This is a genomic window from Luteimonas aestuarii, assembly GCF_004357985.1.
GTDB lineage: Bacteria > Pseudomonadota > Gammaproteobacteria > Xanthomonadales > Xanthomonadaceae > Luteimonas > Luteimonas aestuarii.
Genome location: NZ_SMTF01000002.1, coordinates 283,755 through 393,084 on the forward strand (window position 1 = coordinate 283,755; position 109,330 = coordinate 393,084).

The 109,330-nt window shown below is 68.0% G+C and carries 118 protein-coding genes and 1 riboswitch (2 of these 119 only partly in view); of the genes, 35 read left to right on the forward strand and 83 right to left on the reverse strand.

The window, feature by feature from the left end; genetic code table 11:
- The 11 genes from E2F46_RS03720 to E2F46_RS03765 form a co-directional block, all read right to left on the reverse strand.
- On the reverse strand, positions 1 to 538 hold the 5' portion of the coding sequence (locus E2F46_RS03720) for a TIGR03759 family integrating conjugative element protein (RefSeq protein ID WP_033470554.1). It extends 179 nt beyond the left edge of the window; only the first 538 of its 717 coding nucleotides appear in the window; the start codon lies at positions 536 to 538; its stop codon lies off the left edge, out of view.
- 11 nt (positions 539 to 549) lie between these two features.
- Positions 550 to 1,197, reverse strand: coding sequence for a hypothetical protein (locus tag E2F46_RS03725; protein ID WP_033470558.1), 648 nt, complete (start codon positions 1,195 to 1,197; stop codon positions 550 to 552).
- Positions 1,194 to 1,742, reverse strand: coding sequence for a PFGI-1 class ICE element type IV pilus protein PilL2 (pilL2, locus tag E2F46_RS03730; protein WP_033470561.1), 549 nt, complete (start codon positions 1,740 to 1,742; stop codon positions 1,194 to 1,196). Before pilL2 ends, E2F46_RS03725 begins: the two co-directional genes overlap by 4 nt.
- A 99-nt stretch (positions 1,743 to 1,841) precedes the next feature.
- Entirely contained in the window at positions 1,842 to 2,024 is a 183-nt protein-coding gene (locus E2F46_RS03735) for a hypothetical protein (RefSeq protein ID WP_033470563.1), read from the reverse strand.
- A 105-nt stretch (positions 2,025 to 2,129) separates the two neighbouring features.
- Positions 2,130 to 3,344: an MFS transporter gene (locus E2F46_RS03740; protein WP_033470565.1), complete on the reverse strand. Its 1,215-nt coding sequence runs from the start codon at positions 3,342 to 3,344 to the stop codon at positions 2,130 to 2,132.
- Positions 3,344 to 3,799 (reverse strand): chromate resistance protein ChrB domain-containing protein, encoded by a 456-nt coding sequence (locus E2F46_RS03745; protein ID WP_033470567.1) that lies wholly within the window; start codon positions 3,797 to 3,799, stop codon positions 3,344 to 3,346. The genes E2F46_RS03740 and E2F46_RS03745 overlap by 1 nt, the downstream gene beginning before the upstream one ends.
- A 101-nt stretch (positions 3,800 to 3,900) precedes the next feature.
- Positions 3,901 to 4,593 (reverse strand): DUF1259 domain-containing protein, encoded by a 693-nt coding sequence (locus E2F46_RS03750; protein WP_243720288.1) that lies wholly within the window; start codon positions 4,591 to 4,593, stop codon positions 3,901 to 3,903.
- Positions 4,584 to 4,922 carry a hypothetical protein gene (locus E2F46_RS17645; protein ID WP_243720289.1) on the reverse strand — a complete coding sequence of 113 codons (339 nt, stop codon included), beginning with the start codon at positions 4,920 to 4,922 and terminating at the stop codon, positions 4,584 to 4,586. The genes E2F46_RS03750 and E2F46_RS17645 overlap by 10 nt, the downstream gene beginning before the upstream one ends.
- A 2-nt stretch (positions 4,923 to 4,924) precedes the next feature.
- On the reverse strand, positions 4,925 to 5,518 hold the full coding sequence (locus E2F46_RS03755) for a superoxide dismutase (RefSeq protein ID WP_033470572.1): 594 nt from the start codon (positions 5,516 to 5,518) through the stop codon (positions 4,925 to 4,927).
- Positions 5,519 to 5,577: 59 nt separating this feature from the next.
- Positions 5,578 to 6,810: a chromate resistance efflux protein ChrA gene (gene chrA / locus E2F46_RS03760; RefSeq protein ID WP_185747462.1), complete on the reverse strand. Its 1,233-nt coding sequence runs from the start codon at positions 6,808 to 6,810 to the stop codon at positions 5,578 to 5,580.
- On the reverse strand, positions 6,807 to 7,751 hold the full coding sequence (locus E2F46_RS03765) for a chromate resistance protein ChrB domain-containing protein (RefSeq protein ID WP_033470577.1): 945 nt from the start codon (positions 7,749 to 7,751) through the stop codon (positions 6,807 to 6,809). Before E2F46_RS03765 ends, chrA begins: the two co-directional genes overlap by 4 nt.
- Positions 7,752 to 7,870: 119 nt before the next feature.
- On the opposite strand from E2F46_RS03765, the gene E2F46_RS17785 reads away from it, so the two are divergent.
- Complete coding sequence (locus E2F46_RS17785) at positions 7,871 to 7,996, forward strand: hypothetical protein (RefSeq protein ID WP_255398788.1); 126 nt, start codon at positions 7,871 to 7,873, stop codon at positions 7,994 to 7,996.
- A gap of 71 nt (positions 7,997 to 8,067) precedes the next feature.
- Here E2F46_RS17785 and E2F46_RS03770 read toward each other — a convergent pair whose 3' ends face one another.
- The 25 genes from E2F46_RS03770 to E2F46_RS03900 form a co-directional block, all read right to left on the reverse strand.
- Positions 8,068 to 10,338, reverse strand: a complete 2,271-nt coding sequence (locus E2F46_RS03770; protein ID WP_133320755.1) for a helicase-related protein — start codon at positions 10,336 to 10,338, stop codon at positions 8,068 to 8,070.
- Positions 10,339 to 10,449: 111 nt separating this feature from the next.
- Entirely contained in the window at positions 10,450 to 10,755 is a 306-nt protein-coding gene (locus E2F46_RS03775; RefSeq protein WP_133320756.1) for a hypothetical protein, read from the reverse strand.
- 101 nt (positions 10,756 to 10,856) lie between these two features.
- Positions 10,857 to 11,966: a DUF6094 domain-containing protein gene (locus E2F46_RS03780; RefSeq protein WP_133320959.1), complete on the reverse strand. Its 1,110-nt coding sequence runs from the start codon at positions 11,964 to 11,966 to the stop codon at positions 10,857 to 10,859.
- A gap of 65 nt (positions 11,967 to 12,031) precedes the next feature.
- Positions 12,032 to 12,682: a hypothetical protein gene (locus E2F46_RS03785; RefSeq protein WP_058875873.1), complete on the reverse strand. Its 651-nt coding sequence runs from the start codon at positions 12,680 to 12,682 to the stop codon at positions 12,032 to 12,034.
- An 84-nt stretch (positions 12,683 to 12,766) separates the two neighbouring features.
- Positions 12,767 to 13,132: a hypothetical protein gene (locus E2F46_RS03790; protein WP_020308045.1), complete on the reverse strand. Its 366-nt coding sequence runs from the start codon at positions 13,130 to 13,132 to the stop codon at positions 12,767 to 12,769.
- Positions 13,133 to 13,221: 89 nt separating this feature from the next.
- A complete protein-coding gene (locus E2F46_RS03795) occupies positions 13,222 to 13,833 on the reverse strand; it encodes a DUF3275 family protein (protein WP_020308044.1) in 612 nt (203 codons plus the stop codon).
- 55 nt (positions 13,834 to 13,888) lie between these two features.
- On the reverse strand, positions 13,889 to 14,569 hold the full coding sequence (locus E2F46_RS03800) for an STY4534 family ICE replication protein (protein ID WP_425599797.1): 681 nt from the start codon (positions 14,567 to 14,569) through the stop codon (positions 13,889 to 13,891).
- A gap of 215 nt (positions 14,570 to 14,784) precedes the next feature.
- Positions 14,785 to 15,150 (reverse strand): DUF3085 domain-containing protein, encoded by a 366-nt coding sequence (locus E2F46_RS03805; protein WP_034021446.1) that lies wholly within the window; start codon positions 15,148 to 15,150, stop codon positions 14,785 to 14,787.
- A gap of 65 nt (positions 15,151 to 15,215) precedes the next feature.
- Entirely contained in the window at positions 15,216 to 16,013 is a 798-nt protein-coding gene (locus E2F46_RS03810) for a GTPase (protein ID WP_133320757.1), read from the reverse strand.
- A gap of 290 nt (positions 16,014 to 16,303) precedes the next feature.
- Positions 16,304 to 17,020 (reverse strand): DUF5983 family protein, encoded by a 717-nt coding sequence (locus E2F46_RS03815; RefSeq protein WP_133320758.1) that lies wholly within the window; start codon positions 17,018 to 17,020, stop codon positions 16,304 to 16,306.
- Positions 17,021 to 17,270: 250 nt separating this feature from the next.
- The gene (locus E2F46_RS03820; protein WP_003141051.1) at positions 17,271 to 17,663 is read right to left on the reverse strand and encodes a hypothetical protein; all 393 of its coding nucleotides are present in this window, start codon (positions 17,661 to 17,663) and stop codon (positions 17,271 to 17,273) included.
- A 25-nt stretch (positions 17,664 to 17,688) separates the two neighbouring features.
- A complete protein-coding gene (locus tag E2F46_RS03825) occupies positions 17,689 to 17,925 on the reverse strand; it encodes a hypothetical protein (RefSeq protein WP_133320759.1) in 237 nt (78 codons plus the stop codon).
- 778 nt (positions 17,926 to 18,703) lie between these two features.
- Positions 18,704 to 20,719 carry a DNA topoisomerase III gene (locus tag E2F46_RS03835; protein ID WP_133320760.1) on the reverse strand — a complete coding sequence of 672 codons (2,016 nt, stop codon included), beginning with the start codon at positions 20,717 to 20,719 and terminating at the stop codon, positions 18,704 to 18,706.
- Positions 20,720 to 21,013: 294 nt separating this feature from the next.
- Complete coding sequence (locus E2F46_RS03840) at positions 21,014 to 21,397, reverse strand: single-stranded DNA-binding protein (protein WP_013721963.1); 384 nt, start codon at positions 21,395 to 21,397, stop codon at positions 21,014 to 21,016.
- Positions 21,394 to 21,942, reverse strand: coding sequence for a DUF3158 family protein (locus E2F46_RS03845; RefSeq protein ID WP_133320761.1), 549 nt, complete (start codon positions 21,940 to 21,942; stop codon positions 21,394 to 21,396). Before E2F46_RS03845 ends, E2F46_RS03840 begins: the two co-directional genes overlap by 4 nt.
- Positions 21,939 to 22,727, reverse strand: a complete 789-nt coding sequence (locus tag E2F46_RS03850; RefSeq protein WP_133320762.1) for a PFL_4669 family integrating conjugative element protein — start codon at positions 22,725 to 22,727, stop codon at positions 21,939 to 21,941. Before E2F46_RS03850 ends, E2F46_RS03845 begins: the two co-directional genes overlap by 4 nt.
- 188 nt (positions 22,728 to 22,915) lie before the next feature.
- Positions 22,916 to 23,668, reverse strand: a complete 753-nt coding sequence (locus tag E2F46_RS03855) for an OST-HTH/LOTUS domain-containing protein (RefSeq protein ID WP_133320763.1) — start codon at positions 23,666 to 23,668, stop codon at positions 22,916 to 22,918.
- Positions 23,669 to 23,903: 235 nt separating this feature from the next.
- Positions 23,904 to 25,097 (reverse strand): STY4528 family pathogenicity island replication protein, encoded by a 1,194-nt coding sequence (locus tag E2F46_RS03860; protein ID WP_133320764.1) that lies wholly within the window; start codon positions 25,095 to 25,097, stop codon positions 23,904 to 23,906.
- A 2-nt stretch (positions 25,098 to 25,099) separates the two neighbouring features.
- The gene (locus tag E2F46_RS03865; protein WP_023912240.1) at positions 25,100 to 25,660 is read right to left on the reverse strand and encodes a DUF2857 domain-containing protein; all 561 of its coding nucleotides are present in this window, start codon (positions 25,658 to 25,660) and stop codon (positions 25,100 to 25,102) included.
- A gap of 17 nt (positions 25,661 to 25,677) precedes the next feature.
- Positions 25,678 to 27,336: a ParB family protein gene (locus E2F46_RS03870; RefSeq protein ID WP_133320765.1), complete on the reverse strand. Its 1,659-nt coding sequence runs from the start codon at positions 27,334 to 27,336 to the stop codon at positions 25,678 to 25,680.
- The gene (locus tag E2F46_RS03875) at positions 27,329 to 27,565 is read right to left on the reverse strand and encodes a hypothetical protein (protein ID WP_033470625.1); all 237 of its coding nucleotides are present in this window, start codon (positions 27,563 to 27,565) and stop codon (positions 27,329 to 27,331) included. The genes E2F46_RS03870 and E2F46_RS03875 overlap by 8 nt, the downstream gene beginning before the upstream one ends.
- Positions 27,549 to 28,415, reverse strand: coding sequence for a ParA family protein (locus tag E2F46_RS03880; RefSeq protein WP_033470658.1), 867 nt, complete (start codon positions 28,413 to 28,415; stop codon positions 27,549 to 27,551). The genes E2F46_RS03875 and E2F46_RS03880 overlap by 17 nt, the downstream gene beginning before the upstream one ends.
- A 40-nt stretch (positions 28,416 to 28,455) precedes the next feature.
- Positions 28,456 to 28,674 carry an AlpA family transcriptional regulator gene (locus tag E2F46_RS03885; protein ID WP_016446183.1) on the reverse strand — a complete coding sequence of 73 codons (219 nt, stop codon included), beginning with the start codon at positions 28,672 to 28,674 and terminating at the stop codon, positions 28,456 to 28,458.
- Between the two features lie 118 nt (positions 28,675 to 28,792).
- Positions 28,793 to 29,569, reverse strand: coding sequence for a receptor protein-tyrosine kinase (locus tag E2F46_RS03890; protein WP_080703429.1), 777 nt, complete (start codon positions 29,567 to 29,569; stop codon positions 28,793 to 28,795).
- Positions 29,570 to 30,084: 515 nt separating this feature from the next.
- The gene (locus E2F46_RS03900) at positions 30,085 to 30,996 is read right to left on the reverse strand and encodes a LysR family transcriptional regulator (RefSeq protein ID WP_033470629.1); all 912 of its coding nucleotides are present in this window, start codon (positions 30,994 to 30,996) and stop codon (positions 30,085 to 30,087) included.
- 260 nt (positions 30,997 to 31,256) lie between these two features.
- Between E2F46_RS03900 and E2F46_RS03905 the strand changes: the two genes are divergently transcribed.
- The 6 genes from E2F46_RS03905 to E2F46_RS03930 all read left to right on the forward strand — a co-directional run bounded on the left by E2F46_RS03905 (position 31,257) and on the right by E2F46_RS03930 (position 37,218).
- Entirely contained in the window at positions 31,257 to 31,664 is a 408-nt protein-coding gene (locus E2F46_RS03905; RefSeq protein ID WP_207949514.1) for an ExbD/TolR family protein, read from the forward strand.
- Positions 31,665 to 31,724: 60 nt separating this feature from the next.
- Entirely contained in the window at positions 31,725 to 32,639 is a 915-nt protein-coding gene (locus E2F46_RS03910; protein WP_080703432.1) for a LysR family transcriptional regulator, read from the forward strand.
- A gap of 306 nt (positions 32,640 to 32,945) precedes the next feature.
- Positions 32,946 to 33,866 carry a 30S ribosomal protein S6--L-glutamate ligase gene (gene rimK, locus E2F46_RS03915; protein WP_133320766.1) on the forward strand — a complete coding sequence of 307 codons (921 nt, stop codon included), beginning with the start codon at positions 32,946 to 32,948 and terminating at the stop codon, positions 33,864 to 33,866.
- 459 nt (positions 33,867 to 34,325) lie between these two features.
- Positions 34,326 to 35,009 (forward strand): response regulator transcription factor, encoded by a 684-nt coding sequence (locus tag E2F46_RS03920; RefSeq protein ID WP_133320767.1) that lies wholly within the window; start codon positions 34,326 to 34,328, stop codon positions 35,007 to 35,009.
- Positions 34,996 to 36,360, forward strand: a complete 1,365-nt coding sequence (locus E2F46_RS03925; RefSeq protein ID WP_133320768.1) for a sensor histidine kinase — start codon at positions 34,996 to 34,998, stop codon at positions 36,358 to 36,360. The genes E2F46_RS03920 and E2F46_RS03925 overlap by 14 nt, the downstream gene beginning before the upstream one ends.
- 75 nt (positions 36,361 to 36,435) lie before the next feature.
- Complete coding sequence (locus tag E2F46_RS03930; RefSeq protein ID WP_243720290.1) at positions 36,436 to 37,218, forward strand: protein-L-isoaspartate(D-aspartate) O-methyltransferase; 783 nt, start codon at positions 36,436 to 36,438, stop codon at positions 37,216 to 37,218.
- A 76-nt stretch (positions 37,219 to 37,294) separates the two neighbouring features.
- Here the strand turns inward: E2F46_RS03930 and E2F46_RS03935 are convergent, their stop codons facing one another.
- The 3 genes from E2F46_RS03935 to metF form a co-directional block, all read right to left on the reverse strand.
- Positions 37,295 to 38,206: a branched-chain amino acid transaminase gene (locus tag E2F46_RS03935; RefSeq protein WP_133320769.1), complete on the reverse strand. Its 912-nt coding sequence runs from the start codon at positions 38,204 to 38,206 to the stop codon at positions 37,295 to 37,297.
- A gap of 141 nt (positions 38,207 to 38,347) precedes the next feature.
- The gene (locus E2F46_RS03940; RefSeq protein ID WP_133320770.1) at positions 38,348 to 39,067 is read right to left on the reverse strand and encodes a hypothetical protein; all 720 of its coding nucleotides are present in this window, start codon (positions 39,065 to 39,067) and stop codon (positions 38,348 to 38,350) included.
- Between the two features lie 73 nt (positions 39,068 to 39,140).
- The gene (gene metF, locus E2F46_RS03945) at positions 39,141 to 39,965 is read right to left on the reverse strand and encodes a methylenetetrahydrofolate reductase [NAD(P)H] (protein ID WP_133320771.1); all 825 of its coding nucleotides are present in this window, start codon (positions 39,963 to 39,965) and stop codon (positions 39,141 to 39,143) included.
- 265 nt (positions 39,966 to 40,230) lie between these two features.
- Here metF and E2F46_RS03950 point away from each other — a divergent pair, with 265 nt between their 5' ends.
- Positions 40,231 to 40,788, forward strand: coding sequence for a DUF3228 family protein (locus E2F46_RS03950; protein WP_133320772.1), 558 nt, complete (start codon positions 40,231 to 40,233; stop codon positions 40,786 to 40,788).
- A gap of 114 nt (positions 40,789 to 40,902) precedes the next feature.
- Here the strand turns inward: E2F46_RS03950 and E2F46_RS03955 are convergent, their stop codons facing one another.
- The 5 genes from E2F46_RS03955 to ahcY form a co-directional block, all read right to left on the reverse strand.
- On the reverse strand, positions 40,903 to 41,547 hold the full coding sequence (locus tag E2F46_RS03955) for a hypothetical protein (RefSeq protein ID WP_133320773.1): 645 nt from the start codon (positions 41,545 to 41,547) through the stop codon (positions 40,903 to 40,905).
- Positions 41,548 to 41,862: 315 nt separating this feature from the next.
- Positions 41,863 to 43,149 (reverse strand): glutamate carboxypeptidase, encoded by a 1,287-nt coding sequence (locus E2F46_RS03960; RefSeq protein WP_133320774.1) that lies wholly within the window; start codon positions 43,147 to 43,149, stop codon positions 41,863 to 41,865.
- A gap of 37 nt (positions 43,150 to 43,186) precedes the next feature.
- Positions 43,187 to 43,963, reverse strand: coding sequence for a hypothetical protein (locus E2F46_RS03965; RefSeq protein WP_133320775.1), 777 nt, complete (start codon positions 43,961 to 43,963; stop codon positions 43,187 to 43,189).
- 338 nt (positions 43,964 to 44,301) lie between these two features.
- Positions 44,302 to 45,408, reverse strand: a complete 1,107-nt coding sequence (locus E2F46_RS03970; RefSeq protein WP_165967335.1) for a Kelch repeat-containing protein — start codon at positions 45,406 to 45,408, stop codon at positions 44,302 to 44,304.
- 275 nt (positions 45,409 to 45,683) lie between these two features.
- Entirely contained in the window at positions 45,684 to 47,147 is a 1,464-nt protein-coding gene (ahcY, locus tag E2F46_RS03975; RefSeq protein ID WP_133320777.1) for an adenosylhomocysteinase, read from the reverse strand.
- 34 nt (positions 47,148 to 47,181) lie between these two features.
- A riboswitch (S-adenosyl-L-homocysteine riboswitch) is annotated at positions 47,182 to 47,259 on the reverse strand.
- A gap of 328 nt (positions 47,260 to 47,587) precedes the next feature.
- Between ahcY and E2F46_RS03980 the strand changes: the two genes are divergently transcribed.
- A complete protein-coding gene (locus E2F46_RS03980; RefSeq protein ID WP_133320778.1) occupies positions 47,588 to 50,089 on the forward strand; it encodes an alpha/beta hydrolase family protein in 2,502 nt (833 codons plus the stop codon).
- A gap of 75 nt (positions 50,090 to 50,164) precedes the next feature.
- Here the strand turns inward: E2F46_RS03980 and E2F46_RS03985 are convergent, their stop codons facing one another.
- The 6 genes from E2F46_RS03985 to E2F46_RS04010 form a co-directional block, all read right to left on the reverse strand.
- A complete protein-coding gene (locus tag E2F46_RS03985; RefSeq protein ID WP_133320779.1) occupies positions 50,165 to 50,908 on the reverse strand; it encodes a proteasome-type protease in 744 nt (247 codons plus the stop codon).
- Positions 50,909 to 50,977: 69 nt separating this feature from the next.
- Complete coding sequence (locus tag E2F46_RS03990) at positions 50,978 to 51,970, reverse strand: alpha-E domain-containing protein (protein WP_133320780.1); 993 nt, start codon at positions 51,968 to 51,970, stop codon at positions 50,978 to 50,980.
- 180 nt (positions 51,971 to 52,150) lie between these two features.
- Positions 52,151 to 53,575 carry a circularly permuted type 2 ATP-grasp protein gene (locus tag E2F46_RS03995; protein WP_207949515.1) on the reverse strand — a complete coding sequence of 475 codons (1,425 nt, stop codon included), beginning with the start codon at positions 53,573 to 53,575 and terminating at the stop codon, positions 52,151 to 52,153.
- 467 nt (positions 53,576 to 54,042) lie between these two features.
- Positions 54,043 to 55,251, reverse strand: coding sequence for a methionine adenosyltransferase (gene metK, locus E2F46_RS04000; RefSeq protein WP_133320781.1), 1,209 nt, complete (start codon positions 55,249 to 55,251; stop codon positions 54,043 to 54,045).
- Between the two features lie 160 nt (positions 55,252 to 55,411).
- Complete coding sequence (locus tag E2F46_RS04005; protein ID WP_133320782.1) at positions 55,412 to 55,615, reverse strand: hypothetical protein; 204 nt, start codon at positions 55,613 to 55,615, stop codon at positions 55,412 to 55,414.
- Between the two features lie 24 nt (positions 55,616 to 55,639).
- Complete coding sequence (locus E2F46_RS04010; RefSeq protein ID WP_133320783.1) at positions 55,640 to 56,116, reverse strand: hypothetical protein; 477 nt, start codon at positions 56,114 to 56,116, stop codon at positions 55,640 to 55,642.
- A 173-nt stretch (positions 56,117 to 56,289) separates the two neighbouring features.
- Between E2F46_RS04010 and E2F46_RS04015 the strand changes: the two genes are divergently transcribed.
- The 3 genes from E2F46_RS04015 (at position 56,290) to E2F46_RS04025 (ending at position 59,390) form a co-directional block, all read left to right on the forward strand.
- A complete protein-coding gene (locus E2F46_RS04015; RefSeq protein WP_133320784.1) occupies positions 56,290 to 57,339 on the forward strand; it encodes a GSU2403 family nucleotidyltransferase fold protein in 1,050 nt (349 codons plus the stop codon).
- Between the two features lie 101 nt (positions 57,340 to 57,440).
- Positions 57,441 to 58,259: a UDP-2,3-diacylglucosamine diphosphatase gene (locus tag E2F46_RS04020; protein WP_133320785.1), complete on the forward strand. Its 819-nt coding sequence runs from the start codon at positions 57,441 to 57,443 to the stop codon at positions 58,257 to 58,259.
- A gap of 87 nt (positions 58,260 to 58,346) precedes the next feature.
- Positions 58,347 to 59,390 (forward strand): metal-dependent hydrolase, encoded by a 1,044-nt coding sequence (locus E2F46_RS04025; RefSeq protein WP_133320786.1) that lies wholly within the window; start codon positions 58,347 to 58,349, stop codon positions 59,388 to 59,390.
- Here E2F46_RS04025 and E2F46_RS04030 read toward each other — a convergent pair.
- From E2F46_RS04030 to E2F46_RS04055, 6 genes are all read right to left on the reverse strand, one after another.
- Positions 59,384 to 60,211, reverse strand: a complete 828-nt coding sequence (locus E2F46_RS04030) for a class I SAM-dependent methyltransferase (protein WP_133320787.1) — start codon at positions 60,209 to 60,211, stop codon at positions 59,384 to 59,386. The two genes, E2F46_RS04025 and E2F46_RS04030, sit on opposite strands and share 7 nt — an antisense overlap.
- A gap of 8 nt (positions 60,212 to 60,219) precedes the next feature.
- Positions 60,220 to 61,218, reverse strand: coding sequence for a tRNA dihydrouridine synthase DusB (gene dusB, locus E2F46_RS04035; protein WP_133320788.1), 999 nt, complete (start codon positions 61,216 to 61,218; stop codon positions 60,220 to 60,222).
- Positions 61,219 to 61,272: 54 nt separating this feature from the next.
- The gene (locus E2F46_RS04040; protein ID WP_207949516.1) at positions 61,273 to 61,953 is read right to left on the reverse strand and encodes a DUF4893 domain-containing protein; all 681 of its coding nucleotides are present in this window, start codon (positions 61,951 to 61,953) and stop codon (positions 61,273 to 61,275) included.
- An 84-nt stretch (positions 61,954 to 62,037) separates the two neighbouring features.
- Positions 62,038 to 63,018 carry a ribokinase gene (locus E2F46_RS04045; RefSeq protein WP_133320789.1) on the reverse strand — a complete coding sequence of 327 codons (981 nt, stop codon included), beginning with the start codon at positions 63,016 to 63,018 and terminating at the stop codon, positions 62,038 to 62,040.
- 22 nt (positions 63,019 to 63,040) lie between these two features.
- Positions 63,041 to 64,339 carry a NupC/NupG family nucleoside CNT transporter gene (locus E2F46_RS04050; protein ID WP_133320790.1) on the reverse strand — a complete coding sequence of 433 codons (1,299 nt, stop codon included), beginning with the start codon at positions 64,337 to 64,339 and terminating at the stop codon, positions 63,041 to 63,043.
- A 113-nt stretch (positions 64,340 to 64,452) separates the two neighbouring features.
- Positions 64,453 to 65,604: a GGDEF domain-containing protein gene (locus E2F46_RS04055; protein ID WP_133320791.1), complete on the reverse strand. Its 1,152-nt coding sequence runs from the start codon at positions 65,602 to 65,604 to the stop codon at positions 64,453 to 64,455.
- A gap of 142 nt (positions 65,605 to 65,746) precedes the next feature.
- Between E2F46_RS04055 and E2F46_RS04060 the strand changes: the two genes are divergently transcribed.
- From E2F46_RS04060 to E2F46_RS04085, 6 genes are all read left to right on the forward strand, one after another.
- On the forward strand, positions 65,747 to 66,721 hold the full coding sequence (locus tag E2F46_RS04060; protein WP_133320792.1) for an aldo/keto reductase: 975 nt from the start codon (positions 65,747 to 65,749) through the stop codon (positions 66,719 to 66,721).
- Positions 66,722 to 67,131: 410 nt separating this feature from the next.
- The gene (gene hemP, locus E2F46_RS04065; protein ID WP_243720292.1) at positions 67,132 to 67,335 is read left to right on the forward strand and encodes a hemin uptake protein HemP; all 204 of its coding nucleotides are present in this window, start codon (positions 67,132 to 67,134) and stop codon (positions 67,333 to 67,335) included.
- Between the two features lie 123 nt (positions 67,336 to 67,458).
- Positions 67,459 to 69,696, forward strand: coding sequence for a TonB-dependent hemoglobin/transferrin/lactoferrin family receptor (locus E2F46_RS04070; protein WP_243720293.1), 2,238 nt, complete (start codon positions 67,459 to 67,461; stop codon positions 69,694 to 69,696).
- Positions 69,697 to 69,710: 14 nt separating this feature from the next.
- Positions 69,711 to 70,349 carry a Hemin transport protein gene (locus E2F46_RS04075; protein WP_207949517.1) on the forward strand — a complete coding sequence of 213 codons (639 nt, stop codon included), beginning with the start codon at positions 69,711 to 69,713 and terminating at the stop codon, positions 70,347 to 70,349.
- 16 nt (positions 70,350 to 70,365) lie between these two features.
- Positions 70,366 to 71,319, forward strand: coding sequence for a DUF6607 family protein (locus E2F46_RS04080; protein WP_165967336.1), 954 nt, complete (start codon positions 70,366 to 70,368; stop codon positions 71,317 to 71,319).
- 202 nt (positions 71,320 to 71,521) lie between these two features.
- Entirely contained in the window at positions 71,522 to 71,953 is a 432-nt protein-coding gene (locus E2F46_RS04085) for a hypothetical protein (protein WP_133320794.1), read from the forward strand.
- Positions 71,954 to 72,036: 83 nt separating this feature from the next.
- Here the strand turns inward: E2F46_RS04085 and E2F46_RS04090 are convergent, their stop codons facing one another.
- The 3 genes from E2F46_RS04090 to E2F46_RS04100 form a co-directional block, all read right to left on the reverse strand.
- On the reverse strand, positions 72,037 to 72,606 hold the full coding sequence (locus E2F46_RS04090) for a YceI family protein (protein WP_133320795.1): 570 nt from the start codon (positions 72,604 to 72,606) through the stop codon (positions 72,037 to 72,039).
- A gap of 62 nt (positions 72,607 to 72,668) precedes the next feature.
- The gene (locus E2F46_RS04095; RefSeq protein WP_133320796.1) at positions 72,669 to 73,220 is read right to left on the reverse strand and encodes a cytochrome b; all 552 of its coding nucleotides are present in this window, start codon (positions 73,218 to 73,220) and stop codon (positions 72,669 to 72,671) included.
- A complete protein-coding gene (locus E2F46_RS04100; RefSeq protein ID WP_133320797.1) occupies positions 73,217 to 73,933 on the reverse strand; it encodes a YceI family protein in 717 nt (238 codons plus the stop codon). The genes E2F46_RS04095 and E2F46_RS04100 overlap by 4 nt, the downstream gene beginning before the upstream one ends.
- A gap of 132 nt (positions 73,934 to 74,065) precedes the next feature.
- Between E2F46_RS04100 and E2F46_RS04105 the strand changes: the two genes are divergently transcribed.
- Complete coding sequence (locus tag E2F46_RS04105; protein ID WP_133320798.1) at positions 74,066 to 77,617, forward strand: sensor histidine kinase; 3,552 nt, start codon at positions 74,066 to 74,068, stop codon at positions 77,615 to 77,617.
- 83 nt (positions 77,618 to 77,700) lie between these two features.
- Here the strand turns inward: E2F46_RS04105 and hemE are convergent, their stop codons facing one another.
- The 4 genes from hemE to E2F46_RS04125 all read right to left on the reverse strand — a co-directional run bounded on the left by hemE (position 77,701) and on the right by E2F46_RS04125 (position 80,823).
- Positions 77,701 to 78,771, reverse strand: a complete 1,071-nt coding sequence (hemE, locus tag E2F46_RS04110) for a uroporphyrinogen decarboxylase (RefSeq protein WP_133320799.1) — start codon at positions 78,769 to 78,771, stop codon at positions 77,701 to 77,703.
- 114 nt (positions 78,772 to 78,885) lie between these two features.
- Positions 78,886 to 79,140: a WGR domain-containing protein gene (locus tag E2F46_RS04115; RefSeq protein ID WP_133320800.1), complete on the reverse strand. Its 255-nt coding sequence runs from the start codon at positions 79,138 to 79,140 to the stop codon at positions 78,886 to 78,888.
- Positions 79,141 to 79,177: 37 nt separating this feature from the next.
- The gene (gene aroB, locus E2F46_RS04120) at positions 79,178 to 80,269 is read right to left on the reverse strand and encodes a 3-dehydroquinate synthase (RefSeq protein WP_133320801.1); all 1,092 of its coding nucleotides are present in this window, start codon (positions 80,267 to 80,269) and stop codon (positions 79,178 to 79,180) included.
- Positions 80,266 to 80,823, reverse strand: a complete 558-nt coding sequence (locus E2F46_RS04125) for a shikimate kinase (RefSeq protein ID WP_133320802.1) — start codon at positions 80,821 to 80,823, stop codon at positions 80,266 to 80,268. Before E2F46_RS04125 ends, aroB begins: the two co-directional genes overlap by 4 nt.
- A 91-nt stretch (positions 80,824 to 80,914) precedes the next feature.
- On the opposite strand from E2F46_RS04125, the gene E2F46_RS04130 reads away from it, so the two are divergent.
- The gene (locus E2F46_RS04130) at positions 80,915 to 81,118 is read left to right on the forward strand and encodes a dodecin family protein (protein ID WP_133320803.1); all 204 of its coding nucleotides are present in this window, start codon (positions 80,915 to 80,917) and stop codon (positions 81,116 to 81,118) included.
- A gap of 21 nt (positions 81,119 to 81,139) precedes the next feature.
- Here E2F46_RS04130 and E2F46_RS04135 read toward each other — a convergent pair whose 3' ends face one another.
- Positions 81,140 to 83,689 (reverse strand): protein kinase domain-containing protein, encoded by a 2,550-nt coding sequence (locus tag E2F46_RS04135; protein ID WP_165967337.1) that lies wholly within the window; start codon positions 83,687 to 83,689, stop codon positions 81,140 to 81,142.
- Positions 83,690 to 83,952: 263 nt separating this feature from the next.
- Between E2F46_RS04135 and E2F46_RS17400 the strand changes: the two genes are divergently transcribed.
- The 7 genes from E2F46_RS17400 (at position 83,953) to E2F46_RS04160 (ending at position 87,900) form a co-directional block, all read left to right on the forward strand.
- A complete protein-coding gene (locus tag E2F46_RS17400; protein WP_165967338.1) occupies positions 83,953 to 84,258 on the forward strand; it encodes a hypothetical protein in 306 nt (101 codons plus the stop codon).
- On the forward strand, positions 84,255 to 85,487 hold the full coding sequence (locus E2F46_RS17405) for a hypothetical protein (protein WP_165967339.1): 1,233 nt from the start codon (positions 84,255 to 84,257) through the stop codon (positions 85,485 to 85,487). The genes E2F46_RS17400 and E2F46_RS17405 overlap by 4 nt, the downstream gene beginning before the upstream one ends.
- A gap of 26 nt (positions 85,488 to 85,513) precedes the next feature.
- Complete coding sequence (locus tag E2F46_RS04140) at positions 85,514 to 86,128, forward strand: hypothetical protein (protein WP_133320805.1); 615 nt, start codon at positions 85,514 to 85,516, stop codon at positions 86,126 to 86,128.
- Positions 86,125 to 86,436, forward strand: coding sequence for a hypothetical protein (locus tag E2F46_RS04145; RefSeq protein ID WP_133320806.1), 312 nt, complete (start codon positions 86,125 to 86,127; stop codon positions 86,434 to 86,436). Before E2F46_RS04140 ends, E2F46_RS04145 begins: the two co-directional genes overlap by 4 nt.
- 62 nt (positions 86,437 to 86,498) lie before the next feature.
- On the forward strand, positions 86,499 to 86,771 hold the full coding sequence (locus E2F46_RS04150) for a DUF4282 domain-containing protein (RefSeq protein ID WP_133320807.1): 273 nt from the start codon (positions 86,499 to 86,501) through the stop codon (positions 86,769 to 86,771).
- 57 nt (positions 86,772 to 86,828) lie between these two features.
- Positions 86,829 to 87,335, forward strand: coding sequence for a hypothetical protein (locus E2F46_RS04155; protein ID WP_133320808.1), 507 nt, complete (start codon positions 86,829 to 86,831; stop codon positions 87,333 to 87,335).
- Positions 87,336 to 87,417: 82 nt separating this feature from the next.
- Positions 87,418 to 87,900 (forward strand): hypothetical protein, encoded by a 483-nt coding sequence (locus tag E2F46_RS04160; protein ID WP_133320809.1) that lies wholly within the window; start codon positions 87,418 to 87,420, stop codon positions 87,898 to 87,900.
- On the opposite strand, the gene E2F46_RS04165 is transcribed toward E2F46_RS04160, so the two are convergent.
- Positions 87,890 to 88,720 (reverse strand): kinase, encoded by an 831-nt coding sequence (locus E2F46_RS04165; protein WP_133320810.1) that lies wholly within the window; start codon positions 88,718 to 88,720, stop codon positions 87,890 to 87,892. The two genes, E2F46_RS04160 and E2F46_RS04165, sit on opposite strands and share 11 nt — an antisense overlap.
- A gap of 17 nt (positions 88,721 to 88,737) precedes the next feature.
- Between E2F46_RS04165 and pdxH the strand changes: the two genes are divergently transcribed.
- A complete protein-coding gene (gene pdxH, locus E2F46_RS04170) occupies positions 88,738 to 89,340 on the forward strand; it encodes a pyridoxamine 5'-phosphate oxidase (protein ID WP_133320811.1) in 603 nt (200 codons plus the stop codon).
- Between the two features lie 135 nt (positions 89,341 to 89,475).
- Entirely contained in the window at positions 89,476 to 90,285 is an 810-nt protein-coding gene (locus E2F46_RS04175; protein ID WP_165967340.1) for a cobalamin-binding protein, read from the forward strand.
- Between the two features lie 60 nt (positions 90,286 to 90,345).
- Here E2F46_RS04175 and E2F46_RS04180 read toward each other — a convergent pair whose 3' ends face one another.
- Genes E2F46_RS04180 through E2F46_RS04190 form a run of 3 tightly spaced genes read right to left on the reverse strand, consistent with a single transcriptional unit; the run spans position 90,346 to position 92,408 of the window.
- Entirely contained in the window at positions 90,346 to 90,831 is a 486-nt protein-coding gene (locus E2F46_RS04180; RefSeq protein ID WP_165967341.1) for a DUF4426 domain-containing protein, read from the reverse strand.
- A gap of 1 nt (position 90,832) precedes the next feature.
- Positions 90,833 to 91,672, reverse strand: a complete 840-nt coding sequence (gene proC / locus E2F46_RS04185; protein ID WP_133320813.1) for a pyrroline-5-carboxylate reductase — start codon at positions 91,670 to 91,672, stop codon at positions 90,833 to 90,835.
- Between the two features lie 46 nt (positions 91,673 to 91,718).
- On the reverse strand, positions 91,719 to 92,408 hold the full coding sequence (locus E2F46_RS04190; protein WP_133320814.1) for a YggS family pyridoxal phosphate-dependent enzyme: 690 nt from the start codon (positions 92,406 to 92,408) through the stop codon (positions 91,719 to 91,721).
- Between the two features lie 130 nt (positions 92,409 to 92,538).
- Between E2F46_RS04190 and E2F46_RS04195 the strand changes: the two genes are divergently transcribed.
- The 3 genes from E2F46_RS04195 to E2F46_RS04205 all read left to right on the forward strand — a co-directional run bounded on the left by E2F46_RS04195 (position 92,539) and on the right by E2F46_RS04205 (position 95,528).
- Positions 92,539 to 93,576, forward strand: coding sequence for a type IV pilus twitching motility protein PilT (locus E2F46_RS04195; RefSeq protein ID WP_133320815.1), 1,038 nt, complete (start codon positions 92,539 to 92,541; stop codon positions 93,574 to 93,576).
- 69 nt (positions 93,577 to 93,645) lie between these two features.
- Positions 93,646 to 94,776 carry a PilT/PilU family type 4a pilus ATPase gene (locus tag E2F46_RS04200; RefSeq protein ID WP_133320816.1) on the forward strand — a complete coding sequence of 377 codons (1,131 nt, stop codon included), beginning with the start codon at positions 93,646 to 93,648 and terminating at the stop codon, positions 94,774 to 94,776.
- 125 nt (positions 94,777 to 94,901) lie between these two features.
- Entirely contained in the window at positions 94,902 to 95,528 is a 627-nt protein-coding gene (locus E2F46_RS04205; RefSeq protein WP_133320817.1) for a superoxide dismutase, read from the forward strand.
- A 66-nt stretch (positions 95,529 to 95,594) separates the two neighbouring features.
- On the opposite strand, the gene E2F46_RS04210 is transcribed toward E2F46_RS04205, so the two are convergent.
- Entirely contained in the window at positions 95,595 to 96,140 is a 546-nt protein-coding gene (locus tag E2F46_RS04210; protein WP_133320818.1) for a DNA-3-methyladenine glycosylase I, read from the reverse strand.
- A gap of 62 nt (positions 96,141 to 96,202) precedes the next feature.
- Between E2F46_RS04210 and E2F46_RS04215 the strand changes: the two genes are divergently transcribed.
- The 3 genes from E2F46_RS04215 to E2F46_RS04225 are packed head-to-tail and all read left to right on the forward strand — an operon-like array spanning position 96,203 to position 98,208.
- The gene (locus tag E2F46_RS04215) at positions 96,203 to 96,766 is read left to right on the forward strand and encodes a YqgE/AlgH family protein (protein WP_133320819.1); all 564 of its coding nucleotides are present in this window, start codon (positions 96,203 to 96,205) and stop codon (positions 96,764 to 96,766) included.
- Positions 96,763 to 97,224 (forward strand): Holliday junction resolvase RuvX, encoded by a 462-nt coding sequence (gene ruvX, locus E2F46_RS04220; RefSeq protein WP_133320820.1) that lies wholly within the window; start codon positions 96,763 to 96,765, stop codon positions 97,222 to 97,224. The genes E2F46_RS04215 and ruvX overlap by 4 nt, the downstream gene beginning before the upstream one ends.
- Before the next feature lie 51 nt (positions 97,225 to 97,275).
- Positions 97,276 to 98,208 carry an aspartate carbamoyltransferase catalytic subunit gene (locus E2F46_RS04225; protein ID WP_133320821.1) on the forward strand — a complete coding sequence of 311 codons (933 nt, stop codon included), beginning with the start codon at positions 97,276 to 97,278 and terminating at the stop codon, positions 98,206 to 98,208.
- Between the two features lie 63 nt (positions 98,209 to 98,271).
- Here the strand turns inward: E2F46_RS04225 and E2F46_RS04230 are convergent, their stop codons facing one another.
- From E2F46_RS04230 to lptC, 14 genes are all read right to left on the reverse strand, one after another.
- Positions 98,272 to 98,766, reverse strand: coding sequence for a hypothetical protein (locus tag E2F46_RS04230; protein ID WP_133320822.1), 495 nt, complete (start codon positions 98,764 to 98,766; stop codon positions 98,272 to 98,274).
- 106 nt (positions 98,767 to 98,872) lie between these two features.
- On the reverse strand, positions 98,873 to 99,313 hold the full coding sequence (locus E2F46_RS17845) for a carboxylesterase family protein (protein WP_425599798.1): 441 nt from the start codon (positions 99,311 to 99,313) through the stop codon (positions 98,873 to 98,875).
- 385 nt (positions 99,314 to 99,698) lie between these two features.
- Complete coding sequence (gene mgtE, locus E2F46_RS04240) at positions 99,699 to 101,060, reverse strand: magnesium transporter (RefSeq protein WP_133320824.1); 1,362 nt, start codon at positions 101,058 to 101,060, stop codon at positions 99,699 to 99,701.
- Positions 101,061 to 101,234: 174 nt separating this feature from the next.
- Positions 101,235 to 102,956 carry a phosphoenolpyruvate--protein phosphotransferase gene (gene ptsP, locus E2F46_RS04245; protein ID WP_133320825.1) on the reverse strand — a complete coding sequence of 574 codons (1,722 nt, stop codon included), beginning with the start codon at positions 102,954 to 102,956 and terminating at the stop codon, positions 101,235 to 101,237.
- Positions 102,957 to 102,978: 22 nt separating this feature from the next.
- Positions 102,979 to 103,248 (reverse strand): HPr family phosphocarrier protein, encoded by a 270-nt coding sequence (locus E2F46_RS04250; protein WP_133320826.1) that lies wholly within the window; start codon positions 103,246 to 103,248, stop codon positions 102,979 to 102,981.
- 12 nt (positions 103,249 to 103,260) lie between these two features.
- The gene (locus E2F46_RS04255) at positions 103,261 to 103,656 is read right to left on the reverse strand and encodes a PTS sugar transporter subunit IIA (protein ID WP_133320827.1); all 396 of its coding nucleotides are present in this window, start codon (positions 103,654 to 103,656) and stop codon (positions 103,261 to 103,263) included.
- Between the two features lie 69 nt (positions 103,657 to 103,725).
- Positions 103,726 to 104,613 carry an RNase adapter RapZ gene (gene rapZ / locus E2F46_RS04260; protein ID WP_133320828.1) on the reverse strand — a complete coding sequence of 296 codons (888 nt, stop codon included), beginning with the start codon at positions 104,611 to 104,613 and terminating at the stop codon, positions 103,726 to 103,728.
- Positions 104,610 to 105,572 carry an HPr(Ser) kinase/phosphatase gene (gene hprK, locus E2F46_RS04265; RefSeq protein WP_133320829.1) on the reverse strand — a complete coding sequence of 321 codons (963 nt, stop codon included), beginning with the start codon at positions 105,570 to 105,572 and terminating at the stop codon, positions 104,610 to 104,612. The genes rapZ and hprK overlap by 4 nt, the downstream gene beginning before the upstream one ends.
- Positions 105,573 to 105,576: 4 nt before the next feature.
- Entirely contained in the window at positions 105,577 to 106,053 is a 477-nt protein-coding gene (locus E2F46_RS04270) for a PTS sugar transporter subunit IIA (RefSeq protein WP_133320830.1), read from the reverse strand.
- A 19-nt stretch (positions 106,054 to 106,072) separates the two neighbouring features.
- On the reverse strand, positions 106,073 to 106,399 hold the full coding sequence (gene hpf, locus E2F46_RS04275) for a ribosome hibernation-promoting factor, HPF/YfiA family (RefSeq protein WP_133320831.1): 327 nt from the start codon (positions 106,397 to 106,399) through the stop codon (positions 106,073 to 106,075).
- Between the two features lie 105 nt (positions 106,400 to 106,504).
- Positions 106,505 to 107,947, reverse strand: a complete 1,443-nt coding sequence (locus E2F46_RS04280) for an RNA polymerase factor sigma-54 (protein ID WP_133320832.1) — start codon at positions 107,945 to 107,947, stop codon at positions 106,505 to 106,507.
- 36 nt (positions 107,948 to 107,983) lie between these two features.
- Entirely contained in the window at positions 107,984 to 108,703 is a 720-nt protein-coding gene (gene lptB, locus E2F46_RS04285) for an LPS export ABC transporter ATP-binding protein (RefSeq protein WP_133320833.1), read from the reverse strand.
- Positions 108,703 to 109,230, reverse strand: coding sequence for a lipopolysaccharide transport periplasmic protein LptA (lptA, locus tag E2F46_RS04290; protein ID WP_133320834.1), 528 nt, complete (start codon positions 109,228 to 109,230; stop codon positions 108,703 to 108,705). The genes lptB and lptA overlap by 1 nt, the downstream gene beginning before the upstream one ends.
- On the reverse strand, positions 109,211 to 109,330 hold the final stretch of the coding sequence (gene lptC / locus E2F46_RS04295; protein WP_133320835.1) for an LPS export ABC transporter periplasmic protein LptC. Its footprint extends 441 nt past the window's final position; 120 of the gene's 561 nt are visible here — the last part of the coding sequence; the start codon falls outside the window, past its right edge; the stop codon is at positions 109,211 to 109,213. The genes lptA and lptC overlap by 20 nt, the downstream gene beginning before the upstream one ends.

Consider the following 109,330-nt stretch of genomic DNA (forward strand, 5'->3'; position numbering starts at 1 on the left):
TGCCGACCATGTAGAGATCGAAGGCGGTGCCCGCGGCCTGCAACTGCTGCACGCGCTGCGCGCAGGAAGCGCAGTCGGCCTTGATGAAGACGGCGAGCCGGCCGGAACCGGTGTTGCCGGCGGCCGGCGTCTTTGCGCCGGGCAGGTTCACGCGCGGCTGGCCGGGCGCGAGGCGCTGCCAGGCCGCGTCATAGGCGCGCTGGTAGGCGAGCAGCTTCTCGACGCGCCGGGCCTCCATCCGCACCTGCAGCTCCGCGTAGCGCCTGCGTTCCCCATCGCTGCGGGCCTCGATGCCCAGGGCCGTGAGCGGGTCGAGCTGGGGGGAATGCACGCCGAGCGGCCCCTGCATCAATTGTCGGAAGCGTGCCCACTCCTCGGGTTGCAGGCCCCAGTCCCGCGCTTGACGCTCGTCGAGCGCCGCATCGGTGTTGGGCTGTACCTGGCTGGGCACCACGCGCGCATTCGTCACCGGAGATTGCGCGGAGGCCCCCAGGGAGACGGACAGAAGAACGGCAGCAAGCATCGGCCGCAGGGTCATGGCCCGCCCTCCTACGGCACGGCAAGGCGCTGCACCTGGCCGTCCACGCGGAACACGGCGGCGCGAGCCTCGATGGATTGCAGGTGCCAGCCGCTCTCCGCGTCACCCTCGCGCAGCAGCCGGACACTGCCGAGCGAGGTGGCGGCCATGGGTGCGACCGACAGGAAGCGCTCGCCGCCGCGCAGTTCCACGCCGACCACCTGGAACGGTGGAGCCGGCAGCGCCGGCTTTGTCACCTCGGGTGCTCGACGGGCGGCGACGGCGGTAGTTTTGCGGGCTTCTTCCAGACGGGTTTCGATCCCGTGCACACGAGCCTGCAAGGTCTGCAGGTCGATGGCGAGGCTGTCCGCAGACTGTGCCGCCTCGACACGCGCGATGCGCTCGTCCAGCGCCTGTTGCGCGGTGGCGAATTCGGCCTGGCTGAGCGGCGTAGGCCGGCGCCTGTCCACCTCGGCCTGCTGTTCGAGTTCGGCCAGCCGCAGGCCCAGCGCCTGGACATGGGCGTCCTGCGCACTGGCCTCGGCCTGTTCGGTGAGACGCGACAGGCCGACACTGTTGACGACGGCCAGGGTGCTTGTGAGCAGCAGCCAGACGGTCGCGGCGATCTTGAGCCAACGCGTGCGGGAACTGCGCTCGGATGGCGCTTGGGGAAAGGTCATGGCTGCAGTTCCTCGGGCCGGTGGGCGTCCGGCACGGGCGTGGCGGTGCCGGGCGGGTTGGCGGAAAGGAAGGTGGGAGCACCGTGCCGGCTGAAGCAGACCTGGCGGGTCAAGTCATCGACCGACAGCTCCCAGGTGGGGCCGGCAAGGGTCAGCAAGGCATCGCGCAGCATCAGCGGACCCACGTGCAGATGTGCGGCAGGCAGCGGCAGCGCGTAAAGCGTGGCGGCCTCGGCCGCATCGCAGAGCCGGTAGCCCGAGCGCAGGAGCACATGGCGCATGGCATCGCCCACGCTGGCATCGAGCATGGGCGGAATCGAGACCACCACCGCCTGCTGCAAGAGATCACGCTGCGCGGGCTCCGGCACCAGCTCGACCAGGGTGTAGCGGCCGTAGCGGGCCACGGGCACCAGTCGCTGCTCCGAAGCTGGCTCGTCGGGCGGTGCTTCTATGTGGTCAGGGGTGGCCGGTGTCGTCGTGCAGCCGGACAGCAGGCCGCTGAGCACGGCGAAGATGCAGAGAAAACGAGGCAGAGACGGCAGCATGTGGCACCCCATGGCGATGAGATGCCTTCACCATTGCAGAACCGTGCTGCGCGGGATGCCGGAAATCCGAAACGCGCGGCGCCCCGTTTCCGAGGGAAGTCAGGACGGGTTCGGGCCCGTCATTTCGCCGGTGGCGATGGCGCTCGGGTTCGCCGTTGAAGACGCCGCCCGGTCCGGCAAGTGCGGCCGCACCGGTTCGATCCGCTCGATGAACCGGCGAAGTTGCTCCGGTGACTCGGTGCTCCGACACGGCAGCTGGTCTTCGATGATCAGGATGCGCATGACGGCACCGTTCCAGACGGATGCCGTCAATCTATGGCCCGCTTCGCGACCGGTCTACTGAAGTGTTTCTGACTTTCCCATCAGGATCGGGCGCGGGGACCGGCCTCACGGCGTCGCCTCCCCGTGCCGTCGGAAGGCGCGCCAGAGCGCGAGGTCATAGGCAATCTTCAGCGCGCCACAGGCCACCAGCGGTGCGGCCAGCCAGCCGGCGGCGAACAGCGCGCCACCGATGGCCGGGCTCACCGCGGCCGCGAGGCTCCTGGGCACGGCGGTGAAGCTTGCCGCCGCGGCGCGCTCAGCCGGCGTGACTACCGCCATGACGAAGGCCGAGCGCGTCGGCACGTCCATCTGCGACAGGGCGCTGCGCAGGAACAGCAACGCGAGCGCCACCGGCAGACTCTCGGCGAGGGCGGCGAGGATCAGGCAGACGCTCGACGGGATGTGGGTGAACACCATCGTGTTGACGAGGCCGATGCGGCGCGCCACCCAGGGCGCTGCGAGCTGGGAGCCTGCCGAGAGCAGCCCCGCCCAGAAGAAGAACTGGCCGGCGGCGGCGAGCGAGAGGTCGAAGCGCTCGAACAGCCAGAGCGCGAGCAAGGTGTTGACGATCAGTCCTCCGGCGAAGGCGTCGACCGAGAACAGCGCGGCCAGTTTGATCACGATGCCGCGCGAAGGCCCCAGTGGTGCGGGCGGCGCCGCCTGTGCGTGGACCGGATGGTTCGGCAGCGTGCGGTAAAGAAGGAAGATCGCGACGCCGGTCAGCCCGTAGGCGACGAACATGAGGCGCAGCGCGTCGAGCTGCACCAGGCCCGCATTCGTCAGGGTTTGCGGAATGGCCGTCGCCAGGGAACCGGCCGCGGCGCACAAGGCGCCGACGAAGGTGTAGCGCGCGAAGAGGAAGGTACGCGCCTCGCCCTGCGCCGACTCGGCCAAGCGGGCGTGCTCCAGCGGCAGGAAGACGCTGACGTCGCCGGAGCTGGGATTCATCGTGCCGACGAAGGCGACGAGCAGCAGCGGCCAGAAGTCGCCAACGCCACCCAGGCCGGCCAGCAGCAGACCGGTCAGGCACATCAGTCCGGCGGCGGCGAGCAGCAGCCGGCGCTGCGGGAAGTGATGTCCCCACTGGCCTACCGCCAGGGTCGCCAGCGCCGAGCCGAGCAGTGTGGCGGTACTGATCAGCCCGACTTCCCATGTGCCCAGCCCCAAGGCCAGCAGATAGACCGGCAGCAGGATGGCGACATAACCGTCGGTGAAGGCCCGCAGCGCCCGGCCGACGAGCAGCAGGCGCGCCTCGGGCGCGGCCCCGGCGGGTAGCAGCATCACTTCGAGCCGAGCAGCCGCGCGACCTTCTTCAGCGGCGTATCCGCACACCAGGCGTAGAGCGCGTCGTACATCACTATGCCTGCCTTCAGCATCTCGTGGTCGTCGGCGAAGTTGAGCGACAGCCCTTTCGAGATGGCCAGCAGGCCGGCCGCTTCCTTCGCCAGTTGCGGCTGGGCGCAGTCGGCGGCGCGCACGATGATGGCCAGCTTCTGCAAGGACGGGTCCGTCAGCTGGTATTTGGCGATGAAAGCATCGAAGCTGCATTGATCGCCGTGGTGACCCAGTTCCACCCCGGAGACGTCATAGGGGGTAGCCCCAGTCTCGGCGGCGATCCTCATGACGTCGCCCGACGGCACGTAGAGAAACTCCGGGCTTTCGTCGATGAAGCGGGCAATCAGCCAGGGACAGGCGATGCGGTCGATTTTCGGGCGTTCACGGGTAATCCATTGCATGACGGTCTCCTACTCTTGTTTCTGAGCGTTCGAACTGCCAGCCCTCGCCGCAATCAGGCAAGCCACGAGGCAGGGCAAAGAGCGCCAGGGGCCGGCCCGCGTCATTTCACGGCCTTCTGTGCGTCCAAAGTCCTTTTCAACGACTGCGCCAGCTCCGCCGCTTTGCCTTTGCCCCAGTAGTGCAGAAAGACGTAGCGCGGCTCCTCGTGCGTCATGTGGTTGTGGATCGCCACGATGTTGATTCCTTCTCGCCGCAACACCTTGAGTACGGTCTGGAGTTCCTCCTCACGCATCGCGAAGTCACCGTCCACCACGGCCCGCTCGTCGGTCCCTGCAAACGCAGCCCAGGTGTTGACGCCCATCTCATTGCCGACGGGTGTGCCGTACATCTTCGCCTCGCGCCCGAAGCTCACCTTGACCATGCCGTCCTTCACTTGCGGCTTGGCGCCGAGGATTTCCTCGATGCGCGCCGCGGTGATGCTGCTGGGCGTGGGAATGCTGCCGCCAAAGGCCTTTGCGGGTTTGGGTTGGCTTGCTCGCACCTGCGCGACCCGGTCATACACAGCCTTGACCCCTGTGGCCAGTTGCCGCGCATCGCCCATCCCGCCGATGTGCATGAAGTAAACCTTGGGCTGGTCGAAGAAGAAGTGGTTGTGCAGCGCCGTCACTTCCAGGCCGGCTTCAAGAGCGGCGCTCATGGCCGGATTGACCTCGTCCTCGAACAGCACCGTGTCGCCCATCATCATCGGGCTGCCGCCCATCGGCGTGAATGCAGCCCACGATGTCAGGCCCATGAAGGGGGCATCGTCCAGCGATCCACGCTGATCTTCACGTCATCGCGCGGCTTGCTGACCTTGAAGACGTTCTCGGTCTTGTTGTAGTTGCCCTTGAGTCCCGTCACGGACTCGATCGTTGCCGTGTCGACCGTCGGTCCGGCCGCAACGGCCATTTGCATGCAGACTGCTGTTGCTGCGGCGAAAAGGATTCGGGTTTTACGGGTCATATTACCTCCTGGTGGGGATAAACGATCAACACATCGTTCCGGGCGCCTCCCTCCCGCAGCAGGATTGAACGTACTGGCGAGTTCGGATTTCGGGGTTTCGGGTTTGATGGTGCGGTCCATGTTCAGGCTCCCAATCGGGTGAAAGCCGCTTCGGCGGTGGTCCAGGACAGGTTTTGCATGAAGGCGTCCACGTAAGCCCCGGCCTTGGCGCCGAAGTCCATGTGGTAGCTGTGCTCGTACATGTCGAGGGCGATCAGCGGCGTGGCGCCGGGCAGGTTGTGGGCGTGGTCGGCGGCCCAGGCGTTCACGAGACGCCCCCGGCGCGGACTCCACACCAACAGGGTCCAGCCGGAGCCGCCGCCCTGGGCCTTGCCCATGGCCGTGAATTGGGCGCGCCAGGCGTCCATGGAGCCGAAATCGCGCACGATGGCCGCCTTCAGCGTCCCGCCAGGGTCGCCTCCCGCGCCACCGAGGGAATCGAAGTACACCTCGTGCAGGATCATGGAACCGCTGGCGATCATCTCCTCGCGCTTGAGGCCGTTGATCTCGAACACCGGCGCCGCTCCCCAGTTCAATTGCGCCAGCTCTTGCTCGATGGCGTTGAGACGCTTGACAGCGCCGCCGTAGTTGTTCTCCCAATGGCTGACGATGAGTTTCTCAGACAGGCCGGTGAGTTTGGCCGGATCGCATGAAAGGGACTTCAGTTCGTAAGGCATCTTGGCTTCCTCAGCAAGGTGGATCGGAAACGGCGCGACGAAGGCTGACTCGATCAGGTTCAGCCTTGGCCCGGAAACACCAGCCACCCCGCCAGTCCCGCCGCGAGGATCACGACGACGACGTTGAGCTTGTTCTTCCAGACATAAAGGAATGCCAGGGCCGCGGCGAAGATCGACATGCCCGCCGTCAGCGATGGCACGCGTTCGGCAGTGACCCGCGCCAAGTCGATTGTGGTTGCGCCGATCAGGCCGACTACCCCAGCCGCGACGCCGTCCAGAAAGGCGTGTAGCCGTTTGTTCTCCACGACCGCCTCCAGCCGGTCGTAGAAAATCAGCGAGAACGCAAAGGCCGGAAGAAACACACCCACCGTCATGGCCACCGCCCCGATCGGCCCCCCCGCCACATAGCCGACGAACGTGGCGAAGATGATGAGCGGTGCCGGCAGCACACCGGACAGCGCCAGGCCGTCCAGGAACTGCCCATCCGTCATCCACCCGCGCCCGACGGCGTCGTTGCGAACGAACGGAATCGCTGTGTAGGCGCCGCCGAAGGTGAGCAAGCCGGCCTTGAGGCCTGAGGCGAAGATGAGCAACACCGAGGCTTGGCCCCGAACGACCGTTTCCACCAGCTTTGCTGTTGGCTCAGCCCAAAATGCCATGGCCGTGGCCAGCGCCACCGCTGCCAGCGTCACTAGCAGTGCTGAGGCCCGATGCTTGAGCACGAGCAGGGCGTACACAAGCCCACCCACGGGCAGGGTGATCCAAAAGTCGACACGAACTATGGCTGCCAGCGCGCAAACGATGGCAATGGCCCACAACCAGCGATCGAGCAGGATGTGCTCGCCGATGCGGTGCACGGCGCGCACGATCAGGGCGATCACGGCCGCCTGTACGCCAAGGAACGCAGCGCCCAGCGCGGTACCCACGATGTCAATCTGGAAGTACAACCAGGACAGCGCGAACATCAGCAAGAATCCGGGAAGCATGAACCCGAGTCCCGCCAGCATGCCACCCAGCCGCCCTTTCGCTCGGATGCCCAAATGAACGCATAATTCGTGGGCTTCGGGTCCGGGCAGCACCTGCATCACCGCAAGCAGCTTGTTGAAGCGTTTGACGGAGATCCAGCGTTCCTCGTCCACGAGCTCGCGGCGCAACATGCCGATCTGAGCCACAGGCCCGCCCCATGCGAGCAAGCCGAACTTGAGGAAGCGAACGAAGAGCTGCAGGTAGCTCATCGCTGGAGGGACGGCTTCAGTCGTGGCATCCGTCTGAGGACGGGTCAGGGTGTTCACGTTATTTTTTCCTCGTAACTCTTCAACAGCCAATCAAAAACTTCGCACGCGCGAACAAGCAGCGCGTCGTCGTCGGATTCGGATGCCCTCAGGCCCGCGAGCAGCTGTTCGATGCCCGGCGCTTCCGGTACCGGCAGTCCGCCCACGTCCAGGCAATGCACCACTTCGCCCAGGCGCGTCAGCGCCCGGTCGTCCTCCAGGCCAAAACTCGCCAGCAGCGTCTCGAAGGTGACCTTGGTACCGACGTGGCTGAACGTCGCACCGTCGAAATCGAAGCCGAGCCAATCGGCTTTGCAGTCGGCGGGACTCGTCAGCCAGACGATGCGGGCCTTCGGGTCGATAAACCGGCGGATCAGCCAGGCCGAGGCGAGCCGGTCGACCCACGGACGGGCCCGCGTGGCCCAGACACGGCCCCGATAGTCGGCCCGCTCCAGTCGCGGAATGTCAGCCTGCCGAGGGGTCGGCTCGTCGGGAGAAAGCCGGCGGGTGAGCGCGTCGCGCAGGTCGTCGAGCAGGCTCAAGGTCTGCCGCTGCGCCTCGCCGGGGAAGAAGTCGATGCGCGCCACCTGCTCGAAGCGGCGCACGAGCGGCTGGAGCTTACGCGCGGCGGCTGCGCCGTCCAGGGATGCCAGGCTCCGTCCGAGCCCTTTGATCTCCTCGACGATGCCCGCGTACTCCTCGCCCCGGTCGAACAGGGCGCGCAGCGCGGCTTCCTGAGCTTCGTCACACCCCGACAGTCGATAGACCTCGCCGCTGCCCCCGGCCTCGACCGACTGCGCCGCCACTTCGTCCAGCGCCGTAGCGCTATCGGCCGAGTCGGGCAGCAGATAGACCCCATCGCGCAGCGTCGCGCAGCCCAGCGCCTTGACGGAGCGCCAGACGCGCATGCGGCCGGTCGATGCCTTGGTGGGCAGGCTGATGAACAGCGCGAGAAAGCTCAAGCACGGACTCCTTTATCGCCAAGGGGTGGGTAATGAGTTATATATCTTACTGCATGTTATAGATCAAACGAAATCTACGAAGTTGCGTAGCGAGTCCGTCGGATCTGATCCCAAATCGCATGGTGCCCGCCGATGCGCCGACCAGCCTTATCAAGGAACGCTGGGAGAAGCTGGTGATGGCCGATGCTGGCATTGACCGGCACTACTACGGCCGCGCTTTTTTGTTTTCTGAAACGCTCCCCTGAAATAGCGACTGCGGCAACGACCGAAGACAAGAATTCGGCCCCCGAAGGGGCCGATCAAGAGGGAAACAATCTCAATGCACCAACTGCCGCGCCAACGCCACCTCCACCGAGTCGCCATCCTGGTTCAGGACATCGAGCCCTGATTCGGGCACGTCGCCGGAGGTGGATTGCGACACCATGATCTTCTTGGCCATCAGCCCCAGGCAGGTCATCTGCGAGGAGTTGGCGTAGCCGAGGTAGAACACGCGCACCGGCTGCTTCTGGCCGATGCGCCATGAGCGCCGCGCGGCCTGCTGCAACGAATACACGTTGTAGCCGGACTGAAGGAACACGATGGTCGGGAACTCCAACAGATCCAGGCCGGTTTTCACCAGTTCGGGATTGGTGATGAGCACGTCGATGCCACGGTCCAACTGCTCGGCGATCCAGTCCTCGCGGCGGGAGGCATCCACGCTCGCGCGCAGCACCGCCACCTTGAAGCCTTCTTGCTCCAGCAGCACCTTCAAACGCGACGTGGTGTCGCGCGTGCCGGTGTAGACCGAATAGACCAGGGTCTTGCGTCCTTCCGCCTTCTCCTGCTTGCAGATCTCGATCAGCTCGCGTTCCTTGGGCATCACCTCCAGCTCGTTGAACTGAGCCGGAACGAACGCCAAGGTGTTGCGCGTGCGCGGATGCACCACGGTTTCCGACCGGAAGCAGCAGTCCGGCCAGGCCAGCAGCACGTTGAGGACCACACCGAGCAGCGTCGTGTCGCGCTTCGCCAGGGCCTGCTTCAGCTCCTGGGTCAGCCGACCCGCCAGATCGCGGTAGGCCGCGGCCTGCGCCGTGTCCATCGCGACTTCGCGGAACTCCTCGTCGTAGGACGGAAGCACGTTGCCACCGATGTCCTTCAACTTGAGAAAGACCGTGAACGGCAGCACGCAACGCAGCACGCCCTTCGGGCCGAAGCCCGGCGCCTTGACCGTGCGCACAGATACCTTGGTGCCCTTGGCCGTCTTGTGCGCCGTGCCCGTGCTCTCGGAATAGATGTCCTTCAAGACACCGTGATCACGCATGAACGCCATCGCGGCCGACGTCATGGAACCTTGCTTGGTCGGCCGGTAGCCGTCTTCGATCATCCGCCCAGGCAGGGCGCGGAACAGCAGGTGGAACAGGTCGTCGCCGTAGCCACCCATCAGTGTGCCGGTGAGCAGCAGCGTCTTGCGCGCCTTGGCCGCCAACACCCCCATGGCCTGGCCCTGTGCGGAGCCGCCGTTCTTGTACTCGTGCGCCTCGTCGGCGATGAGCAGGTCGAACGTGCCTTGGGGAAGCTGCCTCTTGATGAACTCGGACGGCTGGTAGCCGCCCTCGCCGAAGCCGAACTCCATGTTGGCCATCGCGCGTTCCATGCGATGGGCTTGCCGGTCCGAGAAGACCAGCTCGCCGTTGCCATCCATCAGGTTGATGAACTCGTGGATGTTGTCCCCGAGCATCGACGCGAGGAAGGCGTCACCGAACTTCTGCATCAGCTTCTGCGCGGTGACTTCGCCTATGGTAGGAATGCGCTTCAGTGCCTTGAGCACGGTCGAGGACTGGTCGCTGGCGGACAGGCCTCTGGGACGGATCAACGACCACAGCGGTGCACGGCAGTGGCTGCACTTGCGGCGGAACTCCTCGGCTTCCAGCTCGACCGGGTTGATCGGCTCGCCGTCGAGGTCGGTGATGACATGCCCGCAATCCGGGCAGGCCCCCACGTCGCCGTGAGGCGTGCGCCGTCGAACGAAGACAGGTTTCCAGTGGAACCCCATCCGCATCCGCACGCGGCCCAGGACGAAGAACTCCTGACCCTGCGCCGGTACACCCAACTGCTCGCGCAGCTTCAGCAGCTTGACCAGCGTGTCCGGGCCGTTGAGCACCCAGACCTTGGCGCCGGCCACCGTCTCCTGGATTTCCCGCCGCCACTTGTAGACCAGGTGGGGTGGCGAGAGCACCAGGGTACGGCGGTAGCCTTCGGCGTTGAGCACGGCGGCGGTGGCAATACCCACCGTCGTCTTGCCGCAGCCCATCTCGCCATTGACGATCGCGGCACGTTCGCCGCGGTCGACCAACAGCTCGGTGACGGCGTGGACCACATCGGCTTGCGCCGGGAACAGCTTGCGCTTCAGTGCGGCGAGGATCAGTTGCCGATGCACCCGCACTTGGCCGGTGTAGACCGGAGGATTGGCGCGGTTGAGCGAGTCGAGCAACTCGTCGCCGAACTCGGACACGAAGTCCTGCAGGCTGAGCGTGAGGGGTGAAGCGGCCGCTTCGAGCAGGTCGCGCTGCACAGCGGTTTCGGGAACGGTTTCGAGATCGAGGGACATGGTGATGCTCCAAAGAAGATGGGGCATGGACTTCCCCCATGGGGCGGTGACATGCCCCTGGGTGGGAAGAAAGACGCGGCAAAGAAACGTGTAGGTGCCGCTGGATGCGGATCAGTATTCGCTGGGCAACAGCAGTGTGGTAACGCTGCGATCCCATTCGGTGATGATCCAGAGCTTCAGGTCGCGCGTGACCTGGTAGGACGAGAACAGACGATCCTCGCCGGACTTCAGCGCGGCGTCGTTCTGCCGCCGATCGCTGTCGTCCAGGTCGCCCCAGTCGCCATGAAGATGGCGGCGCAGGTACGGCGTGGGGTTGAGCCGGCCCTGTCGGACCAGCTCGTCGACGCTGGCGGTCATGACCACCTGCCCGGGCGAAAAGCGTGCGTGCGACGCGAGGTTGAGGACTGCGAGTGCCATGGTGGTATCTCCTTCTGCAAGAAGGGGCCACGGCACCTCATCGGGGCAGCGTGACCCCGGTGGGTGGATGAAAGCGACGGCGAACCGTCAGGGAACAGCGATCAGCGGATGGTCAGCACTTCGCCCCACGTGGGCGAGCCCAGCGTCAAATCCCATGCACGAATGACCGGCACGAACTTGTCGGTGAGGATTCGCGTCTCGGCCACGGAGCCGTCGTCGCGCTCGGTGTACTCCGTCTGGAGGGTCTTCTCCTTGTGGGTATCACCTTTGACGACGAGCACGCGCCCGCTCTTGGACGTCACCACGCCGGAGATCGCGCCTGCGGCCAAGGCCAGGGCGAGATGCCAGTGCGACAAGGCCCGCGCGGGCGGACGCAGCGATTGCTGCGCGGCGCCCAGGTGCGTATCGAGCGCCGGCCAGAGTCCTTGCAGCCGGCCGACTTCATCGGCGAACTGCTCGGGCTCCATCGTCACGCGATAGAAGTGCTCCGGCTCGGCCGGGCTGGCAGGGACGGTGTACGGCAGGAACGGCCATTCGAGCGGCAGCTCCTCGGCTTCGGCGTCACCCTGTCCGATCTGCAGCAGCAGACCGCGCACGGCCTTGGCCGATTCCGATGCCTGGTCGCGCTGACGAATCCTGCGACCGAAGATCACCACCTGCTTGAACTGCGTTTCCACCGCACGGTAGATGCGCAGGTCGGCGAAGTGGCGCGTCAGCCATCCGACCAGCTCGGCATCGAGCACGTAGGACGGCACGATGAAGATCAGCACGCCGCCGTACTGCAGCAGCGGCAGCGCGCGCTGATAGAAGAGCTTCTCCAGCCGCGCACGGCCCTGGCCCTGATAGCCGATGTTGCCGTTCACGTCCTTGCTCAGGTCGCCATACGGCGGGTTCAGCCACAGCAGCCCGAAGGACTGGCGCGAGATCAGCGTGTCCATCAGGTCACCTTGGATGCAGCGATCGACCAGTTGCCGTGCGTGGCGGGCGCGCTCGGCGTCGTACTCGACGGCGAAGGCCTGGACCTGCTCGCGCCCGAGGGCGTGAGCGGCTTCGGCGATCGCCACGCCTTCGCCGGCGCAGGGATCGAGGATGGACATGGCGCCGGGAGACGGCGCCAGTGCGGACAAGGCCCGCTCCAGCGTCGGTTCGTCGGTGGGGAAGTAGCCGTTACGGATGAAATTGCGCGCCAGGCGCGGAAACATGAGTGTCATGGATTTCTCCTGGTGATGGATGAGGGAAGGCGGGCACGCGCGGCGCGCATGCCCGTGGGGATGGCTCACGCCACACGCCGAAGCGGTGCGTTCGCGGCCAGTTCGTACTGCGTGGCGCCGAGGGTGCCGTTGCGGATCAGCTCGCCCAACGCCTTCGTCAGCGCCGGGACATCGAGGGCCAGCCGATGGCCTTCCAGCGGCCCGAGGGCCAAGGGAAGACCGGTCAGCATCCGCCGTGTCTGCAACAGCTCCAGCACGGTGTCGCGCCAGTGGTCGAGCAGTGGCAGCGGGCAGGTGTCCTGCACCAGGGTCCACAGCCGGTCGAGCCGGTGAGCGGAATCCCTGGGCAGCAGCGCCAGCGCGCTGGCGTTGGCCTTGTCTGGCTTCACGCAGCGACGATCGAACAGCCACACATTCGTCAGCGAACCGAACAGCGTTCGCCGATAGGCGCGGGTGATGCGCTTTTCCAGGTTCTCGGCGTTGCCGACGAAGACCGGGATGGATGTGCCCTGCTCGGTGATGACGTGGAACTGGTCCAACCCCTGTTCATCCCGGCTGAGGGTCAGGCGGGCGAGGAACTCCTGAACGGCGGTGTCGCGCGCCCAGATCGAGAGAAAGACGAGATTGCCCTGCTCGTCACCGACGCAACCGTCGGCCATGAGGTCGGGGCATTCGTCGATGCGGTACAGCGGTTTCGCGGAAGAAGGTGCAGGCATGGTGATGTCCTCTTGGAAAAGAAGGAGCAACCACAGCCCGCGGGGCCGTGCTCGCCCCGGTTGGGTGAAGGAAGATGCGTGCCGCTAGACAGCGCGCCCCGCGTGGAAGCGGTGAACCCGCTCGCGCCACTCGGAGCTTTGCACCGGCGCCATGTCGAGATAGCGCAGCGGGCACGAGTAGTAGTACGGATGCACGGACTCATCGAGGGACTTGTAGCCCCAATCGCCGCCCGAACTTTCCAGCAGATGGCAGCCGATGTAGCAGACGGACTCACCGGCCGCGAGGCCCATGACGCCCGCCTGCCTGGCGGTGACGCGAACCACGGTCCACAGAACGTCGCCGTCCAGCGTGTGGTCGATGACTTCGCAGCAAGCGCGTTCGGACGCCTGCGGAGCGATCAGCTCGCGGATCAACTGATCGCGCGTCTGACGAACGAAGGTCCAGCCCATGAAGGTCTCCTTGAAGAAATGGCCGGAGCCCTCCCCGTCGGGGGAGAACCCCGGCGGGTGGCGGAATGCCGCGCAAGGCGGCGGATGGATCAGGCAGCTTTGAGGTGCCAGTCCTGGGACAACGGAGCGAACTCGTAGCCCAGCTTGTCGAGACGGTCGCGCTGCTGACGCAGCACACGACGATCCACGGTCGCATCGAGCTTCACGGTCTCGCCCAGGGGCCACAAGGCACCGAACAGCGCCGCGTCGTCTGCCTCGGCCGAGGCCGCAGCGGACACGGTAGCCGGTTCGCTGCCGAACGGCGTGGTATCGACCAGGGGATCGCGCGGACTGCGCGGCTTCGCCTTCGGCTTGGCCGGGGGCGTTGCCGGCACGGGCGCCTGCGCTTCCTCGTCGATCGGATCGACTTCCTGCGGACTCAGCCGGCGGGCTTCGTCGCGGCTCAGGGCGTCGATGTTGGACAGCGTCATCCCGCCCAGATGGGCGCGGATCTCGATGACCATGCGGCCGTTGGCGTTGTACGTGGAGGGGCGAATCTCAACGATGACGAAATCACCGTCGTACTTGCCCTCGCGGTACTGATCGAGTTCGGCGTTCTTCACGACGAACTCGCCGATCGAGGTCGCCAGGCGGCCGACGTTGAAGTCGCCGTTCCTGCCGTGGATGGTCTTGATGGCCAGTTGGCCGGGGATGGTGATCATGAAGGTCTCCTGCTGACGAAGAGAAGACAAGGCCCCGGGGATGGGGCCTTGCGGATCAGAACGACTCGGCAACGGCCAATGCGGGGGCATCGGCTGCGTCGTCGGCAGCATCGGCGACGGGCTCGGAAGGCTCCGGTGCCGAGGCTTGCTGCGCGGCGGGCGCGTCGGACGTCACAGGGACTTCCGGCTCGCGCTCGTCGGTCTCGGTCGGCTTGGGTTCGGCCTTGTAGACGAGCTTGCCGTCGACCTTGATCCAACTGACGAACAGCAGGCGGGCCTTGAGGCTGACCCCCTGCTCGCCGGCACGCTTGCCCTTGGAGTAGGTGAAGGTGTCGGTCCACAGGTCGCCCAGGCGGAAGCCGATCATCACCTTCTTCTCGGCGTCGACCGCCTGAATGCAGCGGCGCACCAGGTGCTGCGCTTCCGATCCCGATACGCGCGTGTCGAAACGCACATACGAGACGTCATCGCTGGGACCGTTCAGGGCTGCGATGTCGCAGGCCAGGAACGCATCGCCTTTCTTGGGCTTCACTTCGCGGATGCGATTGAGGTACCCGAGGCCGGTGATGTGCAGATCGAAGTAGGATTTTTCGTTGGAAGTGGTCATGGTGAATCTCCTGGGAACAATGAGGCGGAGACACACCCGACCCAAGGCGGGGAAGGTGTGGAACCCCCGCGTGGGTTGATGGAACAGCTTGGTGGCATCGCCATCGAGAACCGATGGCCGTTCGCGCATGGATGCCGGTGCGAACTGGGGTGATCAACGCGGTCGGAACCGCGTCGCAGCCTTGAAGATCGTGGCTGCCTGGGCATGTCGCTGACGGACGTCAGCGGAACATGGCCGGAAGCGTGGCGCCGGGATGGCGCGCAGGCGAGCGGCAATCGGCACTCGCGGCTGTCCACATTGCCGGGAAGAAAGAGGCTCCCGGAGCGGGGGCCAGGGATGGGCGGTCAGTTACCGCTGGGCGTGGGAGGAACCGCCTGCAGCGACAGGTGTGTCGTGGTAGCGGACACGTCGAGGTCGTCCTCGCTGCGCAGGATGCGCGCAAACACGCCCTCCTGCGGATCGAAGAACTCGCCAAAGTCATCGCCGCCGAATTCGGCACGCGCCAGTTCCCACCAGTCGTCGAAGCCATCGACATCCGGGTTGCAGCCGGCGGCATAGGCGATGGTCTTCTGGCGACCATCGGGTCGGCGCTCGCCGCGCTCGGCCAGGAAGTACACGCCCTGATCCTTGACCAGGATGACGCGGCATTGATTCGCCACCGCTTCGGCGAGCACGGGCCGCAGCTCCGTGCCTTTGAATCGAACAGTCATGGGTGTGATCTCCAGGGGGCAGGAAAAGAAGCTTCCCGCCGCGAGGGCGGGAAGCTGCTGAGAGGTCAGTGCCGGACAGCCTTGCGACCCGACAGGCACTGCACGCGGATGCGGCGCCAGCTCCCGTCATCGATCAACCGTTCCAGCGTTTCCCCGAGGGTGTCGAAGAACACTTCATCAACCCGTTCGACCAGCTCGCCGGCGCGGTGCAGCTCCACCGCGTAGAGGTCGAGGCCACGCTCATACAGCACGGTGACGCGACCCTGGAACTTCATCGTGGCGACGGTGAAGCCGATGGCCGGTGGCGTGCGGATGATGTCGGCAGGCAGCGGATCGACCCAGGTGATGTCCCGCGCACCGGCATCCACCAACAGGTGGGTGATGCGCCGGAAACCATCGGGAGCGGGCAACTGTTCAAGTTGGTCGACCAACTCCTGCAGCTCCGGGCAGCGCGGCTCGGGAATCGGCAGCTTCGCCGGTGCAGACCCGAGCACGAACCGCTTCACCGTGTAGGGCTGGCCGTCGGCGGTGAACTCGGTCTGCTCCTCGGGCGTGTCCGCCCGCTGACCGTCGAAGCGGCGTCTGACATAGGGTTCGACCTGCACCTTGGCGCCCTCGTCGGGCACTTCGGTCACGAGGGTGCGATCAAGCACCGCGAACTTGGCCCGTGCCGTCTTGACTATGATGGCCTCGTCGGTGGTGGCGATGACCTTGCCCTCGAAAGGCTTCGGGTCGATGTGAAAGCCCAGCGTCGAAACCTTGGGCTGGCCGTCGAAGATGTTGAACTTGAACGAACGGACGTTGGAAGGCACATGACCGACGACGAGCGTCGGCATCTGTGCGCGGATGGCTTGGGTATCCATGGGGAGACTTCTTGTGGCAACCAAGGGACTCCCGCCCTCAAGGGAGGTCGATCCCTTGAGGGTGAGGTGGATGGACGCGGGTGCGCCCGGAGAACGAAGCAACCAGCACGGCGAACCGCGCCGCAGTCTCGAAGGTCTCGACTGCCTGGGCATGCTGCCGGCAACGCCAGCGAACATGCGGCCAGCGTGCGGCACATGGCTGCGGCCGTCCGTTGGGAATCGGCAATGCGCCGGCACCGCGTTCCGCGAAAAAGAAGAGCCCCGACGTGGGGGCTCGAATGGGTTGCGGGTTACTCGTCGTCGTAGAGCGTCAGTCCGTCCAGCACGGGCGCGTCGGCATCGAAGATCAGCAGCCGCACGTCGGCGCGCGCAGCCAGGTGCAACACCTCCACGAGGGACTCCGGCACGCCCTTGGCCCGGTGCTCCTGCCGCAGCTCTTCGGCAGTGATGCCCTCGACATGCTGCAGGTTCGCATCCGTCCAGGGGGTGGCGATCAGCTTCACGCCGACCGCCGGGCTGTAGGGAATGCGGAAGGCGACGAACAGAAAGCCGCTCGGCGTGGCGACGTCCGCCAGTTCGGCGAGGAAGCGGCCGGCCTCCTCGGTGATGTGCGCCGAACTGATTTCCCAGGCACGGCTGTAGAAGCCGGTCTCGAAGCGCAGGCGCCGCACCACCTCGCGCGCGGCTTCCTCGGAGTAGGTATCGCCGACGTGCAGCGGTTGGCCGGCTTCTTCGGCCATGACGGCGTAGACGAGGTTTCGGGCGATGCCGTGGCTGGGACACTGCGCGTCCAGCTCGGGCGGCACGTTCTGGCCTTCCGTGATCAGCGCGAAGTCGTCGCAGAAGACGCAGGCATGGCGCTCGACCTGGCTGTCCAGCAGGTGCGACTGCGAGACGTGCAGCGGCAGATAGCTCAGCGGGCAGTCGTCGTCGTAGGAAATCGCCAACAGCCGCTGCACGGACAGGCCATCGTAGCCTCGGACGAAGGGGTTTTTGGAATGAGACATGGGATTCCTCCAGCAGAGGATGGCCGAGGCAATCCCCTGCCGGGGATTGAACCCCAGCGAGTGGATGAAGTGGCAGCCGGTCAGCCGGCCGCGGCGTCGGGCCGCCCTGGTGGCGGGCGGTGCAGGTCAGTGGAAGATGGTGATTCGGGACATGGCCGCTCCTGCGAAAAGAAGGAGGGACATGGCCCCGAACGGGGACGCATGTCCCTCGTGGGGTGGGATGAATGGACGGTGGGTTGCCAGGCGCGGCTCACCAGCCGTTGTAGTGCAGCGTGAGGTCAGCGATGACCTGGCGCCGTTCCAGATCGAGGCCGCCGAAGTCGGACAGCCCCTCGAAGCCGCAACGCTTGAGCATCGCGCCGCCCTCGCGGGAGTTGTAGAAGCTCACCATCGCGGACAGGAACATGCGTTGACCGCTGCTCAGCACGCCCAGGGCGTCGTTGAGCATCAGCATGTTGGGCCGCAGGTCCCACTTGGTGGTGGCACGCTGCAGACCTTCGCGTGTGCCGTCGCCGAACCACTCGTGGCCGGCGATCTGCGCGCCGCGCTTCCAGGCCTCGAAGAAGGCCTGCGGTGCAGCGTCGAAGTGCGCCTGTTCCAGCGCCATCTGATCGAGCACGTCTTCGGGTAAAGACAGATTCATGAGAGAACTCCTTGAAGGGTGGGAATCAGGGGTGAGCGCGCTGTCTCCAGGCATGGGTATCCAGGGCGCGCTGTGCTGCGAGGTGGTTCGGGAAATACTCGACGGACTCCCGCGATACCGGGCCTTCGTCGTCTTGCGTGCCGATGTAGTGGCCGGCCGCGCTGCGCAGCACCTGTAGCGGCAAACGCTTGCCGGTCCAGGCCAGCGCCAGCGCACCACTGCGCACTGCGGTTGCAGAGGAAGATGCGGAAGGTTCAGACATGCCGTGCTCCTTGGTGGGCCGGGGAGCACGCATCCCGTAGGGGATGGGGTTCCCCTCGGGTAGTTGAGAAAAGTGCATCGTCGCCAGGCCGGCGAGCGTCCGCGGTGGGCGATGCGAAGCGGACTGGATCGGTCAACGCGGCGAACCACGTTGCAGTCTTGAAGACCGAGACTGCCAGGGCATGCCGCTGACGACTGTCAGCAACGCATGGCGTGAGGATGGGCGCGAGGCATGGCTGCCGTCGCAGGGAAAACCGAATCGCGGACGGCCCGCTTTAGGGCAGGCCCGCGTCACGGGACAAGGCAAGGACCAGGGCGCCGAAGGCCACGCGGGCCTTCGGCTGGAGAGGAAGGAGAACCACCTGTGGGCTGCGTCAGCGCAGGCCGTCGTCAAAGCCGTTCGCTGCGTCAGCAATCGCACCCGGCCCGTTTCGTGGCTGGGGCCGGAAACCTCTGGCGTGCATCCACACACAAAGGGAGCCCGTTGTTCCGCCGGCGGGCACCGGCACCGAATACCGTCGACCCCGAAGAGTCTCCTGGCGGCTCGCGAGACGAGGCGCCAGGAGACTCTTCTGAGTGAACGGAAGAACCGCGGATCAAGGGAATCGCGTGGGGCGCCATTCGCGGACCAACTGCCTTCTCGCCCTGTGGCCACACGTGCCAGGCAGGACGCGCACACCGTCGCAGAAGGGATCGCGTGCTGGGGAGGCCCCGCAACGCGCGGGGCGCATGCCTCGCCGCCGGGGGAGCGGCAGGCGCGGCAGACGTGTTTTCAGGCTTCAGGACGCCTTGGGTGACGCGCGCCGCTTGCGCGGCGCCGGGCGTTTGCCCGTCGAAGATTCGACAGGCAGTGTGCCCTTGCAGTCTGGGTAGCGGCTGCACGACCAAAAGATGCCGCTCTTGCCGGTGCGCTGGCGCATCGGCGACGTGCACAACGGGCAGGCCGGCGTCGGCGGCAGCTTGAGGGACAACCTGGTGCCGCGGTGCTGCTGGACCAACTGCGTGATCCAGGCCGACTGCTTCTCGATAAAGGTGTCCAGCGTCATCTGGCCGGCCTCGATCATGTCCAGCGCCTGCTCCCAGATCGCCGTGGTGCCCGGATCGGCAATCGCCACCGGCACCGCATCGATCAGCGTGAAGGCCGCATCCGACGCGCGGATGGCGCGGCCTTTCTTCAGCAGATAGCTACGGCCCAGCAGGCCGTTGATGATGCTGGCGCGCGTGGCTTCGGTGCCGATACCCGTCGTTTCCTTGAGCTTCTGCTTCAGTCGCGGGTCGGTCACCAACTTGGCAACACCCTTCATGGCCTTGATCAGTTCGCCCTGGGTGTAGGGCTTGGGTGGCAAGGTCTTCAGCGCCTTCATCTCAACTTGCTCGACGCCGCACGGCATGCCGCTGGTCAGCGGCGGCAGGATCTGACCGCGCTGCGCCGGCTCATCATCCGACTTCTCCGGACCAGCATTGACCAACGCCAGGCGCCAGCCAGGCACGACCACCTGCTTGCCGGTCGCCTGCAGTGGCTGGCCACCGCTGGTCAACACCGCTGTGGTCCGATCGAACTCATGGTGCGGCAGGAACTGCGCCAGGTAGTGGGACCGGATCAGGCCGTACACCGCCTGTTCCTTCTCCGACATGGCTGAAAGCCGGGTGGGTTCCAGCGTCGGGATGATGCCGTGGTGAGCCGTCACCTTGTCGTCATTCCACGCGCGTGAACGTTGGCTGCGGTCCAGCTTATCGATTAGCGGTCGCAGGCCGGGATCGGTGGCGAGCAAGGCACCGAGGACGGCCGGCACTTCGGCCAGCATGCTTTCGGGCAGGTAGCCCGAGTCGGAGCGTGGATAGGTCGTCGCCTTGTGCGTTTCGTACAGCGCCTGGGCAATGTCCAGCGTCTCCTGCACATCGAGGCCGAGCTGGCGCGAACACACTTCCTGCAAGGTACCCAGGTCGAACGGCAGCGGTGCGGCTTCCCGCACGCGCTCGGTCTCGACCGACACCACCCGCGCCTCGCGGTCGGCGCGGATACGATCGGCTGCGTGCTGCGCCACCGGCTGCTGGAGGCAGCGTCCCGCCGCATCGGAGGTGCTGTCGGGCGGCAGCCAATGGGCGCCGAAGGAGTGGCCCGACTGAGCCAGCAAGACCTCGACCGTCCAGTACGGCACGGATACGAACCTAGCGATCTCGCGGTCGCGGTCGACCACCAGGCGCAGCGTGGGGGTCTGTACCCGACCGACCGACAGCACGCCCGAGTAGCCGGCTTGGCGTCCGAGCACGGTGAACAGCCGACTCAGGTTCATGCCGATCAGCCAGTCGGCACGCGAGCGGGCCAGGGCCGAGTAGTACAACGACAGCGTCTCGGCCGAAGGCTTCAACGCGCCCAGCGCTTTGCGGATCGATGCATCGTTGAGCGCCGACAGCCACAGCCGCTGGATTGGGCCGCGGTAGCTGCACAGGTCGAGGATTTCGCGGGCGATCATTTCGCCTTCGCGATCGGCGTCGGTGGCGATCACCAACTCGCTCGCTTGGGCGACGAGGTGCTTGACCACCTTGAATTGCGCTGCGACCGAAGCCTTGACCTCGACGCGCCAGCGCTCGGGAATGATAGGTAGTTGCTCGATGGACCAGCGCTTGTACTGCTCGCCGTAGCCTTCGGGTGGAACCGCCTCCACCAGATGACCGATGCACCAGGTCACGACGACACCCGCGCCGCTGTAGCAGCCATTACCGCGTTGACTGGCACCCAGCACACGGGCGATGTCCTTGCCCTGGGACGGCTTCTCGCACAGGAACACGCGCATTAAGCCTCCTTGGAAATGTGCGGTTCATCGGATGGGCGTCAGCTTGGCGTGGTCAGGAGATGCCGGCAGCAAGGAAGCCGATTGGCGCAGACACCGCTTTGTGATCGGCAGGCGGTCCATTGCCGCAGCGGTGCGCATAGACCGCAGGAGCTGGCACAGCAAGAGCGTCGTTTCGGGAGGGCGGCTGGAACTCTGTGGACGACCTTGGAGCTATCCCCTGGGGATAGCTCGCTGGTGCATCGCGGGCGTATGACGGTTGCTACAGCCGCCCTCGGGGGAGCGGCGATGGGCGAACTACTGTCCGCCGGCCGGCTTGGCGCTGAGCGCCACCGACTCAATGCGGTACGGCAGGATGCCCACGCGCCGGGCCTCGACCTTGAACGTGACGCGCTCGTTCTCGTCGGCGTCCTCCCATTCGTCGCGCACGGTGCGGCCCTCGACCAGCACCCGCATACCCTTCTGGTACAGCGTCTTCCAGTGATCGGCGTCGCGGTGCCACAGCTCCACCGGCGCCCAGAAGCCGCCGCGATCTTCGTACTCGCCGTCCTTCTTCGGGATCGGGTTGTCGAAATAGACGTTCAGGCGAAGCAGCCGGCGCGGCTCGTCGTTGCCGTTCGGGAATTCGCGGTAGTCCGGCGCAGAACCGATGTTGCCCTCGCCGACGAAGTGCGTGCTCATGGTGACTCCTTGGTGGTGGGTGGAACGGCCGCGGTATGCCCGTGGACACGCCGCAGGTAAGCCGCTTCGGCCTGGGCGGCCTTGCTGGCGCATTCCAGGGCTTGGCGAGCGATGCTGTGGGTCAGGCTGATCTGCATGTTCAGCACGATGCGCTGCAGTTCCATCGCGTACAGCTCGTCGATCAGCGAGGCCGGCGTCGCGGGGTTGGCCAGCAGGGCCTCCCACAACGCCACGCCCATGGAGGAACGGTCGAGGTTGCGCCAGCGCAGGAAGGTCGTCCCTGCGCCAGTGGCCTGCTGGGCCAGTTGCACGTCGAGCAGGCTGAAGGGGTAGGCGCGCGCCTGGGGCAGCACGCGCCGCTGCGCCAGGCCAATCACGTCGTCGCGCAGCGCTGCGCACTGGCTGGCCCAGGTCTCCAGACTCCCCTTACCCTTAAAAGGCTGTAAAAGGCCTTTTAGGTAGCCTGCGTGTTCCAGCCGCTGGAAGTCCGCCTGTTCCAGCGCCACGAAGCGCGTGGAGTGGCTGATGGGGGGCGATGCCGTCATGCGTCAGCACCCTCATTACCCGTCGCTGGATTGGCTGCGCCATCCGTGTGAGCCGGCGCATCGGGCTCGATGGCGGGCGCAGCATGCGGCGTGCCGGGCTTGGTCGTCCGCCGCGCGATCGGTGGCGCGAAGCGCGAGCGGCGCGTGCCTTCCAGCACGTCCTGCGGCAGCTCGCCGAACTTCTCCAACGCCGCTCGCGCCGCGGCGTTCTTCGCCGCGAAGTCGTCGCGCGTCGTGCCCGAGTAGCGGTACTGCTGGGCCAGCGAGAACAGGCTGCGCAGCGCGTGCGCGCCATCATTGAGCCAGCGCTCCAAGGTGCTGCGGTCGATCAGCGCCGTGTGGTGCGCCAGGATGAGTTTGCGCGCCAAGTCGTCGTAGTCGGCCAGCAGGTACACCGCCATGAAGCCGAGCTGGGCGTTCACGAACAGCGGCAGCTTCACCGGCTGCACGTTCATGTTCTCGCCCAGCGACAGCGCCGCTGGCACGTCGGCCAACGCCTGGTCCACCTGTTCGCGCAGGGTCTGCAGACGGGTCTTGGTGTCGGCGAGCTTGTCCTCGATCCGCAACATCCACCAATCCGAGTACGGGTCGTCCTGCTCGGCGCCGCGCTTCATCTTGTTCATCGCACTGATGAAGCCGTTGAGTCCGATGATGCCTGGGCGCCCCTCGGTCGGCGCGCGGCCGTGCCAGATGCGCGAAGCGTGGTGCGTGTGCAGCGTCAGCGACATCGCGCTGCGCAGCGATCCGAGATTCAGTTGCAGTGGTTCTGTGCGTTCGTTGGCCATGGGAGCGACTCGCGGTGAATTGGCGAGTCGCCAGCATCGGCATCGGCCGGAAGGCTGTCAGTCAACAAACCGCAGCCCATGCGCGCCCGGTTTGTTCCGCACGGAAGGCTGTGTGTGCCGGCTATCCCCTGGGGATAGCTCGGCGGATGTGTTCGCGGCTCGCGCGGAGGTGAGACCGCGTTGCGGGGCTATGCTTCGCGAGGTCTGTACCAGGCGGCCCGTTGCCCCTCCACCTCACGGTAGCGAAGCTCGAACAGGCGGCACTCGTGCACCACCTGCCGCCAACTGCTGCAGCCGTACTTGGCTGGAAGCTGCTCGGGATGCTGGTCCGCGATCCAGCGGCCAGCGGCGGCAATGGGTGTCCAGCCCTCGACGGCCAACTGCGCGGCGGCCTCGCGCAGCGCACGAACGATGCCGGCGGCCGACCAGTCCACCGTGCCGTCCGGCGCGATGCCATTGACCACCAGGTCGTGGAACACGTCCGACTGGACGAATTCCGCTGCCAGGCGCCGCGCCTGATCCATGTGCTCGGCCCAGCCGCGCAGCTGCTCGAAGTGTTGATCGACGCGCGTGTAGGCGGAACCGAGTTCGTCCTGTGCAGCGCGACACCCGTCCACGGTCCATAGATCGTGCTGGTCGATGAAGTGGTGCACCAGTGTGTTGCGCAGCGATACCAGGTCTTTGAGGTCGGCCTGGGTCTTGGCGTAGTCCTGCGCAGACAGGCTCAGTTGCACGCGCGTGCGAAAGGAAACCACGTCGCCGGGAAGATCGTCGTCGCGTTCCTCGCTACCATTTCCATCGGTGACGACATACGAACCAAACAGTTGTCCGACCAACGTGCCCAGGGTCTTGGTCGCGGCATCTTCGATCCGCGCTGCGCGAATGGTCTCCAGCGAATGCGCTGGGCCTGAAATCTCGTGGTGCGCCACGATGGCTTTCATGAGGCGCTCGTATTGTTGAAGGCGCAACAGGCATCTGCCCAGCAAGCGCTGAACGTCTCGCTGTAGTGGTTGCAGTGCGTTTGTGGCGGGGGAAGTCGTCATATCCATCGTCGGCCGGGCTCGTGCGTGGCTGTCCTAGTCTGATTCACAGGCGACAGTTTCGCCTGTCATTCGGCGGACAATCGAGCGCGGCGGAAAGATGTCTGTTCCAGCTATCCCCTGGGGATAGTCAACATCAGCGATCACGCAAGGCTTCTCGGAGCTGTGCCAGGTAGGCACGTGCCACCTCGGGGTCAGCCGCACGGGATGCCGGCGGTGACGATGGCGCAGGTGGCGGGGGCGCTGGCGGTGCCGATGCACTTTCTCCGGCCCAGGCCTTGAACTCCCCGCGGATCGCCTTCTGGATGATGCCAAACAGGTAGCCGGCCGGGTTGCGTACCGCGCTGTTGTGGCAGCGTGCCGCCCACTCGTCGAGAACGGCCTGCCTCTGCGCCTCGTCCACCTGCTGCAGCGCCACCAGCGCGCCGGCCTGCTGCTCGTCCTTCAAGCGCAGGAAACGCTCGGGCAGCCGCAGGTTCTGCAAGGCCCTCGCGCGCGGTACTGTACGTACTTTATTTATACGATCATTACGTACTGTACGGTCCTCCTTCGGAATCCGAAGAGAGCCGTCCGGCGCGGGTTTCGGCCCTGCTTCGGATTCCGAAGACGGGCGCGCAGCATTCCGAAGAAGGGCTTCCTGGCCTTCTTCGGATTCGTGGTCGGCACCCTCCTGTGGATAACCTGGCGTCGTCCAGCCATGCCGCGCCATGCGCTGCGCCAGCACCTGCAAGCGGGTCGGCAGCGTGCGGCCGCTGAGCAGCGGGTCTTCGGCAATCTCCTTGAGCGTGTGCATGCCCACGATCTGGACCGCCTTGGCGGAATGGGTCAGCGCCTGACTGACCAGGCCGAGGTAGTCGGCATCGAGCTGCATCGCCTCGAAGGGCGACAGCGGTTCGTCGTGCAGCACGTAGAGGTTGCCTTGAATGCGGCCGGTCTTCGGGTCGCGCCGTCGTCGCACCAGGCTCAGCCAGCGCGTCAGCCGCAACAGCGTCAGGGCGCGCGCCACGGTCTCGTGCGAGGCTTGTGCCGCGCAGGGCATCGAGGCCAGGTAGGGGCGCAATTGGTCGTAGGTGGGAAAGGCGGTCACGCCGTCGTCGTTGAGCTGCAGACGGAACACCTGCCAGGCGTTGCGCTCCAGCGGCGTCAGGCGTCGGTCGAGGAACAGTCGGCGTGGCACGCTCTCATGGCGGTTGCCGCTGTAGAGGAAACCGTCCTGGTTCGGCGCCGTGCCCTGCGCCGGTTCCTTCGACTCAAGGTGCCGCAGCGCCTCGTCGAACAACGCCGACAGCGCAACAGGGCCTTCGCGCCGTGGTGCGCCGCCCGTGGTCATGGCTACACCAGCCCCTGGTCGATCCAGTTGCGTATCGCCGCCCACACCACCGACATCGGCAGGCTCAGCGCCTCGGCCAGGTCCATGGTCAGCGCCAGCATCGCCATGTCATCGGTCAGGGCGATATGGCGCTCGGTGACGCCGGCCTTCCAGCGCTCCCACAAGGTCACGTCCTGCGCCTCATCGAGCACCGGATGCCGGCCCTTGCGCTTGGGTAGCCCGAGGATGTCGCGGCGCAGCGCCACTTCCTGATGCGTGAGGCCGTAGAACTTGCTGACCATCTCCGTGCTCGCCCCCAGGCGCAGCATGCGGTCCACCGTGGCGATCTCCCGCTCCACGTCGTGCACCTGGCTCAGCAGCCGCTTCAACACCTCCCGGTTCACCGACACCGAACACCACGACACCGTGGCATTCACCAGCATGCTCACGAGTTCGGGGTGCTTCAGCGCATCCAACTCCTCCTCGCCGAAGCCCATGGCCTTGCAGCGGCGCAACTGGCCGTTGCGCAGGTCATGCAGGGCCTGGGCGATCACGGCCTGGTTGAGTGGGTGCGGTGCCGACATGCGGGAGCCTCCTGCGCTCAGGAATCCTGGCTCGCTACGCCGGCTTCCAGATCCAGCAGCCGGCGCGCCAGGCGCAGCAGACGGAACAGCTTCACCAGCGCAGCATCGCTCAGGCGTGTGGCCGAGCCGCCGTGGCCATGCAGCAGCGCCGCCAGCTCGTCGGCCAGCCGCGCGCGGTCCAATCCGTTCGCGGAGGGCGGAGCCGCACTCAGCACATGCAGCAGGGTCAGCACCGCCCGCGCGAACGCCGGCAGCGCCTTCGCCTGGCCCACGGCCGGCGCCACGCAGACGAAGCCGATGCCGCCGTCGCTGGCCTCGATGTGATCGGCTACCGCTGCGTCCCCGGCGATCTCGCGCGCGAATTGCGCGATGTGCACGCGCAGGCGATCCGGCGCGTCCAGCCCCGGCTCGATGTACCAGACGTCCGAGATGGGATAGAGCCCGCCCGCCTGCACGGGGATCGCACGCAGCGCGTCGGCCTCGAAGTCGGGCAGCTTGTCGCCGAGCTGGTCCGCGACCATCCGCTGGATGGACTGCAGGCGCTCGGTGGTCGGTGCCGGTGTCACGATGTGCCCTTGCAGGCGCTCGTCGCGTTGCCCGTGCTGGTCCTCCGGCGCTTCGGGCGATGCAGGCGGTGTCGCTGCTGGCGCCGAAGGCGCGACCGGCGTGGTGTCGCGCGGCACAGACGAGGCGGGTGGCGGCTGAGGCGCGGAGACCGGCGGGGGAGGACCAGCAGGCACGACAGGCGCTGCCGGGGGCGTCGGCGCCGCCGGTTCGCTGGTCAGCGCACGCTGGCGGCTTTCGCTGTCGTTGATCTCCAGCGCCAGCGTGTCGTAGTCCGCCTCCAGCAGCTCGGCCATCTGGCCCACGAGCTCGTCCTGCACCCGCTGTGGCGAGAAGTCGTCCGGCTGTGTGTCGAACTGCGTCAGCACGTCCTGAAACAAGGTGGCGAAGTCCACGGCCACGGTGCGGCCCAGCGCACGCCGCTCCCAGATGCGCTCGCACGCCTTGCGCAGCACGGCGAGCCGGTCCACCTGATGTCGGCCCAATCCGCCGTACAACAGCGTCGGGATCGCCGGCAGCAGATAGCGCACCGCATCGTTCATGCGGCTGATGTGTGACTGCGGCACCGGATAGCCGTCGGCAGTCAGCCGCCGCGCGAGTTCGCTCTGCGACAGCGCCTGGCCGCTTTCCTGCTCGTAGAACTCGCGCGCCTTCTCGATGCCCAAGGCCCGCTCGATGAAGGTCAGCCCGCCGCGCAGCTCGTTCTCGGCCAGATGTCCGGTCAGCGCCACGATTTCGCCGCGGGCCGGCCACGGGCGGAACAGGCACGCAATGCGGAAGAAGCGTTCCTCCTTGGTCTCGCTCCACAACTCGCGCAGGATCGCCAGCCGCGTATTGCCGCCGTTGCGAATGATGTAGTGCGCCTCGCCCGGCCTGCGCGTGATCGCGGGGGGCGCGTCGAGCCCGCGTTCGCGGATGGACGCCTTGATCTCCGCATAGGCCGGGTTGCGCGTCACGCGCGGGTCGTGGTCGTAGGGCCGCAACTGGTCCAGCGTCACCGCCATCGGCGTGTCGGCGATGGGGTCGCTCAAGGTCGCGGCCGAAGGGCCGCTGCGCTCGAAACCGGTGGCCAGCAGCTTGGCAGCCATGTCCTGCGGCGTCAGCTCAGCCACGGCCGTTCTCCTGCGCCTGCCGGTCGGCGCGGCGAAGTTGCGCGCGGGCATTGCGGTCGGCACGGTGGTCGCTCGCAGTCGAGCTGGTGTAGATCGACGCGTAGCCTTGTTTCGTGAACTTCAGGTGCCCGCCGGACGTGCGCACCACGCGCCAGCCTTCGCCCAGCGCGAACTCGATCAGCGCGCGCAGCCGTTCACGGCCGCGCGCCAGTTCATGCGCGCTCGCCATGGCCGGCCCCTCCCGCATCGGCCCGGCCGGTGACCAGCGCGAAGCGCTCCCGCCACGCGGGGAACAGCTCGCCAGCCAGCGTGCGCATGGTGTCCAGCGCCGCGGGCGCCGTGCGCCCAGCCGGCCGCCGGTACTCCACCCGATGCACCGGCAATCCTCGTGTCGCAGCGCGCGGATAGGCTTCGATGGCCGGCACGTCGGTGTCCAGCACCTGCACGCCGGCCTGTTCCTGGAACACCTGTCGCAGCGCCTGCTGGACCAGCCGCGCGTTCGACGACACCGGATGCACACGGTTGATGAGCAGGCGCAGCGGCGGCGGCTCGATGCCCAGGTGCCGATACGGCGCGATGTCCTCGATCAGTTGCAGCGTGCCGCGCCGCAGCTCGCGCGCCGCGAGGATTTCCGGCGTCACCGGCGACAGCGCCAGGTCGGACGCCAGCACCGCCATCTCCAGCAGCACGCTGCGCGCGCCCTGCGTGTCGATCAACAGCAAGTCATAGTGCGTGCGGAAGACGGGAAGCAAATGGCGCAGTCGCAGGCGCCCATCCGGTGCGTGCAGCAGCAGCGTGTTCAGTTCGCCGCGGTCGTCGTTGGAGAGCACCAGGTCCAGGCCCGCGATCGCGGTGCGCGACACCAGTTGCTCGATGCTCCGCTCGTTGAAGGCCAGCATCTCGTAGATGCCGCCGGGCGCGCGCACGTCCAGCATGAAGTAGCTCGACAGCGTGGGCTGCACGTCCAGGTCCAGCAGCAGCACTCGCAGCCCGGCATCGGCGATGAAGCCGCCCAGGTTGGCCGCCGTCGTGGTCTTGCCCACGCCGCCCTTGGTCGAAATGATGGACACCACCTGCATGAGCTTCTCCTCGTCGAATGGCATGAACCGAGAAGAAGCGTCAGGCGCGTTCTTTGAGGCGATCGGCGATCCACTGTTCGATCTCCACCGAGTCCCAGCCCACCGCGCGCACGCCCAGACGTAGCGCCTTGGGGAACTTGCCTTCCTTCATCAGGCTGTAGATGTGCGCGCGCTTGAAGCCGGTCTTGGCTTCGACCTCGGCGCGGCGCAGGATGCGGTGCTCGGTCGGTGCCGCCGTGGCGGTGGTCTGCGAAGACATGAGGGTCACTCCTTAACGCTCAGTGGCGCTGATTGGCGTGACTCGCATTAAGAACGCCGCGCTGAGGAAAGACACCGCAAATGCGGCGTCCGCGACCGCAGATACGGTCTGGCATCGCTCAGGAAGTCGTGCTCTGCAGATTGCGCCGAGCCAGTGCGAACTTGGCCTGCAGGGTGCGCTCGGTGATGCCCATCGCGTTGCCGTGGTGCGCCACCATCGCGCTGATGATGGCTTCCTGCGTCAGGAAGCTGGAATACGGCATGCCGCTGGGAGACTTGCCCAGCAGTAGCGTCAGTAACCCGCCAACGATGTTCAGGTAGGTCGATTCGCTGCGCGGCCCAGGTGTGTTCGCACGCTCCGCGTCGGCTGTGTAGTCGGCGTGCGTCTTCAGCAGCGCCTCGTGCTCGGCGCGCAGCGTCTCGTGCACGCCCAAGTGTTCCGCCAGCCGCGCCTTGATCGCTTCCCGCTCGGCCAGCAATGCGCCCACTGTGTCCAGGCTGATCGCCGGGTGAAGTGCACGCTCGATCTCATCGAACAGAAACGCCGGTTTCTCGCCGGGGTAGTAGTGCGCCATCCAGGATTTCAGGTCGACGTGCCGCACCGTCAGCGACAGGTCGTCCATCGTCAGGCCCTGCGTGTCCCGCACCAAACCCTCCTTGCCATACGGCATCTCGCCGTGAGCCAGCGCATCGAAGATTCTTTCGGTGTTCAACCGCAGCATCGGCCAGCGCGGAAACTCCGTTGCCTCCGGTAGAGGCCGCTGTCCCAAGGTCGCCAGAATGCGCCGCTCGAAGCGCAGCAATCCGCTCCAGCGGATTGCCGCCTCGATCGGGCGGTAGTAGGTCTTGGCGCCATCGGCCAGGCTGCTCGACTTCGGCATATCGCGCGCCTCCATTCGTCATCGCACCGAGTCCACGCACACGCACCCGCCGTACATGCGACGTGCGTGGCTGTCCAGGAATCTCCGGGCGAAACGAGCAAGTGGCGAAGCGGCGAAGACCGTGGCATCGACGATGCCGCCGGTTTCGTTGCGAGATGTGCGTCTTGCCGCGCAGGGCGCCATCACTCACAATTCGCAAGCCGCGAAACATGCTGTCACCAGCGTCATTCGCGGGCACCATGCCTGACCCGGATAACCAGGCCAAAGTCTTTGCAGGGGAAAAGACCCAGTAAAGCGCGATCAGCTCAACACGCCAGAGCCGATGCGCATACGGCAAGCGCTGTTGCGCCGCGCGTCTTCGCTGTGACGCGATGCGATGGGCATGCAAGTCTCATCGCAGGATGCCAACCGCAAGCGCGAGCAGCCTGAGTGCAGCACGCCCGTGCACCGCGTCAATGGAACCCCGCTATGACAAAACAGGTCTGGCACCTTGACCAAAATGGCATCGCCCCAACCCGCCTGAAGCAGCCTCATGCGAGCCGTTGCGTATCCAACGGCATATGGCCGACACGCTGCGCACGGTCGATGAAGTGGCGCAGTGGCTCCGACATCGCGCCCTCGGGATGTAGCAGGTAGGTCGTCAACGCCGCCGAGTCCTCGTCCAGCGGCCGGACGATCACGTCCGCCTGCCGGCATGCCACCGCGTGCGCCGCGGTGGAAAATCCCACGCCATAGCCGGCCGCCACCAGGGCTAGCATCAACGAGTGGGTCGTCACGTACTCGGCCACGACCGGCGGTGTCTCCACCAGGCGCAGCAGGCGCTCGCATTGCCGGCTGCACTCCTGACAAACCTGCGGGTGACACAGCACCAGCGGGTAGCCCACCACCTCGTCCAGCGGTACCCGCTTGTGCGCCAGCAAGGGGTGCCGCGCCGGTATGGCCACCACCAGTGGATCTTGCCACACCGGCCTGGCGACCACCCCGGCCTCCATCTCGCCGGCCATCGCAAAGGCCGCGTCGTACAGGTCGTTGCCCAGGCCGCCCACCACCTGCGACAGCGGCGCCTCGAACAGCCGGATGCCCACTTCCGGCGCCTCCTCCCGGCACAGCGCGAGCAGCGCCGACAGCCGGGTCCGCCCGACGCCGCCGGCCAGGGCGATGCGCAGGGTGCCCCGGTGTCCCACCGCCACCGCCCGCGTCTTGGTCTGGGCTTGCTCAAGGGTCAGCAGCACGCGCCGGGCCTCCTCCAGAAACACCTGCCCGGCCGGGGTCAGGCGCACGCCGCGCTGCGTGCGCTCCAGCAGCGCCACGCCCAGGTCGGCCTCCAGTTGGCGGATCGTGCGCGACAGGGGCGACTGCTCCACATGCAGCCGCCGCGCCGCCCGGCCAAAGTGCAACTCTTCGGCCACGGCTATGAAACAGCGAAGATGGCGTAAGTTCATGTACTTCCCCCCAGAAAGTGGAGTCCATTCCTCTGGCCGCAGGGAACCGCATGAGTGCTTCCCGGTGGCGATGCCGGTCACAGAGGCTTCCAGTTGCCGCCATCCGACCTTCAGTCGCCGGCGAGGCGGCGAGGCGGCGAGTGTCCAGGCAAGGCCGGGTTATTCCATCGGTGTTGCCATATCACACAAAACCACGGACAATCAATAATAATTCTCATTAGCATCCGTGTCTGAATGGAGTAAAGCCGATCAAGCCCGACGTGGCGAACCTGTCCGTCACCACCCACGGCAGCGTGTTCTGGAACGACGATCGCATGGGCGACGAGCAGCTCGCGCAGCGGCTGCAGGCCTCCGCGCCGCGTCACCCGCAGCCCGAGGACTTCATCCGCGGCGACCGCCTGGTGGGCCTACCAGCGCGTCGCCCAGGTGTTGGCGGCTGCGCAGAAGTCCGGGGGTTGAAACTGAGCTTCGTGACCGACCAGGGCAGCAACCGGGGTGAGCCGAAAGACACCCTCATGAAACTGCATCGGCACGCTCGCCCTGACGCCGGCGTGACGTCGTCGGCTGCACCGATCGCGGACTCCAGCACACGTGAGCGCCTGCGCGCCGTGCCCGGCGCACCAAGCGGGCATGAGGCTTTGACGCGATGCCATCGAAGGAGGTGCTGACGGGATGCGGATGGAGATGCTGGCGCCCGATAGGCCGAACCAGAAGAAGACAAACGGGAGGTGGCCTTGGATTTCAGATTGCTGCGTTACTTCGTCGCAGTTGCGGAAGAACTGCATCTGGCCCGTGCAGCCGAGCGTCTGGGCATCGAGCAGTCGCCTGTGTCGCGTGCGATGCGCGACCTGGAAAGCCAGCTTGGCGTGCAGTTGTTCGACCGCAGCACACGCCTGACGCGGCTGACCTGGGCCGGCCAGGTGTTCCTCGGCGAATGCCGGCGCGTGATGGCCACCGTGGAGCAGGCAGTCAAGAGCGCCAAGGCGGCGGCACAGGGCTACCAGGGCCATCTGCGCATCGCCATCTGCGACAGCCTGGCGCAGCCCCACATCGCCACCTTGCTGGCACGCAGCCGCGAGGATGAGCCCGAGCTGGAGATTCGCGTCTTCGAGCTGCCGTTCGCGCAGCAGCTCAAGATGCTGCACAACGATCTGCTGGACATCGGCTTTGCGTTGTCAAACGCGGTGCATGCTGGCCTCGTCGCTGAGCCGGTGTGGACCGATCCACTGTCGGTGATCGTGCCCGCACGCCACCCCTTGCTGGCACACATGCAGGTGCCGCTGGCCGAAGCCTTGAAGTTCCCGCTGGTTCTGTGCCATCCCGAATCGGGATCGGGCTGCCGCCATCAGATTCAAGCGATGCTGCAGGACGCGGGCACGCCGCTCAAGCTGGTCGATGAAGTGACCAGCCTCGGCGTGATGCTGACCCTGGTCGGCGCCGGCTACGGCATCGGCTTCGCCATCGCCTCGCAAGTGCAGACCCTACAGCGCCCGGACATCTCCATTCGTCCCCTGGCCGGCACCCCACCGATGCTCTCTACCTACCTGCTGCGCCGCCAGGGCGAACCCTCGGAGCCCATGAAGCGGTTCATCGAGCGGGTGAAAGACGAGGCCGCGCCGATCGATGATGAGCCGGTCCTTTGAGGACGCAGCTCGCCTGTCCGTTGCGACCTGTGGCGTGGTGTGCCAGTAGACAGATAGACTTCGGAATGAAATCCGATGCTCTGGCTGTTGGTGGATGTGCTTGGCTCGCTTTGGATCACCCGCAACGGCCTGCGTTGACCAGGCCGAAGACTTGAGTCCACAATCGAGTCCATTCCGTGACGCTTGGATCGGAAAAGACGTTCGTAATAAACGAGTTAGCGAACGGGTGCTGTTCCCATCACCCGCTCCACGTTCGGACGGCGGCATCACCGCGAGGTGGTGCCGCCGTTTTTCGATGGTGCCCCGATGAAGCTCGCCATCCTGTCCCGCAACAGCAAGCTGTACTCCACGCGTCGCCTGGTCGAGGCGGCGCGCAAGGCCGGGCACAGCGTGCGGGTGCTGGACCCGCTGCGCTGCTACATGCGCATCGGCGAGGATGGCTTCGCGATGCACTACAAGGGCCGCGCGATAGACGGTTATGGCGCGGTGATCCCGCGCATCGGCGCGTCGATCACGCGCTACGGCTGTGCGGTGCTGCGCCAGTTCGAGCTGATGGGCACGCACACGCCCAACCCGTCGGATGCCATCGCCCGTGCCCGCGACAAGCTGCGCAGCCACCAGATCCTCGCCGCGCGCGGCATCGGCCTGCCGCTGACGGTGTTCGGCGACAACCCGGACGACACCCAGGACCTGCTGTCGCTGCTGGGCCCGGCGCCGCACGTGATCAAGCTCAACGAAGGCGCGCAGGGCGCCGGCGTGATCCTGACCGAGAAGCCTTCGGCCTCGCGCGGCGTGGTGGAGGCGCTACGCGGGCTGTATGCCAATTTCCTGGTGCAGGAGTTCGTGGCCGAGGCCGAGGGCGCCGACCTGCGTTGTTTCGTCGTCGGCGACGAGGTAGTGGCCGCCATCCGCCGCGACGCAGCCCCGGGTGAGTTCCGCTCCAACCTGCACCGGGGCGGCACCGCGACGGCGGAGACGCCTTCCGCGGACGAACGCGCCATCGCGATCCGGGCCGCCGAGGCGCTGGGCCTCGCGGTGGCGGGCGTCGACCTGATCCGCGCCCGCCGCGGCCCGCTGGTGCTGGAGGTGAATGCCTCGCCGGGGTTGGAGGGGATCGAGGACGCGACCGGGATCGATATCGCCGGCCGGATCGTGGACCACGTGGCGGCCAGGGCCACCACGCCACGCCCGAAACGCGCCCCCCGCAAGGCAGGACGCACGGTTTAATCGAAAGTTAACCCGCCGCTTAACGACGCTTTAATCGACTAGGGACTACCTTGGCCCTACCGGAAAGGCGTGCGTCCTCCTGTTCCATCTCCAGGGTTCCCTCTTCAAGGTTTCATCGTCAGATCGCGGTAAATCGGGGCAACACCCTTCGGGCCCGGCGACGGCATCGCCAGGGCCCTTTTTGTGGCTCGCCGTCCATGGCGGCCACCCTTCGGGCCAGCGCTGCGCGCTGTCAAAAACCGCTCCCGACGGCTTTTTGTGGCTGGCGGTCCCTGGTGGCCACCTTCCTGGCCGGCGTTGCGCGCCGCCAAAAGTCGCTCCAGGCGATTTTTTGTGGGCGCATCGCGGGGCGGTACGGGTGTACACGCCGCCCTCGCCGCGTCGTGTGACAGAATCCAGTGCCGCGCCGGAACGCAACGCGCTCCGTGCGGTCGAACCTTGCCCAGCCTCGAGCCCGCCATGCGCATCCTCGTCATCGAAGACAACCAGGACATCGCCGCCAACCTCGGCGACTACCTTGAAGACCGCGGCCACACCGTCGATTTCGCCGCCGACGGCGTGACCGGCCTGCACCTCGCGGTGGTGCACGAGTTCGATGCCATCGTGCTCGACCTCAACCTGCCCGGCATGGACGGCCTGGAAGTCTGCCGCAAGCTGCGCAACGACGCGCGCAAGCAGACCCCGGTGCTGATGCTCACCGCGCGCGACAGCCTGGACAACAAGCTGGCCGGCTTCGATTCGGGCGCCGACGACTACCTGATCAAGCCGTTCGCGCTGCAGGAAGTGGAAGTGCGCCTCAACGCGCTGTCGCGCCGCGGCAAGGGCGTGCAGACCCGCGTGCTGGACGTGGGCGACCTGGAATACAACCTCGACACGCTGGAAGTGCGCCGCGAGGGCAAGCTGCTGCAGCTCAACCCGACGGCGTTGAAGATCCTGCAGGCGTTGATGGAAGCATCGCCCGCGGTGGTGACGCGGCAGGACCTGGAAACCCGCGTCTGGGGTGAGGAGCTGCCGGATTCGGACTCGCTGCGCGTGCATATCCACGGCCTGAGGGCGGTGATCGACAAGCCGTTCCCAACGCCGTATATCCAGACCCGGCACGGCATCGGCTACCGGATCGCCGCGCCCGATGGCGGCAACTGACCCGGGCACAGTGCCCCCGCGCGGTAGTGCCGGGCGTCGTTACCGGCGCCGTCTGCGCAGCCGCATCATCCTGTCTTTCGTGCTGCTCGGCCTCGGGCTGACGGCGCTGTTCGCCTTCCTCACGCAGGAGGCGCGCAACCGTGTCGAGAACGCGCTGGTCGAAGACGTGATGAATCGCAACATCGACGAGTACGCGCGCCGCTATTACGTCGATCCCAGTCGCAATCCCGATCTGCCGGTCCAGCAGATGTTCGCACGCGTGGTGAAGCAGGATCGCTTCGAGTCCCTGCGGATCGAGGAGCCGGATTGGTACGACTTGCCCAACGGCAACCACAACCTGAGTGGTGTAGACGATAACGGTGAACCGTTCACCTACAAGCTCGCAGTGCGCAAGACGCCGGAAGAATGGTTCTTTCTCGCCTACGACCTGACCCAAGCGAAACAGGGCGAGGAACAGTTCCGCCGAGCCATCTATGGCTCGGTGTTCTTGTTCACTGTGCTGTCGCTGCTGCTTGGCTGGTGGTCCGCATCGCGCGTCATGAGTCCCGTGTCGGAACTGGCCAGCCGGCTGGGGCGGTCCGGCGACAGCACCTCCCCGGCGCCGCTCGCCCCGCATTTCCCCGACGACGAGGTCGGCGAACTGGCCAAGGCGCTGGACGATTACGCTGCGCGGCTCACCGAGGTGGTGCAGCGCGATCGCGAGTTCAACGCCGACGTGAGCCATGAGCTGCGCACGCCACTGGCGGTGATCCGCGGGGCAGTGGAGCTGCTGCTGTCGCGCCCGGAACTGGACGACAAGACCCGCGCGCGCCTGTTGCGCATCCAGCGCGCCGAGCAGCAGTGCACCGACCTGATCAGCGCCTTGCTGCTGCTGTCGCGCAACGAGCGCGGCCACGGCAACACCGACGTGGCCAGGGTGGCCGAGCAGTTGCTGGACGCGCATCGCGTGCAGATCGGTGCCAAGCCGCTGCAGCTGCAGCTGGAGGGCGGTACCGGGCAGGTGGTGGTCGATGCACCAGAGGCGGCGGTCAACGTGGCGCTGGGGAATCTGATCGGCAACGCGGTCAAGTACACGCAGCAGGGCGCGGTGGTGGTGCGGCTGCTGGACAACGCGGTGGAAGTGATCGACTCCGGCCCAGGCCTGAGCGCGGAGGACGCGGCGAAGCTGTTCGAGCGCGGCTATCGTGGCTCGCACGCAGAACACACCCAGGGCGGCGGCATCGGCCTGTCGATCGTACGCCGCCTGTGCGCGCTCTATGGCTGGAGCGTGCGCGTGGTGCCGGGCGACACGCAGGGCGTCGTCGCCACGCTGACGTTCCGGCCCAACGGCGACCACGACTTCGACGGATGAGCGGCGCCGTGCGTTAACCCTGCCGTGACCTCCCGCGTGGGATGCTCGACATTCGCCACACGGAGCAGTCGAACGATGAATGCGCCGCGAGCTTGTCGCCCCGGCTTCCGCCTGCGATGGCGGGCCGCGTTGCTGGGCGTGCTTTGCATGCCGATGGCGACCATTGCCGAAGGGCCATCCTCCGAGATTGCCGAACCACGCGCAGCGGTCGGCCTGGAGGCACGTGAGGCCATGGTGCGTGAGCAGCTCGCGACCAGGGGCATCGACGATCCGCGCGTCGTGCAGGCGATGCGCACCGTGCAGCGGCACCGGCTGGTGCCACTGCACCTGGCTGCCGAAGCCTACGACGACCGCCCGCTGCCGATCGGCCACGGCCAGACCATCTCGCAGCCGTACATCGTCGCCTTGATGACGCAACTGGCCGGGTTGGGAAGCGACGACCGTGTGCTGGAGGTCGGCACTGGCTCCGGCTACCAGGCCGCGGTCCTCGCCGAACTGGCGCGCGAGGTGTACACCATCGAGATCGTCGCGCCACTGGCCGAACGGGCGGCGCGCGACCTGCGTGCGCTGGGCTACGACAACATCGAGGTCAGGGCCGGCGATGGCTACGCCGGCTGGCCGGAGCATGCGCCATTCGATGTCATCGTGGTCACGGCCGCGCCGGAGCGCATCCCCGAGCCGCTGCTGGAGCAGTTGAAGCCGGGTGGAAGGCTGGTCATCCCGGTCGGACCGATGCACGCGGCACAGGAACTGCGCGTGGTCGAGAAGCGCGAGGACGGCAGCGTGGTTGAGCGCAGCGTCATTCCGGTGCGCTTCGTGCCGTTGACAGGTGATGCGGCGGAGCGGGACCGTCGGTAAGAGGTAGGGCGGGCCCTGGCCCGCCATCGTCACCGGTCAGGTCCGCGCGAACGTCCCCGGCGGGCCGGGGCCCGCCCTACACCGGCTCCAGCCAGCCGCGCTTGTCCTGCGTCGTGCCGTTGAACAGGCCGAAGAACAGGTCCTGCAGCCGACGCGTCAGCGGCCCGGCCTTGCCGGCGCCGACCTGGCGGCCGTCGACCGAACGGATGGGCGTGATCTCGGCCGCGGTGCCGCACATGAAGAGCTCGTCGCACAGGTAGAGGTACTCGCGCGGCAGGTCGCGCTCGATCACGTCGATGCCGGCATCGCGCGCCAGGGTGATGATCGAATTGCGGGTGATGCCGTTGAGCAGCGCGGCGCTGACCGGCGTGGTGTGCAGCGCGCCGTCGAACACCAGGAACAGGTTCTCGCCGGCGCCTTCGCTGAGCAGGCCGGTCGAGGCCAGCGCGATGCCTTCGCCGAAACCGAGCCGCCGCGCCTCGCGCGCCACCAAGGTGCCGGACAGGTAGTTGCCGCCGGCCTTGGCGCCCGCGGGAATGGTGTTCGGCGCGAACCGCTGCCAGCTCGACACGCAGGCGTCGATGCCGTTCTCCAGCGCTTCGGCGCCGAGGTACTGGCCCATTTTCCACGTCGCCACGGCCACGTCGGTCGGCGTGTCCGCCGACAGGCCGAAGCCGCCGAGGCCACGGAACGCGACCGGGCGCAGGTAATCGGTAGTGTTGCCGTTGGCCGAAATCACCTCGCGGCAGGCTGCGTTGATCTGGTCGAGCGGGTAGGGGATGTCGATTTCGTGGATCTTGGCCGACTGGTACAGGCGCTGGTTATGGTCGTTGAGCCGGAAGATCACCGGGCCATCGGGCGTGTCGTAGCAGCGGATGCCCTCGAACACCGACGACCCGTAATGCAGCGCATGCGCCATGACGTGCGTGGTGGCCTCGGCCCAGGGCTTGATGGTGCCGTTGTGCCAGATCCATTGCGGGTATTGCATGGGTGTTCCCGGAAGTGCGAGGGCGGCCATTTTGCCTGATTGCCGGGCATCGAGAGCTTGTTTCCATGGCCAGGCGCATCGCCCGGCGACCGTATGGGGATCGCGAGCACGGATGCGGGTTGCGTGCTGTCGGGGGTTCGCTCAGAAGCTGACCCACCAGCAGCCCAGGTGACGGCGCAGGCCGAACACCGTGCGCGATGGCGTGTTGCCCCCAGCCAGCGTCTGGTCCACCTGCAGTGCATACGGCACCCGGCGGCGCGGTGGCGGTGGCGTGGCCGGTTCCGGCACCGTGGTCGCGGCGTCGTCTGCAGTCTGCGATGCGTTGCCGCGTGCCAGCGATCGCGCGGAAGGTCGCCAGGGCGTGGTCCTGCGCATCAGCTCGGACGAGGAGGGCGGCCGCGCCGGATCGACGCCGTCGTTCGCGGGACCGCCTTCCATGCCTTCGGCCGGTGACGCGGCCGGCGCGACCTCGGGCGTGTCTTCCGGGAACAGCGGCCGCGCATCCACCAGGGGGCGCTGGGCGATGGCATCGAGCCGGTCCATGATCGCGTAGCCATCGCGGTGGCCGATGCCGGGCCAGTGGTAGACCGCGGCCAGGCGGTTGGCATCGCGTGCATCGATGGCCATGGTCAGTTCGAACGTCAGGTCCTGCAACGTGCGGTTGCAGCCGCGACGATGCGGCGAGGCCTGGCCCTCATCCGTCCCGCGCTGCAGCCGGCTGACGGCACCCACGTCCTCGCATGCGCGATCGGTGAAGACGGTGCGGCCGTCCGCGGTTTCGCAGCGCTGCACCTGGGCCTGCGTCGGCTGCGCCGTGCCGGCGACCAGCCAGAGCAGGCAGACGAAGGCAAGGGAGGGCACGCGGCACATCGTGGCAGCCTAGCGTCGTGCGCAGGCTTGCGGAAGCGCGTACGGCACGCAGGTCGAGGCGGGTTCAGCCCAGGCGCGACAACACGGCCTGGGTGGGCCGGGCCAGGTTCAGCGTATAGAAGTGCAGGGCGGGTGCGCCGCCCTCCAGCAGCCGCTGGCACAGCGACGCCACCACGTCGGCGCCGAACGCGCGCACGCTGTCGGCGTCGTCGCCGTAGGCCTGCATCTTCTTGCCGATCCAGCGCGGGATTTCCGCGCCGCACTGTTCCGAGAAGCGACGCAGCTGAGAGAAGTTCGAGATCGGCATGATGCCGGGGACGATCGGCACCTCGACGCCCAGCGCGCGCACCGCATCGACGAAGTGGAAGTACGCGTCGGCGTTGTAGAAGTACTGCGTGATCGCTGCATTGGCGCCGGCATCGACCTTCGCCTTGAAGTGGCGCAGGTCCGACAGCGCGTCGCCCGCCTGCGGGTGCGTTTCCGGATAGCAGCCGACTTCGATGTGGAAGTGGTCGCCATGTTCGCGGCGGATGTAGGCGATCAGGTCCGAGGCGTAGCGCAGGTCGCCGGGGTGGCCCATGCCCGAGGGCAGGTCGCCGCGCAGCGCGACGATGCGGCGGCAGCCCATGTCGCGATACTCGCGCAGCAGCTGGCCGATCTCGTCGCGCGTGCCGCCCACGCATGAGAGGTGCGGCGCCGCGTCCAGGCCATGCGCGTCCTTCAAACGACGCACGGTGTCGGCGGTGTAGCTCAGGGTCGAGCCGCCGGCACCGAAGGTACATGACACGTACTCGGGACCATGCGTCTTGAGCCTGGCCGCGGTGCGGTCCAGCTGCGCGCGCTGTTCGTCGGTCTTGGGCGGGTAGAACTCGAAGCTGATCGCAGTCATGGTGGCATCGCAGGGGGCGAGCCGGAATCATATCTCTTTATCGCGATGGATGCGAAAACCGGTGATCGGTGTCCGTAACCTGCCATTCCCGCTGACGCAGGGCCCCAGCGCTTGGCACCAGTTCGAAGGCAATCCCGTGGCCCGCATCGCGTCCTCGCCACGAAGGCGTTTGGCCCCGGCTTGCGCCGGGGTGGCGGGCATGCCTGGACGCCTGTCCGTGGGGGTCCAGGCAATGCCAGGGTGCGGCCCCGGCTACCATCCCGCCATGTCCATCATCCTCACGCCCTTCGCGCGCCCGCGCCTGTTTCCGCGCGAGCCGCGCGCCAACACCATCCGGGACTGCACGCCCGCGCAGTTCGAGCGGCATCTGAACACACGCGCGCCGCTGAAGGAGCTCGATGGCTATGCGCCGTTCTGCAAGCTGCACGTGCACCGCAACTGGACGTCCACCCGCTGCCTGACCGTGCCCATCACCGACGGCAACCGGCACCTGCTGCGCAGCGCCTACGAGGCGCGCACGAAGGACGAGCTGCCCGTACTGGTGCGCTGGTTCGAAGGCGTGGAGCCACCGGTCGCCGAATATCTCGTGGTGATCCTCTACAGCGCGGAACAGTTGGCGAAGGAGGGCGCGCCCATCGACGGCGACTGGGGCGTCGTCGGCTGCATGTACACCATGACGCCAGACGAAACCCCGATGGCGCCGATCACGATGATGCGCAACGCGCTTGGCGTGGAAGAGGGCGGATCGGGCGTACCGCTGGATCGCGCTGCGTATGCGCGAGCCGTCGATTTCTGGGAGCGCAACGCCAACTGGCGACCCTGACCGCGGCTCGCGGCCCAACGCTGATTCCCACTCCATCGCGAAGAGTCCGCGATGAGGCCTGTGCCCCGACTTCCGCGGGACACGCGTGGCGTTCTCCATCGCTACCCGGGCCCGTCATGCCGACCAGGTGTGGCCCAGGAAATAGCAGCCCGTGCTGCGACGCACGTCGAAGTCGGCCACCGTCTGCGCGTGGGCATCCTGCAGGATGACCTGCAGCGTGCCGCCCGCCTCGTCGGCCATGGCGGCCATGCCGAAGCTGGCGCCGAAATACTCCGCATCCACCACGGCCAGTCCGCCCAGCCGCTCGATGCGCGCCATCATCTGCATTGCCTGCGCATGGGACATGCCCGCCCAGTCGAAGCTTTCCGCGATGCGGTTCGCGTCGCCCAGCGCCATCGAGGCATGCAGGTCCAGGGCAAGCTGCCGCGGCGTGGTGGCGCAGCCTTGCGAGAGCGGTCGCCGGGCAGGTGCCGCGTCGCGGGGCTGTCGTGCAACGAATCCACTCTCGAATGGCGCCTCGCCGCGTAGCTGCGCTTCCGCGCGGCGCTCGCGCTGGATGCGGTTGAGGACATCGGCCGGAAGCGGTGCGTGATGGCCACCCAAGCTGCTGCAGCTGGTGTCGGAGTAGGCATGCGTTCCGTCGGGCATGGCGCAACGGGCGACACCCGTGGATGCATTGGCGGCGCGGGGGGCCGCCGACAGCAGGGCGATCGCAGATGCGCAGGCAAAGGCAAGGGTGGACATGAGCAGCAGGCGCATGGCGGCAGCGGGGGCTGGCGAGCCTTCATCGGCACGCCGCCACGATCCGGCCACGCACGTCAAGACGGCGTCCGGAATCGGCGAACGGAGGCTGAATTCACGCTGGTTTAGCAACCGGGTTCAAGTCCGGTTGCGGGAAGTGGACGAAGCGCCGGGCGAGGCGGGTCGAATTCTCCCGGGAAGCGCGGCGGCTGGCGTCGCGACGGCCATCGCATTGCCGGCTCGCGCCGCTCGCGCTGCGTCGCATCAACCGCATGCGACGGAAGGGGGCGGGATGTTCATCGCATCGGTGCGGTCGCGGTTGATGCGAGTGGATCAGGGTGAAGGCGCTGCGGCATGTGCGCGCTTGCCGAGCTCGATCATCATCCGCGCCGCCAGGTAGATGCGCGGCGGGATCGAATCGATCTCGATGTACTCGTTGCGTGCGTGGTAGCCCCAGCCGGCAAGCCCGAGTCCCTCCAGCACGGCAGGCACGCCGGAGCGGCCGGCGAAGCCGGCGTCGGTGCCGCCGTTGGTGGTGGGATGCATCAACAGTGTGCGGCCATCGAGTTCGGCATAGATGTCGCGGGCAAGGTTGGCCAGCGCCTGCCCGCGCTCGCCGGCCACGTACATCGGCCGCAGCGGCTGCAACGCGACCGTCGTGGTGGTGTCGGGCACGGCGGAGCTTTCCGCCACTTTCGCCTGCAACGCGGCCAGCAGGCGCTCGTTGGCGCCGGCGGCATTGATACGCACGTCGCCACGGGCTTCGGCGCGTTCCGGGATCTGGTTGCGCACCGTCCCGGCGTTCGCAACGGTCCAGTTGAGGTGCGCGCCGGGCACTTCGGCATCGATGTCGTGGGTCTGCATCAACTGGTGGGCGAGTTCGACCAGGGCATTGCGGCCCTGTTCGGGTGCGGCGCCGGCATGCGAGGAGCGTCCCTCCACCGTCAGCGTCGCCATCGAGGTGCCGGCTGCGCTCAGCAAGACGCCTTCGTGCTCGATCACGGCCTTGGCGGGCGAAGGCTCGAACGAGAGCACCACGTCATGCTCCGCGCCCAGCGCGGCGATGGTTTCGCCGGAACCGGGCGAACCGATTTCCTCGTCCGGGTTGAACACCACCGTGATGCGTGCGTAATCGCTCCAGCCGTGCGCCTTCACCACCGACAGGCCATGCAGGATGACCGCCACGCCGCCCTTGTCGTCGGCGATGCCGGGGCCGTACAGCAGGTTGCCATCCTGGTGGAAGGGTTCGGTGTCGAGGATCCCGCTGTCGTAGACGGTGTCGGTATGTGCGATCAGCATGATCTTCAGTGCGCCGCCACCCTCGAACGTGCCGCGCACGATGTCCACGCCGCCGGAGGCCGATGGCACGCGATCGACGGTGGCCCCCAGCGTGCCCAGCCGCGCTTCCAGGTAGGTCGCCAGCGTTTCCAGCCCTTCGTGATCGGTGGAGCCCGATTCCACCGTGACCAGGTCGCGCAGCGTGTCGATGACCGCAGGCTGTTCCGCCTGCGCGGCGGCCAGCAGGCGGGGATCGGCCCCGGCGGCCTCTGCCAGCGACGCGAAGGCGAGGCTGGCGCCGAGTACCCATGCAAGGGCCGGTTGCGTGCGTGCGATGTCCATCAGGGAACTCCTGCCGCGATGCGGCGATGCGATGACGTCAGAACTGGTGTTCCAGGCCAAGCCCCGGGCCGTTTAGTGTGGTATCGAAGCTGAAACCATTCGATGACGCATAGTCGCTGGACAACCAGCGGTAGCCGGCCACCAGCGAAGTGCGATCGTTGAATGCGTATCCGGCCAGCAGCATCACGTCGGTCGACAGGTCGGACTCGCCGCGGCCGGCCAGTGCCCAGCCGCCCAAGAACGTGCGGTTGGCGAACGCGCGCCTGCCTTTCACACCCACCTGCAGGTCCACCCAGTCGGCCTTCTGCTGGCCCGAGTACTGCTGTGGCATGGGTGGCGGCAGCGGAATCGGCGCGGCGTAGGCGATCCGCGTGCGCACCGACCACGCGCGCGCACCGGCCACCAGGTCCAGATGGCCGGATGCGTCTTCCAGCCACCCGTAGCGGTACGCGACCAACCCGGTAGCGGCGCGCAGCTTCAGGCGTGCAGGCAGTTGCGCCCCCATCTGCGGCGCCTGGACCGCGGTCGAAAGTCTGGCGTAAAGGCCGTCGACGAGGAGCCCGTGCCGCCCCTTGCGGGCCTCGAACGCGCCCATGCCGCCGATCCTGTCGACGTCCAGGTCCTTCCAGGCGTCACCGAAGTTGTTGTCGGCACGGAAGCCCAACGGGAGCTGCGCGTGCGCGACGCTGCCATCGAAGGACGTGGACCACACGTAGGGCGCGGCGCGATACGCCCAGCGATCGTCGTCCGCAGCCTGCGCCTGCGCGGCGCCAGCCACCAGCGCCATCAGGCCGAGCCATGATCGAGTCTCCATGCACGTTCGCCCGGTGCGTGGTGGAACGGCGCACGTCCCTTGCGTGGATCCCTGCTTGCCCAGCCTGGAGGGCCGCCTTTCCCGCGGCGAAGGCACGATCCCACGCGGCCAGGGAGCCGTCAATTGCCGTCGGCGCCGGTGCGGCGGGATGCGCAACATCGCGCGCCGCCGACGACCGGGTCGAGGCGCGTGTCACGGATCGCCGGTTGCGTCGTGAGATGGCATTGCTGCGGCGCGTTGGCAGGACTGATGGCCGTGCTGCATGATCCGGCCCGTCAGTCTCCCCGTGTGGAAGTCGGGGCCACTCGCATCGCATCGGGCGTTAACGGTCGTCCGGTCTACGCGTCCTGGTCGCAGCGCATCGTCGGCCGATAAAGTTGCATCGCATTGGTTCCGGTGTTTCCGCCGATGGTGATCGCGCCGCCGGGCAGGAAGATGCGGCCATCGATCACGGCGCTGCCTTTCAGGCCATGCATGGCGATGGGCAGGTCCGGCAGGCGTGTCCAGCGATCGGCGCGCGGATGGTAGGCATACGTTGTCGGAGTCAGGCCCAGCACATGGCCGGGGTCCCCCTCACCACCGAACACGAACATGCAGCCGGCATGCACGGCGCTGGTGATGCCGCCGCGCGGCGCGGGCATCGGTGCGCCGCGCGTCCACTGGCGGGTGGCGGGGTCGAAGATTTCAACCACGTCCGTGCGCTCGCCCATGGCGCCCGGCTGGAAGCGCCCGCCGGCGACGATGATCTTTCCATCCACGGCCGACATCGCCAGGTGGTTGCGCTGCGTCGGCAGGTCGGGGAGCGTTTCCCAGCGGTCGGTCGTAGGATCGTAGACCTCGAATGCCGAGCCGCCGGGCGGCCGGCCACCAGCCACGTAGATCTTGCCGTCCACTACTGCGGAACCACCACCGCTGCGCGGAGTCGGCATCGGCGCGCGTTCGACCCATCCGCCTTCCGCGGGGTCGTGCATCCAGGTCTGCGCCACGAACACTTCCGGTCGCCCGGTGCTGGCGCCGTCGATCTCGCCACCGATCACGTAGAAGCGGCCGTCCACGGCCGCCGTCATGATGTGGTGGATCGGTCGCGGCAGGCGCGGGCCCAGCGTCCAGCGACTGGTCGCCGGGTCGTAGACCTGCACCAGGTCGGAAGGCAGGCGGCCCGGCGGATAACCGCCCAACACCCACACCTTGCCGTCGAACAGCGCAACGGCATGCTCGGAACGCGCCAGCGGCATCGCCAGGCCCAGGCTCCAGCCTTCGAACTCGGGGAACGCGCCGACCGGCGCACCGACGCTCACGCGGTCGTTCCAGGTTTCCTGCAGTTCTTCGGCCTGCACCGGCGTGGCCTGGTCGGGCGCGGGTTGCGGCGGCCCGCCCGGGGGCGGTGCCTGCAGCGCGGGTGCGGCGGCAGGCACAGGTTGTTGCGCGTGCGCATACGACGCCATGGCCATTGTGAGCGCGATGAGAGCGGCCTTCGCCCCGGGAACCGCTGTACGCCTGGTGCCGTTCATCACGTGCCTCCTCCCTTGGTCGGGACCAAGGGTGGACCGGAAGGGCGAAGCTGCCATGTGTCGGAAGTGAGGGTATCGTCTTGCGGCCGTGACGCACTCACGTGCCTTGCGTCGCGACGATCAGGAACGGGCCAATCCGATCGCCGCATGCCGCAAACAGAACGGGCGCCTTCCGGCGCCCGTTCCATGCACGACGATGAGGCCGTCGATCAGTAGCGGTAGTGCTCCGGCTTGAACGGGCCTTCGACCGGGATGCCGAGGTAGTCGGCCTGGTCCTGGGTGAGTTTGGTCAGCTTCACGCCGATCTTCTCCAGGTGCAGGCGCGCGACTTCCTCGTCCAGCTTCTTCGGCAGGATGTAGACCTTCGGTTCGTATGCGTCCTTGTTCGCCCACAGGTCGATCTGCGCCAGCGTCTGGTTGGAGAACGAGTTCGACATCACGAAGCTCGGATGGCCGGTGGCGCAGCCGAGGTTCACCAGGCGGCCTTCGGCCAGCAGGAACATCGCATTGCCGTTGGGCAGGATGAACTTGTCGACCTGCGGCTTGATGTTGACCTGCTGCACGCCGGCCAGCGCCTTGAGCGCCTCGACCTGGATCTCGTTGTCGAAGTGGCCGATGTTGCAGACGATGGCCTGGTCCTTCATCGCGGTCATGTGCTCGACGCGGATGATGTCCTTGTTGCCGGTGGTGGTGACGTAGATGTCGGCCTCGCCGAGGGTGTCCTCGACGGTCTTCACCTCATAACCTTCCATCGCCGCCTGCAGCGCGCAGATCGGGTCGATCTCGGTGACGATCACGCGGGCGCCGTAGGCGCGCAGCGACGCCGCCGAACCCTTGCCCACGTCGCCGTAGCCGCAGACCACGGCGACCTTGCCGGCCAGCATCACGTCCAGCGCGCGCTTCAGGCCGTCGGCCAGTGATTCGCGGCAGCCGTACAGGTTGTCGAACTTGCTCTTGGTGACCGAGTCGTTGACGTTGATCGCCGGCACCAGCAGCTTGCCGGCCTCGGCCAGCTGGTAGAGGCGGTGCACGCCGGTGGTGGTTTCCTCGGACACGCCCTTCCAGTCCTTGACCACGCGGGTCCAGTAGCCGGGGCGCTCGCTGGCGACGCGCTTGAGCAGGTTCTTGATCACCTGTTCCTCATGGCTGCCAGAGGCGCTGTTCACCCAGCTCTCGTCGCCCTGTTCCAGCTCGTAGCCCTTGTGGATCAGCAGGGTCACGTCGCCGCCGTCGTCGACCACCAGCTCCGGGCCGGTCAGCGTGCCGTCGGGCAGGGTGAAGGTGAGCGCGTCGAGCGTGCAGTCCCAGTATTCCTCCAGCGTTTCGCCCTTCCATGCGAACACCGGCGTGCCGGTGGCGGCGATCGCGGCGGCGGCGTGGTCCTGGGTGCTGAAGATGTTGCACGAGGCCCAGCGCACGTCGGCGCCGATGTCCTTCAACGTCTCGATGAGCACGGCCGTCTGGATGGTCATGTGCAGGCTGCCGGTCACCCGCACGCCCTTGAGCGGCTTGGTGGCGGCATGTTTCTGGCGGATCGACATCAGGCCCGGCATCTCGTGCTCGGCGATGTCGAGTTCCTTGCGGCCCCAGTCGGCCAGCGAGATGTCGGCGACCTTGTAGTCCCCTTCGGTCGAGAATTGCTTGGTAGAGGCAGGCTTGAGTTGTGCGTTCATCAGGGTGCTCCGTCTTCGGGGACCCGTGGGTCCGGAAAAACGGGCGCCGTTGAAGCATGGAACCGCACCGAGCCTGGCCGTGGCTTGCACGGTCGCAGCGCCCCTCGATGGGTCGGTGATTATATCGTTTGGTACGGATGGAGGGATGAAAGCCGGCCATATCGCAGGCCGCTGGTGCGGCAGCCCGCTCCCTCCCTGCTCGCCGCAGTCGCTGGCGGACAGTCTGCCCCCTCCCCCGCTCGCCGTTCGGGGGCGGGGGAGGGATGGGGTGGGGGCGGCTCTTGCTGCTGCCGGGGCTGATGCGATGAAAAGCGCCCCGCCCAACCTCCTCCCGCGCTAAGCGCAGGGGTGAAGCGGAGGCCACGCATGACCATCGTCATGGGGGTCGGTTGGCGGGCGCGGTTATCCTCCAAGGTTCATTTTTCGCCGGGGAACCCACGATGCCCACCCGCCTCACTCGCCTGATGCGCCCGCTGCTGGGCTTTGCCCTGCTGCTGGCGGTGCCTGCATTGGCCACCGCACAAACCCCGGCCGGTGATGTCGAGGCGTCCGGGTACCGGCTGCCGCCGGCCGAACTGCAGGCACTGGTGGATGCGCCCCGGCCGCCGCGGCTGTCCTTGTCGCCACGCCGCGACCTGGTGGCCTACCAGCGCGCGCCGGCGCTGCCGGGTATCGACGTCGTGGCCCAGCCGGAACTGCGCCTGGGCGGCACCCGCATCCATCCGCGCACGTACGCGGCCAGTGCTTTCAGCTTCGTCGACGATCTCTGGCTGCAGGCCATCGATGGCGGTGAAGAACGCCGCATCGCGGGACTTCCCCAGCCGCTGGCGCTGTCATCGATGGCGTGGTCGCCGGACCAGCGCCACATCGCCTTCAGCCATGTCGACAGTCGCGCCGGGCGCGTGGAGCTGTGGCTGGTGGACGTGGCCGCGCTGCGTGCGCGTCGCCTCGTCGAGCAGCCCCTGAACACCGTGGCCGGCGATGGCTTCCAGTGGCTGCCCGACAGCCAGGGGCTGCTGGTGCAACTGCGCGTGCCGGGCGAAGCGCCGGTCGATGCCGGCGTACCGACCGGCCCCAACATCCAGCAGACCGAAGGCGGCGAGGTCCGCAGCCTGCGTACGTTCCAGGACCTGTTGCGCAATCCGCACGACGAAGCGGTGTTCGCGCACTACCTCACCACGCAACTCGCGCGCGTGGACCTGCTTGGCGGTATTACGCCCATCGGCACGCCCGACCTGCACGTCGGCGCATCGATCTCGCCCGATGGCCGCCACGTGTTGCGCCAGCGCATCGCGCGGCCGTTCTCGTACCTGGTGCCGTATTCGCGCTTCCCGCGCACCATTGACGTGATCGGCCTGAATGGCCGCGTGCTGCATACCGTGGCGAGGCTGCCGCTGGTCGAAGGCCTGCCGACCGGCAACGATGCCGTGGCCGAGGGCGTGCGCCGGGTGTCGTGGCGCGCCGATGCGCCGGCCACGCTGGTCTGGGCCGAGGCGCAGGACGGGGGCGACCCGGCGCGCGCCGCCGAGGTGCGCGATCGCGTGTTCATGCACGCCGCGCCATTCAACGGCGACCCGATGGCGCTCGCCGACCTGTCGATGCGCTATGCCGGCGCCACCTGGGGCTCGGGCGAGCTGGCCCTGTTGTACGAAACCTGGTGGCGCACGCGCGGCATCCGCGAATGGCGGCTGGCGCCCGATGCCGGCACCGCGCCGGTGCTGCTGCGCGAAGGCTCGTACGAGGACCGTTACGCCGATCCGGGCACGCCGGTCACCCTGCCCGATGAAAACGGCTTCGCGCGCCTGCTGGTGGCGGCCGATGGCGAGACGATCTACCGCATCGGCGATGGCGCGTCCGACGAGGGCGACCGCCCGTTCCTGGACCGCCAGCACTTGGCCAGCGGCACCACCGAACGGCTTTTCCACTCGCAGGCGCCGTACTACGAAGCACCGCAGGCGCTGCTGGACGCCGAGGCAAGTCGCATCCTCATCACCCGCGAGTCGCCCACCGAACCCGCCAACTTCTACGTGCATACCATCGGTGGCAATGCCGACACGCGTGTCGCGCTGACCGCGTTCGAACATCCCACGCCGCAGCTGCGCGACGTGCACAAGGAACAGATCCGCTACGTGCGCGACGATGGCGTGGACCTCACCGCCACGCTGTACCTGCCGCCCGGCTACGACCCGGCGCGCGACGGCCCCCGCCCGACCTTGCTGTGGGCCTACCCGCGCGAGTTCGTGTCGGCCGACGCGGCCAGTCAGGTCACCGGCTCGCCCTATCGCTTCAACAACATCAGCTACTGGGGCCCGCTGCCGATGCTGGCCGCCGGCTGGGTGGTGCTGGACGGCCCGACCATGCCCATTGTCGGCGTCGACGGGGCCGAACCCAACGACACCTACGTCAGGCAGTTGGTCGCCAGCGCGCAGGCGGCGGTGGATGAGGTGGTCCGGCGCGGCGTCGCCGACCGCGAACGCATCGCCATCGGCGGCCATTCCTACGGCGCGTTCATGACCGCGAACCTGCTGGCGCATTCACGTCTGTTCCGCGCCGGCATCGCGCGCAGCGGCGCCTACAACCGCACGCTCACCCCGTTCGGCTTCCAGGCCGAGGAGCGCAACTTCTGGCAGGCCGGCGACACCTATGGCGCGATGTCGCCGTTCAACCATGCCGACAGGATCCGCGATCCCATCCTGCTGGTCCACGGCGAGCAGGACAACAATTCCGGCACCTTCCCGATCCAGAGCGAGCGGATGTACGCAGCCGTGAAAGGACTGGGCGGCACCGCGCGCCTGGTGATGCTGCCGAACGAGTCGCATGGCTACCGGGCGCGCGAATCGATCCTGCACATGCTGTACGAAACGCATGCCTGGCTGGAAACGCACGTGCGCGATGCCGCGTCGCGCGGTGGCGAGGCAGCGGCGGGTGCGGCCTCGCGCTGAATCGAGCATCTGCCTTCCCGGAGCAGGAGCGTCGTGGCGTCGTGCCGACCTGCGATGGCGGGTGGGGTGCCTGACCTACGCAGGACCGGCCGGTAGCCACGCCGGCGACGGCAGCGTCTGCAATGCGTTGCGCAGGCTGTCGTTCCAGTGCGCGCGGACCTGGTTGAGGTAGGCGTCGTCGTCTTCCAGACGCAGGCGCTGGCTGACCTGCAGCGAATCGCGGCGATACAGCAGCAGGTCGATCGGCGGTCCAACCGACAGGTTCGAGCGCATGGTCGAATCGAACGAGACCAGCGCGCACTTGGTGGCTTCCTCCAGCGAGGACTGCGGCGTGACCACGCGGTCCAGGATGGGCTTGCCGAACTTGATCTCGCCGATCTGGAACCACGGCGTGTCCGGATTGGACTCGATGAAGTTGCCTTCCAAATACACCAGGAACAGGCGCGGTGGCTCGCCCTTCACCTGTCCGCCGACGATGAAGCTGGCGGACGCATCGATGCCGCGGTCGCGCAGGTAGGGTTCGTCGCGTTTGCGGATCTCGCGCATCGCATCGCCCACCAGCGTGGCCACCTCGAACATCGACTGCGCCTTGTACAGGCCCACGCCATCGCCGTGGTTGGCGCGATGCTCCAGCAGGTTCAGCGCGTTCTGGGTCACCGACAGGTTGCCGGCCGACAGGGTCACGATGACGCGGTCGCCGTCGATGGCGAACACGCGCATCTTGCCCGCGCGGCGGACGTCGTCCACGCCGGCATTGGTGCGCGAGTCGGACGCGAACAGCAGGCCTTCTTCCAGGTTGAGACCGATGCAGTAAGTCATGTCAGTTGCAGATGCCTTCGAAGTTCCATGGCGCGCGCATTGTGCACCAGGCGGGTGTGAGGGGGGCGGTCACTGGTCGTGCACCCACGGTTTGGCGGGCGCGAAGGGCGAAGAAACGTCGGTGGACACCATGAACTGCCGATGGATCGCATCGCCCAGCCGGGTCAGTCGCGACATCGCGTCCTGCAGCCATGCTTCCAGCCCCTGGCCGAGGATGTCCTCGATGCGCGCGTAGCGGCACTGCGCCGACAGCGCGCCGGCCTGGCGCACGACTTCCATCGATTCGCCGCCCGCCAGGGTCTGCAGCACGGTATGGGCGATGGACGTGCAGGTCAGCAGCGAGCGCGGGTTGGCGTCCTGCAGCAGCATCAGGTCCACCACGCTGCTGGCGCGGATCGATTCGCGGTACAGGCGGCGGTAGGTCTCGAACGCCGACAGCGACTGCAGCAGGGCGCTCCACCGGAAATAGTCCACCGCATCCTGCTCGCGCGATTCCTCGGCTTCGCTGGCGGCGATGTCCAGCAGCCGGATCGACCATTCCGCGCGCTCGAAGAACGCGCCCAGCTGCAGGAAGTGGTAGCCCTCGCCGCGACCCAGCGTGCCGATGGTGACGCCACGGAACGAAGCCGAGCGCGACTTCACCCATTCCAGCAGGTTGGTCACGCCGTCGGCGTGCAGCTTCCCCCAGGTCTGCCCGCGCATCTCCAGCCACGAGGTGTTGAGGTCCTCGTACATTTCGGCGGTGATCGCCACGCGCTGGGCGCGCGCGCATTCGCGTGCCGCGTGCAGGCAGCTGTACACCGACGACGGGTTGTCGGTGGACAGCAACAGGTGGCGCTGCACGGTGTCGGCATCGATGCGGCCATGGCGCTCGCGCACGGCATCGGCCAGGCCCACGGCATCCAGTGCGCGTCGCCAGGGCGCGGCATCGGCCTTGCCGCGATCGTAGCGCTCGGGAAGCATGGCCATGCGCAGGGTCACATCGACCAGGCGCGCGGTGTTTTCAGCGCGCTCCATGTGGCGTGCGGCCCAGTACAGATCACTCGCGGTCCGGCACAACATCAGAGGGTGTGCCGTCCGCGACCGCACGCGGCGCGCGGCTTCGCCGCCCTGCGGGCCATGACTGTCCGCGCGTGGCGCGGCGTCATCACTCGGTCACGTATCGACATACATTCCCTCCTTCTTCCTTGCGCCACGCGCGGACAGTCGCGGCGCGCCATGTACGGTCGCGAACGACACACCCTAGCCCCCTCCATCCGACTCGAGCACCCAGGTGTCCTTGGTGCCGCCGCCTTGCGAGGAATTGACCACCAGCGAGCCTTCGCGCAATGCGACGCGGGTGAGTCCGCCGGGGATCACATGGATGCGCCGCCCACTGAGGATGTAGGGGCGCAGGTCGATGTGGCGCGGCGCCAGCCCGCTTTCGACGAAGGTGGGGCAGGTGGATAGCGACAGCGTGGGTTGTGCGATGTAGTTCGACGGATTGGCGAGGATGCGCGCGCGGAAGTCCTCGATCTCGGCCTTGGTCGACGCCGGCCCCACCAGCATGCCGTAGCCACCGGCGCCGTGGACTTCCTTGACTACCAGTTCGTGCAGGTGCTCGAGTGTGTACTGCAGGTCGCCCGGGTCGCGCAGCATGCGCGTGGGCACGTTGTGCAGGATGGGCTCTTCGCTCAGGTAGAAGGGGATCATCTCCGGCACGTACGGATATACCGACTTGTCGTCGCCCACGCCGGTGCCCGGTGCATTGGCCAGGGTCACGTTGCCTGCGCGGTAGGCCTTGAACAGCCCGGGCACGCCCAGCATGGACTCGGGCCGGAAGGTCGCCGGGTCGAGGTAGTCGTCGTTGATGCGGCGGTAGAGCACGTGTACCCGCTGCGGGCCGCGCGTGGTGCGCATGTAGACCATGTCGTCGCGCACGAACAGGTCCGCGCCTTCCACCAGCTCCACGCCCATCTGCTGCGCGAGGAAGGCGTGTTCGAAATAGGCCGAGTTGGCCGCGCCCGGGGTCAGCACGGCGACGGTGGGATGGTCGATGCCGGAAGGTGCCGCCTGGCGCAGGATTTCAAGCAGCGCATCGGGATAGCGCTCGACCGGTGCGATCTGCTGCCGTGCGAACAGTTCCGGCAGCAGCCTGGCCATCATCCTGCGGTTCTCGAGCATGTACGACACACCCGACGGCACGCGCAGGTTGTCTTCCAGCACGTAGTACTCGCCGTCCCCCGCGCGCACCAGGTCGATGCCGGAGATGTGCGAATACACGCCGCCGGGCACCTCGAACCCGCGCATCTCGGGGCGGTACTCGCTGTTGTCGAAGACCAGTTCGGCCGGGATGCGGCCGTCCTTGACGATCCGCTGTTCGCCGTAGATGTCGCCCAGGAACAGGTTCAGCGCGTGCACGCGCTGGCGCAGGCCGGCTTCAAGCATGCGCCACTCGCTCGCCGGCACGATGCGTGGCACCAGGTCGAACGGAATCAGGCGTTCGTTTCCGGCTTCCTCGCCGTACACGGAGAAGGTGATGCCCACGCGGTGGAACGAAATCTCGGCTTCGCGCCGCTTGTGCGCGACCAGCGGGTCGGGAGTCTCCTGCAGCCAGCGGTCGTAGGCCGCGTAATGCGGCCGCACGCTGCCGTCCGCGGCGTGCATTTCGTCGTAACCGTTCGACATCTGGCGGCGTGCTCCCGGATCGTCCGTGTGATTCCGTGATAGCACGCACGTCTGGCGTTTGGCTAGACGTTGTGCATGCGAGGGATTGATTACGGGAGAAACCAGATGGCTGCCGCACGAATTCTGGAACCCTGATTCACCTCGTCATCGCGATGCGATCCGGGGTGGGGCGAAGAGCCAACGCTACGCGCCGCGAAGGCGGCGGGTGGAAGTTTTCACAGGGGAGCCCCCCGTTACAAAGCCCTCGACTGGTTGACTGCAGCGTCGTCGCGCCCCAAGGCAGTTCCCTCCAGGACAGGCAGGAGGGCATCTTGCTCGCACGTTCGCGCCCCACATCAGCCGAAGCGTTCGGCGGGACAAGCGCGTCGCCACGCCCGACACCAGTGGGTTGCGGCAGCTCCAAATGAAACGGGCCGCGTGGGCGGCCCGTTTCGCATTCAGCGCAGGATTCGCGGCCGAGGCCGCTGCTACAGCTTCGCAGCCTTCTTCAGCTCGTCCGCCTTGTCCGTCTTCTCCCAGGAGAACGCGGTGGCGGTGTGCTTCTTGCCGGCGCCGTCGACGTAGCTGATGTCCTTCGGCTTGCGGCCGAAGTGGCCGTAGGCGGCGGTGGCCTGGTAGATCGGGTGCTCCAGGTCCAGCATCCGGGTGATGCCGTACGGGCGCAGGTCGAAGTGCTTGCGGATCAGCTTCTCGATCACGTCGTCGCCGACCTTGCCGGTGCCGAAGGTGGTGACCGAGATCGAGGTCGGCTCGGCCACGCCGATCGCGTACGACACCTGCACCTCGCACTTGTCGGCCAGGCCCGCCGCCACGATGTTCTTGGCCACGTAGCGCGCGGCGTAGGCGGCCGAACGGTCCACCTTCGACGGGTCCTTGCCGCTGAACGCGCCGCCGCCGTGGCGGGCCATGCCGCCGTAGGTGTCGACGATGATCTTGCGGCCGGTCAGGCCGCAGTCGCCCACCGGGCCGCCGATCACGAACTTGCCGGTCGGGTTGATGTGCACCTTGTTCTTCGGCAGCGCGTCCAGCCACTTCTTCGGCAGCACGGGTACCAGGATCTCGGCGCGCACGGCCTCGACCAGGTCCTTCTGCTTGATGTCCGGATCGTGCTGCGTGGACAGCACCACGGCATCCAGTCCCAGGATGCTGTTGCCGTCATAGCGCAGGGTGACCTGCGACTTGGCGTCCGGGCGCAGCCACTTCAGCCTGCCCTTCTTGCGCACCTTGGCCTGCTGTTCCACCAGGCGATGGCTGTAGTACAGCGGCGCGGGCATGAACTCCGGCGCCTCGTTGCAGGCGTAGCCGAACATCAGGCCCTGGTCGCCGGCGCCCTGTTCCTCCGGCTTCTTGCGGTCGACGCCCTGGTTGATGTCGGGCGACTGCTTGCCCAGCATGTTGATGATGGCGCAGGTGTGGCCGTCGAAGCCCACGTCCGAATTGTCGTAGCCGATGTCGTTGATGACCTTGCGCGCCAGGCCTTCGATGTCGACCCACGCGCTGGTGGTGACCTCGCCGGCGACGATCGCCGCACCGGTCTTGACCATCGTTTCGCAGGCGACGCGCGCGCGCTTGTCCTGGGCCAGGATCGCGTCCAGCACCGCGTCGGAAATCTGGTCGGCGATCTTGTCCGGATGGCCTTCGGACACCGATTCGGAGGTGAACAGGTAGCTGGACATCGGGCTTATATCCTTTGATTCGGATGAAAAGATGGGCGCGCATGATACATGCCCGCGCCCGGCGGAGGATAGTGCAGCCGCGGGGGTTGCACGTCGGTTAATCCGGGCCGTGCCGGTTACAGGGCCAGCACGGTGGTGGTGTCCCCGGCGGCCAGCGCACTCATGTAGCCCAGCACCAGTTCGCTGGTGCGGTAGCGGCACGCCGGAACAGCAGGAAGAACGCCCGCAGGAAATCCACGTCATCCGCATCGCCGGGCGCGAACAATTCACCAGTCACGCCAGCAACGCCGGCCAATGCGGCCAGGTCGAACTGCAGGAACTCCTCGGAGCGCGAACGTGCCTTCTGCCAGTACAGGCGCCACACACGGCCATTGCTCAGGATGCCCCACTACACGGCGTTGTCGGAAGCGACTTCGACGCGACTCAGGTAGCGCAGCATCTGGCTGGACGGGGTGCCGGCATCGAGCGGATCGTTTCCCTCGCTTCGGTCCAGCGGTCGGTTCCAGCGCTTTGCCTCGACGATGGCCTTGCCATGCCGGTAGCGACGCACGTCGCTGCTTTCCGCCCGCGCTTTGCGCTTGTCGTCTGAAGACCCGAACAGCAGGTAATCCGGCACGTCGTGGCGGCCATGCGCGCTGGTGTTGGCTTGCGAACTGCGATCCGTCCATCCCAGCGCGTCGAGCACGGGCTCGATGATGTCTTCCTCGGTCTGCGCCTCGTTCCAGCTGCCGGCATCGTTGACATCGGCGTAGATGCGGCGGATCGCATCACGGAAGGCGAGGAATTCCTGTTCGGAATCCAGCCAGCCACGGGTATCGCGGATGCCTTCGCGCAGGAAGTCGGAAGAAAACAGCAGTCCGTGCATGAAGTGGTTTGATGTGGAATGTCGGGTGATGGTAACGGCTGCGTGCTGCGTCGGGCGGTTGTGGGTTTCGGAGGGTCTGCAAATGCAAGGAGCCATCGACGCCTGAAGGAAGTTATACCACCGTCACTTGTTACGGTGGTATAACTTCCCGCCAAGCCCCACGGGAGCCCGCCATGGCCCTGTATCGCGAACTCTCCGCCGCCGCGCAGGCGGCGTATGCGGAACTGTACGAGCAGGTGCAGGTAGCCGAGGCATCGCGGTCGCCTGCGTTCCTGACCGGCAAGGTCGGCTGGAAGACCATCAAGGGCCGACGCTACGGCTATTGGCAGTTCAAGGAGATCGACGGCCACAAGCGCGAGTACTACCTGGGGCCGGAAGGCCCGGCGGTGGATGCGATCGAGCGCGCGCGCCTGCAGGGTGCGCCGGCGCTGGATGCGGTGTCGCGACAGGCGGCGGCCGCGGTGGCGCAGGGCAACCAGGTCACGCCGGCGAAACAGTTCCGCATCGTCAAGCGCTTCGCGGACTACCAGTTCTTCCGCGCCGGCGGGTTGCTGGTGGGCACGCATGCCTTCCTTGCGCTGGGCAACCAGCTGGGCGTGGCATGGGGGAGCGGTACGCGCACACTGGACCTGGACTTTGCGCACGCAGGGCCGGGTGGCAACGTGGCGGTGGCCTTGCCGGCAGACCTGAAGACCAGCCTGCACGATGCGCTGGCCTCGCTGGAGATGGGCTTCCTGCCGGCCCTGGGCGGCAGCAAGGGATTCGCCAGCAATTACATGAGCGAGAAGGAACCGGACCTGCGCGTGGACTTCCTGACGATGCGTCGCCGCAACAACGATGAGGTGCAGATGCCGGACCTGGGCGTGGCGCTGGTGCCTTTGAAGTTCATGGAGTACCTGCTGGAGCGGCCGGGGCAGGGCGTGCTGCTGGATCGCGCCGATGCCTGCATGGTCAACCTGCCCGATCCTGCGCGCTACGGCCTGCACAAATTGCTGGTGGCGGCCGAGCGCGGGCCGCGCCATGCGAAGTACCGCAAGGACATCCTGCAGGCACTGGCGCTGATCGAGTGGCATCTGGAACGCGCCCCGGCGTTGCTGGCCGATGCGTGGCAGGACCTGGTCGCGCGTGGCACGGGCTGGGAAAAGCGCGCGCGGGAATCATTAGCCCATGCGCCGACCGCGCAACAGCGGCTGCTGACGCACTTCGAACAGTTGGTGCGCTGAAACCGTCGCGCTGTCATGACGTGGTCGCCAAATCGCAACACCGCTGTCGCGTTGGCGGCGCAGGCTGCCGGCCAACCGGGCCGACCCCGAGGGGTGTTCGCATGGCACTGCCGACCGCGCCACAGCCGCATCGCACCGTGTTCGTCTCCGACGTGCACCTGGGTTCGCGCCATTGCCACGCGGCGGAGCTGGCGCGCTTCCTCGCCGGACTGCGCTGCGAGCGCCTCTACCTGGTGGGCGACATCGTCGACCTGTGGTGGATGGCCAAGCGCCGCGCCAGCTGGCACCACGCGCACAATGCGGTGGTGGAAGCGCTGCACGCGTTGCGCCGCGCCGGGACGGAGATCATCTACATCCCGGGCAACCACGACCGCGCCGTGCGCCGCATCTGCGGGCTGGTGCTGCCGACGATGCAGGTGCGGCGGCGCGCGATCCACGCCACGGCCGATGGCCGGCGGCTGCTGGTGGTGCACGGCGACGACTACGACGGCATCACGCATTTCGGCGGACTGCAGGAAGAGTTCGGCGACTGGCTGTACTACCGCATCCTGACCGGCAACGGATGGTTGAACGCGGTCCGCCGCCGCTTCGGGTTGCGTTACTGGTCGCTGTCGGAATTCCTGAAATCCAAAAGCAGCGCAGCCGAGCGCTACATCGAACGCTTCGTACAGGCGGGACTGGACGATGCGCGCCGCCGTGGCCTGGACGGCATCGTCTGCGGCCACATCCATCGCGCCGGCCTGGTGCAGCGCGATGGTCTGGTCTATGCCAACGATGGCGACTGGGTGGAGAGCCTGACCGCGCTGGTCGAGGCGCGCGACGGCACGCTGCGGCTGCTGTCGCACCATGGCGAGGTGCTGGCGGAGGTCCCGCCGCGGCTGTACCTGGTGCAGGCCGATACGATTCCGCGGGCGGCGTAAGGCGCAATGCATTGAGTCGCTGCACTTCCGCTCCCTCCCCCGCCTGCGGGGGAGGGCCGGGGTGGGGGTGCTCTTACAATACGCCGCATGGATTCGATCACGCAGATTCTTCTGGGCGCTTCTGTCGCCGCCGTGGTGGTGCCCGCGCACCATCGCCGCGCCGCACTGCTTGCCGGCGCGGCGCTCGGCACCTTGCCCGACCTCGACTCGTTGCCCATCGCGCTGTTCACCGATGACCCGGTCGCGTTGATGACACTGCACCGCGGCTTCAGCCATTCGCTTTTCGTATTGCCGCTGGTGGCCTGGGCGATCTGGGCGTTCTTCCGCAGCCGCGGCAAGCGCGTGGCCGAGGCGCCGATGCGCTGGTTCTGGGCGATCCAGCTGGCGCTGGTGACGCATCCGCTGCTCGATGCCTTCACCGTCTACGGCACCCAGTTGCTGTGGCCGCTGCAGCCGCATCCGGCGATGTGGTCCAGCGTGTTCATCATCGACCCGCTGTACACGCTCTGGCTGCTGATCGGCATGGGGGTGGCCGCGTTCGCCGGTCCGCGGCGCATCGCCCGTCCCATGCTGGTGGCGGGGCTGGCGTTGAGTACGGTGTACCTCGGCTGGTCCCTCGTGGCGAAGGGGATGGTCGAGCGCGAGGCGGAACGTTCGTTGGCCGCACTCGGCCTGCAGGACACGCCGCGCTTCTCGGTGCCGATGCCGTTCAACACGCTGCTCTGGCGGGTGGTGGCGATCACGCCGGAAGGCTATGTCATCGGCGACCGCTCGGTGGTGGCCGATCGCGGGCCGATGCACTTCGAGCGCCACGCCAGCGACGTCGAGGCGCTGGCGGCTGTTTCCGGCATCCATGCGGTGCAGCGCCTGCAGTGGTTCAACCGCGGGTTCATGCGCGCGGAAGTGCGCGACGGCGAACTGGTGCTCAGCGACCTGCGCATGGGACTGGAGCCGGAGTACGCGTTCAACTTCGTCGTGGCCCGCGCCGATGGCGATGGCGGCTGGCGATCGATCCCGCCCCGGCAGCTGGAATCGGCCTACCGGGCGCCGGTGGAAGAGGGCGGCGTCATGTCGGCGCTTGCCGGGATGTGGGCCCGCATCTGGACGCAGCCGGTGGCGCCGGCTCAGTAGACCGTCGCGCGGGCCTGCACGAAGGAAAAGAAGAACACCGCGTCGGGGTCGTTCTGCACCTGCTGCATCTCGCTGCGCACGCCGGCCACGGTGGCGTCGTCCACCTTCCCCTCGGCCAGCAGCTGGTCGGCCGCCGACAGCAACAGTTCCTCCCAGAACGCGATCATCTGCTTGCGTCGCGCCGGGTCGCGGTTGTCCAGGTGGAAGGTCTTGATCGAGGTGGCGACGTCGCGGAAGCCGCCGCCAAGCAGCAGGTTGCCGAGTTTCGCGCCGACGAAGGGGTCGCCACCGCTGTCGATCTGGAAGTCGTTGAAGGCCATCCAGTATCGCCACACGTTCGGCGAGTAAGGGTCGAGCAGGAACGAGGCGTTCATGACCTCGGTGACGTAGACCGGCGATCCCGGCGACAGTACGCGGCGGACTTCGGCCAGCACGCGTGCCGGCGACGGGACGTGTTCGAGCACCCAGCACAGGAATGCCGCATCGAAGCTGCGCGGCTCGAACGGCAGTTCGGAGGCATTGGCTTGCTGAAGCGCATAGCGACCATCGAGCCAGGGCTTCGCGCCGAGGTTCTCGCGCGCGGCCTGGAGTTGCGCGTCGCTGAGGTCGACGCAGGTCACGTGCAGGTCGGGGAAGCGGCGCAGCAGGATTTCGGTCTGCGCGCCCACGCCGCTGCCGACCTCCAGCAGCCGGCGCGCGCCGGGATAGTCGATGTCGTGGAACACGGTGGATTCGGCCAGGCGGGCCTGCTTGACCAGCCGCGCCTGCTCGGTGCGGGAGAATCCGTGGACGTAGGGCGCGGAAGGGGCGTGGGCGGCCATGGCTTGGCTCAGGCAGCGACGGGCAGTTCCGGCGACACGCCCGCCACCAGCGCGTCGAAGTAGTCGCGCGTCAGCCGCAGCTGCGCGTCTGCGCTGTCGGCGCGGTTGACCACGCTGCGGAAGGCCGCGTTGTCGGGACGATCCTTGGCGTACCACCCCAGGTGCTTGCGCGCGATGCGCACGCCGGCCTGTTCGCCGTAGAAGTCGTGCAGGGCCTGCAGGTGGCCGAGCAGGATGTCGCGCACCTCGGCCAGCGGGGGCTCGGGCAGCGTGTCGCCGGTGGCGAGGAAGTGCGCGATCTCGCGGAAGATCCATGGCCGCCCCTGCGCGGCGCGGCCAATCATCACGGCGTCGGCGCCGGTATGGCGGAGCACGTGCAGCGCCTTGCGTGGCGAATCGATATCGCCATTGGCGATGACGGGGATGCGGAGGTCGGCCTTGATCGCGGCGATGGTGTCGTACTCGGCGTTGCCGGTGTACTGCTGGTCGCGCGTGCGGCCATGCACGGCCAACGCAGCGATGCCGCTGTCCTGCGCGATCCGCGCGATGGCGGGGGCGTTGCGCCGGTCCGGCGCCCAGCCGGTGCGGATCTTCAGCGTCACCGGCACATCGACTGCCCGCACGACGGCGTCGAGGATGCGCGCCACCAGCGCCTCGTCCTGCATCAGCGCGGACCCGGCCCAGGCATTGCACACCTTCTTGGCCGGGCAGCCCATGTTGATGTCGATGATCTGCGCGCCGTGGCCGGCGTTGTACTTGGCCGCCTCGGCCATCACCGCGGGCACGGTGCCGGCGATCTGCACGCTGATCGGGTCCGGCTCGCCCACGTGGTCCATGCGGTGCAGCGACTTGCGCGTGGTCCAGAAGCGCGGGTCGCTGGTGGTCATCTCGGACACGGCCAACCCCGTGCCCAGCCGCTTGCACAGCTGCCGGAACGGCTTGTCGGTCACGCCCGCCATCGGGGCGAGGATCACCTTCGGGTCGATGGCGTGGGGGCCGATGCGCATGGCGGCATTGTCGCAGGCGCGTGCAGCCGGGGCGAGTTGGCCGGGCGGACGCGTTCAGCGCCGGAGGTGATAGGCCTCGAAGCGCCCCGGCCCGGCATCGAACACCATCAGCAGTTCATCGGGGCCGATGCGCTGCAGCCAGCCGGCGCTGTTGGCGTCGCCCGGGAACTGGGTCTCGACCGGTCGTCCGGGGTCGTAGGCGCGCGGCGGAGCCTCGTTGACCGTCGCCGCGCCGAGGAAGGCCAGTCGGTCCGGTGTGCCTTCGATCGGATAGAGCACGCCGCTGCGGCGCTGCGATCCCGTGGTCTTGGCGAAGCGGTGGCCGCAGGGATCGGTGTCGATGCGGGCCTCGAAGTACGGATACACGTACACCTCGCCCATGTGCAGTTGCAGCGAGCGCACCTGCCACGCGCCGTTGATGTCGCCGATCTCGCGTGCGGTGCGTTCGAGCAAGGCGGCAAGGCGCTGGGCATCGGTGCTGCCCTGGTCAAACCGCCCAAGGAGTGTGGCCGTCGCGACGTCCACCTGGGCGCGATGTTCCGGCAGCGCCTGTCGTTGCCAGTCGCAGCGGGATGCAGGCAACGCGGGGCGGGGTTGGGCCGCCGCTTCCGCGTCCGCCGCCGTGGAAACAGGCGCGCTGTCGAGCGCTGCATCGTCGTCGCCGGGCATCCCGGCCGGTGGCGCGGAGCAGCCAACGACCAATAGCAGCGCGGACAGGCTGGCGGACAGGCGCATGGATGCACTCCCGGGTCGGTCGATGCATGCACCGTGGCGCATCGCGCATGAGCCGGTGGTGAAGCAGGCAAGCGCGTGCGTGGATCAGCGTCCGGCGAACCTGCGTTCCATGTCGCCTTGCGCCGGCATCGCGGCCGCAGCACCCTCGCGTTCCGTCGACAGGGCGGCGTAGCGCGTGGCGTAGCGCACGTGCGCCTGGAACGGGGCTTCGGCGTCGCGTGCCATCGAGGCGGCCAGGGCGCCATTGAAGGCATCGCCCGCGCCGGTGGTGTCGATCGGCTCGACGCGTTCGGCGGCGACGCGATAGTGGTCCCGTGCGTCACCGCGCGTCTTGTCCTCGCGATGCGAAACGAAACAGCCGGCCGCGCCCAGCGTCACCACCACGGTGCCGCGTGGCAGCAGGGTGCGGCACAGGCGGTGCAGGCGGGCGTCGTCCAGGGCGACCAGCGAGTCGGCGTCCACCTCTTCGTGCGCGTGGCGGGAGAGCAGGGTGGTGAATTCGGTTTCGTTGGGCGTCACCACGTCGGCGACGGCCAGCAGTTCGCGCGGGCATTCGGCATTGGCCGGGGCCGGATTGAGCAGGGTGCGAACGCCCGCGGCGCGCGCCAGGCGCATGGCCTCGAGCACCGATTCCACCGGCGACTCCAGCTGTGCCAGCACGATCCGCGCACCGCCGATGGCACCGGCGCGCGCGGACACGAAGTCCGCCGACAAGTCGGCGTTGGCACCGGCGCCGATGACGATGCAGTTGCGGCCATCGTCGTCGACGTAGATGCCGGCGGTCCCGGTGGGCGATCCGCTGCGCAGGTCCTGCAGGTCGATGCCATCGGTGTCGGCCAACTGCCGCGCCAGCGCGCCGCCGGCATCGTCGCCCAGCGCGCAGACGAACGCGGTCTGCGCACCGGCGCGCGCCGCGGCGACAACCTGGTTGAAGCCCTTGCCACCGGGCCCGCTGCGGTATTCGCCCTGGAGCGTTTCGCCGGGGCGGGGCAGGGCCGGGCTGTGCCAGACGTGGTCGACGTTGAACGACCCGACCACCACCACGCGTGCGGCAGAAGACGACATCATGGAATGCGCACCCTGTGCTTCACGAGCCGAGGTACGTGAGCACGCCGGCGATGGTGGCGGTCATCATGGTGGCGATGGAGCCGCCCAGCACGGCACGCAGGCCAAGGCGGGCAAGGTCCTGGCGCCGTTCCGGCGCGATGCCGCCGATGCCGCCGATCTGGATCGCGATCGAACTGAAGTTGGCGAAGCCGCACAGGGCGTAGGTGGCGATCAGCGTGGCCTGTGGCGAGAGCGTCACGCCCTCGACGTTGCCGCGCAGGATCTCGCCCAGCTGCACATAGGCAACGAACTCATTCAGCACCACCTTGGTGCCGATCAATCCGCCGACGGTGCCGGCGTCCTGCCACGGCACGCCGATCACCCAGGCCAGCGGTGCCAGCACGTAACCCAGCAGCGCCGACAGGTTGGTCGGACGGCCCAGTGCATCCTGCAGTCCGGTGACTTCGCCCAGCCAGACCAGCGGCCCGTTGAGCAGCGCGATCAAGGCGATGAACGCGAGCAACATCGCACCGACGTTGAGCGCCAGCTTCAGGCCATCGGCCGCGCCGGCCGCGGCGGCGTCGATGACGTTGGCGGTGGTCTTCTCGACTTCCACGCGCACCGCGCCGCGGGTCAGCGGCTCCAGGGTCTCGGGCACGAGGATCTTGGCGATGACGATGGTTGCCGGGGCGGCCATGATGCTGGCCGTGATCAGGTGCTTGGCATAGAACGCCTGCTGCGCGGGATCGCCGCCACCGAGGATCAGTACGAACGCGCCCAGCACGCCGCCGGCGATCGTGGCCATGCCGCCCACCATCAGCGTCAGCAGTTCCGATGGCGTCATCTTCGACACGTACGGACGGACCACCAGTGGCGCCTCGGTCTGGCCGATGAAGGCATTGGCGCACACGCTCAGCGTTTCCGCGCCGGACACGCGCATCAGCTTGGTGATCACCCAGGCCATGCCCTGGACGATCTTCTGCATCACGCCCAGGTGGTACAGCACGCCCATGAAGCTGGCGAAGAAGATGATGGTCGGCAGCACCTGGAACGCGAACACGAAGCCGAACTTCGACGGGTCGCTGAAGTCCCCGAAGATGAAGCGGGCGCCCTCGGTGGTGAAGCCGAGCAGGGTGACGAAGCCGCTGGACAGCGTGTCGAACACACGCGCCCCCCACGGGGTCAGCAGCACCAGCGAGGCCACCACCAGCTGCAGCAGCAGGCCGATGCCGACCAGCCGCCAGTCCACGCGGCGCTTGTTGGTGGAGAACAGCCAGGTGATGCCGATCAGTACCGCCAAGCCGAACAGGCCGAAACCGACCCGCATCAAACCTTCCATTCCACGCCCCTGGCCCTTGCCGTGGGGCGCAGACTAGTGCAGCCGCCGTAGGCGGGCAACCTTGCACACCGCGGCGCGATGTGTCCGCGGGGATCCGGGATGCCGGGCGGGGGTCAGCGGTCGAGGGCCACCACGCGGTTGCGACCGTCCTGCTTCGCGGCCTGCAGGCGTCGGTCGGCCACGCCCAGCAGGGTCGAGGCGTCGCTGCCATCCTGCGGAAACGCCGCGAGTCCCGCGCTGAAGGTCATGGCCACCGTCTCGGTCCCGCGCTCGGGATGGAACGGGATGTCCGCGAGCAAGCGTCGCGTGCGGTCCAGCCGCTCCCAGGCGCTGCCGATCGGGCAACGCAGCACCAGCACGAATTCCTGGCCGCCGATGCGCGCGAGGTGCTCGCTTTCTTCCAGCATCTCGGACAGGTGCGACGCGACGTGGCGCAGGGCGCGATCGCCGGCGCGGTGGCCGAAATCGTCGTTGAGGCGCTTGAACCGATCCAGGTCCAGCAATGCCAGGGTCAGCGTGTGGCCGCCGGCGCGCGCGGCCTGGAACATCCGCGGCAGCCGTTGCAGCAGCCACACGCGGTTGGGCAGGCCGGTCAGGCCGTCGCGCCCCGACAACTCCACCAGCCGCTGCATGCGGTACACCACGGCACAGGTCAACAGCGTCACCAGCAGCAACAGCAGCAGCCGTTCCAGCTGTCCGGCCAGCGTCGCCTGCCCGTAGCCGATCGAGATCAGCGGCTGCGGTGCCAGCGCCAGCACGGTGAACGCCAGCGCGGCGTACTGCAGCATCGCCAGGCCGCCGACGTACAGCACCAGGCGGCCGTCGTTGCGCAGTGCGGTCATCAGGATGGCGATGGCATAGAAACACCACACCACGATGCTGTTCACGCCGGCCACCGGCTCGCGCATCGCCAGCAGCACCAGCACCAGGCTGGTCGCGGTCACGTCCCAGGTGCCGGTGGCGTAGGGCAGCCAGCCGTGGCGGCGATGGCTGCGTGCCAGCGCCAGCCAGACCTGCGCCACGATGTTGACGAACACCGCCAGCGCCAGCCCGACCAGCGTCTGCGTGGTACCGGCGCCGCCCAGCCCCGCGATCAGGGGCAGCGCAAGGATCGCCACCGACAGGATCGCGCGCAGCTTCGCCACCAGGCGTTCTCCGCCGGCGCCATGTTCCAGCATGACTTCGTCGGGGCGTTCCAGCAGGCGCCGGAAGACACTGGGGTCGACCAGCAGGGCGCGGGACAGCGTGTCGCGTGGTGCATCCATCGCGGCAGCATACCGGCCAGCGCGCGTTCCGGCCGGGTCGTCGATCGCGAGGACGCGTTGCAGGCAGGCGACCAGGGGCGTGGATGTCGGCCGCTGAGGCCTGCCGTACCATCATCGGCCCGAATTCCCGATGGATCCCGCCATGCAATACCGTCGTCTCGGCTCGTCCGGCCTGTCGCTGTCCGCACTGTCGTTCGGCGCCTGGCTCACGTTCGGTGCGCAGGTGGGTCGTGGCGAGGCGCGCAACCTGGTGGCCGCGGCCTGGGACCACGGCATCAACTTCTTCGACAATGCCGAGACCTACGCCAATGGCGAGGCCGAACGGGTGATGGGCGACGTGATCGCCGACCTGCGCCTGCCGCGCGACGGCTATTGCGTGTCCAGCAAGGTGTTCTTCGGGGCCGTGGACGACCCGCGGCCGACGCAGCGCGGCCTGTCGCGCAAGCATGTGCACGATGCCTGCCATGCCGCGCTCGTGCGACTGCGCGTGGATTACCTCGACCTGTATTTCTGCCATCGCCCCGACCCGGACACGCCGGTCGAGGAAACGGTGTGGGCGATGGATGCGCTGATCCGCCAAGGCAAGGTGCTGTACTGGGGCACGTCGGAATGGCCGGCGGCCACGATCCGCGAGGCCTTGCGCATCGCACACCAGCACCACCTGCATGCGCCGGTGATGGAGCAGCCGCAGTACAACCTGTTGCACCGCGAGCGCGTGGAGCTGGAGTACGCGCCGCTGTACTCGGAGTCCGGCATCGGTACCACGGTGTGGTCGCCGCTGGCCTCGGGCTTGCTGACCGGCAAGTACGACGCCGGCATGCCGGGTGACGCCCGGCTGGGCCGCGATGGCAATGCCTGGCTGCAGCGGATGCTGCTGGGCGACAAACGCGATGCCCGGCTGGCGGCCGCACGGCGCTTCACCGCGCTGGCGGCAGAACTGGGCGTGGCGCCGGCGCCGCTGGCCATCGCCTGGTGCCTCAGCAACCCGCATGTTTCCACGGTGATCCTCGGTGCCAGCCGGGTGGCGCAACTGGTGCAGAATCTCGAGGCGCTGGCGTTGGTCGAGCGTTTCGATGATGGCGTCTGGCGACGGGTGGAGGCGGCGACGCAGGTGTAGTTCGACGTGCCTGAAACGTTGTGTGGGCTGGCGTCGCGGTCGCGCGAGGGGATCGTTTCCGCGCAACCAAGGCCACCGGGCCTTCGGCGCCCAACCCTCGCGCGCAGCGTTCGGCCGGGGGCGAGTCGGCGGCCCGCGGGCAGCCCGTCTTCACCCCGGTTTGCGCCGGAATGACGGAAGACGAAGGCGCATGGCGCGCCCATTTCTTCTGCTCGCGCATGGATACGACGTCGGCCGATGGCGGCGGCAGGCCGATCAGCTGTTCGTCATCCCGGCACAAGCCGGGACCCAGTGTCGTTCGCTGCCTGCCCCGCATCTGCGACGTCCGGCGAGGGCGGGGTTGCCGCCAGACCTCTTGACAACAGAATGAGAATTATTAGCATTAGCATTCCCGAAGCGAGGACATGCCAATGTTCGTTTCCTCCCCCGCCAGCGGCGGCCATGCCGCCGCGCCGTCCACCGAAACCGGCCACGCCACCAGCGCCCGCCAGGCCGAGGTCGAGATCGACAGCCTGCGCCTGCTGCAGGGCCAGCGTGAGGTCCGCATCCGACACGGCAACGAGTGGTACAGGCTGCGCCATACCCGCAACGACAAACTGATCCTCACCAAGTAATCCAACGCCTGCCCTTGGCAGGCCGCTCCGCCTCTCTCCACGGCCCGCAAGCCAGCGGCAGGCCTCGCCTGCCGGGACGCCAGCAACGCCTCGGATCCGGCACCACCGATCACGAGACCCCACATGCGTCCCACCCTGCTTGCCGCCGCACTGGCCCTGGCACTGCCCGGCCTTGCGCTTGCCGAAAACGCCCCCGACACCGTCGCCACGCCCGATGGCGTGCAACTCGACCGCGTTGTCGTCACCGCCACCCGCACCGCCCGCGAACTGGCCGACGTGCCCAACACCGTCGACAGCATCGAGCGCGACCGCATGGACGAACTGCTCGTCCGCGACCTCAAGGACCTGTTCCGCTACGAGCCGGGCATCACCGTCAGCGAAAGCTTCGGCCGCTTCGGCATCGGCGACATCCGCATCCGCGGCCTTGGCGGCAACCGCGTGCGCATCCAGACCGACGGCATCGTGGTGTCGGATGCCTTCAGCATCGGCAGCTTCTCCAATGCCAACCGCAATTTCGTCGACCTCGACACGCTCAAGCGCGTGGAAGTCGTGCGCGGACCGACCAGTTCGCTGTACGGCTCGGATGCGCTGGGCGGCATCGTCTCCTTCATCACCAGGGACCCCGAGGACTACCTCGACGACGACAAGCGCGCCTACTTCGGTTTCAAGCTGGGTGTCGAAACCGACTGGAACGGCCTGTCCGGCGGCGCCACGGCCGCGTTCGGCGGCGAGCGCTGGTCGGGGATGGTGGCCGTCAGCCATCGACAAGGGCGCGAAACGGAAAACCAGGGCGAGGTGGGCGGCACCGGCAGTGCGCGCACCCAACCCAATCCGCAATCGCGCAGCGGCCGCAGCGTGCTGTCGAAACTGGTGTTCGCGCCTTCGCAGTCGCAGCGCTTCCGGTTGACGCTGGAAGGCAACGAGGACGATGCCGATACCGACATGCTCACCTCGCAGGGTTTCCAGGCCCTGACCGGTGCCACCAACACGCGTGTGGCTGCGCGCGACCACCAGCGGCGCACGCGGTTGTCGTTCGGGCACGAGGTCGACGCCATCGCGGGCGGGTTCGTCGATGCACTCGACTGGCAGGTCTACCGCCAGCAGAGCGAGACCACGCAGTACACCGTCGAGGAGCGCACGCTACCGGCGCCGACGCTGCGCGACATCCGCGAGCGCAGCTTCGATTTCGAACAGACCATCACCGGGCTGCAGGCGAACTTCCGCAAGTCGCTCGGCGACGGCAGCACCACGCACAACCTGGCCTGGGGCCTGGACGTGTCGCGCACCGAGACCGAGCAACGGCGCGATGGCCTGCGTACCTTCCCGCTGACTGGCGTGCAGACCCCGGTGATGCTGCCGGACGTCTTCCCCGTGCGTGACTTCCCGGTCAGCCGCACCACCAACGCGGCGCTTTACCTGCAGGACGAGATCGGCTTCGCCGGTGGCACGTTCCGCCTGGTGCCCGCGGTACGCGTGGACTACTACAAACTCGATCCGCGGCTCGACGCGATTTTCGCCGAGGACAACCCCGGCGTGGACCTGGCCGGCATCACCGAGACCAGCGTGTCGCCCAAGCTCGGCGCGGTGTGGCATTTCGCCGGCGACTGGTCGCTGTACGGCGGCTACGCGCGTGGCTTCCGCTCGCCGCCGTACGCCGACGTCAACATCGGTTTCACCAACGTGATGTTCGGCTACACCGCCATCGCCAACCCGGACCTGAAGCCCGAGACCAGCGACGGTTTCGAGCTGGGCCTGCGCTACAGCGGCCCGGCGGTGCATGCCAGCCTGGCCGGGTACCACAACCGCTACGACGACTTCATCGAATCGTTCCGCTTCATCGGGTTCAACGATGACGGCCTGATGGTGTACCAGTCGCAGAACGTGGCCGAGGCGCGCATTTATGGCGCGGAACTGAAGGCGGGCGTCGACCTGGGCGCGTTGTCCGGCGCCTGGCAGGGCTGGTCGCTGCGTGGTGCCGCGGCCTGGTCGCGCGGCGAGGACCGCACCGCGGGCGAGCCGCTGGAGTCGGTGGACCCGCTGACCGCCGCGCTCGGCATCGCCTACGCCAACGACACCTGGGGCGCGGAACTGGCCGGCCGCTTCGTCGGTCGTCGCGACCGCTTGCCTACAGCGCCCGAAGGCACGACGTATTTCGAATCGCCGGGATACGGCGCCATCGATCTGTACGCGCACTGGACGTTCGCGCCCGGCGCCAGGGTCAACGTCGGCGTGTTCAACCTCACCGATCGCAAGTACTGGGCCTCGGGCGCGGTCCCGCTGGTCGGCAGCAACAGCGCCACCGTCGATCGCTACACCGCGCCCGGGCGCAACTTCGGCGCCAGCCTCGCGATCGACTGGTAGCGCCGGGAGTGCCGATGCCACGCCTGTCGATGCCGTCGTCGCATGCCGGTGGTGCGATGTGCGCCACGGGGTTGCCGTCGCCGCTGCAACTGGCGGCGCTGGGCACGGTGCTGTGCCTGTATCGCGCGCGTTCCGGCGGCGAACTCGGCGGATGGCTGCGTGCGATGCAGGCGGAGTCCTCGGCCACGCTGGACAGCGATGGCATGCGCGAAGCCCTCGTGTTCCGCGATGCGACGGGTGCCTGCTGCTGGCAGCTGTTCCTGCTGCCGGACAGCGATTTCCTGGCCTGGGAGTCGCTGTCGAAGCGGTTGCCTGAGCAAGCGATTGCGTCGTCGTCGCGCGCAGGACTGGCCGAACGGATGTGGCTGCGCCTGGCCGGCCACGCCCGCGATGGCGACTGGCAGGCCAGCGTACTGCGCCTGCAGGCCAGGGGCAGTGGCGATGGGCCATTGCTGGCGGCCACCCTGGCCGCGGTCTCGCCACAGGGTGCGGCCGCCGCACGCGCCATCGCCCGCAGCCAGCACGCAAATCTCGACGCCCTTCGCGATGACTGCTGTTGCGCCCGCGCGGCCCGTGCCGCGCATCGCGACGCAGCGCATCGGCACGACACCTTTCCTCCCCTCGTCAGGCTCCACGGGCCCGACACCGAATGACATGAAGGATGCACGCATGAACACGCAAGCCCGGTTCCTCCTGCCGCTGCTGGCCAGCCTCGCGCTGCCCGCGCTGGCGCAACCCGCCTACACGGACGTCGCCGATCCCGATGCCGACCGCAAGGCCATCCTCGCCATGCAGGGCGAATACACCGTCGATTTCGCCTTCGATGAAACCGTACTGCTGGCACCGGGCTACGAACGCGCGGCACCGCAGCGCAGCGGTGGCGACGAAGTGGTCATCGTGCTCGAGGACAGCCCGACGAAGATCGTGCTGCAGCACATCCTGGTGCACCAGCCGACCGGCCACGTCACCAAGCACTGGCGGCAGGACTGGATCTACGAGGCGCCGCAACGCTGGGAGTTCGCCTCCGACCAGACCTGGCGCGTGCGCGACATCCCCGCCGACAGGACCCGCGGCGCGTGGACGCAGTGCGTCTACGAAGTCAGCGACGCGCCGCGCTACTGCGGCACCGGCAGGTGGAACCACCGCTACGGCGCTTCGACCTGGACGTCGGACCGCACCTGGCGACCACTGCCACGGCGCGAATACACCAAGCGTAGCGACTACAACGCGATGAACGTCGAGAACCGCCACACCATCACCCCGGCGGGCTGGACGCACGAGCAGGACAACACCAAGACCGTGCGCCGTGCCGACGGCAGCACCGAACGCACGCTGGCGCGCGAGACCGGCTTCAACGACTACATCCGCACCACCGAACTCGACTTCAAGCCGGCCTACGCGTACTGGGAAGCGACGCAGGGCTACTGGGCCAGGGTGCGCGCGCGCTGGGATGGCTTCCTCATGCAGCCGCCGGGCCTGCACCTGAAGACCGAGGTCGACGGGATGGCGATGATCACCCCGCTGTTCACCCAGGCATCGGCCGTGCAGGCAGGCACGCGGGTGTCGGATGCGGACATCGACCGGGTCTTCGCCGAGTGGGTCGAGCCTGCGCCAGCGCAGTAGGCGGCGCGATACCCTTGTTCCACGCACCCTGTCGCTTGCACCGGAAGCCGGATACATGAAACCGCACTTGAAACTTGTCGCGTCCACAATGGCGCTGGCTGTTCTGGTGGCATGCCAGCCAACCGGGACGTCCGGACCAGGCGCAGCCGCAGGTGCCAGCGCTGAAGCGTCCGCCGCGGTACCTGGGCCAGCTCCGGTCACCGTGGATGCGTCGGAAGGCGTGGACGGTTACGTGGCACGCGCGACGGCGTTGCGTGATGCGCTGTCGCCGGGCGCCGACGTGGCAACGCTGCGCCACGATGCCGAAGCACTGATGGAACTGGGCGCGACCCTGGTACCGGCCTTCGTCGAACGGCACCCGCATTGCGAGGGGTACCTTGCCGCTGCGCTGCAGGTGCGCGGCACGTGGCCCTCGCTGGACCTTGCGACGATCGAACGCGACTACCATCACGACGGCGTGCTGCCCCAGGTCGCGGATTCCGGCGTCTGCTACCACATGAAGGACCTGGTGACCCACCCGGCCACGGTGCTGGTGCTGCTGAAGGACGCCCGGCCCGACCATGCGAAAGCACGGCACGAGATCGATGAGGTCATCGAGCACGCAGGGTTCGTGGCGCGCAGCACGCAGCCGTAGGTGCGGCCACGACAGCGCGGCTCAGCACCCGTGTTGCCGGTTCGCAGGGAGGCATCAGGGAGCGGGCAGCCACGCCCGCGGGGTTACGGCGCGGGTTGCAACATCACTCGCGTGCTGATCGCCACCTCGTTCGGGATCAACGAGGTGTCGGACCAGTCGCCGCCACCCACGCCGAAGTCGAGTCGCTTCACGGTGGCTTTGCCGGACAGCACGGGACGGGCGCCAGGGGTCCAGGTGAAGGCGAGGGTGACCGGCTTCTTGACGCCACGCAGCTCCAGCGTGCCGTCGGCCGCGTACTCATTGCCGCCGAGGGCGCGGAAGCCGGTCGCGGTGTAGCGGGCCTGCGCGAAGCGGGTGAGGTTGAAGAAGTCCGCGGTGGCCAGCGTGCTGTCGCGGTCGGGATTGCCCGTGCGCGTCCCGGCCAGGTCGATGGTGACGTCGAGCTTCGACGCAGCCAGGTCCGCGGGATCGAAACTGACCCGGGTCGAGAACCCGCCGAACTGCCCGGTGAACACCTCGCCCTCGTACTGGGCGGCGAACACCAGCGACGATCCAGGGGCCTGCACGTAGTCGGCCGCACGAGCCGGCGCGGCGGCGAAGGCGGCGACCAGGGCCGCGGCGGTCAGGGCGGGTGAGGAAAGCAGCTTGGTCATGTGGGTCCCGGTTCGGTGGTCCGCTGCAGCAGGGTGGCGCAGCGCGTGATGGGGAAGTGGGCTTACCTGCGGCGCGGCAGCATGCGTTGCAGCGTGGCGTCGCGACGGAACAGGTGATGGTAGAGGGCGGCACCTGCATGCAGCGCCACCAGTGCGACCAGCAGCAGGAACAGGAGTTCATGCGCGGCATGCGCGCGCTGCGCGATCCATTCATGGGGACCGACCAGTTTCGGCACCTCGACCAGGCCGAACCAGCGGAACGGTCGCAGGCCGCTGGCCGAGTCGTACAGCCAGCCCGACAGCGGCATGGCGATGGCGATTGCGTACAGCGCCCAATGGGTCACGCTGGCCGTGCGCGCCTGCCATGTCGGCGTGCCGGGGACCGGATCCGGTGCGCCGGCATACAGGCGCCAGCCGAGTCGCAGCAACATCAGCGCGAATATCGTGATGCCGATCGACTTGTGCGCGGTATAGACCCAGAAGTACTTCGGCGAGCGCGGCAGCTCGCCCATCACCAGGCCGATCACCGCCACTGCGAGCAGCAGCAACACGATCAGCCAGTGCAGCGACTTGCTGACGCCGCCCCAGCGGTCGCGTGGATTCTTCAGGCTCATGGTGTGTCGTCCGCGTCGTCCTCGTCGGCAGGGGTGGCGGCAGCTTCGTCTGCTGCTGCCGTGTCTGCTTCAACCACGTCGCCTGTCGATGCCGTGTCCGCGGCGACCGACGCCGCATCGCCGCGCGCAAGCGTGGCTTCCGCCTCGATCCGCAGCTCCACCTCATCGCCGATCATCGAACGCCACGCATCGATGCCGAAGTCGCTGCGGCGCAGCGTGGTGGTGGCGGAGAAACCCGCCGTGCGCCGGAACGGCGGCATCGGATGCCGCTTCACTGCATTGATGGTGGTCTCCAGCGCGACCTCGCGGGCCACGCCGCGCAGCGTCAGCTGGCCATGGACGACCGCACGCTGCCCGTCCAGGACTTCGACCCGGCTGGAGACGAAACGTGCCTCCGGATGGCGCTCCGCATCCAGCAGGTTGCGGGCCAGCGTGGCGGCATTCCACCTTGCGTCCCCCAGTTCCAGCGAGGCCACCGGGATGCGTACGTCCAGCCGCGCGCTGGCCAGGTCCCGTGGATCGAAATGGATCACGCCGTCCACGCCCGAGAACGTGCCCAGGGATTTCGAGAAGCCGGCATGGTCCACGGCGAACACGACGCGGGTATGCACCGGGTCGATCGACCAGGCACGCACCTGCGCCTGCGCGAACGGTATCGCCGCCAGCAGCAGGGTGGCGATCAGCAGGATCGGCGATGTGCGGGGTCGGGGCATGCGCGGCACCGGAGACGTGGCCTGGGCCCGATTCTAGGCGCAGCGGCGTGGACATGCCGGCGACGCCCGCACTTGCGCGCGCAACGCTGCGTTGCGAGCATCCGGTGACGGATCGGGGAAAGGGGGCGCTGGATGCTGCGGGTCGGACTGCTGTTGCTGCTGCTCGCCGTCGGCCCCGCCTGGGGCTGGGACGACCCTGCCACCGTGCCGCAGCCGCGCCAGTTCAGCGTGTTCGACGGCCTGCCGTCCAATCGCATCAATGCCATCGCCGAGGATGCCCAGGGCTACCTGTGGATCGGCACGCGCGACGGCCTGGCGCGCTATGACGGCGTCGGTTTCCGCATCTGGCGCGTGGGCGATGGCCTGCGCGACAACTTCGTCTGGAGCCTGCATGTCGATGCGCAGGACCGGCTCTGGATCGGCACGCGCAATGCCGGGCTGGCCGTGCTGGAGGCCGATCGGGCCAGCTTCCGGCATTTCGACCTCGAGTCGCATCCCGAGATGGGCAGCAACACCGTGTGGATGGTGGCGTCCACGCCGGATGGCATGGTCTGGGTGGGCACCGGCGATGCCGGGTTGGTTCGCATCGATGCAGAAGGCCGACTGCGACGATTCGTTCCCGAACCCGGCAACGTGCGCAGCGTGCCGGCGCTGGGCATCACCGGGCTGCGCGTCGATGGCGAAGGCCGGCTCTGGGTGGCGACCCGCGACAATGGCATGGCGTGGTGGACCGGGCGCGATTTCGAGCGCGTCGCGGCGCCCCTGGCCGGTCGTTCGGTGGACCTGCTGACGTTCGATCGCGCAGGCAAGGCATGGATCAGCATGCCTGGCGAAGGCTTCGTCATGGCGCCGGGCGGGGAATTCGCGCCGATGCCGTGGCGCGATCCGCTGGCCGGCGCGCCGGCGCTGGGCATGCTGCTGGAGGACGCGCAGGGCGCGCATTGGCTGGATACGCGCAGCGGCATGGCGCGCGAAGCCGGCGGGCGCGTGCAGGACGTGCCGCTGTACAGCCACGCCAGCCGCGGGCGGGTCCGGCCGGCGTGGTCGTCGGCGCTGGAAGACCGCGAAGGCGGGCTGTGGTTCGCCAGCCTCGACTACGGGCTGTGGCATGTGCCGGCCAACTGGCGCAACTTCACCGTGCTGGCGCGTCGCGATGGCGATCCCGGCTCGTTGGCGAACGCCTACGTGCACGGCGTGGCCAGCGCGCGCGACGGTGGCCTGTGGCTGGTCGGCTCCGGCGGCGTGCTGGACTGGCTGGACCCGCGCAACGGCGAGGTTCGCCATCGCCAGCGCGCCGTGTGCGGCGACCTGATCGCGACCGGTGTGCACGAGGGCCGCGACGGCGTGGTCTGGGTGGGCTGCCGCGGACACCTCGCGCGCTACGACCCCCGCAGCGGCGAGATGAAGCGCTGGTCGCGCAATGCGGCGGTCGATCCGGCGCCCGCCAACGCGACCTTCCAGTTCCTCGAGCGCAGCGACGGCACGCTGTGGCTGAGTGATGACGCCGGCGTGCAGTGGCGCGACCGCGATGGGCGCGTACTCGCGAACCTGCGCGCGGGCGACGAGGGCGGCTTGCCGCAGGCAACGGTCATCACCCAGATGTCGCGCGGACCGGAAGGCGGAATCTGGCTGGCGACCAGCCAGGGCTTGTGGCGCTGGGACGAGGCCAGCCGCCATTTCTCGCCCGTGCCGGGATCTCCGGAGGGCTACCTGCGCGGCTTCTCGATCGCCAACGACGGCACCGTGTGGACGGCGAGCATGGGCAAGCTGTCGGCCTGGCGCTGGGTCGGCGCGACACTGGCCCATGTGGAAACGATCGGGGCCGCCGAAGGCATGCCGATGCTGGTCCCCAGTGGCGTGGCCGTCGACGGCAGTGGCACGCTCTGGCTGCCCACCGTGCGTGGCCTGATCCGCTACGAACCCGAAGAACGGCGCCTGCGCGTGTATGGCGTGCGCGACGGCCTGCCCAGCCAGGAGTTCAGCGACACCCCGATCCACGTGCTGCCGATGGGCATGCTGGCGATGGGGACCGCCGATGGCCTGCTGCTGTTCCACCCGCAGCAGGTGCAGGCGGTGGATCGACTGCCGCCGCTGGCGATCGAGTCGGTGGATGTACGTCGTGGCGATGCGCGGATCGACCTGCCACGGCAGGGCACGGTGACCCTGCAGCATGGCGACCGCGACCTGCGCGTGGTGCTGCGGCTGCTGTCGTTCACGGATGCGCATGCGCACCACTACCGCTTCCGGCTGGGTGGCCACGACGAGGGCTGGGTGGAAGCCGCCGGCGGCGAACGCGTGTTCTCGCAACTGGGCGCAGGCGACTACCGGCTGGACGTGCAGGCGCGTACCGCCGACAGTGACTGGACGCCGGTGCAGTCGCTGCAACTGCACATGCAGCGACCCTGGTGGGCCACGCGCCCGGCGTTGGCCGTGTTCGCCGCCTGCCTGGCGCTGCTGGCCTGGCTGGTGGCGCTGTCGTATCGCAATCGATTGCGTCGTCGCAACGAGTGGCAGCTGGCAGAGCACAAGCGCGAGGTCGCCGAACAGGCGTCGTTGGCCAAGACCCGGTTCCTCGCCACCCTGGGGCACGAGGTGCGTACGCCGATGACCGGCGTGCTGGGCATGAGCGAACTGCTGCAGGCGACCCCGCTGGACACGCGCCAGCGTGGCTACGTCGACGCCATCCGCCGTGCAGGCGAGCACCTGATGCGGCTGGTCAACGATGCGCTGGACCTGGCGCGGATCGAGGCAGACAAGCTGCAGCTCGATCCGCAGCCGTTCGACCTGCACGCCCTGGTCGACGAAGTGGTGGCCCTGTGCGAGCCGGCGGCGCAACGCCGCGGCCTGGCGTTCCGCAGCGATATCGACGACGACGTGCCGCGCTGGCTGCTGGGCGATGCCATGCGCGTGCGCCAGATCCTGCTCAACCTGCTGGGCAACGCCAACAAGTTCACCGAGGAGGGCAGCGTGGAACTGCACGTCGGCGCGCTGTCGCCGGTGGGCATCCGCCTGACCGTCAGCGACACCGGGCCGGGGCTGAACGACGAGCAGAAGCAGCGGCTGTTCCGTCGCTTCGAACAGGCCGAGGGTGCACGCACCACCACGCGCTATGGTGGCAGCGGGTTGGGCCTGGCGATCTGCCAGGAACTGGCGGCGGCGATGGACGGGCGCATCGAGGTGGACAGCGCGCCGGGCGAGGGCACGAGTTTCGTCGTGGACCTTCGGCTTCCGAAGGCCGAGCCGGTGGCCGATGCCGCATCGACCCCCGCGACGGATGTCGCGGCCGACGGTTTGCAGCTTTTGCTGGTGGAGGATGACGCCACCGTGGCCGAAGTGGTTGCAGGGCTGCTGGAAGCGCGCGGCCATCGCGTGGTGCGCGCGGCGAATGGCCTGAACGCGCTGGCCGAAGCGGCGACCGGTGCTTTCGAGCTGGCCTTGCTGGATCTGGACCTGCCCGGGATCGACGGACTGACACTCGCGCGCATGCTGCGCGAGCAGGGTTTCGCGCGACCGATCATCGCAGTCACCGCCCGCGCCGACGCGGAGGCCGAACCGCTGGCGCGGGAGGCGGGCTTCGATGGCTTCCTGCGCAAGCCGTTGACCGGCGCGATGCTCGCGGAGGCGATCGAGGCGGCATTGGCAGAACCCGCTTCCATCCAGCGGCGCACCGACGAAGCCAGGTGACGGGCGTCGTCACCGGCGCTGGGTCCCGTCCAACGAGAATTGCGGCGCGAGCGCATCCAGGCGCGCACGACCCGCCGGGACAATCAGCGCGCGCTGTACGCGTGCACCTCGTCGACCAGCACGCCCACGTGCTCGGGATCCATGTCGGGCGACATGCCGTGGCCGAGGTTGAAGACGTGGCCGTCGCGCGAGCCATTGTTGCCGTCGCGATAGCTGTCGAGCGCATGGCGCACCTGGCGGCGGATGGCATCCGGTGAGCCGTAGAGCGTCGCCGGATCGAGGTTGCCCTGCAGCGCGACCTGGCCGCCGGTGCGGCGCGCGGCCTCGCCCAGTTCGACCAGCCAGTCGACGCCCACGCCCTCGGCGCCACTGGCGGCGAGGTCTTCGAGGTAGGCGGCATTGCCCTTGCCGAACAGGATCAGCGGCGTGCGTTCCGCGTCGTCGCCACGTTCGAGTCCATGCGCGATGCGCTGCAGGTAGGGCAGCGAGAACTCGCGGTACATCGCCGGGCTGAGCACGCCGCCCCAGGTATCGAATACCTGCAGCGCCTGCGCGCCGGCCGCGCGCTGCGCGGACAGGTAGGCGATGACGGCATCGGTATTGACCGACAGCAAGCGGTGCAAGGTGGCCGGGTCGTTGTGCGCCAGCGCCTTGATGCGCGCGAAGTCCTTGCTGCCGCCGCCCTCGACCATGTAGCAGGCCAAGGTCCACGGGCTGCCGGAGAAACCGATCAGCGGCACCTTGCCGTCAAGCTCGCGACGGATCACCCGCACCGCGTCCATCACGTAGCGCAGTTCGGTTTCCATGTCCGGCACCGACAGCTTCGCGGCGACTTCCGCGCTGCGCACGGTGCGTTCGAACTTCGGGCCTTCGCCCTCGACGAAATACAGCCCCAGGCCCATCGCGTCGGGAATGGTGAGGATGTCGGAGAACAGGATCGCGGCATCCAGGTCGAAGCGGCGCAGCGGCTGCAGCGTCACTTCGCAGGCGAGGTCCGGGTTCTTGGCCATCGCCAGGAAGCTGCCGGCCTGCTTGCGCGTGGCGCGATACTCCGGCAGGTAGCGGCCGGCCTGGCGCATCAGCCAGACGGGCGTGCGGTCCACGGGCTCGCGGCGCAGGGCGCGCAGGAATCTGTCGTTTTTCAGGGCAGTCATCAGGTCGGCATCACTTCGGTACGGTCACCACAGGCGTGGATCGGGAAATCTGGAATGGCGCGGCGCCATCCATGGCCAGGCGCTCAGTGATGCATGAACTGCCGATCGGGTAGTTCATCGGCGCGCCACTTCGCCCTCGGCGTACATCAGCTGGAACCCGCGTCGCAGCTGCGTGTCGCGGGTGTGCTCCAGCGCCGCCAGCGCGCTGGCGTGGTCGAGGAACTGCTCGCGGCGCAGCGTGCTGCGGCCACCGGTCTGGCCGGTTTCGCGCAGCAGCGTCCATCCCCCCAGCAGGTCGGGCTGCAGGGTGAGCTGGACGAAGCGCGGGGGTTCGCGGCCGTCGGGGCGTTGTTGCAGGAGCAGGCGCATGGGCCGCGTATTGTACGGGTCGCCCCGTGGTCGCGGGTCAGCCGCGCAGGACGGCCAGCACAGCGTCCTCGGGCACGCCAGGCAGCACCTTCGCGCGGCCGATGCCATCCCAGACGATGAATCGCAGCCCGTCGGCCTGCGCCTTCTTGTCCAGGCGCATGTGCGCCAACATTGCCTGCGGGTCCAGCCCGGCGGGCAGGTCGACCGGCAGCTCCAGCCGCGACAGCAGCGTGCGCAGCCGCGTGGTGTCGTCCGCGTGCGACAGGCCCAGGCGCTCGGACAGGCGCGCGGCCAGCACCATGCCCACCGCAACTGCCTCGCCGTGGTTCAGCCCGCCGTAGCCCTGCTCGGTTTCCAGTGCATGGCCGAAGGTATGGCCGAGGTTGAGCAGGGCGCGCTCGCCATGCTCGAACGGGTCGCGTTCGACGATCGCCGCCTTGTGTTCGCAGCTGCGCGCGATGGCTTCTGCAAGCGCGTCGTTGTCCATCGCCAGCAGCGCCTCGGCATGCGCATCGATCCAGTCGAGGAAGGGCGCATCGCCGATCGCGCCGTACTTCACCACTTCCGCCAGCCCGGCGCGCAGCTCGCGCGGCGGCAGCGTGCGCAGCGTCGAGGTGTCGGCCAGCACCGCACGTGGCGGGTGGAACGCGCCCACCAGGTTCTTGCCCTGCGGCAGGTCCACCGCGGTCTTGCCGCCGACCGAGGAATCGACCATCGCCAACAGGGTGGTGGGCAGTTGCACGCAATCGATGCCGCGCATCCAGCAGGCTGCGGCGAAGCCGGACAGGTCGCCCACCACGCCGCCGCCCAGCGCAAACAACGTGGCGTCCCGGCGCATGCCGGCGCGGGCGAGTGCGTCGATGACCCGGGCGAAGTTGTCGAGCGTCTTTTCCTCCTCGCCCGGCGCCATCACGTATTGCCCGACGCGCAGGTCGGGGCGTTCGCTGCGCAGCGCGTCGATGACGCGTGCCGCGTAGAGCGGCGCGACGTTGCCGTCGCTGACGATGAAGGCGTCGCGCCCACGCAGCACGGCGGCCAGCGTGGCGCCGTCGTCCAGCAGGCCCGGCCCGATGGCGATGCGGTACGGCTGCGCGCCGCCCACCTCGACCTGGCGCATCGCGCCACTCATGCCTGCGCCCGCGGCGTGCCGGCGCTGGCGCGCGACCACTGCTGCGCCAGCAGCCGCCCCAGCGTCGCGCAGGCGTCGCCGGGCGACAGCGCGTCGGTGTCCAGCCGCAGGTCCGCGACTTCGGCGTACAGCGGCGCGCGCGCCTCGGCCAGCTGGCGCAACACGCGTTCGCGGTCCTGGGTGGCCAGCAGTGGCCGTGTCCGGTCGCGCGCCAGGCGCGACAGCTGCCGCGGCACGCCCACGTGCAAGTGCACGACGAAGCCGCGTTCGCGCATCCGCGTGCGGTTGCCGGCATCGAGCACCGCGCCACCACCCGTGGCGATGACCTGCGCCTCGCCACCCAGCAGGTCGGCCAGCGTGTCGCGTTCGCGTGCCCGGAAGCCGGTTTCGCCCTCGCATTCGAAGATCGTGGTGACGTTCGCACCCGTGCGCTTCTCGATCTCACGGTCGGCGTCGATGAACGCCAGCCCGAAGCGTCCGGCGATGCGGCGGCCGATGGACGATTTGCCGGCGCCCATGGGGCCGACCAGCACGAGGTTGGGCGCGGTTTTCATGCCGGAATGCTAGCAGGCGTCGCGTGGGGTTAACGGCCGTCGTGCGAGGCTTTTCGTTTCAACCGCAACGACAATCAGAAGGGAGCCCGCCATGTCCGTCGCCAAGGTCATCGAGATCAACGCCTCGTCGAAGTCCAGCGTCGAGGATGCCGTCAAGTCCGGCCTGAAGAAGACCGCGGAAACCGTCAAGAACATCCAGGGGGCCTGGGTCAACGAGGTCAAGGCCGTCACTACCGCCGACGGTGATGTCACCGAGTGGCGCGTGAACATGCGGGTGACGTTCGTCGTCGATTGACGTGCCTGGCAAGGGTGGGTGTCACCGCTCCGCGGTGGCGGAGGTGAACACTGCCTTCGGCGGCTCCGCGCCAGCCTGCTGGTCGACCTCCACATTGTGCGGGTTCGAAAGCAGGGCACCCAGGGCGCTGGCCACGAGGTGGCTGTCGCCGAATCGTGCACGCAGTCCGTGCTCGGCATCGCGGATGCGCTGCAATCCGCCTTCGTGCTCGCCGCAGCGCAGTTCGATTTCGCCCAGCCTGCCTGCCGCGACGAGCGTCGCCTGCATGTCTTCTCCGTAGTCCATGGACATGCGTTCGTACGCGCCACGAGCCATCGGCAACGCAGTCGTGCACTCGCCGATGGCGGCATGCAGGCTGGCGACCATCGAGCGCTGGACCAGGGTGAGGTAGTTGTCGCGGCCGAGGTAGGTTGCGCTTGCTTCCAGCGCTTCCAGCGCCAGCGGCAACGCCCGGGCAGGCTCTCCGACGTCATGCAGTGCCTGCGCGGTCGCGGATTGCAGCAAGGCCACGCTCACTTCGCCGATGCGCCTGCGGGCAAGCAGGGGATCGGCCTCCGTGGCGCGTACCCACGCCAGGGACTCACCCGCTTTTCCGGCTTGCCGCAAGGCATCGGCGATGTTGATGCGGATGAAGGCGGCAAGCCCGGCATCGTCTGGCGCGATCTCGCGCTGCAGCTGGTCCGCGTGCCGCAAGGCACGCAATGCCGGTTCCACCTGCATCCTGCGCAAATGGTAGACGCCGCGCTCCAGCGACGCCTGCATGGCCAGCGGATTGGCGTGCTGCAGGCGCGCGCCGGCCAGCCGGTCGGTTTCGTCCAGCAGTGCGCCGGCTTCGGCGAAGGCTTGCGCGGTCTGCAAATAGGACAGCGTGCGCACCAGGGCGTAGCGAGTGGCGAGCGTGAGTTCGTGGTGCTCGCCGAAGGCCTGGGTGTAGCCGTGCACGGCCGTGCGGTACTCCACCACGCCACGCGCGGCGTCACCCAGGTTGCGCCAGGAGCGCCCCAGCAGGGTGTGGATGTCGCCACGCACTTCGGGATCCTGCGGAAGGCTATGGTCGCGGGACGATGCGTACTCCAGCATGTCGCGGATGGTTGCGTCGTTGCCGTGGCCGCTGTTGCCGGTGCTGATGGTGCCGAGTGCATGGTCGAGGAAACGTACCACCGCTTCGGCGCGCGCGGCCTGCTGCTGGGCGACGTGCCGTTGCCGCTCGCTGTGCCACCACAGCAGGCTGGTGCACGTGACGCCCAGGCACAGCACGACCATCGCGGCGATGATCCAGGGCCGTCGCGCACGGCTGCGTTCGAGCGTCCGTTGGAGGCGCTCGGCGGCGCGTGCCTCGGCCTCGTCGCGAGTGCGCGCAGCATGCCGCTGTGGCAGGTTGCGCAAGCGCGTGGCGAGCTCCGCGGCATCGGCGAGGCGGCGCGCGGGGTCGCTGTCGGTGGCTGCGGCGATGTCGCTGCACAGGAGCGGGTCTTCGATGTCGCGCTCCCAGCCGGGTGCCATCGGCCGGCGCAGGTCGCCGACCAGCCACTGGTAAAGGATCACGCCGAGCGCGTACAGGTCGCTGCGCACGGTCGGCGATCGCCCGGTGACAAGTTCGGGCGCCATGTACAGCGGCGTGCCGGAACCCGCGTCGCCGGCAGGGTCGATGGTCATGCCCAGCCGCGTGATGCCCAGCGCTTCCAGTCGTTCGGGCTGCAGCAGGCGGCTGTTGCCGAAGTCGGTCAGCCGGGGCTGCCAGCGCTCGCCGCGCGACGCAACCAGCAGGTTGGCCGGCTTCAGGTCCTTGTGAAGCACGCCCACGCCGTGCGCGGCCGCCACCGCATCGGCGATCCGGGCAAAGAACGCGATCCTGTCGGCCCGGTCCATCCTGGCGAGGCGGTCGTCCTCCGCGGCCCATTCGGGTAGCGATTGGCCGCCGTACTCGCATTCGAGGAAGAACGGTGCGGATTCGAAGTTCCAGTCGAGCACGCGGACGATGTCGTCGCGTTCGCCGAGTGTGTCGCGCAACACGCGCGACATGGTGGCTTCGCGCTTGATGGCGGACAGATGTTCGCCGTCGAGACTGAACTTGAATACGCGACGCTCGTGGCTGCGTGGATGCCGGGCCAGCCAGACCTCGCTGCCGAGGGTCTGGCCGAGCGCACGTTCGAGCACGAAATGTTCGCGGCCCGGCACCGGCTGGCCGGCCTCGAACTGCAGCACGCTGCCGGCCCGCTGGCCGACGGCGATGCGTTCCACGGCGCCATCGAAGCGGTAGCCGATGCGCGGCACGGTGGTGATGCGGTGTTCGCCCCCGGCATCGAGGGCCTTGCGCAGCTTGCCGATGGCGGTGGCCAGGACGTGGTCCACGGTGACGCGTCCGGCCCAGACGGTGTCGAACAGTTCTTCCTTGGTCACCACCTCGCCGGCATGGCGGAGCAGCAGCGCCAGCACCTGCAACGGCTTGTGTTCGATCTCGACCGCCAGCCCCGCGACGCGCAGTTCATGGCGGGCTTCGTCGAATTCGACCGCGTCGAAGCGCCAGCGGTACAGGCGCGGGTCGCGCGTGGCGGGCAGTCCGGGGAGCATGGCCGGATCATACCCGCGCAACCACGTGCGGAAGTCCGGATGGAACGATGCCGGGCGTATGCGTGCGGCGGCTTGAAGGTTCCTTGAAGCGGACGTGAGGACGCACGAACGCGCTGCGGCCAGGATCGCCTGCCAATGGCCATCGGGATGGGGGTTGCATGCGATCGGGGTATTGCGGGGTTGCGATGGCGTGCGGCGTGCTGCTGGCCGCGTGCGGAGGCCCGGAGCCTGCCGGAGACGGCGCCGCCGCGCCCGTGGCGGACATGCCGGCCCGCGCAGGCGAGGTCTGGGCCATCGCCGACGGGGGCGTGGCAGACGCCCCGTCGCCGGCCGCGGTGGCGGCCTTCGTCGAAGGCCTGCACGCCTTCGTGCTGGATGGCGAGCGCTTGCATGCCGGCAGCGTCCGCCACGACGGTGCCCGCCAGGACGACGGCAGTCTGCTGTTCCTTCTCCCGGGCGGGCTGCAGGCGCGTCTGGTGCGCGACGGCGACGGCCTGCTGCTGCATCTGGGCGAGGGCGACCCGGTGCGCCTGCAGCGGCGTGCCGGCGACGGGGAGGGTGTGCCATGAACCGGACGATGCGCGCGATGTTGCTGGCGTTGCTGGTGGCGGCGTCGATGGTGCCGGCGACTGCTGGCGACGACGTCGGCTTCGACGAACAGCGCATCGCCTTCACCTGGCACCGTGCGACCGGCGAGCCGCTGGACCTGCGCGAACTGGCCGAACGTTCGGAGATCGTCCAGCGCAGCAGCGGCTTCGACCGGCCCGACGCCATCGCCGCCGAACTGGCGCGGTTGCAAGGCCTGTTCGACGCGGCCGACGCCGCGACCGTGTTCACCCTCACCACCCGCGAGTACGTGGAGGAATACGACCACGTCCGCGGCGAATTCCCGGTACAGGGCCTGCAGCCGGGGCGCTATGTGTCCTTCGTGTATCCCGAGCGCGCCTCGCCGGTGCGCGAGTACCGGCTGGTGTTCACCGGCGCCGATGCCGCGCGTGCGATCCCGATGCCGGACAAGGAGCAGGCGCGCGTGTTCGATACGCGCCTGCGCCAGGCCCACCGCAGCCTGGAGCACCGCATGCGCTTTCGCGTAGTCGGCAAGGGCGACCCCGAAGGCATGGTGACGGGGGCGCGCGTGGTACGTGCGCAGTTGCTGGAATCCGTGCTGCTGGACCACGGCGGCGGCGTGGTGCATCGCACCGACCTGTCGATGCCTGCGGAGGCCTCTGCAACGGTGGCGACATTCGATCCTGTGCAGGCGGATGTCGCCGGCCTGCGCATCGGCATTCCTGCCGACGACCTGGCCCGCACCCTCGCGCGCCTGTACGGAGAACCGGTGCGCCACGATTTCAAGGCGCCCGACGGCAACGGGCTGGCAGGATGGCTGGGCGCCGAAACCGGCCGTTGCCATGCGCTGGCCGGCAGCCACGACCGCCGCCGCTTCGCGCCCGGCGTGACCTGCGTGCAGGCGTGGTACGACGCCGAGGGCATCGTCCGCCACCTGCGCGTGCAGCGGGTGTTCGGTTACCACCGCAGCCCGGACCTGTTCCGGCAGGCGCTGTTGCGCAAGTACGGGCCGGCGGCGCAGGGCGGCGGCGCCGGACGCAGCGGCGCGTCCTATGCCTGGGGCGAACCGGTGACCTTCCATCGCGACGCCGGCGAAGCGCCGCTGCAGCGGCATCCGCTGACCGCGCACTGGTCGCAGGAGAGCGGCTGGAGCGTTGCAGGCGGCACGGTACCGGTGCTGATGACCCTGGAACTGCTGGATGCGGCCTGGTTCGCCGCGCGCGGACGCTGACGTCCATCTGCCTGGACGATGAGGACATGTCGATGAAGAAGGCTTCGATGCGGTACGAGCCTGCCGGCTGGCTGCTGTTCTTCCTGCTGGCGTTCGCGGTGCCGGCAATGGCGCAGGACGATCCCTGCCAGGGCAAGGCGTTGTGCGAGAACCCCGGCCCGTTCGTGACCGAGATCGTGCAGGCCAGTCCCAGCATGCACGGCAACAACCATCACATCCGGGTCGTCGTCCGGGTCCGCAACACCGGTGCCGAGCCGCTGGTGCTGGGCTACGTGCAGAACTCGGGCGTGATGGAGGACGAGCTGGGCAACCGCTACATCGTCGATTGGCGCTACCGCGAACACGTCAGCGGCATCGGCCAGGTGACCCGCAACCAGGCCGATGCGCAGTTCGTGCTGGCGCCCGGCGCCGCGCGCAACTTCACCTTGGTCTACCAGCGCTACACCGGGCGCAGCCCGCAGATCGCGCGCAGCTACTCGCCGGCACTGACGCTGGCGCGGCTGCAGCCGCTGTCGCAGACCCAGGTGCGCACCGAATCCGAATACAGCCTCAACTTCTTCGGCATGGGGCTGGGGGGCGCACAGGCCGCCGATGCGCTGGGCCGCGGATTGCGTCGACTGCTGGACGGGAGCAAGCGATGAACGCTCGTGGCGGGACGAGGACGATGGTGGCGGCGGTGGCCTTGTCGCTGCTGGCCGCCTGCGGCGCGGGCATCACCGGCACCTGGGAGGACGAGATGGGCCTCAGCCGCCTGACCTTCCAGCGCGGCGGCAAGGTGGTGCAGTCGTCGATGCTGGCGGGCGTGGAGATGGAGATGTCGTACGAGGTGGACCGCGACACCATCCGCCTGCGCAATCCGGAAGCCGCCGGGACCGCCCTGGTGTTGACCCGCATCGACCAGGACACCCTGTCCGGCCCGATGGGCCTCCGCTTCCGGCGCACGGACTGAGCGGCGGCGCAGGCCGATCCCCGGCAACGACGACCAGACCATCCGACAAGAGGACCGAACCGATGCGAGACCTGCTGTTTTTCGATGCCATGGTGACGCCGAAGATCGTCACCCTGATCTACTGGCTGCTGCTGACCGCCTCCGCCGTGATGGGGCTGGTGCTGCTGTCCAAGGGATTCGGGATGATGAAGTATTCGGGCTTCGCCGGGTTTGGCATGGTGGTGGCCGCGCCGATCCTCGCGGCGGTGTCGGCGCTGTTGGCGCGGATCTACTGCGAGATCATGATCGTGCTGTTCAAGATGAACGAAGCCCTGCAGCACATCCGCAACAAGTGACGCCAATGGCGTTCGCGCGGCCTGCGCGCGACAACGTTCCGACCCGGAGATGAAGCCATGACTGCGTACCTGAAGACGACCGCACGCTGCGTCCTCGTCGGCGCCCTGCTCGCCGGGGCAGGCGCATGCGATGCGACCGGAGAGACATCGGCGCCTGCGGACGGAATCGAAGCGATCGAGGCGAAGGTCGTGGATGCGCTGCCGCTGCGCAGCGGCTACTACGTGAGCAGCGACACGCCATGCGCGCAGGCCTCCAATGCCACCCTGCACCTGATGCATGACGACGGGGAAGGCTATGGCGGCTTCACCACGCCGCCGTACTACTGCGCCTTCGTGCGGATCGAACAGGTCGGCCCCACCGGCTACCGGGTCGAGGAGGCCTGCGGCGACACCAATGGAGAAGGCGACGAACCGGCTGCCGCCGTGTCCCTGTACGACATCGTGAGCGACACGCACTATCGCGCAAGGCGGGAAGACGGCTGGAAGAGTGAATCGCGTCGTTGTCCGCGGCGGGAGTTGCCGGCGTTGTGGCGCGATTCCGGCCCCGGGGATTACGTGGAATGAGCTGCAGGGCATGCAGATCGGGCAGTGACCGCAGCTCAGGGCAGGTTTGGGATCGAATCGACACAGGAACGGGAGAACGATGATGGCGAAGCATGTTTTGCGCTGGGCACCGGCCTGCACGCTGCCGCTGCTGCTGGTGGCATGCGATGCGGCGGGGGAGGCGCAACCAGCGACCACCGCCGCTGCGATGCAAACCGCGCCTGATGCAGTGGAAGTCGTGGATACCCTGCCGTTGCGACGTGGCTTCTACGTCCGCAACGACGACACCTGCGCCGCGCCGTCGAATGCGACGCTGGCGCTGGTGCGACGCGACGGCATCACCAGCTGCGATTTCACCGCCATCCAACGGATCGGCGAATCGCGCTATCGCGTGCAGGAAACCTGCAAGGACCACCAGGGGCCGGCACCGTCGACCTACGAGTTGACGCAGGAATATGAAATCCTCGCCGAAGATCGCTACCGGGTGACCTACGAATACGGCGAGACGGTCGAGTTCGGGTTCTGCCCGCAGCAGAGCCTGCCGGAGCCGTGGAAGACCAACGACATCTCCGATCTCATCGACTAGCGTCGCTTGAAGTCATGGGCCTGCGTTCGGCGTCCAGCGCAACGACCAGGCTGGCCATCGCCGGCAGCGCGTTCAACGCCTGCCGGCTCACCCGTTCGTAGTGCTGCACGAAGCGTTCGACCTGCGCCCGGGTCATGCCCGTGCGCGATGGGTCGCGTGCCTGCAGCGATTGCTCCTGCTGCCAGCGCCAGTCGGGCACCACGTCGAAGCCGGGCGGCTGCAGGAACAACAGACGGTCGATGCGCGCCCACAACGCCGGGTAGTCGCGCGCCAGCGCGTCGTTGCACCAGCGCCGCCAGGTGCCGTCGGGGTCCTCGTCGCGTTCCACCGCGTTGAGCGGTTCGATCAACGCGTCCGCCTGCTGCGCGGGCGTGCCCAGGCACCAGCCTTCGAACACGACGAGGTGGTCGCCGCTGGTCTCGTGCCACTGCGCGTCGGGCAGGCGCCGGTCGGCCAGTTTGTCGAAGGCGGGCACGCGCACGGCATCGCCCGCGCACAGGCGGTCGAGCGTGGCGCAGGCAAGGGCGACATCATGCGTGCCCGGTGGGCCGCGGGTGGCGAGCAGCGGGTGGACGTCGCGCGCGAGTCGCAAGCGTTGCGGACGGTCGAGGTAGAAGTCGTCCAGCGATACCGCCATCGCCCGCAGGCCGTGGGATGCGGCGGCCTGCACAAGCTGCGCTGCCAGCGTGGACTTGCCGGTGCCCTGCAGGCCGGAAATGCCGAGGACGTGCGTATCGTGCGCCAGCGCGTCGTCCAGCACGCGGGCGACGAAATCGTCCGAGAAACCGGCAGGCGGGGTGGGGTGCGCGGCGGGCGGCATCGCGCGACAATAGCGCAATGACCTGCGATGCCCTGCTGGAAGAAGCCCTCGCCACGTTCGCGCGCCTGTTCGACGAGGCGCAGGCCGCGGGCGAGCCCGACCGCACCGCGATGACGGTCGCGACCGCCACACGGGATGCACGTCCCTCCGCGCGCACCGTACTGCTGAAGCAGCATGACGCACGCGGCTTCGTGTTCTACACCCACCTCGATGGCCGCAAGGGCCGCGAGCTGCAGGACAACCCGCAGGCCGCGCTGCTGTTCCACTGGCCGCGCGTGCGCAACGGCGTGCAGGTCCGCATCGAAGGCGGCGTGGTCACCGTGGCCGACGACGAGGCCGACGCGTACTTCGCCTCGCGGCCGCGCGGTAGCCAGTTGGGCGCGTGGGCTTCGAAGCAATCGGAGACGTTGGAAGCCCGCGAGGATTTCGACCGCCGGATCGCCGAACTGGAGCGCGAATTCGAGGGCCGCGAAGTGCCGCGCCCGCCGCGCTGGACCGGCCTGCGCGTGCGCCCGGAGCGCATCGAGTTCTGGTACGGCGCCGAATACCGCCTGCACGAACGCTGGGTGTACGAACTGGACTGCATGGGCCAGTGCAGCAAGCGGATGCTGTATCCGTGAGTGGCGCCAGGCAGATCCGTCCGTGGCGATGATGATGAACGCGTCGTCGCGCGTTAATGGGCTAGACGACCGCGCGCTGCCTCTGCGGCCGGAGCCCTGTCCGTCGCGGCCCAAGCCGGTGCTGCGGATGCGGGGATGCAGGCGATGATCGGCCCGCAACGCATCGTCTGCCTGACCGAGGAACCTACCGAAGTCCTGTACGCATTGGGCGAGCAGGACCGGATCGTCGGCATCAGCGGCTTCACCGTGCGTCCGCCGCGTGCGCGCAAGGAGAAGCCGAAGGTCAGCGCGTTCACCAGCGCGAAGATCGACGAGATACTGAGGCTCGAGCCGGATTTGGTGGTCGGCTTCTCCGACATCCAGGCCGACATCGCCGCCGAGCTGGTGCGGCGCGGCGTGGAGGTGTGGATCTCCAACCATCGCAGTGTCGACGGCATCGTCGACTACGTGCGCCGTCTGGGTGCGTTGGCGGGCGCGTCGGCAAAGGCAGGCGCCTACGCCGATGACCTGCAGCGCGGACTGGATGCGATCGAGAGCGAGACAGCGCTCCTGCCACGGCGGCCGAAGGTCTACTTCGAGGAGTGGGACGAGCCGATCATCACCGGCATCCGCTGGGTGGCGGAGCTGGTGCGCATCGCCGGCGGCGACGACGTGTTCCCGGAGCTGTCCGTCGAGCCCCTGGCAAAAGCGCGCATCCTCGCCAACGGCGACCCGGTGGTCGCGCGTGCGCCGGACATCATCCTCGGCTCGTGGTGCGGCAAGAAGTTCCGCCCGGAGAAGGTGGCCGCGCGCCCCGGCTGGGATGCCATCCCCGCCGTGCGCGATGGCGAGCTGCACGAGATCAAGTCGCCGCTGATCCTGCAGCCGGGTCCGGCGGCGTTGACCGATGGCGTGCGACAGATCGCCGGCATCATCCGGGCCTGGTCGGAGAAGCCGTCCCGCTGACTCAGCCATCTTGCTGTTCTTGGATGACGAGGGGGCCGGCGCTGCGGAGTGCGCCGGGCGCTACGGCCGGAATACCTCGCGGGTGAACTCCAGGCGCGCAGCGCCGGCCTCGCCGGCATCCGCCAGGATGTCGAACGTCAGCGTATCCGGCGGCGCGACACGCACCTCGCCGACGTAGTCGATGAATCCGTCGCTGCGTACTTCGCGCATCCCGACCGGCCGGCGCACGCCGCGCAGGTCGCGCACGCCGACCTGCAGCGTGGCGGGCAGCGAAGCTTCCACATTGCCGTCCACCCGTCGCGCCCCCACCAGCAGCAGGACCGTGCGCGCGTTGCGCTGCACGCCGTAGCGGGCGGCGATGGCGTCGTTCAGGGATGAAGTTGGCGCGATGCTGGCCTGCAGCCGCAAATCGCCCGACTGGACCTCGGCGGGTTCGCGCGCCGCATTCATCTGCGCCGCGATCTCGTCCTGCGAGGCGGGTCGCCCGCCGCAGGCTGCCAGCAGCAGTGTCGCGGTCGCGGCCGTAAGCAAGGTGCGGCCACGCATGTCAGTCGTTCGCCGCCGACAGTTCGCCGCCACGTCGCGTGGCATTGGCGATGGCGGCCCCGACCAGCGTGCGCAGGCCGCCGGCCTCGAAGGTCTCGATGGCCGCCTGCGTGGTGCCGCCGGGCGAGGTGACGCGGCGGCGCAGTTCCGCCGGCGCTTCGCCGGATTCCACCAGCATTCGTGCCGCCCCGAGTACGGTCTGCAGCACCAGGGTGCGGGCCGCATCGTCGGGCAGGCCTTGCGCCTTTGCGGCGTCTTCCATGGCCTCGGCCAGCAGGAACACGTAGGCCGGGCCACTGCCGGATACGGCGGTCACCGCGTCCATGCGTGTTTCGTCTTCGATCCAGACCGTCTCGCCGGCCGCCGACAGCAGCGCCTCGGCGCGCGCACGGCCCGCGGTATCGACGGCCGCATTCGCGAACAGGCCGGTCACGCCAGCGCCCAACAGGGCCGGGGTATTGGGCATCGTGCGCACCACGGGCAGGCCGCCGCCCAGCCAGCGGTCGAGCTGGGTGGAGGTGATGCCGGCTGCGATCGACACCACCACCGGGCGCTGCGCCTGCGCGACCGCCGACAGTGCGGCGCAGACGTCACGCATCACCTGCGGCTTGACCGCGAAGAACCAGGTGTCCGCGCCTTCGACGGCAGCCGCGGCATCGGCGAAGACGGCTACGCCGAAGTCACTCGACAGCGACTCGCGTGCGGTGGCATCCGGTTCGGCGACGCGGATCGCGGCCGGGTCCGTGCCCGCGGCGACCAGGCCGCCGATCAGGCTGCGCGCCATGTTGCCGCCACCGATGAAGGCGGTGGTGCCGGGGGATGGGGTGCGGCTTGCATTCATGCCGCCACCCTAGCGCGTCGTGGCCGGCGCTGCATGCCGTGGCGGGTCATGCGCTGTCGCCGGCTGGCCGGCGTGCACCGAACAGCGCCGTGCCGACGCGCACCATGGTCGCGCCTTCGGCGATCGCCAGTTCCAGGTCGTCGCTCATCCCCATCGACAGCGTGTCGACCTGCGGGTGGCGCAGCGCCAACGCGTCGAACAGCGCCTTCATCCGCCGGAACGCATCGCGCCGCCGGGCCTCGTCCGGATGCGGTGCCGGGATCGCCATCAGCCCACGCAGCGCGAGGTTGGGGTGGGCGGCAATGGCGGTGGCCAAAGCCTCCACGTCGCCAGGTTGGCAACCGTGCTTGCTGGCTTCGTCGTCGATGTTCACCTGCACCAGCACGTTCAGCGGGGCGCGACCGGCCCCGCGGTGCGTCGCCAGGGCCTGCACCAGCTTGTTCCGGTCCACGGTCTGCACCCAGTCGAACAGTCCAGCCGCCTGCCGGGCCTTGTTCGACTGCAGGTGGCCGATGAGGTGCCACTCCAGCCCCGTGCCGGCCAATGTGGCGATCTTTCCCGCCGCCTCCTGCACGTAGTTCTCGCCGAACGCGCACTGGCCCTGCGCGGCGATGGCCGCGATGTCGTCGGCCGGGCGGGTCTTGGATACCGCCAGCAACCGGGGACGTGACCCGCTTCCGGCGGGAATCGCGTTTTCAATCCTTTGCAGGACGTCGTGCAGGGTGCTTGCTGGCAAGTCCGGTTATCCGCTTGATGGGGCTGGAATTGTGATGTGCGTACAGGGCTATACTGCCTGCCGGGGATAGGCTGTCGCCAGCGGGACGGGCGGGCCTGGATCGCAACAGTTGCTGTTCAGGGGAGCAAGCATGGATATCGCCGAACTTCTGGCGTTCTCGGTCAAGAACAAGGCCTCGGACCTGCACCTGTCCGCGGGCCTGCCGCCGATGATCCGCGTGGACGGCGACGTCCGGCGCATCAACATCCCGGCGCTGGACCACAAGCAGGTGCACGCGCTGATCTACGACATCATGTCGGACAAGCAGCGCCGCGACTACGAGGAATTCCTCGAGACCGACTTCTCGTTCGAGATCCCGGGGCTGGCGCGCTTCCGCGTGAATGCGTTCAACCAGAACCGCGGCGCCGGCGCCGTGTTCCGGACGGTGCCGTCCGAAGTGCTGACGCTGGAAGACCTGGGTTGCCCGCCCATCTTCCGCCAGCTGATCGAGCAGCCGCAGGGGTTGATCCTGGTCACCGGGCCCACCGGCTCGGGCAAGTCGACCACGCTGGCGGCGATGATCGACCACATCAACAAGAGCGAATACGGCCACATCCTCACCATCGAGGACCCGATCGAATTCGTGCACACCTCGCAGAAGTGCCTGATCAACCAGCGCGAGGTGCACCGCGACACCCACGGCTTCAACGAGGCATTGCGCTCGGCGCTGCGCGAGGACCCGGACATCGTGCTGGTCGGCGAGCTGCGCGACCTGGAGACCATCCGCCTGGCGCTGACCGCCGCGGAGACGGGCCACCTGGTGTTCGGCACGCTGCATACCTCCAGCGCGGCCAAGACCATCGACCGCATCATCGACGTGTTCCCCGCCGGCGAGAAGCCGATGGTGCGTTCGATGCTGTCCGAATCGCTGCGCGCGGTGATTTCGCAGGCGCTGCTGAAGAAGGTCGGCGGCGGGCGCACCGCGGCCTGGGAAATCATGGTCGGCATCCCGGCCATCCGCAACCTGATCCGCGAGGACAAGGTGGCGCAGATGTACTCGGCCATCCAGACCGGCCAGCAGTACGGGATGATGACCCTCGACCAGCACCTGCAGGACCTGGTGAAGCGCGGCATGATCACCCGCCCGCAGGCCAGGGATTACGCCAAGGACAAGCGTCTTTTCGAATGATTTGGCTCCTTCCCCCGCGAGCGGGGGAAGGCTGGGATGGGGGCAGCCCCACCGCTTCGGAGTTCCATCATGAGCAGTATCGATTTCACCTCGTTCCTCAAGCTGATGGCGCACCAGAAGGCGTCGGACCTGTTCATCACCGCGGGCATGCCGCCGTCGATGAAGGTCCACGGCAAGATCTCGCCGATCACCCAGAACCCGCTGACGCCGCAGCAGTCGCGCGACCTGGTGCTGAACGTGATGTCGCCGCCGCAGCGCGAGGAGTTCGAGAAGACCCACGAGTGCAACTTCGCCATCGGCGTGGCCGGCGTGGGGCGCTTCCGCGTGTCGTGCTTCTACCAGCGCAACCAGGTGGGCATGGTGCTGCGCCGGATCGAGACCCGCATCCCCAGCATCGAAGAGCTGAACCTGCCGCCGATCATCAAGACCCTGGCGATGACCAAGCGCGGCATCATCATCTTCGTCGGTGCCACCGGCACGGGTAAATCCACGTCGCTGGCGTCGATGATCGGCTACCGCAACCAGAACTCGACCGGCCACATCATCACCATCGAGGACCCGATCGAGTTCGTGCACAAGCACGAGGGGTGCATCATCACCCAGCGCGAGGTCGGCATCGACACCGACACCTGGGAGAACGCGCTGAAGAACACCCTGCGCCAGGCGCCGGACGTGATCATGATCGGCGAGGTGCGCACCCGCGAAGGCATGGACCACGCCATCGCCTTCGCCGAGACCGGCCACCTGGTGCTGTGCACCCTGCACGCCAACAACGCCAACCAGGCGATGGACCGCATCATCAACTTCTTCCCGGAAGACCGCCGCAACCAGCTGCTGATGGATCTCTCGCTCAACCTCAAGGGCGTGGTGGCGCAGCAGCTGATCCCCACGCCGGACGGCAAGGGCCGCCGGGTGGCGATGGAGATCATGCTGGGCACGCCGCTGGTGCAGGACTACATCCGCGATGGCGAGATCCACAAGCTCAAGGAAGTGATGAAGGAATCCACCAACCTCGGGATGAAGACCTTCGACCAGAGCCTGTTCGAGCTGTACCAGGCCGGCGAGATCAGCTACGAGGATGCCCTGCGCTACGCCGACTCCGCCAACGAAGTGCGCCTGCGCATCAAGCTGGCCCAGGGCGGCGACGCACGCACGCTGGCGCAGGGGCTGGACGGCGTGGAGGTTGCGGAAGCGAACTGAGGCGCACTGTTCCGGGGCAAGGCGTGGAAAGGGCGCTTCGGCGCCCTTTTCCTTTGCTGCCTTGTCGCCGTTTTTACCCGTTCCGTAGGACAATGCCCGGCGAATCCCCTCAAGCGGAGCCAGACATGCCCTTTACCCTCCCCAAGCTGCCGTACGCCTACGACGCGCTCGAACCGCACATCGACGCGCAGACGATGGAAATCCACCACACCAAGCACCACCAGACCTACATCAACAATGCCAACGCTGCGCTGGAAGGCACCGAGTGGGCCGACAAGTCGGCCGAAGAGATCATCGCCGACCTCGACGCGCTGCCGGAAGACAAGCGCGGTCCGCTGCGCAACAACGCCGGCGGCCACGCCAACCACTCGCTGTTCTGGACGGTGATGTCGCCCGAGGGCGGCGGCAACCCGGTTGGCGAAGTCGCCAAGCGCATCGACGGCGACCTCGGCGGTTTCGATGCGTTCAAGGAGGCCTTCACCAAGGCCGCGCTGACCCGTTTCGGCAGCGGCTGGGCCTGGCTGAGCACCGACAGGAATGGCGTGCTGAAGGTCGAGAGCAGCGCCAACCAGGACAATCCGCTGATGAAGGGCATCGGGTCGGGCAATACGCCGATCCTGGGCCTGGACGTATGGGAGCACGCCTACTACCTGAAGTACCAGAATCGTCGTCCGGACTACATCGGCGCGTTCTACAACGTCATCGACTGGAACGAGGTCGAACGTCGTTACCAGGAGGCGGTGAAGGGCTGATCCTGCCAGCCATGTGTCACCAACGGGCCGCCTTCGCGGCCCGTTTCGTTACGGGCGCCCCGGGGGTCATGCGGCCTTGCGGGCCCGGGCGATCTTTTTCATGACCGGGCAATCCGGCCGGTGCGCGCCGGGCAGGTAGCCCAGGCTCATCAGGAATTCGCCGGTGATCTCGCCGCCGGTGAAGCGGAAGGTCTTCCTGAACAGCTTCACCCACGATGCCTTGTCGCGGGGAACGGCGTGTTCGTCGCAAACGTTCGCATCCAGCCAGTCGATGAAACCGCCATGCGACTTGCGCAGGCCGCGGATGACCTGGGCGTTGTGGATCGCCGCCTCCACCTTCAGCCGGTTGCGGATGATGCCGGGGTCGGCCAGCAGCCGTTCGCGATCCTGGTCGCCGTAGCGCGCCACCTTGTCCACGTTGAAGCCGGAATAGGCGCGGCGGAAGCCGTCGCGCTTCTTGAGGATCGTCTCCCAGCTCAGGCCGGCCTGGTTGATCTCCAGCAGCAGGCGTTCGAACAGCACCGACTCGTCCCGCTGCGGGAAGCCATACTCGGTGTCGTGGTAGGGCCCGTGGACCGGGTGCCCGGGGGCGAAGTCGCAGTAGCCGCTCATGGCGCGCAGTGTAGATCGCCGGCGCGGCGAGGTGCGTGGACGCGCCGCGATAGAATGCCGGCATGCCGACGCTCTCGCCGCCGCTGGCCAACCAGTTCCTCGTCGCCCTGCCGGCACTGGCCGATCCCCATTTCGCGCGGGGCGTGGTGCTGGTCTGCCAGCACGACGACGACGGCGCGATGGGGGTCGTGGTCAATCGTGGCTCGGAGTACACGCTGGGCGAGGTCTTCCGGCAGATGGACATCGCCTGCGACGATGCCACCCTGCGCGACCGCCGCGTGCTGGCCGGTGGTCCGGTGCATCCGGAGCGTGGTTTCGTGGTGCACGACGGCGCGGGCTGGGACTCCAGCCTGGCGATCGGCAACGGCCTGCGGCTGACCACTTCGCGCGACGTGCTGGAGGCGATGGCGCGCGGGGAGGGGCCAGGACGCAGCATGGTGGCGTTGGGCTGCGCCGGCTGGGGTGCGGGGCAACTGGAGCACGAGCTGTCCGAGAACAGCTGGCTGACCGTGCCGGCCGACGCCGGGGTGCTGTTCGACCTGCCGCTGGATGCGCGCTGGCAGGCGTCGGCGGGGCGTATCGGCATCGACCTGCTGCAGATGACCGGATACACGGGCCGCGCATGAGTGAAACGACCATCCGTCCCGATGGCACCGTGATGGGCTTCGACGTGGGCGCGCGCCGCATCGGGGTCGCGGTTGGCAGTGCCTTCAGCGCGCGCGGCCGCCCCGTGGGCGTGGTGGATGTGCGCGACGACGCCATCGACTGGACGGCGATCGATCGCCTGCAGCGCGAGTGGCGCCCGGACGGCTGCGTGGTGGGCGACCCGATGACGCTTGACGGCGGCGACCAGCCGATCCGCGCGCGAGCGCATGCCTTTGCGCGCGAGTTGCGGCAGCGCTACCGGGTGCCGGTGGTGCTGGTGGACGAGCGCAGCAGTTCGATCGAAGCGGCCCGGCGTTTCGCCGGGGAACGCGCCGAGGGCCGCAGCCGGCGCAAGGACGCCGCCGCGCTGGATGCGGTGGCCGCCGCGATCATCGTCGAGCGCTGGCTGGCGGCGCCACGGGACGCCACGCCGGTCTAGCCGGGTGGTGCAAGCACACGCAACGGCCGGGATTTCCGCGACAATGTGCGCATGAGCCTGCAGATCGACGCCGAAGGCAACCTCCGCCACCTGTTGACCCTCGACGGCCTGCCACGCCCGGCGCTTGAAGGCCTGCTGTCGCGCGCGCAGGCGTTCGCCGACGGCGCGGATGCGCGGCACGTGCTGTCGGGCAAGGCGGTGTGCACGCTGTTCTTCGAACCTTCCACACGCACCCGGCTGAGCTTCCAGCGTGCGGCGCAGCGGCTGGGTGCCGACGTGCTGGGCTTCGATGCCGCCACCTCGTCCACCACGAAGGGCGAGACCGCGCGCGACACGCTGAAGAACATCGAGGCGATGGGTGTGCATGGGTTCGTCATCCGGCATTCGGAGGACGGTGCCGTCGAGGCGCTGGCCGGGGCGGTGGAAGCAGGCACTGCGCTGGTCAATGCCGGCGATGGCCGCAGCGCGCATCCCACGCAGGGCCTGCTGGACATGCTGACCCTGCGCCAGGCGCTGGGCACGGATCTTTCGACGCGCACTTTCCTGATCGTCGGCGACGTCAGGCACTCGCGGGTCGCACGCTCCGACCTGCATGCGCTACGCACGTTGGGTGCGGGCGAGATCCGGGTCTGCGGCCCCGCATCGTTGCTGCCCGATGCCGTCACCCTTGACGGGTGCACGGTGGGACACGATTTCGACGCGATGCTCGACGGCGTCGACGCGATCATGATGCTGCGCCTGCAGCGCGAACGCATGGCCGAGGGGCTGGTGTCGTCGCTGGACGACTATCATCGCGATTACGGCCTGACCGAAGCCCGCGTCGCGCGCGCGGCGGATGGCGTCGCGGTGATGCATCCCGGCCCGATGAACCGCGGGGTGGAAATCGATGACGCCGTGGCCGATGGCCCGCGTTCGCTGATCCTGCGCCAGGTGGCCAACGGCGTGGCGGTGCGGATGGCAGTGATGGAAGCGCTGTTGCGCTGACCCGAGCATCGCGCCGCGCATCGCGGCACGATGCTTGCATGGCGTCGCCGCAGCGCATTGCCTTCAGCCGCGCAGTGCCTGGACCCTGGCGTCGATCTCGGCCCGGTGCGTCCGCACGAATTCGACGTTGCGCCGGCTGATGCCCTCGGGAAGGTCCTGCAGCAGGCCGGCATCCATCGCGCCCTGCGCCATCAGTGCACCCAGCAACTGCTCGCTGGTCCGGGCGTAGTCGTGCGTGGACAGGCCGGCCCGGGCGATGGCGCCGCGAAGCGCGGGGGATGCCTCGAGGCGCGCGGCGAATGCGGCGGCGTCTTCCTCGGACAGGTCCATCGCGGGGTCGAGCGAGGGATCGTCCTCCACGGCGGCAGCCAGCAGCGGTTGTGCGTTGAAGAAGGCGTCCACGTTGCCACGTGTCAGCAGGAACCCGGCTTCTTCCGCTTGCGTACTGGCGGCAGCATTGCCCGTCGCCGCGGCGGATTGGGTGGCCTGTGCCGGCGACGACGCGGGGGAGCACGCGGCAAGCAGCAGGACGAGGAACAGGACAGGGGCTGGTTTCACTGACGGCGCTCCGGGATGAAGGGGGCGCGCATCATGTCGGGCGAGGTGCGGTGCCGCAATGGGCCGGAAGCGGGGGTGACGAGCGTCCCGCCACCCGGTAATGCGGTCAGCGCTGGCTGCGATCCTGCGAAAAAGCCCAGTCCCACAAGGCCGGAGTGCGCGAATAGGCTGCGTCCCAGCTGTTGTGGTTGGCGTCGGGGAATTCGGTGAAGCGTGCATTTTCCGCGCCGGCTGCCTGCAGGGCCTCGGCCATGCGACGCGAATACTCGGGCAACACCACGTCATCGAGCGCACCGTGGAAAATCCAGGTCGGCACATGCCTGACCCGCTGCGCGACGAACGCATAGGGATCGGCCTGGCCCGCAAGCCCGCGGACGTCCATCGATGGACGGTTCGGGTGCACCAGGCCACCGCAGACCGGCACCAGCGCCGCGAAGCGGTCCGGCGCGCGCATCCCGTAATCCCACACGCCATAGCCGCCCATCGACATCCCGGTCAAGACCACGCGGTCCGGGTTGCCACCGAACTCCTCCATCGCAGCATCCATCTGCGCGAACACGACGCGTTCAAGCTGGTTCCACTCGGCGTGGAGTGGTGCCTGCGGAAAGACCACGATCGCGGGGAAGGTGTCCGCATGGGCGCGCACGTAAGGGCCGAGGCCCACTTCGGCCTGCTTGCGGTTCTCGCTGCCACGCTCGCCCGAGCCGTGCAGGAACACCACCATGGGGGGCTTGCCTTCCACCGATCCCCGCGCAGGTGCGAACACCTGGTAGCGATAGGCCTTGCCATCCACCTCGATCTCGCGTTCGAGGAACACGCCGCGCGCCGGCAACGGGGAGATCATCGTCCTCAACGTCGAGCAGCCGGCCAGTGCAAGGATCAGCAGGCACCACGAGAGCAGTCGGAAGGGCATGTGGGGTCTCCAGTCACGGTCAGCGCAGGATGATCAGGGTGGCCAGGCCGAGGAAGCTGAAGAATCCCATGATGTCCGTGACGGCCGTGACCACGACGGTCCCGGCCACGGCTGGATCGACCCGCATGCGCTTGAGCAGCAGCGGTACCAGCACCCCGGCCAGCGCAGCCGAACAGAAATTGATCAGCAGCGCCGTGGCGATCACCAGCGACAGCAGCCAGTCGTGGAACCAGACCAGCGCGACCAGTCCGACGAGGGCACCGATCAGCAGACCGTTGATCAGCGCGACGCGAATTTCCTTCCACAGCAGGATGCCCGCGTTGCTGGAGCCCACCTGCCCGAGCGCCAGGCCACGCACCATCAACGTCAGGACCTGCACCGCCGCATTGCCGCCGATGCCAGCGACGATGGGCATCAGTACCGCCAGCGCGACGATCTGCTCGATGGTCGCCTCGAACCGGCCGATCACGAACGCCGCCATGAACGCGGTCAGAAGGTTGATGCCCAACCAGACCACGCGGCCGCGCACGGCGCGCCGGATGGGCGAGAAAAGGTCCTCGTCCTCATCCAGGCCGGCGGCGCCCAGCGCCTGGTGCTCGGCCTGCTCGCGGATGATGTCGACCACGTCGTCGACGGTGATGCGGCCGAGCAGCACATTGCCGTCATCGACCACGGGTGCCGACACCCAGTCGTTGTCGGAGAAGAGGCGTGCGACCTGTTCGGCCGATTCGTCGACGTGGATCGAGTCGAGTTCGTCGTCGATCAGCTTGTTGAGTGGCGTGCCCGGTTCGTGGGTCACCAGGTCCTGCAGCGCGACCCAACCGATCAGCTGGTGGCGGCGGTTCACCACGTACAGGTGGTCGGTGTGGTCGGGCAGTTCTCCGCGCAGGCGCAGGAACCGCAGCACCACGTCCACCGTGGTATCGGCGCGCACCGTCACCACGTCGGGATTCATCAATCGCCCGGCGGTATCTTCCGGGTACGACAGCACCTGTTCGAGCCGCTCGCGGTTCTCGCGGTCCATCGACCTGAGCAACTCGTCGATGACTGCGTCGGGCAGGTCCTCGACCAGGTCGGCCAGGTCGTCGATGTCGAGGTCTTCGACCGCGGCGACCAGTTCGTCCTGGTCCATGTCCGCGATCAGGCTTTCGCGCACCTCGTCGCCGACGTGGACCAGCACCTCGCCGTCGTCTTCGGGATCGACCAGGCCCCAGACCACCATGCGCTTGCCGGGCGGCAGGGATTCGAGCAGGTTGCCGATCTCGGCCGGCGCCAGGGTGTTGACCAGCCGCCGGACCGGACCGAGCCGGCCGCTGTCCAGCGCGTCGGACAGCAGGCGCAGCTGGCGCGCAGTCTTGTCGTGGCGGACGGCTTCGGCCATGCGCGGCTCCGGTGTGGCGGGTGGCGGGCCGTGCGGCGGGCGCGCCGGATCAGACGTTCATGCGCGCATTATCGCCCGTGCGCCTGCGGATGCCTACCATCGGCTGCAGGGCATGCATGCGCTGACCGGCGTGCGGCAGTGATCCCGACGGCCACGGCCGTGCCTCGTGCTACCTCAATGCGTCGTGGCTTTCGCCAGCCAGCGTTCGATCGCCGCACGATCGCGTGCGCGTAGCAGGGACGGGGCCGACGCGCGTAGCGACGACAGCTCGCTTGCCCGCACGGCGCGCCGCACTTCCAGAAGCGTTCCCGGATGCAGGCTGAATTCCTCCAGCCCCAGCGCCAGCAGCAATGGCGTGAACAGTGCATCGCCCGCCATCTCGCCACAGACCGCGACCGGCTTGCCGCGCGACTTCGCGGTGCGGATCACGCCATGCAGGAGTTTCACCATCGCCGGGTGCAGCGGCGTGTAGAGGTCGGCCAGGGCATCGTTGCCGCGGTCAGCGGCCAGGACGTACTGGGTCAGATCGTTGGTACCGACCGAAATGAAGTCGACCGCGCCGATGAACCCCGACAGTGCAATCGCGGCCGCCGGGACTTCGATCATCGCGCCCAGCGCGACATGGTCGGCGATCTCGAATCCTTCCGCCCGCAGTTCAGCGGCGACGCGTTCGAGGTAGGTGCGCGCCAGCCGGATTTCCTCGCAGGACGTGACCATGGGCAACAGGATGCGCAGCGGCCCGTAGCCGGAGGCGCGCAGGATCGCGCGCAGCTGCGTTTCGAACAGCCCGGGCTTGGCCAGCGACAGGCGCAGCCCGCGCACGCCCAACGCAGGGTTGGCTTCGCCGGACGGCGCAATGCCGGCGCGATCCACCTTGTCGGCGCCGATGTCCAGCGTGCGGATGGTGACCATGCGCCCGGTCATGCCTAGCACCACGTCGCGGTAGGCGCGGAACTGCTCGTCCTCGTCCGGCGGCGTGTCGCGCTGCAGGAACAGGAACTCGGTGCGGTACAGGCCCACGCCTGCGGCACCGAGGGCATGCGCTTCGGAGACGTCCTCGCGTGATTCGGCGTTGGCGAACAGCTTGATGTCGTGCTGGTCCAGCGTGCGCGAAGGTTCGCGGCGCAGGCGATGCAGTTGCTTGCGTTCGCGCTTTTCGTCGCGCATGCGGGCACGATGCGCGCGCAGGTCTTTCGCGTCGGGTTCGACGACCAGTTCGCCGCTGGTGCCATCCACCACCAGCACGTCGCCGTCGTTGACCAGCTGCAGGGCATCCGCTGCGCCGATCACCAGCGGCAGGTGCAGGCTGCGGGCCAGGATGGCGGTGTGCGACAGCGCGCTGCCGCCAGCGGTGACGACCGCCATCACCCCTTGTGATTGCAGTTGCGCCAGCTCGGACGGCGCCACGTTGTCCGCCACCAGCACCTCGCCGGCGACGCCCTGCAGGTCGGCCTCGCGCTTGTGCAGCGCCGCGTGGACCCGGCCGATGACATGGTCGATGTCTTCGATGCGGCTGCGGAAGTAGGCATCGTCCATGCCTTCGAACACGGCTGCCAGGCGGTCGCGCTGCAGCCGCAGGGCGTAGTCGGCGCCGTAGCGGCCGGTGCGCACCAGTTCATCGAGGCCCTGCAGCAGTTCCGGGTCGTCGAGCAGCAGGGCGTGCATGTCGAGGAACTCGCCCACCTCGTGCACCAGTGCGCCGTGCAGCTTGGTGCGCAGGTTGCGCATTTCCACGCGGACCGCATCGATCGCGGTGTGGAGGCGGATCAGTTCGGATTCGACCGCCTCGGCGGCGACATGTTCCTCGGCGACTTCCAGCGCGTGCGGCTGGCGGACGCGGGCGCGGCCCAATGCGCTCCCGCGCGACGCGCCATGCCCGGCCAGCGCCTTCCTCATCGGTGCGGCCCGGCCCGTCGCATCAGGCGTCCTCGTCGAACTTGCGTTCGAACAGCGCGGCGGCGGCTTCCATGGCGGCGGCCTCGTCCTCGCCGTCCAGCCGCAGCAATACCGACGTGCCATGCCCGGCGGCCAGCAACATCACGCCCATGATGCTCTTGGCGTTCACCTCCCGTCCCTTCGCCAGCAGGGTGGCGTTGCTGCGGAAGCCCGACAGCACCTGCACCAGCTTGGCGGTGGCGCGTGCGTGCAGCCCCAGCTTGTTGGCGACCAGCAGTTCGCGTTCCATCATCGTGGCAGTCCTTCAGGCGTCGTCATGGATCACGCCATTGCGGGCACCGGCGGCGGCGACCGCCGGCAGTTCCTCCAGCGGCAATTCGGCGTAGTTCAGCACCCGCAGCAGCATCGGCAGGTTGAGCGCCGACACGCGGCGCGAGGACGTGCCGATGCGCGACAGCTTCGCCGCCAGGTTGCTGGGCGTGGCGCCGTACAGGTCGGTCAGGATCAGCACGCCCTGGCCGCCGTCCACACGGCGCAACGCCGCACTGGCTTGCGGCAGCAGGGTGTCCGGCTGGCCGTCGAACGGCACTTCGAATGCTTCCACCTTCAGCGGCAGGTTGCCGCGCAGCATGGCCGTCGCCACCGCGACCAGCGCGCTGCCGATGCCGGGGTGGGTGACGAGGAGGATGCCGACGGACATGCCGCCAAGTTAGCAGACGCATGCGACATCCCGGAAGCGCCGCGACGGCGGTCCGGGCGATCGCCGGGATCAGTCGAGTTCGCGGTGGTAGGTGGCCACTTCGCCCCAGCCGCGTTCCCGTGCATGTTCGGCGAGGGTTTCGGCAAGGAACACCGAGCGATGGCGGCCGCCGGTGCAGCCGAAGGCGATGGTGACGTAGCTGCGCGTGGTGTCGGCCTGCATCCGCGGCAGCCAGGTGTCGAGGAAGGCCGACACCTGTTGCACGAAATGGCCCACGTCGGCCTGTTCGCCGAAATAGCTGCGTACCTCGGCGTCTCGGCCCGAGAGCGGTCGCAGGCGCGGGTCCCAGTGCGGGTTGGGCAGCATGCGCGCATCGAACACGAAGTCGGCGTCGGCCGGGACGCCGCGTCGGTAGGCGAAAGACTCGAACAGCAGCGACAGCGCCGAGTCCATGCCCAGGCCCAGCTCGGTGATCACGCGACGGCGCAACTGGTGCACGTTGAGCTGGCTGGTGTCGATGACCACGTCGGCCAGCGAGCGCAGCGGCTTGAGCGCCTGTCGCTCCAGCGCAATCGCATCGGCCAGCGCCAGCCCCAGGTGGGTCAGCGGATGGCGGCGACGGGTCTCGGCGTAGCGACGCAGCAGGATGCCGTCGTCGGCATCGAAGAACACCAGCTTCGGGTCCAGCCCCATGCCGCCGACCGCGGACAGCCACTCGGGCAAATGCGCCAGGTCGCCGCGGCTGCGCATGTCGATGCCCACCGCCAGCCGCTGCTGCGCGCGTTCGGGATGCGCGGCGGCGCGCACGAAATCGGGCAGCAGTTCGGCCGGCAGGTTGTCGACGCAGTAGTAGTCGAGGTCTTCCACGGTGTTCAGCGCGACCGACTTGCCGCCGCCGGACATGCCGGTGACGATCAGCAGCGAGGGTGCGGTCGTGGAGGGATCGTGCTGGCTCATGGGGTGCCGCTGCCGTATTCGAGGAAATGCGAGTGTCGTGCCAGGAAGGCGGCCGCCGGGTCCACGCCCTTTGCGCGCAGGATGTGGGTGCGCGTGGCCGCTTCGGTCAACACCGCCAGGTTGCGGCCGGGCATCACCGGCAGGGTGATCATCGGCACGTCGAGGTCCAGCACCCGGCGCACGCCGAGGTCGCCGGTCAGGCGCACCATGCCGTCCTCGTGGCTGGTGCCATCCTGCTCGGGACGGCCGAGGTGCACGATCAGGCGCAGGTACTTGTTCCGCTTCACCGCGGTATCGCCGAACATCTGGCGGATGTTGAGCACGCCCAGCCCGCGCAGTTCCAGCAGGTCCTGCAGCAGCTCCGGGCACGATCCGTCCAGCACGTCCGGCGCGATCTGGGTGAACTCGGGCGCATCGTCGGCCACCAGGCGGTGCCCGCGTGTCACCAGTTCCAGCGCCAGTTCGCTCTTGCCCGAGCCGGACTCGCCGGTGATCAGCACGCCAATCGAGTAGACCTCCATGAACACGCCGTGCAGCGTGACCCGCGGCGCCAGCGAGCGCGCCAGGTGGTACTGCAGGTGGTTGAGCAACTCGTGTCCGCGCCGCGGCGACAGCCACAGCGGCGTCTGCGATTCCTCCGCGGCCTCGCGCAGGTCCTCGGGGCAGGACTGGCCCTTGCTGATCACCAGCGCCAACGGCCTGTACTGCATGATCTTCTCGATCGTCTCCCAGCGCAGGCGCGAATCCAGCCCGTCCAGCCAGGCCAGTTCTTCGGTGCCGAGGATCTGCACCTTGTTGGGATAGATGATGTTGAGGTACCCCGCCAGCGAGGGACGCCGGGCAACCGTCTCCACCGCTTCCAGCACGCGTCGCGCGCCTTCCTGGCCTGCCACCCAGCGCAGGCTGAGGCGCTCCTGCTGCTGTTCGAACAGGTCGCTGGCGGTGATGCTGGCGTTCATCGGCTCACTCGATCCTGAACGTGGCGGCCGGCGGGTCGTCGCCCAGCAGCCGGCGCCGGAGCGTCGTTACGTCGGGCGCGTCGCGCAGCGCCGCCACGAAGCCGCGGTCGGCGAAACGCTCGGCGATGCTGGCCAGGTGCTGCAGGTGCACGTCCGGCAGGTCTTCGGGTGCGCAGAGCGCGAACACCAGGTCGACCGGCTGCCCATCCGGCGTCGGGAAATCCACCGGTCGGGTCAGTCGCAGGAAGGCACCGCGTGGCGCGTTGAACATCGCGCCACGTGCGTGCGGGATGGCAACGCCGTGGCCGATGCCCGTGCTGCCGAGGGTTTCTCGTTCCCGCAGTGCCGCGGCGATGGCTGGCGTGGCCAGCGTTGCGCCGCTGCCGAGCAGCCGCGCAGCGGCGTCGAGCACGTGGTCGCGCGAGGCCGGGTCGACCAGCTGCACGATGCGGTCGGCGGCGAGCAGTTCGGCCCAGGGCATGCCGGCACGGCGGGCGAGGTCAGCCGAAGCTGCCGTCGCGGACCGGGTTCTCGCCGCGATGGTGGTCGACCTGTTTCTTGCGATGCTTCATCAGCAGGCGATCGACCTTGTCGGCCAGCAGGTCGATGGCGGCGTACATGTCGACGGCGGTGGCATCGGCGTGCACGGTCTTGCCGGCCAGGGTCACCGTCGCCTCCGCCTTGTGGTTCGGCTTGTCCAGCCCCAGCTGCACGCGCACCTGGAACGGCTGGTCGAGATGGCGGTCGATGCGCTGCATCTTGCTGTCGACGTAATCGCGCAGCGCCGGGGTGACTTCGATCTGGTGTCCATGGACTTCGAGTTGCATCGGAACCTCCTTGGTGGAGTCGCCAGCATCGCGCATTCGGGGGGCGCGAAGGTTGAAGAGAGGTTAACGCAGTGCACCGCGGCGTGCGACGGCCGATGGCCGGCGTCAGGCGATGCGCACGCGCTCGTGCGATGCGGCGATGTTCAGGGCCTCGCGGTACTTGGCCACGGTGCGCCGCGCCACCGGCACGCCGGAGGCCTTCAGCGATTCGGCCAGGCGGGCGTCGGACAGCGGTTTGCGTGGATCTTCGGCGTCGATCAGGGTGCGGATCATTTCCTGGATCGCCACGCTGGAGGCGCCGCCCCCGCCTTCGATCTCCACGCCCGATGCGAAGAAATCGCGCAACGCCAGCGTGCCGCGCGGGGTGCGCACGAACTTGCGCGCCACCGCCCGCGACACCGTGGATTCATGCATGCCGATCTCGGCGGCCACTTCGCGCAGGGTCAGCGGCCGCAGGGCGCGCCCGCCGAACTCGAGGAAGCCCGACTGCTGGCGCACCAGGCATTGCACCACCTTCATCAGCGTCTCGCCACGCGCCTCCAGGTTCTTCAGCAGCCAGCGCGCTTCCTGCAGGCGGCCACGCAGGTAGCCGGCGTCGCCTTCGCTGGCGTGCTGGATCATGCGTTCGTAGCCACGGTGGATGGTCAGCCGCGAATGGTGGCTGCCGGCCAGCGTGGCACGCCAGACGCCGTTGTGACGGGTGATCACGGCGTCGGGCACCACGTAGTGGTCCGCCGGCAGTTCGCCGTATCGGGCCCCTGGACGCGGGTCCAGCGAGCGCAGCAGTTGCAGGGCGTGGTCGGCATCGGCGTGGCTGCAGCGCAGCGCTTCGGCCAGGCCGGTGGTGCCCAGCTTGGGCAGGCGGTCGATCAGGGTTTTGGCGGCCTGCATCGCCAGCGCGCGCCCGGGCGTGTCGTCCGGCAGCGCCTGCAGCTGCAGGCACAAGCATTCGCCGAGGTCGCGGGCACCCACGCCGACCGGGTCGAACTGCTGTATCTGGCGCAGCACCATGCCGATCTCGCCATGGTCGGCCTCGATGTCGGGCCGCAGCGCCTCGGCGATGGCGTCGAAGGATTCGCGCAGGTAGCCGTCGTCCTCGATCGCGTCGATCAGGGTGGCGCCGATGGCGCGGTCACGCGGCGACAGCGGCCCCATCTGCAGCTGCCAGGACAGGTGGTCGCGCAGCGAATCGGTCTGGGCCACGCGATGGGCCGCGTCTTCGCCGTCGCTGTCGCCGGAACCGGTGCCTGGCGTACCGTCGTAGCCGCTGCGCTCGTACCACTCGCCGTCGGCGGGGTCCCAGGCGTCGGGGGCTTCGCGTTCTGTCTCGCGCTCGCCGCGGCCGTCGTCGGCCCCGCGCTGGTCGGCGGCCGGCGGATGGGCGTGCTCGTCCTCGTCCTGCCACTCCAGCAGGGGGTTGGTTTCGATCGCCTCGGCAATCTCGGCTTCCAGCTCCAGCGAGGACAGCTGCAACAGGTGCAGCGCCTGGCGCAACTGCGGCGTCAGGACCAGGTGTTGCCCCAGCGATGTCTGCAGGCGTGCCTTCATCGATTCCTTCCCAAGCCCGGGCCGGACGCGATGTGCCTACAGACGGAAGGATTCCCCGAGGTAGACGCGACGCACGTCCGGATTGGCCAGCAGCGCGTCCGGAGCCCCCTGCGCGAGCACGCCACCTTCGTTCAGGATATACGCACGATCGCAAATGCCCAACGTCTCGCGGACATTGTGGTCGGTGATCAGCACCCCGATGCCGCGCTGCTTGAGGTGTTCGACGATCCGCTGGATCTCGCCGACCGAGATCGGATCCACGCCGGCGAAGGGCTCGTCCAGCAGCATCAGCCGCGGCTTGCCGGCCAGGGCGCGGGCGATCTCGACCCGGCGCCGCTCGCCGCCGGACAGGCTGGCGCCCGGCTGGTCGGCGACATGGGTGATCTGCAGTTCGTCCAGCAGGTTGGCCAGTTCGGTCTGGCGGCCGGCGCGGTCCAGGTCGTCGCGCAGTTCCAGCACCAGCATGATGTTGTCGGCCACGCTGAGCTTGCGGAACACCGACGGTTCCTGCGGCAGGTAGCCGACGCCGCGCTTGGCGCGGGTATGCATGGGCTCGGCGGTGATGTCGCGGCCATCGAGCACGATGCGCCCGGCGTCGGCCGGCACCAGGCCGACGATCATGTAGAAGCACGTCGTCTTGCCGGCACCGTTCGGGCCCAGCAGGCCGACCACCTCGCCGGCCTCGAGCGTCAGCGCGAACTCCTTGACGACCTCGCGCTGCCTGTAGCGCTTGCGCAGCCCCTCGGCGACCAGCATCAGTCGTTCCCGCTGCCGGCCGGTGCGTCAGGGCGGTTGCGCGGCTGGAACTGCAGGCGCACGCGGCTGTTGCTGTCGCCGCCGCCGCCCTGGATCTGGCCGGTCCGGGTGTTGTAGACGATGCGTTCGCTGGCGATGCTGCCCTGGCCAGGCTGCTGGATGCTGGCGCTGCCGGTCAGTACGATGGTGTCCTGCGCGAGGTCGTAGTCGATACGGGACGCCGTGGCGTTCATGCGCCCGCCGTCGTCGAGTTCCTGCGTCATTCGGACCGGCGAGCCGGTCAGCTGCGCGACGCGGATATCGCCATCGCGGATGGTGAAATCGGCGCGTGCGGCGCGGATGTCCAGCGTGCCTTGTTTGATCTCGACATTGCCCGTGAGGATGCACGGCGCGTTGTCGACCATGCGGCAGTCGCTGGAATTGGCGATGACGTCCATGGCCTGGTTGCGGTCCGAGGAGCGCGCAATGACGTCACCGGCCGGGACCACGGCGGCAACCAGCAGCAGGCTAGCGGCGATTCGGTTCATGTCTCAGTCTGACCTCGGAGAGGAGTTCGATGCGCTTGTCTGCCAGGTGCGCGCGCATTCCGGTCCCGCGCATTGTAGTGCCGGGGGAGGTGGTGGTTAC

Bases quoted from the DNA above. Each gene is read 5' to 3' on its own strand.
- rimK (WP_133320766.1), top strand. From the start codon at position 32,946: ATGAAGCTCGCCATCCTGTCCCGCAACAGCAAGCTGTACTCCACGCGT.
- E2F46_RS03800 (WP_425599797.1), bottom strand. From the start codon at position 14,569: ATGCGCGAACGGCCATCGGTTCTCGATGGCGATGCCACCAAGCTGTTC.
- E2F46_RS04040 (WP_207949516.1), bottom strand. From the start codon at position 61,953: ATGCGCCTGTCCGCCAGCCTGTCCGCGCTGCTATTGGTCGTTGGCTGC.
- ahcY (WP_133320777.1), bottom strand. From the start codon at position 47,147: ATGAACGCACAACTCAAGCCTGCCTCTACCAAGCAATTCTCGACCGAA.
- E2F46_RS04160 (WP_133320809.1), top strand. From the start codon at position 87,418: ATGGCGAAGCATGTTTTGCGCTGGGCACCGGCCTGCACGCTGCCGCTG.
- E2F46_RS03980 (WP_133320778.1), top strand. From the start codon at position 47,588: ATGCCCACCCGCCTCACTCGCCTGATGCGCCCGCTGCTGGGCTTTGCC.
- E2F46_RS03985 (WP_133320779.1), bottom strand. From the start codon at position 50,908: ATGACTTACTGCATCGGTCTCAACCTGGAAGAAGGCCTGCTGTTCGCG.
- metK (WP_133320781.1), bottom strand. From the start codon at position 55,251: ATGTCCAGCTACCTGTTCACCTCCGAATCGGTGTCCGAAGGCCATCCG.
- E2F46_RS04280 (WP_133320832.1), bottom strand. From the start codon at position 107,947: ATGAAGGCACGCCTGCAGACATCGCTGGGGCAACACCTGGTCCTGACG.
- E2F46_RS04020 (WP_133320785.1), top strand. From the start codon at position 57,441: ATGGCACTGCCGACCGCGCCACAGCCGCATCGCACCGTGTTCGTCTCC.
- E2F46_RS04135 (WP_165967337.1), bottom strand. From the start codon at position 83,689: ATGCTCCCCGGACTGCCCGCCACGCGCGACCCGCGCCTGTACCGCTGG.
- ruvX (WP_133320820.1), top strand. From the start codon at position 96,763: ATGAGTGAAACGACCATCCGTCCCGATGGCACCGTGATGGGCTTCGAC.
- E2F46_RS03990 (WP_133320780.1), bottom strand. From the start codon at position 51,970: ATGTTGTGCCGGACCGCGAGTGATCTGTACTGGGCCGCACGCCACATG.
- E2F46_RS04090 (WP_133320795.1), bottom strand. From the start codon at position 72,606: ATGACCAAGCTGCTTTCCTCACCCGCCCTGACCGCCGCGGCCCTGGTC.
- E2F46_RS03875 (WP_033470625.1), bottom strand. From the start codon at position 27,565: ATGGCGAGCGCGCATGAACTGGCGCGCGGCCGTGAACGGCTGCGCGCG.
- E2F46_RS03835 (WP_133320760.1), bottom strand. From the start codon at position 20,719: ATGCGCGTGTTCCTGTGCGAGAAGCCGTCCCAGGGCAAGGACATCGCC.
- E2F46_RS17405 (WP_165967339.1), top strand. From the start codon at position 84,255: ATGAACCGGACGATGCGCGCGATGTTGCTGGCGTTGCTGGTGGCGGCG.
- E2F46_RS03745 (WP_033470567.1), bottom strand. From the start codon at position 3,799: ATGCAATGGATTACCCGTGAACGCCCGAAAATCGACCGCATCGCCTGT.
- lptB (WP_133320833.1), bottom strand. From the start codon at position 108,703: ATGCTGGTCGCCGAGGGGCTGCGCAAGCGCTACAGGCAGCGCGAGGTC.
- E2F46_RS03950 (WP_133320772.1), top strand. From the start codon at position 40,231: ATGTCCATCATCCTCACGCCCTTCGCGCGCCCGCGCCTGTTTCCGCGC.
- E2F46_RS03880 (WP_033470658.1), bottom strand. From the start codon at position 28,415: ATGCAGGTGGTGTCCATCATTTCGACCAAGGGCGGCGTGGGCAAGACC.
- E2F46_RS04200 (WP_133320816.1), top strand. From the start codon at position 93,646: ATGAGCAGTATCGATTTCACCTCGTTCCTCAAGCTGATGGCGCACCAG.
- E2F46_RS04175 (WP_165967340.1), top strand. From the start codon at position 89,476: ATGCAGGCGATGATCGGCCCGCAACGCATCGTCTGCCTGACCGAGGAA.
- proC (WP_133320813.1), bottom strand. From the start codon at position 91,672: ATGAATGCAAGCCGCACCCCATCCCCCGGCACCACCGCCTTCATCGGT.
- E2F46_RS04060 (WP_133320792.1), top strand. From the start codon at position 65,747: ATGCAATACCGTCGTCTCGGCTCGTCCGGCCTGTCGCTGTCCGCACTG.
- E2F46_RS04140 (WP_133320805.1), top strand. From the start codon at position 85,514: ATGTCGATGAAGAAGGCTTCGATGCGGTACGAGCCTGCCGGCTGGCTG.
- E2F46_RS04210 (WP_133320818.1), bottom strand. From the start codon at position 96,140: ATGAGCGGCTACTGCGACTTCGCCCCCGGGCACCCGGTCCACGGGCCC.
- E2F46_RS04055 (WP_133320791.1), bottom strand. From the start codon at position 65,604: ATGGATGCACCACGCGACACGCTGTCCCGCGCCCTGCTGGTCGACCCC.
- E2F46_RS03775 (WP_133320756.1), bottom strand. From the start codon at position 10,755: ATGGCACTCGCAGTCCTCAACCTCGCGTCGCACGCACGCTTTTCGCCC.
- E2F46_RS04075 (WP_207949517.1), top strand. From the start codon at position 69,711: ATGCCACGCCTGTCGATGCCGTCGTCGCATGCCGGTGGTGCGATGTGC.
- pilL2 (WP_033470561.1), bottom strand. From the start codon at position 1,742: ATGCTGCCGTCTCTGCCTCGTTTTCTCTGCATCTTCGCCGTGCTCAGC.
- E2F46_RS03920 (WP_133320767.1), top strand. From the start codon at position 34,326: ATGCGCATCCTCGTCATCGAAGACAACCAGGACATCGCCGCCAACCTC.
- aroB (WP_133320801.1), bottom strand. From the start codon at position 80,269: ATGAGTGGCGCGATGCGCCAGGTCGAGGTGGGCGGCGCGCAGCCGTAC.
- E2F46_RS04115 (WP_133320800.1), bottom strand. From the start codon at position 79,140: ATGCGCCTGCTCCTGCAACAACGCCCCGACGGCCGCGAACCCCCGCGC.
- E2F46_RS03845 (WP_133320761.1), bottom strand. From the start codon at position 21,942: ATGACGGCATCGCCCCCCATCAGCCACTCCACGCGCTTCGTGGCGCTG.
- E2F46_RS03785 (WP_058875873.1), bottom strand. From the start codon at position 12,682: ATGCCTGCACCTTCTTCCGCGAAACCGCTGTACCGCATCGACGAATGC.
- E2F46_RS03820 (WP_003141051.1), bottom strand. From the start codon at position 17,663: ATGAATCTGTCTTTACCCGAAGACGTGCTCGATCAGATGGCGCTGGAA.
- E2F46_RS03735 (WP_033470563.1), bottom strand. From the start codon at position 2,024: ATGCGCATCCTGATCATCGAAGACCAGCTGCCGTGTCGGAGCACCGAG.
- E2F46_RS03965 (WP_133320775.1), bottom strand. From the start codon at position 43,963: ATGGAGACTCGATCATGGCTCGGCCTGATGGCGCTGGTGGCTGGCGCC.
- E2F46_RS04145 (WP_133320806.1), top strand. From the start codon at position 86,125: ATGAACGCTCGTGGCGGGACGAGGACGATGGTGGCGGCGGTGGCCTTG.
- hprK (WP_133320829.1), bottom strand. From the start codon at position 105,572: ATGAACGCCAGCATCACCGCCAGCGACCTGTTCGAACAGCAGCAGGAG.
- E2F46_RS04125 (WP_133320802.1), bottom strand. From the start codon at position 80,823: ATGAAAACCGCGCCCAACCTCGTGCTGGTCGGCCCCATGGGCGCCGGC.
- E2F46_RS04025 (WP_133320786.1), top strand. From the start codon at position 58,347: ATGGATTCGATCACGCAGATTCTTCTGGGCGCTTCTGTCGCCGCCGTG.
- E2F46_RS17785 (WP_255398788.1), top strand. From the start codon at position 7,871: ATGGTGCCCGCCGATGCGCCGACCAGCCTTATCAAGGAACGCTGGGAG.
- E2F46_RS03790 (WP_020308045.1), bottom strand. From the start codon at position 13,132: ATGGGCTGGACCTTCGTTCGTCAGACGCGCGATCAGTTGATCCGCGAG.
- E2F46_RS03750 (WP_243720288.1), bottom strand. From the start codon at position 4,593: ATGGGCCTGACATCGTGGGCTGCATTCACGCCGATGGGCGGCAGCCCG.
- E2F46_RS03740 (WP_033470565.1), bottom strand. From the start codon at position 3,344: ATGCTGCTACCCGCCGGGGCCGCGCCCGAGGCGCGCCTGCTGCTCGTC.
- E2F46_RS03955 (WP_133320773.1), bottom strand. From the start codon at position 41,547: ATGCGCCTGCTGCTCATGTCCACCCTTGCCTTTGCCTGCGCATCTGCG.
- E2F46_RS03855 (WP_133320763.1), bottom strand. From the start codon at position 23,668: ATGAAAGCCATCGTGGCGCACCACGAGATTTCAGGCCCAGCGCATTCG.
- E2F46_RS04180 (WP_165967341.1), bottom strand. From the start codon at position 90,831: ATGCGTGGCCGCACCTTGCTTACGGCCGCGACCGCGACACTGCTGCTG.
- E2F46_RS03840 (WP_013721963.1), bottom strand. From the start codon at position 21,397: ATGAGCACGCACTTCGTCGGCGAGGGCAACATCGGTTCTGCGCCGGAC.
- hpf (WP_133320831.1), bottom strand. From the start codon at position 106,399: ATGCAACTCGAAGTCCATGGACACCAGATCGAAGTCACCCCGGCGCTG.
- E2F46_RS04010 (WP_133320783.1), bottom strand. From the start codon at position 56,116: ATGCACGGACTGCTGTTTTCTTCCGACTTCCTGCGCGAAGGCATCCGC.
- E2F46_RS04095 (WP_133320796.1), bottom strand. From the start codon at position 73,220: ATGAGCCTGAAGAATCCACGCGACCGCTGGGGCGGCGTCAGCAAGTCG.
- hemP (WP_243720292.1), top strand. From the start codon at position 67,132: ATGTTCGTTTCCTCCCCCGCCAGCGGCGGCCATGCCGCCGCGCCGTCC.
- E2F46_RS03890 (WP_080703429.1), bottom strand. From the start codon at position 29,569: ATGGAGGCGCGCGATATGCCGAAGTCGAGCAGCCTGGCCGATGGCGCC.
- E2F46_RS03860 (WP_133320764.1), bottom strand. From the start codon at position 25,097: ATGACCACGGGCGGCGCACCACGGCGCGAAGGCCCTGTTGCGCTGTCG.
- E2F46_RS04155 (WP_133320808.1), top strand. From the start codon at position 86,829: ATGACTGCGTACCTGAAGACGACCGCACGCTGCGTCCTCGTCGGCGCC.
- E2F46_RS04130 (WP_133320803.1), top strand. From the start codon at position 80,915: ATGTCCGTCGCCAAGGTCATCGAGATCAACGCCTCGTCGAAGTCCAGC.
- E2F46_RS04165 (WP_133320810.1), bottom strand. From the start codon at position 88,720: ATGCCGCCCGCCGCGCACCCCACCCCGCCTGCCGGTTTCTCGGACGAT.
- hemE (WP_133320799.1), bottom strand. From the start codon at position 78,771: ATGACTGCCCTGAAAAACGACAGATTCCTGCGCGCCCTGCGCCGCGAG.
- E2F46_RS03925 (WP_133320768.1), top strand. From the start codon at position 34,996: ATGGCGGCAACTGACCCGGGCACAGTGCCCCCGCGCGGTAGTGCCGGG.
- lptA (WP_133320834.1), bottom strand. From the start codon at position 109,230: ATGAACCGAATCGCCGCTAGCCTGCTGCTGGTTGCCGCCGTGGTCCCG.
- E2F46_RS03935 (WP_133320769.1), bottom strand. From the start codon at position 38,206: ATGCAATACCCGCAATGGATCTGGCACAACGGCACCATCAAGCCCTGG.
- E2F46_RS03885 (WP_016446183.1), bottom strand. From the start codon at position 28,674: ATGTCTTCGCAGACCACCGCCACGGCGGCACCGACCGAGCACCGCATC.
- E2F46_RS04100 (WP_133320797.1), bottom strand. From the start codon at position 73,933: ATGCCCCGACCCCGCACATCGCCGATCCTGCTGATCGCCACCCTGCTG.
- E2F46_RS03770 (WP_133320755.1), bottom strand. From the start codon at position 10,338: ATGTCCCTCGATCTCGAAACCGTTCCCGAAACCGCTGTGCAGCGCGAC.
- ptsP (WP_133320825.1), bottom strand. From the start codon at position 102,956: ATGAGGAAGGCGCTGGCCGGGCATGGCGCGTCGCGCGGGAGCGCATTG.
- E2F46_RS04255 (WP_133320827.1), bottom strand. From the start codon at position 103,656: ATGTCCGTCGGCATCCTCCTCGTCACCCACCCCGGCATCGGCAGCGCG.
- E2F46_RS04205 (WP_133320817.1), top strand. From the start codon at position 94,902: ATGCCCTTTACCCTCCCCAAGCTGCCGTACGCCTACGACGCGCTCGAA.
- mgtE (WP_133320824.1), bottom strand. From the start codon at position 101,060: ATGGCCGAAGCCGTCCGCCACGACAAGACTGCGCGCCAGCTGCGCCTG.
- E2F46_RS03810 (WP_133320757.1), bottom strand. From the start codon at position 16,013: ATGGATACCCAAGCCATCCGCGCACAGATGCCGACGCTCGTCGTCGGT.
- E2F46_RS03900 (WP_033470629.1), bottom strand. From the start codon at position 30,996: ATGAACTTACGCCATCTTCGCTGTTTCATAGCCGTGGCCGAAGAGTTG.
- E2F46_RS04105 (WP_133320798.1), top strand. From the start codon at position 74,066: ATGCTGCGGGTCGGACTGCTGTTGCTGCTGCTCGCCGTCGGCCCCGCC.
- E2F46_RS03805 (WP_034021446.1), bottom strand. From the start codon at position 15,150: ATGACTGTTCGATTCAAAGGCACGGAGCTGCGGCCCGTGCTCGCCGAA.
- E2F46_RS04250 (WP_133320826.1), bottom strand. From the start codon at position 103,248: ATGATGGAACGCGAACTGCTGGTCGCCAACAAGCTGGGGCTGCACGCA.
- E2F46_RS04070 (WP_243720293.1), top strand. From the start codon at position 67,459: ATGCGTCCCACCCTGCTTGCCGCCGCACTGGCCCTGGCACTGCCCGGC.
- E2F46_RS17400 (WP_165967338.1), top strand. From the start codon at position 83,953: ATGCCGGCCCGCGCAGGCGAGGTCTGGGCCATCGCCGACGGGGGCGTG.
- E2F46_RS03795 (WP_020308044.1), bottom strand. From the start codon at position 13,833: ATGATCACCATCCCCGGCCAACTGGCCATCAAGACCATCCACGGCAGG.
- E2F46_RS03850 (WP_133320762.1), bottom strand. From the start codon at position 22,727: ATGGCCAACGAACGCACAGAACCACTGCAACTGAATCTCGGATCGCTG.
- pdxH (WP_133320811.1), top strand. From the start codon at position 88,738: ATGACCTGCGATGCCCTGCTGGAAGAAGCCCTCGCCACGTTCGCGCGC.
- rapZ (WP_133320828.1), bottom strand. From the start codon at position 104,613: ATGAGCCAGCACGATCCCTCCACGACCGCACCCTCGCTGCTGATCGTC.
- E2F46_RS04030 (WP_133320787.1), bottom strand. From the start codon at position 60,211: ATGGCCGCCCACGCCCCTTCCGCGCCCTACGTCCACGGATTCTCCCGC.
- metF (WP_133320771.1), bottom strand. From the start codon at position 39,965: ATGACTGCGATCAGCTTCGAGTTCTACCCGCCCAAGACCGACGAACAG.
- E2F46_RS04215 (WP_133320819.1), top strand. From the start codon at position 96,203: ATGCCGACGCTCTCGCCGCCGCTGGCCAACCAGTTCCTCGTCGCCCTG.
- E2F46_RS04195 (WP_133320815.1), top strand. From the start codon at position 92,539: ATGGATATCGCCGAACTTCTGGCGTTCTCGGTCAAGAACAAGGCCTCG.
- E2F46_RS04225 (WP_133320821.1), top strand. From the start codon at position 97,276: ATGAGCCTGCAGATCGACGCCGAAGGCAACCTCCGCCACCTGTTGACC.
- E2F46_RS03995 (WP_207949515.1), bottom strand. From the start codon at position 53,575: ATGTCGAACGGTTACGACGAAATGCACGCCGCGGACGGCAGCGTGCGG.
- E2F46_RS04150 (WP_133320807.1), top strand. From the start codon at position 86,499: ATGCGAGACCTGCTGTTTTTCGATGCCATGGTGACGCCGAAGATCGTC.
- E2F46_RS03825 (WP_133320759.1), bottom strand. From the start codon at position 17,925: ATGTCTGAACCTTCCGCATCTTCCTCTGCAACCGCAGTGCGCAGTGGT.
- dusB (WP_133320788.1), bottom strand. From the start codon at position 61,218: ATGCGCATCGGCCCCCACGCCATCGACCCGAAGGTGATCCTCGCCCCG.
- E2F46_RS03960 (WP_133320774.1), bottom strand. From the start codon at position 43,149: ATGGACATCGCACGCACGCAACCGGCCCTTGCATGGGTACTCGGCGCC.
- E2F46_RS03970 (WP_165967335.1), bottom strand. From the start codon at position 45,408: ATGGCGTCGTATGCGCACGCGCAACAACCTGTGCCTGCCGCCGCACCC.
- E2F46_RS03930 (WP_243720290.1), top strand. From the start codon at position 36,436: ATGAATGCGCCGCGAGCTTGTCGCCCCGGCTTCCGCCTGCGATGGCGG.
- E2F46_RS03755 (WP_033470572.1), bottom strand. From the start codon at position 5,518: ATGCCTTACGAACTGAAGTCCCTTTCATGCGATCCGGCCAAACTCACC.
- E2F46_RS17645 (WP_243720289.1), bottom strand. From the start codon at position 4,922: ATGGACCGCACCATCAAACCCGAAACCCCGAAATCCGAACTCGCCAGT.
- E2F46_RS03815 (WP_133320758.1), bottom strand. From the start codon at position 17,020: ATGTCTCATTCCAAAAACCCCTTCGTCCGAGGCTACGATGGCCTGTCC.
- E2F46_RS03780 (WP_133320959.1), bottom strand. From the start codon at position 11,966: ATGACACTCATGTTTCCGCGCCTGGCGCGCAATTTCATCCGTAACGGC.
- E2F46_RS03725 (WP_033470558.1), bottom strand. From the start codon at position 1,197: ATGACCTTTCCCCAAGCGCCATCCGAGCGCAGTTCCCGCACGCGTTGG.
- E2F46_RS04015 (WP_133320784.1), top strand. From the start codon at position 56,290: ATGGCCCTGTATCGCGAACTCTCCGCCGCCGCGCAGGCGGCGTATGCG.
- E2F46_RS04080 (WP_165967336.1), top strand. From the start codon at position 70,366: ATGAACACGCAAGCCCGGTTCCTCCTGCCGCTGCTGGCCAGCCTCGCG.
- E2F46_RS17845 (WP_425599798.1), bottom strand. From the start codon at position 99,313: ATGGATGCTGCGATGGAGGAGTTCGGTGGCAACCCGGACCGCGTGGTC.
- E2F46_RS04050 (WP_133320790.1), bottom strand. From the start codon at position 64,339: ATGGAAGGTTTGATGCGGGTCGGTTTCGGCCTGTTCGGCTTGGCGGTA.
- E2F46_RS03865 (WP_023912240.1), bottom strand. From the start codon at position 25,660: ATGTCGGCACCGCACCCACTCAACCAGGCCGTGATCGCCCAGGCCCTG.
- E2F46_RS04045 (WP_133320789.1), bottom strand. From the start codon at position 63,018: ATGTCGTCTTCTGCCGCACGCGTGGTGGTGGTCGGGTCGTTCAACGTC.
- E2F46_RS04270 (WP_133320830.1), bottom strand. From the start codon at position 106,053: ATGCCCTGGGCCGAACTGCTCGCCGCCGACCGCATCGTGCAGCTGGTC.